This window comes from Actinomadura syzygii, assembly GCF_008085905.1.
Lineage (GTDB): Bacteria > Actinomycetota > Actinomycetes > Streptosporangiales > Streptosporangiaceae > Spirillospora > Spirillospora syzygii.
In genome coordinates this window covers 224831-339929 of the sequence record NZ_VSFF01000013.1, presented here as the reverse complement: position 1 = coordinate 339929, position 115099 = coordinate 224831, and the positions used below count along the sequence as shown (strand labels likewise).

Annotated in this window: 98 protein-coding genes and 2 pseudogenes (2 of these 100 cut by a window edge); 53 read left to right on the top strand and 47 right to left on the bottom strand. The window is 71.9% G+C overall.

Annotation, left to right across the window (positions count from 1 at the left end):
* A protein-coding gene (locus FXF65_RS33475; protein WP_148354059.1) for a LysR family transcriptional regulator crosses the window boundary here: on the bottom strand, nt 1-245 show its start. It extends 658 nt beyond the left edge of the window; only the first 245 of its 903 coding nucleotides appear in the window; the start codon lies at nt 243-245; the stop codon falls past the left edge of the window.
* Between the two features lie 92 nt (nt 246-337).
* On the opposite strand from FXF65_RS33475, the gene FXF65_RS44090 reads away from it, so the two are divergent.
* The gene (locus FXF65_RS44090) at nt 338-481 is read left to right on the top strand and encodes a hypothetical protein (RefSeq protein ID WP_187412637.1); all 144 of its coding nucleotides are present in this window, start codon (nt 338-340) and stop codon (nt 479-481) included.
* Nucleotides 474-785, top strand: coding sequence for an EthD family reductase (locus tag FXF65_RS33470; protein ID WP_148354058.1), 312 nt, complete (start codon nt 474-476; stop codon nt 783-785). The genes FXF65_RS44090 and FXF65_RS33470 overlap by 8 nt, the downstream gene beginning before the upstream one ends.
* A gap of 69 nt (nt 786-854) precedes the next feature.
* Here the strand turns inward: FXF65_RS33470 and FXF65_RS33465 are convergent, their stop codons facing one another.
* Nucleotides 855-2105 carry an MFS transporter gene (locus FXF65_RS33465; protein ID WP_148354057.1) on the bottom strand — a complete coding sequence of 417 codons (1251 nt, stop codon included), beginning with the start codon at nt 2103-2105 and terminating at the stop codon, nt 855-857.
* Between the two features lie 79 nt (nt 2106-2184).
* On the opposite strand from FXF65_RS33465, the gene FXF65_RS33460 reads away from it, so the two are divergent.
* Nucleotides 2185-2769, top strand: coding sequence for a CGNR zinc finger domain-containing protein (locus FXF65_RS33460; protein ID WP_148354056.1), 585 nt, complete (start codon nt 2185-2187; stop codon nt 2767-2769).
* A gap of 77 nt (nt 2770-2846) precedes the next feature.
* Here FXF65_RS33460 and FXF65_RS33455 read toward each other — a convergent pair whose 3' ends face one another.
* The 5 genes from FXF65_RS33455 to FXF65_RS33435 all read right to left on the bottom strand — a co-directional run bounded on the left by FXF65_RS33455 (nt 2847) and on the right by FXF65_RS33435 (nt 6250).
* Complete coding sequence (locus FXF65_RS33455; protein ID WP_148354055.1) at nt 2847-3305, bottom strand: hypothetical protein; 459 nt, start codon at nt 3303-3305, stop codon at nt 2847-2849.
* Nucleotides 3298-3810, bottom strand: a complete 513-nt coding sequence (locus FXF65_RS33450; RefSeq protein WP_222868864.1) for a COG4315 family predicted lipoprotein — start codon at nt 3808-3810, stop codon at nt 3298-3300. The genes FXF65_RS33455 and FXF65_RS33450 overlap by 8 nt, the downstream gene beginning before the upstream one ends.
* A 1-nt stretch (nt 3811) precedes the next feature.
* Entirely contained in the window at nt 3812-4405 is a 594-nt protein-coding gene (locus FXF65_RS33445) for a COG4315 family predicted lipoprotein (protein ID WP_148354054.1), read from the bottom strand.
* A 156-nt stretch (nt 4406-4561) separates the two neighbouring features.
* Nucleotides 4562-5734: a 4-hydroxybenzoate 3-monooxygenase gene (locus tag FXF65_RS33440; RefSeq protein WP_222868863.1), complete on the bottom strand. Its 1173-nt coding sequence runs from the start codon at nt 5732-5734 to the stop codon at nt 4562-4564.
* 126 nt (nt 5735-5860) lie between these two features.
* A complete protein-coding gene (locus FXF65_RS33435; protein ID WP_148354052.1) occupies nt 5861-6250 on the bottom strand; it encodes a hypothetical protein in 390 nt (129 codons plus the stop codon).
* A gap of 226 nt (nt 6251-6476) precedes the next feature.
* Between FXF65_RS33435 and FXF65_RS33430 the strand changes: the two genes are divergently transcribed.
* From FXF65_RS33430 to FXF65_RS44880, 4 genes are all read left to right on the top strand, one after another.
* Nucleotides 6477-7979: a glycosyltransferase family 39 protein gene (locus tag FXF65_RS33430; RefSeq protein ID WP_187412636.1), complete on the top strand. Its 1503-nt coding sequence runs from the start codon at nt 6477-6479 to the stop codon at nt 7977-7979.
* Between the two features lie 62 nt (nt 7980-8041).
* On the top strand, nt 8042-8575 hold the full coding sequence (locus FXF65_RS33425) for an RNA polymerase sigma factor (RefSeq protein WP_148354050.1): 534 nt from the start codon (nt 8042-8044) through the stop codon (nt 8573-8575).
* Nucleotides 8572-9714, top strand: coding sequence for a hypothetical protein (locus tag FXF65_RS44885; RefSeq protein WP_222868862.1), 1143 nt, complete (start codon nt 8572-8574; stop codon nt 9712-9714). Before FXF65_RS33425 ends, FXF65_RS44885 begins: the two co-directional genes overlap by 4 nt.
* A 74-nt stretch (nt 9715-9788) precedes the next feature.
* Complete coding sequence (locus tag FXF65_RS44880; RefSeq protein ID WP_222868861.1) at nt 9789-10394, top strand: TMEM175 family protein; 606 nt, start codon at nt 9789-9791, stop codon at nt 10392-10394.
* On the opposite strand, the gene FXF65_RS33415 is transcribed toward FXF65_RS44880, so the two are convergent.
* From FXF65_RS33415 to FXF65_RS33405, 3 genes and pseudogenes are all read right to left on the bottom strand, one after another.
* Nucleotides 10325-12436, bottom strand: coding sequence for a DUF1990 family protein (locus tag FXF65_RS33415; protein ID WP_148354049.1), 2112 nt, complete (start codon nt 12434-12436; stop codon nt 10325-10327). The genes FXF65_RS44880 and FXF65_RS33415 overlap by 70 nt on opposite strands.
* 126 nt (nt 12437-12562) lie before the next feature.
* Nucleotides 12563-13045, bottom strand: a complete 483-nt coding sequence (locus FXF65_RS33410; RefSeq protein ID WP_148354048.1) for an MSMEG_6728 family protein — start codon at nt 13043-13045, stop codon at nt 12563-12565.
* 670 nt (nt 13046-13715) lie between these two features.
* Nucleotides 13716-15203: pseudogene (locus tag FXF65_RS33405) on the bottom strand (SDR family oxidoreductase); the annotation flags it as partial.
* 277 nt (nt 15204-15480) lie between these two features.
* Here FXF65_RS33405 and FXF65_RS33400 point away from each other — a divergent pair.
* Nucleotides 15481-16122 carry a hypothetical protein gene (locus tag FXF65_RS33400; protein WP_148354046.1) on the top strand — a complete coding sequence of 214 codons (642 nt, stop codon included), beginning with the start codon at nt 15481-15483 and terminating at the stop codon, nt 16120-16122.
* Nucleotides 16123-16428: 306 nt separating this feature from the next.
* On the opposite strand, the gene FXF65_RS33390 is transcribed toward FXF65_RS33400, so the two are convergent.
* Together FXF65_RS33390 and FXF65_RS33385 are read right to left on the bottom strand one after the other, a co-directional pair.
* The gene (locus FXF65_RS33390; protein ID WP_246199287.1) at nt 16429-17223 is read right to left on the bottom strand and encodes an ArsR/SmtB family transcription factor; all 795 of its coding nucleotides are present in this window, start codon (nt 17221-17223) and stop codon (nt 16429-16431) included.
* Nucleotides 17224-17278: 55 nt separating this feature from the next.
* Entirely contained in the window at nt 17279-17788 is a 510-nt protein-coding gene (locus FXF65_RS33385) for a TetR/AcrR family transcriptional regulator (protein WP_148354045.1), read from the bottom strand.
* 79 nt (nt 17789-17867) lie between these two features.
* Between FXF65_RS33385 and FXF65_RS33380 the strand changes: the two genes are divergently transcribed.
* The 4 genes from FXF65_RS33380 to FXF65_RS33365 all read left to right on the top strand — a co-directional run bounded on the left by FXF65_RS33380 (nt 17868) and on the right by FXF65_RS33365 (nt 21473).
* Nucleotides 17868-18680: an NAD(P)H-binding protein gene (locus tag FXF65_RS33380; protein ID WP_148354044.1), complete on the top strand. Its 813-nt coding sequence runs from the start codon at nt 17868-17870 to the stop codon at nt 18678-18680.
* Nucleotides 18681-18738: 58 nt separating this feature from the next.
* Nucleotides 18739-19281 carry an RNA polymerase sigma factor gene (locus FXF65_RS33375; RefSeq protein ID WP_187412635.1) on the top strand — a complete coding sequence of 181 codons (543 nt, stop codon included), beginning with the start codon at nt 18739-18741 and terminating at the stop codon, nt 19279-19281.
* A gap of 2 nt (nt 19282-19283) precedes the next feature.
* Entirely contained in the window at nt 19284-20282 is a 999-nt protein-coding gene (locus FXF65_RS33370; RefSeq protein ID WP_148354042.1) for a CU044_5270 family protein, read from the top strand.
* An 84-nt stretch (nt 20283-20366) separates the two neighbouring features.
* Nucleotides 20367-21473 (top strand): polysaccharide pyruvyl transferase family protein, encoded by a 1107-nt coding sequence (locus FXF65_RS33365; protein WP_222868860.1) that lies wholly within the window; start codon nt 20367-20369, stop codon nt 21471-21473.
* A 13-nt stretch (nt 21474-21486) separates the two neighbouring features.
* On the opposite strand, the gene ligA is transcribed toward FXF65_RS33365, so the two are convergent.
* From ligA to FXF65_RS44085, 3 genes are all read right to left on the bottom strand, one after another.
* Complete coding sequence (ligA, locus tag FXF65_RS33360) at nt 21487-23478, bottom strand: NAD-dependent DNA ligase LigA (RefSeq protein ID WP_148354041.1); 1992 nt, start codon at nt 23476-23478, stop codon at nt 21487-21489.
* A gap of 70 nt (nt 23479-23548) precedes the next feature.
* Nucleotides 23549-24199 carry a GNAT family N-acetyltransferase gene (locus FXF65_RS33355; protein WP_148354040.1) on the bottom strand — a complete coding sequence of 217 codons (651 nt, stop codon included), beginning with the start codon at nt 24197-24199 and terminating at the stop codon, nt 23549-23551.
* A gap of 73 nt (nt 24200-24272) precedes the next feature.
* Entirely contained in the window at nt 24273-24593 is a 321-nt protein-coding gene (locus tag FXF65_RS44085; protein ID WP_187412634.1) for a CU044_2847 family protein, read from the bottom strand.
* Nucleotides 24594-24635: 42 nt separating this feature from the next.
* Between FXF65_RS44085 and FXF65_RS33350 the strand changes: the two genes are divergently transcribed.
* Nucleotides 24636-28058 carry a serine protease gene (locus FXF65_RS33350; protein ID WP_187412633.1) on the top strand — a complete coding sequence of 1141 codons (3423 nt, stop codon included), beginning with the start codon at nt 24636-24638 and terminating at the stop codon, nt 28056-28058.
* A gap of 123 nt (nt 28059-28181) precedes the next feature.
* On the top strand, nt 28182-31655 hold the full coding sequence (locus FXF65_RS33345; RefSeq protein WP_148354038.1) for a tetratricopeptide repeat protein: 3474 nt from the start codon (nt 28182-28184) through the stop codon (nt 31653-31655).
* Nucleotides 31656-31682: 27 nt separating this feature from the next.
* Here FXF65_RS33345 and FXF65_RS33340 read toward each other — a convergent pair whose 3' ends face one another.
* Together FXF65_RS33340 and FXF65_RS33335 are read right to left on the bottom strand one after the other, a co-directional pair.
* Entirely contained in the window at nt 31683-32327 is a 645-nt protein-coding gene (locus FXF65_RS33340; protein ID WP_148354037.1) for a DUF4360 domain-containing protein, read from the bottom strand.
* Nucleotides 32328-32357: 30 nt separating this feature from the next.
* Complete coding sequence (locus FXF65_RS33335) at nt 32358-32987, bottom strand: DUF4360 domain-containing protein (RefSeq protein WP_148354036.1); 630 nt, start codon at nt 32985-32987, stop codon at nt 32358-32360.
* A gap of 184 nt (nt 32988-33171) precedes the next feature.
* Here FXF65_RS33335 and FXF65_RS33330 point away from each other — a divergent pair, with 184 nt between their 5' ends.
* Complete coding sequence (locus tag FXF65_RS33330; RefSeq protein ID WP_148354035.1) at nt 33172-33942, top strand: phosphotransferase; 771 nt, start codon at nt 33172-33174, stop codon at nt 33940-33942.
* A gap of 9 nt (nt 33943-33951) precedes the next feature.
* On the opposite strand, the gene FXF65_RS33325 is transcribed toward FXF65_RS33330, so the two are convergent.
* Nucleotides 33952-34866, bottom strand: coding sequence for a LysR family transcriptional regulator (locus tag FXF65_RS33325; RefSeq protein WP_148354034.1), 915 nt, complete (start codon nt 34864-34866; stop codon nt 33952-33954).
* Between the two features lie 124 nt (nt 34867-34990).
* Between FXF65_RS33325 and FXF65_RS33320 the strand changes: the two genes are divergently transcribed.
* The 3 genes from FXF65_RS33320 (at nt 34991) to iaaH (ending at nt 38304) form a co-directional block, all read left to right on the top strand.
* On the top strand, nt 34991-35824 hold the full coding sequence (locus tag FXF65_RS33320) for an inositol monophosphatase family protein (protein ID WP_148354033.1): 834 nt from the start codon (nt 34991-34993) through the stop codon (nt 35822-35824).
* A 29-nt stretch (nt 35825-35853) separates the two neighbouring features.
* Complete coding sequence (locus FXF65_RS33315) at nt 35854-36822, top strand: aldo/keto reductase (protein WP_148354032.1); 969 nt, start codon at nt 35854-35856, stop codon at nt 36820-36822.
* 84 nt (nt 36823-36906) lie between these two features.
* Nucleotides 36907-38304 (top strand): indoleacetamide hydrolase, encoded by a 1398-nt coding sequence (gene iaaH, locus FXF65_RS33310; protein WP_187412632.1) that lies wholly within the window; start codon nt 36907-36909, stop codon nt 38302-38304.
* 128 nt (nt 38305-38432) lie between these two features.
* Here the strand turns inward: iaaH and FXF65_RS33305 are convergent, their stop codons facing one another.
* Nucleotides 38433-39923, bottom strand: a complete 1491-nt coding sequence (locus tag FXF65_RS33305; RefSeq protein ID WP_148354030.1) for an MFS transporter — start codon at nt 39921-39923, stop codon at nt 38433-38435.
* 330 nt (nt 39924-40253) lie between these two features.
* Between FXF65_RS33305 and FXF65_RS33300 the strand changes: the two genes are divergently transcribed.
* Nucleotides 40254-40895: a DUF4360 domain-containing protein gene (locus tag FXF65_RS33300; RefSeq protein ID WP_246178362.1), complete on the top strand. Its 642-nt coding sequence runs from the start codon at nt 40254-40256 to the stop codon at nt 40893-40895.
* A gap of 91 nt (nt 40896-40986) precedes the next feature.
* On the opposite strand, the gene FXF65_RS33295 is transcribed toward FXF65_RS33300, so the two are convergent.
* The 6 genes from FXF65_RS33295 to FXF65_RS33270 form a co-directional block, all read right to left on the bottom strand.
* Nucleotides 40987-42177: a hypothetical protein gene (locus FXF65_RS33295; RefSeq protein WP_148354029.1), complete on the bottom strand. Its 1191-nt coding sequence runs from the start codon at nt 42175-42177 to the stop codon at nt 40987-40989.
* Nucleotides 42174-43490 carry a hypothetical protein gene (locus FXF65_RS33290; protein ID WP_148354028.1) on the bottom strand — a complete coding sequence of 439 codons (1317 nt, stop codon included), beginning with the start codon at nt 43488-43490 and terminating at the stop codon, nt 42174-42176. The genes FXF65_RS33295 and FXF65_RS33290 overlap by 4 nt, the downstream gene beginning before the upstream one ends.
* 71 nt (nt 43491-43561) lie before the next feature.
* Nucleotides 43562-44566: a bile acid:sodium symporter family protein gene (locus FXF65_RS33285; RefSeq protein ID WP_148354027.1), complete on the bottom strand. Its 1005-nt coding sequence runs from the start codon at nt 44564-44566 to the stop codon at nt 43562-43564.
* A 54-nt stretch (nt 44567-44620) separates the two neighbouring features.
* Nucleotides 44621-45493, bottom strand: coding sequence for an isocitrate lyase/PEP mutase family protein (locus tag FXF65_RS33280; RefSeq protein ID WP_187412631.1), 873 nt, complete (start codon nt 45491-45493; stop codon nt 44621-44623).
* Between the two features lie 385 nt (nt 45494-45878).
* Nucleotides 45879-47513 carry a hypothetical protein gene (locus FXF65_RS33275; RefSeq protein ID WP_148354026.1) on the bottom strand — a complete coding sequence of 545 codons (1635 nt, stop codon included), beginning with the start codon at nt 47511-47513 and terminating at the stop codon, nt 45879-45881.
* A gap of 246 nt (nt 47514-47759) precedes the next feature.
* On the bottom strand, nt 47760-48758 hold the full coding sequence (locus tag FXF65_RS33270) for a helix-turn-helix transcriptional regulator (protein ID WP_169809442.1): 999 nt from the start codon (nt 48756-48758) through the stop codon (nt 47760-47762).
* Between the two features lie 332 nt (nt 48759-49090).
* On the opposite strand from FXF65_RS33270, the gene FXF65_RS33265 reads away from it, so the two are divergent.
* Entirely contained in the window at nt 49091-50461 is a 1371-nt protein-coding gene (locus tag FXF65_RS33265) for a carbohydrate-binding protein (RefSeq protein WP_148354025.1), read from the top strand.
* 134 nt (nt 50462-50595) lie between these two features.
* On the opposite strand, the gene FXF65_RS33260 is transcribed toward FXF65_RS33265, so the two are convergent.
* From FXF65_RS33260 to FXF65_RS33245, 4 genes are all read right to left on the bottom strand, one after another.
* Nucleotides 50596-51378: a maleylpyruvate isomerase family mycothiol-dependent enzyme gene (locus FXF65_RS33260; protein WP_148354024.1), complete on the bottom strand. Its 783-nt coding sequence runs from the start codon at nt 51376-51378 to the stop codon at nt 50596-50598.
* Nucleotides 51379-51453: 75 nt separating this feature from the next.
* The gene (locus FXF65_RS33255) at nt 51454-52164 is read right to left on the bottom strand and encodes an HAD family hydrolase (RefSeq protein WP_148354023.1); all 711 of its coding nucleotides are present in this window, start codon (nt 52162-52164) and stop codon (nt 51454-51456) included.
* 172 nt (nt 52165-52336) lie between these two features.
* Nucleotides 52337-52780 (bottom strand): nuclear transport factor 2 family protein, encoded by a 444-nt coding sequence (locus FXF65_RS33250; RefSeq protein WP_148354022.1) that lies wholly within the window; start codon nt 52778-52780, stop codon nt 52337-52339.
* 20 nt (nt 52781-52800) lie between these two features.
* Nucleotides 52801-53664 (bottom strand): TIGR03619 family F420-dependent LLM class oxidoreductase, encoded by an 864-nt coding sequence (locus FXF65_RS33245; RefSeq protein WP_148354021.1) that lies wholly within the window; start codon nt 53662-53664, stop codon nt 52801-52803.
* 65 nt (nt 53665-53729) lie between these two features.
* On the opposite strand from FXF65_RS33245, the gene FXF65_RS33240 reads away from it, so the two are divergent.
* The 3 genes from FXF65_RS33240 to FXF65_RS33230 all read left to right on the top strand — a co-directional run bounded on the left by FXF65_RS33240 (nt 53730) and on the right by FXF65_RS33230 (nt 57382).
* The gene (locus tag FXF65_RS33240) at nt 53730-54395 is read left to right on the top strand and encodes a Crp/Fnr family transcriptional regulator (protein WP_148354020.1); all 666 of its coding nucleotides are present in this window, start codon (nt 53730-53732) and stop codon (nt 54393-54395) included.
* A gap of 66 nt (nt 54396-54461) precedes the next feature.
* The gene (locus tag FXF65_RS33235) at nt 54462-55220 is read left to right on the top strand and encodes a hypothetical protein (protein ID WP_148354019.1); all 759 of its coding nucleotides are present in this window, start codon (nt 54462-54464) and stop codon (nt 55218-55220) included.
* The gene (locus tag FXF65_RS33230; RefSeq protein ID WP_148354018.1) at nt 55217-57382 is read left to right on the top strand and encodes a hypothetical protein; all 2166 of its coding nucleotides are present in this window, start codon (nt 55217-55219) and stop codon (nt 57380-57382) included. Before FXF65_RS33235 ends, FXF65_RS33230 begins: the two co-directional genes overlap by 4 nt.
* A gap of 145 nt (nt 57383-57527) precedes the next feature.
* Here FXF65_RS33230 and FXF65_RS33225 read toward each other — a convergent pair whose 3' ends face one another.
* Genes FXF65_RS33225 through FXF65_RS33215 form a run of 3 tightly spaced genes read right to left on the bottom strand, consistent with a single transcriptional unit; the run spans nt 57528 to nt 61234 of the window.
* Complete coding sequence (locus FXF65_RS33225; RefSeq protein WP_148354017.1) at nt 57528-59036, bottom strand: sugar ABC transporter ATP-binding protein; 1509 nt, start codon at nt 59034-59036, stop codon at nt 57528-57530.
* Nucleotides 59036-60109: a sugar ABC transporter substrate-binding protein gene (locus FXF65_RS33220; protein ID WP_222868859.1), complete on the bottom strand. Its 1074-nt coding sequence runs from the start codon at nt 60107-60109 to the stop codon at nt 59036-59038. Before FXF65_RS33220 ends, FXF65_RS33225 begins: the two co-directional genes overlap by 1 nt.
* 21 nt (nt 60110-60130) lie before the next feature.
* Entirely contained in the window at nt 60131-61234 is a 1104-nt protein-coding gene (locus FXF65_RS33215; RefSeq protein WP_222868858.1) for an ABC transporter permease, read from the bottom strand.
* Nucleotides 61235-61450: 216 nt separating this feature from the next.
* On the opposite strand from FXF65_RS33215, the gene FXF65_RS33210 reads away from it, so the two are divergent.
* The 9 genes and pseudogenes from FXF65_RS33210 to FXF65_RS45555 all read left to right on the top strand — a co-directional run.
* The gene (locus tag FXF65_RS33210) at nt 61451-62935 is read left to right on the top strand and encodes a GMC family oxidoreductase (protein WP_148354016.1); all 1485 of its coding nucleotides are present in this window, start codon (nt 61451-61453) and stop codon (nt 62933-62935) included.
* Between the two features lie 11 nt (nt 62936-62946).
* Nucleotides 62947-63813 (top strand): EI24 domain-containing protein, encoded by an 867-nt coding sequence (locus tag FXF65_RS33205; RefSeq protein WP_148354015.1) that lies wholly within the window; start codon nt 62947-62949, stop codon nt 63811-63813.
* Nucleotides 63814-63888: 75 nt separating this feature from the next.
* The gene (locus FXF65_RS33200; RefSeq protein ID WP_148354014.1) at nt 63889-65352 is read left to right on the top strand and encodes a hypothetical protein; all 1464 of its coding nucleotides are present in this window, start codon (nt 63889-63891) and stop codon (nt 65350-65352) included.
* A gap of 74 nt (nt 65353-65426) precedes the next feature.
* On the top strand, nt 65427-67565 hold the full coding sequence (locus tag FXF65_RS33195; protein WP_148354013.1) for an acyl-CoA dehydrogenase family protein: 2139 nt from the start codon (nt 65427-65429) through the stop codon (nt 67563-67565).
* Nucleotides 67566-67591: 26 nt separating this feature from the next.
* Complete coding sequence (locus tag FXF65_RS33190; RefSeq protein ID WP_187412630.1) at nt 67592-69262, top strand: MmpA family trehalose lipid delivery protein; 1671 nt, start codon at nt 67592-67594, stop codon at nt 69260-69262.
* A complete protein-coding gene (locus tag FXF65_RS46015; protein WP_255220389.1) occupies nt 69262-69393 on the top strand; it encodes a hypothetical protein in 132 nt (43 codons plus the stop codon). The genes FXF65_RS33190 and FXF65_RS46015 overlap by 1 nt, the downstream gene beginning before the upstream one ends.
* Before the next feature lie 13 nt (nt 69394-69406).
* Complete coding sequence (locus FXF65_RS33185) at nt 69407-70225, top strand: glycosyltransferase (protein ID WP_148354012.1); 819 nt, start codon at nt 69407-69409, stop codon at nt 70223-70225.
* Nucleotides 70222-71373: a glycosyltransferase family 4 protein gene (locus tag FXF65_RS33180; protein WP_148354011.1), complete on the top strand. Its 1152-nt coding sequence runs from the start codon at nt 70222-70224 to the stop codon at nt 71371-71373. The genes FXF65_RS33185 and FXF65_RS33180 overlap by 4 nt, the downstream gene beginning before the upstream one ends.
* Nucleotides 71374-71405: 32 nt before the next feature.
* Nucleotides 71406-74513 (top strand): annotated as a pseudogene (locus FXF65_RS45555) (alpha-(1->3)-arabinofuranosyltransferase domain-containing protein); the annotation flags it as partial.
* A gap of 1174 nt (nt 74514-75687) precedes the next feature.
* Here FXF65_RS45555 and FXF65_RS45550 read toward each other — a convergent pair.
* The gene (locus FXF65_RS45550) at nt 75688-76926 is read right to left on the bottom strand and encodes an acyltransferase family protein (protein ID WP_246199286.1); all 1239 of its coding nucleotides are present in this window, start codon (nt 76924-76926) and stop codon (nt 75688-75690) included.
* Entirely contained in the window at nt 76923-77663 is a 741-nt protein-coding gene (locus FXF65_RS33165; RefSeq protein WP_148354008.1) for a class I SAM-dependent methyltransferase, read from the bottom strand. The genes FXF65_RS45550 and FXF65_RS33165 overlap by 4 nt, the downstream gene beginning before the upstream one ends.
* Nucleotides 77664-77764: 101 nt before the next feature.
* Here FXF65_RS33165 and pgfA point away from each other — a divergent pair, with 101 nt between their 5' ends.
* Both pgfA and FXF65_RS33155 read left to right on the top strand, forming a co-directional pair.
* The gene (gene pgfA, locus FXF65_RS33160) at nt 77765-78799 is read left to right on the top strand and encodes a cell envelope lipid trafficking protein PgfA (RefSeq protein WP_148354007.1); all 1035 of its coding nucleotides are present in this window, start codon (nt 77765-77767) and stop codon (nt 78797-78799) included.
* 95 nt (nt 78800-78894) lie between these two features.
* Nucleotides 78895-80004: an NAD(P)H-dependent flavin oxidoreductase gene (locus FXF65_RS33155; RefSeq protein ID WP_148354006.1), complete on the top strand. Its 1110-nt coding sequence runs from the start codon at nt 78895-78897 to the stop codon at nt 80002-80004.
* Between the two features lie 49 nt (nt 80005-80053).
* Here the strand turns inward: FXF65_RS33155 and FXF65_RS33150 are convergent, their stop codons facing one another.
* The 5 genes from FXF65_RS33150 to FXF65_RS33135 form a co-directional block, all read right to left on the bottom strand.
* A complete protein-coding gene (locus tag FXF65_RS33150; protein ID WP_148354005.1) occupies nt 80054-80473 on the bottom strand; it encodes a hypothetical protein in 420 nt (139 codons plus the stop codon).
* A 134-nt stretch (nt 80474-80607) separates the two neighbouring features.
* Nucleotides 80608-80802 (bottom strand): hypothetical protein, encoded by a 195-nt coding sequence (locus tag FXF65_RS33145; RefSeq protein WP_148354004.1) that lies wholly within the window; start codon nt 80800-80802, stop codon nt 80608-80610.
* A complete protein-coding gene (locus tag FXF65_RS46010) occupies nt 80799-80930 on the bottom strand; it encodes a hypothetical protein (protein ID WP_281288978.1) in 132 nt (43 codons plus the stop codon). The genes FXF65_RS33145 and FXF65_RS46010 overlap by 4 nt, the downstream gene beginning before the upstream one ends.
* Nucleotides 80931-81053: 123 nt before the next feature.
* Nucleotides 81054-81365, bottom strand: coding sequence for a DUF6247 family protein (locus FXF65_RS33140; protein ID WP_148354003.1), 312 nt, complete (start codon nt 81363-81365; stop codon nt 81054-81056).
* A 116-nt stretch (nt 81366-81481) separates the two neighbouring features.
* The gene (locus FXF65_RS33135) at nt 81482-82294 is read right to left on the bottom strand and encodes a crotonase/enoyl-CoA hydratase family protein (protein WP_148354002.1); all 813 of its coding nucleotides are present in this window, start codon (nt 82292-82294) and stop codon (nt 81482-81484) included.
* Between the two features lie 156 nt (nt 82295-82450).
* Between FXF65_RS33135 and FXF65_RS33130 the strand changes: the two genes are divergently transcribed.
* From FXF65_RS33130 to FXF65_RS33100, 7 genes are all read left to right on the top strand, one after another.
* The gene (locus FXF65_RS33130) at nt 82451-84010 is read left to right on the top strand and encodes an acyl-CoA synthetase (RefSeq protein ID WP_148354001.1); all 1560 of its coding nucleotides are present in this window, start codon (nt 82451-82453) and stop codon (nt 84008-84010) included.
* Nucleotides 84000-84944 carry a Zn-ribbon domain-containing OB-fold protein gene (locus FXF65_RS33125; RefSeq protein WP_148354000.1) on the top strand — a complete coding sequence of 315 codons (945 nt, stop codon included), beginning with the start codon at nt 84000-84002 and terminating at the stop codon, nt 84942-84944. Before FXF65_RS33130 ends, FXF65_RS33125 begins: the two co-directional genes overlap by 11 nt.
* On the top strand, nt 84941-85984 hold the full coding sequence (locus FXF65_RS33120; protein WP_148353999.1) for a thiolase domain-containing protein: 1044 nt from the start codon (nt 84941-84943) through the stop codon (nt 85982-85984). Before FXF65_RS33125 ends, FXF65_RS33120 begins: the two co-directional genes overlap by 4 nt.
* Complete coding sequence (locus tag FXF65_RS33115; RefSeq protein WP_148353998.1) at nt 85977-87134, top strand: thiolase domain-containing protein; 1158 nt, start codon at nt 85977-85979, stop codon at nt 87132-87134. The genes FXF65_RS33120 and FXF65_RS33115 overlap by 8 nt, the downstream gene beginning before the upstream one ends.
* Nucleotides 87135-87145: 11 nt before the next feature.
* The gene (locus FXF65_RS33110; protein ID WP_148353997.1) at nt 87146-88744 is read left to right on the top strand and encodes an acyl-CoA synthetase; all 1599 of its coding nucleotides are present in this window, start codon (nt 87146-87148) and stop codon (nt 88742-88744) included.
* 52 nt (nt 88745-88796) lie between these two features.
* Nucleotides 88797-89282, top strand: a complete 486-nt coding sequence (locus FXF65_RS33105; protein ID WP_148353996.1) for a MarR family winged helix-turn-helix transcriptional regulator — start codon at nt 88797-88799, stop codon at nt 89280-89282.
* A gap of 538 nt (nt 89283-89820) precedes the next feature.
* Nucleotides 89821-91479, top strand: a complete 1659-nt coding sequence (locus FXF65_RS33100; RefSeq protein ID WP_222868857.1) for a serine/threonine protein kinase — start codon at nt 89821-89823, stop codon at nt 91477-91479.
* A gap of 31 nt (nt 91480-91510) precedes the next feature.
* On the opposite strand, the gene FXF65_RS33095 is transcribed toward FXF65_RS33100, so the two are convergent.
* Both FXF65_RS33095 and FXF65_RS33090 read right to left on the bottom strand, forming a co-directional pair.
* On the bottom strand, nt 91511-92701 hold the full coding sequence (locus FXF65_RS33095; RefSeq protein ID WP_148353995.1) for a lipid-transfer protein: 1191 nt from the start codon (nt 92699-92701) through the stop codon (nt 91511-91513).
* Nucleotides 92698-93147, bottom strand: a complete 450-nt coding sequence (locus tag FXF65_RS33090; protein ID WP_222868856.1) for a Zn-ribbon domain-containing OB-fold protein — start codon at nt 93145-93147, stop codon at nt 92698-92700. The genes FXF65_RS33095 and FXF65_RS33090 overlap by 4 nt, the downstream gene beginning before the upstream one ends.
* A gap of 173 nt (nt 93148-93320) precedes the next feature.
* On the opposite strand from FXF65_RS33090, the gene FXF65_RS33085 reads away from it, so the two are divergent.
* From FXF65_RS33085 to FXF65_RS33075, 3 genes are all read left to right on the top strand, one after another.
* Nucleotides 93321-94088 (top strand): SDR family oxidoreductase, encoded by a 768-nt coding sequence (locus tag FXF65_RS33085; protein WP_148353994.1) that lies wholly within the window; start codon nt 93321-93323, stop codon nt 94086-94088.
* A gap of 24 nt (nt 94089-94112) precedes the next feature.
* Nucleotides 94113-95072: an LLM class F420-dependent oxidoreductase gene (locus tag FXF65_RS33080; RefSeq protein ID WP_148353993.1), complete on the top strand. Its 960-nt coding sequence runs from the start codon at nt 94113-94115 to the stop codon at nt 95070-95072.
* Between the two features lie 93 nt (nt 95073-95165).
* The gene (locus FXF65_RS33075; protein WP_148353992.1) at nt 95166-95465 is read left to right on the top strand and encodes a Fe-S cluster assembly protein HesB; all 300 of its coding nucleotides are present in this window, start codon (nt 95166-95168) and stop codon (nt 95463-95465) included.
* 86 nt (nt 95466-95551) lie between these two features.
* Here FXF65_RS33075 and FXF65_RS33070 read toward each other — a convergent pair whose 3' ends face one another.
* On the bottom strand, nt 95552-95752 hold the full coding sequence (locus FXF65_RS33070; RefSeq protein ID WP_148353991.1) for a hypothetical protein: 201 nt from the start codon (nt 95750-95752) through the stop codon (nt 95552-95554).
* A 79-nt stretch (nt 95753-95831) separates the two neighbouring features.
* On the opposite strand from FXF65_RS33070, the gene FXF65_RS33065 reads away from it, so the two are divergent.
* The 5 genes from FXF65_RS33065 to FXF65_RS33045 all read left to right on the top strand — a co-directional run bounded on the left by FXF65_RS33065 (nt 95832) and on the right by FXF65_RS33045 (nt 102419).
* Nucleotides 95832-96485 carry an MBL fold metallo-hydrolase gene (locus FXF65_RS33065; protein WP_148353990.1) on the top strand — a complete coding sequence of 218 codons (654 nt, stop codon included), beginning with the start codon at nt 95832-95834 and terminating at the stop codon, nt 96483-96485.
* Complete coding sequence (locus FXF65_RS33060; protein WP_148353989.1) at nt 96482-97171, top strand: HAD family hydrolase; 690 nt, start codon at nt 96482-96484, stop codon at nt 97169-97171. Before FXF65_RS33065 ends, FXF65_RS33060 begins: the two co-directional genes overlap by 4 nt.
* 130 nt (nt 97172-97301) lie before the next feature.
* Entirely contained in the window at nt 97302-97505 is a 204-nt protein-coding gene (locus FXF65_RS33055) for a PspC domain-containing protein (protein WP_067895774.1), read from the top strand.
* Nucleotides 97506-97591: 86 nt separating this feature from the next.
* A complete protein-coding gene (locus FXF65_RS33050; protein WP_148353988.1) occupies nt 97592-101251 on the top strand; it encodes a DEAD/DEAH box helicase family protein in 3660 nt (1219 codons plus the stop codon).
* Nucleotides 101252-101324: 73 nt separating this feature from the next.
* The gene (locus FXF65_RS33045; RefSeq protein ID WP_148353987.1) at nt 101325-102419 is read left to right on the top strand and encodes a winged helix DNA-binding domain-containing protein; all 1095 of its coding nucleotides are present in this window, start codon (nt 101325-101327) and stop codon (nt 102417-102419) included.
* 323 nt (nt 102420-102742) lie between these two features.
* Here FXF65_RS33045 and FXF65_RS33040 read toward each other — a convergent pair whose 3' ends face one another.
* The gene (locus FXF65_RS33040; protein ID WP_148353986.1) at nt 102743-103474 is read right to left on the bottom strand and encodes a DUF7873 family protein; all 732 of its coding nucleotides are present in this window, start codon (nt 103472-103474) and stop codon (nt 102743-102745) included.
* Between the two features lie 121 nt (nt 103475-103595).
* On the opposite strand from FXF65_RS33040, the gene FXF65_RS33035 reads away from it, so the two are divergent.
* Nucleotides 103596-104108: a hypothetical protein gene (locus tag FXF65_RS33035; protein WP_148353985.1), complete on the top strand. Its 513-nt coding sequence runs from the start codon at nt 103596-103598 to the stop codon at nt 104106-104108.
* On the opposite strand, the gene lysX is transcribed toward FXF65_RS33035, so the two are convergent.
* Nucleotides 104105-107356, bottom strand: a complete 3252-nt coding sequence (lysX, locus tag FXF65_RS33030) for a bifunctional lysylphosphatidylglycerol synthetase/lysine--tRNA ligase LysX (protein ID WP_148354138.1) — start codon at nt 107354-107356, stop codon at nt 104105-104107. The two genes, FXF65_RS33035 and lysX, sit on opposite strands and share 4 nt — an antisense overlap.
* A 251-nt stretch (nt 107357-107607) precedes the next feature.
* Here lysX and FXF65_RS45545 point away from each other — a divergent pair, with 251 nt between their 5' ends.
* The 3 genes from FXF65_RS45545 to FXF65_RS33015 are packed head-to-tail and all read left to right on the top strand — an operon-like array spanning nt 107608 to nt 112797.
* Nucleotides 107608-109614 (top strand): serine/threonine-protein kinase, encoded by a 2007-nt coding sequence (locus FXF65_RS45545; protein ID WP_246199284.1) that lies wholly within the window; start codon nt 107608-107610, stop codon nt 109612-109614.
* Nucleotides 109614-111284: a serine/threonine-protein kinase gene (locus FXF65_RS44080; protein WP_187412627.1), complete on the top strand. Its 1671-nt coding sequence runs from the start codon at nt 109614-109616 to the stop codon at nt 111282-111284. Before FXF65_RS45545 ends, FXF65_RS44080 begins: the two co-directional genes overlap by 1 nt.
* A 22-nt stretch (nt 111285-111306) precedes the next feature.
* Nucleotides 111307-112797 (top strand): serine/threonine-protein kinase, encoded by a 1491-nt coding sequence (locus tag FXF65_RS33015; protein ID WP_148353984.1) that lies wholly within the window; start codon nt 111307-111309, stop codon nt 112795-112797.
* Between the two features lie 12 nt (nt 112798-112809).
* On the opposite strand, the gene FXF65_RS33010 is transcribed toward FXF65_RS33015, so the two are convergent.
* The 3 genes from FXF65_RS33010 to FXF65_RS33000 form a co-directional block, all read right to left on the bottom strand.
* On the bottom strand, nt 112810-113421 hold the full coding sequence (locus tag FXF65_RS33010) for a response regulator (protein ID WP_148353983.1): 612 nt from the start codon (nt 113419-113421) through the stop codon (nt 112810-112812).
* 110 nt (nt 113422-113531) lie between these two features.
* Complete coding sequence (locus FXF65_RS33005) at nt 113532-114236, bottom strand: response regulator (RefSeq protein ID WP_148353982.1); 705 nt, start codon at nt 114234-114236, stop codon at nt 113532-113534.
* Nucleotides 114237-114253: 17 nt separating this feature from the next.
* Nucleotides 114254-115099: the 3' portion of a sensor histidine kinase gene (locus tag FXF65_RS33000; RefSeq protein ID WP_148353981.1), read on the bottom strand. Its footprint extends 459 nt past the window's final position; 846 of the gene's 1305 nt are visible here — the last part of the coding sequence; the start codon falls outside the window, past its right edge; the stop codon is at nt 114254-114256.

Below are 115099 nucleotides of genomic sequence, written 5' to 3'. Positions count from 1 at the left end.
TCCCATGCCCGGTCCAGAGCCGCCAGCGCGGGCGGCGCGGTCTCCGCCAAAGCCGCACCGGCCGCGGTCAATACGACGCTTCGCGTGTTGCGGACCAGCAGGGCCGTACCGAGTTCCGCTTCCAATCGGCGCATCCGGGCGCTGAGTGCGGGCTGTGCGATACCGATCCGTGCGGCCGCGCGGGTGAAGTTCAACTCCTGCGCCAGCACCAGGAAGTACCGCAGGCTCACCGTATCCGGGGCCACGTGCCCCTCCCTGCCGATTGATAACGATCCGTTCTGAGTCTATCCCGTACCGGTCTTTCCCTCGACCGCACATCAAGCCTTAACCTGCGGATATGACGATTCAACCGACCGAAGTTCTGGACGTCGAACTCACGCACACCGCCGATTTCGAGTCCGCCCTCACTGCTTTCGCGAAGGCCGCGGCCACCGAGCCCGGCGTTGTGGTCGCGTCTCTGGGCGGAGGCCGTCATGCATAAGTTGGTGGTCCTTTATCCCAAGCCCGCCGACCCTGACCACTTCCGCGACTACTACGTGACAAACCACCTTCCACTGGTCATGGATTGGCCCGGCCTGCTCGCGTGGCGCTACAGCTTCGACGTGGCGGCGACCACGGGAGAAACGCCGTATTTCGCGGTCTTCGAAGGCGACTTCGCTGACGCCGCCGCCTTTGCTGCGGCGCAGGCGTCGCCGCAAGCCCGACGGCTGGCCGCCGATGTCGCCAACTACGCCACCGGCGGTGCGGTCGTCATCAACTATCCGGTGAAGGAAGGCACCGACTGAGGCAGGCCGGTACGCCCCGGGCCGCGTTCGGTCCGCGCGACGGCCGGTTTGGCGTGGCCGTCGGGAACTTCAACCTCGAATAGGGGCGGCGTCGGGTGTTTGCTCCGGGCGAGGGCCGGGTGTGCGGTAGGCGATGAGATGTCGGGTAAGAGCGAGTCCGGCGAGGATGCTCACCAGGAGGCACACTCCCGTCCAGCCGAGGCCGGTGTAGGCGCGTACGCCGAGCCAGGAGCCGACGCTGCCCCCGAGGAACGCGCAGGTCATGTAGGCGGTGTTGAGCCTGCTGCGGGCTTCCGGGCGCAGGGCGAAGATTCGTGCTTGGTTGGCGACCTGGCCTGACTGCACAGCCACGTCCAATATGAGCATTCCCGCGGTCAGTCCGATCAGGCCGAGGGTGTTGCCGAGGGATCCGGTGGTGAGCAGCGCGGCGGCGCCGATGACGGCCAGCATGCAGACCAGGTTGACGGTGTCGGGGCCGCGGCGGTCGGTGCTGCGTCCGGCGATGGGGGTGCAGAACATGCTCGCCGCGCCGACGAGCGCGATCAGCCCGATGGCGGAGGTGCCGAGGTCGTATTTCGGGCCGGTGACCAGGAGCGCGAGGCTCGTCCAACTGGCGGTGAAGCCGGCGAAGATCAGCGCTTGGTACAGACATGAGCGGCGAAGGTCGGGTTCGGCGATCATCAGCCGCAGGGGCGCGCCCAGCAGTGCCGGATAGCGGTCCCGCGATGGCGGAGTCGTGGTGGGCACCGCGCACGCCAGGACCAGCGCGAGCAGGAACACCACCGCCGCCGCGACCAGGTAGGGAGCGCGCCAGCCGAGCCACTGCCCGAGGCCGCCGCCGAAGGTGCGGGCCAGCAGGATTCCGCCGATCAGACCGCTGAGCAGGGTTCCGGTCACCGCCCCTCGCCGGTCGTCGGGCACCAGCCCCGCGGTCATCGGGATGAGGATCTGCGGGACGACGGTCGCCGCGCCGGTCAGGGCGCTGGCGGTCACCAGCACGGGCAGCGTGGACGCCGTCCCGGCCACGAGCAGGCCCAGGCCGGTGATCGCCAGCAGGACGACGATCAGGTGCCGGTGCATCAGCCGGTCGCCCAGCGGCACCAGCAGGAAGATCCCGGTGGCGTAGCCGACCTGGGCTGCGGTCACCACCGTCGCGGCCCTGCCCGGCGAGACGCTCAGCCCGTCGGCGAAGAGCGGGACGATCGCCTGCGGAAAGTAGATGTTGGCCACGCCGACGCCACAGGCGAGCGCGAGCAGGAAGACTAACCGGCGTCCTGGCACCGTGCCGGGGGAGCCGAGCCCTTGATGTTCGCTGGTCATGAGAACCTCGCATTCGGAACCGGTTTAACCGGTTCGCACGGTACCGGTTAAACCGGTTCCACGGGTAGTGTGTTTGTTCATGACTGCCGCGACGCCCGCTCCCGTCTTCCGAAGCGGAGCGGGCCGCTTGTGCCTGGACTTCATCCGGACCCTCCGCCACCGCGGTGCCCCCGGAGCGGAGGAAGAGCTGCCGGACCTGGCCGCGGTGCGGGCCTGGGTAGTCCAGTTCGCCCCGTTCGCCGTAGGCGAGGCCACCGGTGAACCCGGCCAAGACGCCCGCGCGCGCGTGCTACGTGAGGCGATCTACGAGCTGATCGACGCCGCCGTGACCCCTGCGGGGATCGAGTCGTGTCCCTCGCGGGCACGCGAGACCGTCAACGAACTCGCCGCGCTGCCGGTCCCCGCTCCCTGGCTGGACGCCTCCGGCCGCCTGCGCTGGCACGCCGACGAACCGGTGCTCGCGTCCCTGGCCCTGATGGCCAGGGACGCGCTGGACCTGGTCACCTCGGCGGCCATCGATCGGGTCCGCCGGTGCGCCGGTCACGACTGCAACGCCTTGTTCCTGGACTCCTCCCGACCGGGCACCCGCCGCTGGTGTTCGATGAACACCTGCGGAAACCAGGCCAAGAAAGACACCCTACGCACCCGCCGCGCACGAACCTGAAGACCATATTGAGGTCACGGGTGCGTTGAGATGCGGCGGTAGGCCGGGATGGTGGAGGGCCCGCACTATTGCGCTTGTCATTGTTCGGGGCTGAGGCTGCGGGGTGGGCGGGCTGGGGTGGGGTGGGGGTGGCGGGATTCGAGGGCCAGGTAGGCCGCCAGGACGATGATGACGCCTGATTCCAGGCCCAGGGCTAGGGCGATCGTTGTTCGGTAGCCGTATTCGTGGAATCCGAACAGTGTGGTGTTCTCGGTGATCAGCAGGCCGATGATCGTGCCGAGGGCGAACGCGATGGCGCCGGCCGCGATGAGCGCGTGGGGTGCGCGGCCCAGGATCGGGATTGATGCGACGCCGGGCAGGGAACCCAACGGGCTGGCCAAGGCCAGGCCGAGCGCCACCGCGGAGGCGAAGTTGATCAGGAACAGGATGCCGATGATCGGGATGACGCGGTAGTAGTCGGCGAAGTACTCGTACAGGTGGACCGCACCGACGCCGAACAGCAGCAGCGCGGCCAGGTAGCGGAGTAGGTCACGCACCGCTATCACCCGCCCGGAGCCCCTGGCCGGAGCCGGTGCCGCCCTCGGCCTGCTGGCCCTGCGGGGAGACGGCGTACCATTCGGCGCCGAACTGGGTGAGGGCCTGGCCTCGGATGTCGCCGCGTCCGGTGTCGGCTTGGTAGTAGTACAGCGGGTGTCCCGCGTAGACGAGTTGGCGCGGTCCCTCGGGACGGGCGATCGTGGTGATCTGCGACTGCTGGGCGGCGCCGGCCGCCGTGGGCGGGCCCGCCGAGGTCGCGGGCGGCCAGATCGCCGCGCACGCGCCGTCGCAGCTCGACTGGTTCGGCAGGTCGGCGACGAACAGGTAGAGGGTGCGGCCCCGGCCGTCCACCAGGATCTGCCCGAGCGAGGACACCCGCTCGGTGCTGATCTCGGCCCGGCCGGGGTGCAGCGAGTTCGTCGCCATCGCGCATCCGGCGACCGGCGCCGCCAGCGCGCCGACGATCAGCGCGCCGCGGAGCCGGGCCGCCCACCGGCGGCGCATGTCAGTAGCCGCCGCCGTTCGAGCCGCCGCCGTTCGACTGGACCTTGTTCCCGGACGCCGAGAGCACGTACCACTTGGCGCCGAACTGGTTGAGGCCCTGGCCCTTGGCGCTGCCGGGGGCGGTGCCGTCGGGCGCGTAGTAGTAGATGGGATGTCCGCCGTAGGTGACCTGGGTCGAGCCGTCGCTGCGCCGGGTGGTGCCCAGCTTCTTCGCGTCCGCCCCGGAACCGGCCTTGGGCTGGCCCGAGGTGGCGACCGGCGGCCACACCGCCGCGCACGACCCCGAGCAGGACGAGGTGGTGCCCTTGTCCTTCTCGAACAGGTAGACCGTCCGGCCCTCGCCGTCGACCAGGATCTGGCCGAGGTTGCCCACGGTCGCCGTCTTGATCGTCTCCCCGGTGGCGGCGCCGGTCTGGGTCGGGGACGGGGACTGGACCGTCGAGGTCGCCGCCTGGTTGGTGGCGGACGATCCTCCGCCGCCGCACCCGGCGACCTCCAGCAAGGCCGCCGCCAGGGCCGCCGCCGCGAGCGGCACCCCTACGATGCGGCGCCGCCGCGGCCGGTGCGCCGGGTCGGTCTTCTGTGCCTGAGACATTTGTGTCCCTCCCTCCGAGAACGCGGAGCCGGGTCCGCCGATATTTCTTGCCTCGGCGTCGCATACCCCTAAGACCGGCCCAATAGCGTGACTTGCAATTTCGGGAGAGGCTTTTGCCCGGCTATGAGGGAAGCGGCGGCCGGGTGGTCGGCCGGATCAGTCGCCGGTCAGCAGGTCCGCGAAGGCGTGGGCGGCGGGGCGGGAGGTGAACAGGCGGTCCAGGCGCGCTCTGGCCAGTTGGCGGCGGAATGTCCCTGCCTGCGTGGCGTTTCCGGCGTCGTGCGTCATCTCCGTCAGCCAGCGGGAGAATTCTTGCTGGTTCCATACCTTCTTGAGACGGACGGCGGAGTAGTCGTGGAGTTCGCTTTCATCGCCGTCGTCCAAGGCTTTGCGAAGCGCGTGGGCGAGCACGTTCGCGTCGCCGATCGCCAGGTTCATCCCCTTGCCGCCCATGGGGGTGATGATGTGCGCGGCGTCCCCGACGAGGAAGAGCCTGCCGTACCGCATCGGGTCGAGGACGAAGCTGCGCATCTCCACGACGGCCTTCTCGGTGATCGGCCCGGTGGGCAGGGCCTCGTCGCCCAGGCGGAGCCGCAACTGCCGCCACACGCGCTCGTCGCTCCAGTCGGAGGGCGTGCCGTCCTGCGCGCATTGGAGGTAGAAGCGGCTGGCGGCCGGGCCTCGCGGGAACTGCGCGGCGAAGCCCTGCGAACTGATCGCGAAGAGCGGGTGGCGAGGCGGCGGGGCGTCGGCGAGGACGGTGATCCAGCCGATCTCGTGGTCGAAGGAGTAGGTGGTGACGGCCGTCGCGGGCACGCCGGCCCGGCTGACGCCGTGGTGGCCGTCGCATCCGGCGACGTAGTCGCAGGCGATCTCGTGGACCGTCCCGGCCGGGTCCCGGTAGGTGACCTTGGGACGGTCGCCGTTGACGTCGTGCGGGGTCACCTCGTCGGCGTCGAAACGCAGGTCGCCTCCGGCGTCCAGGAACGTGGAGACGAGCCGCGTGACGAGTAACTGCTGCGGGATGATGCGGCCCGCCCTGCCGCCTGACAGGGCGGGAAGGTCCAGGTAGTGGGGCTCCCCGTCGATGCGGAACTCCAGCGTGCTGTCGTTCGGCACGCCGACGAGGAGGGTGTCGGCGAGCCCCCATTCCTCGAAGACCTGCGTGGCGGAGTGGTCGAGCACGCCCGCGCGCTGCCGCTTCTCCACATAGGACCGGCTCTGGCGTTCCAGGACCACGCATGCGACGCCTGTCCGCCGCAGCAGATTGGCCAGGGTCAGTCCCGCCGGACCTGCCCCGATGATGACGACCTGAGTGCTCTCGCGCATACCCGACATGTATCGCACCGAGCCCCGTCGGCAGGAGTCCGCCGTCATCGCGCGAGGACCGAAACACCTCTTCGCTGCAGGTCCTTTGCGGCGCGTCGGCGCCCGCCGCCGTCACCCGGCCCGCCCCTATCTCTGGATCACGAGTGAATTGATTGAGGTGAGGTTTCTGTCGGTCCAGTGGCCGGGGCCCATCGGAGCCCCGCAACCCTGACCGCTGTAGCCGGTGCAGAATCGCACCGTCGCGCGGTAGGCGTTGTTGAAGACGCGGTGGCTGCCGCGATAGCCCCCGAGGTTGACTATCCGGGTGGCGGAGTGATGGATCGCGGGACGGTCCTTGCTCCATTCGGCCCCCGGGTAGACGCACACGCGGTCGTCGGTGCAGCCGTGGAGGTCGCGTCTGGCCGCCGGGGCGTCGGGCGCGCCGATCGCCGTCATGGCGGCGGTGCCGATGACGGCGGTCGCCGCCAGGACCGCGGCGCGCGTCCCCGACCAACGGCGATAGCTGAAGGTGGTCATCGCATAAACCCTCAATCGTTGCTGTCAGTTGCTGATCAATTACAGCAAGTGAAGAACGGGAGGGGTATCCGGGGGAACCCGTACAACGAGCCGTGCAGGTCATTGGCCCTCCAGCGACGCACGACGATCCGGACGCCCCGACACAACGCGCACTTGATCGAAATTAGGGGTCAAGGGGATGCAACAGGGTGGGGGGCTCATTGCGTCTCTTACCGTGAACTCACAATTGGATCTTCTGCGGGGGGAACGTCCGGCCACCGTCGAGCGCCCCGATCCGCCGATCGAAGACGCGGGGCGCGGCGGGGACGCGGGGTGGGAGCGGTGGAGGGCCTGGCTCCTTCCCGCGGTGCCCGCCCTGCTGGCGCTGGCGATGGGCGTCTGGGGCGCCGCGCGGCTGCCGCTGTGGCGGGACGAGGCGATCACGGCCGAGATCGCCCGCCGCTCGGTCCCCGACATCCTGTGGTGCGCCCGGCACATCGACGCCGTCCACGCCGCCTACTACCTGTTCATGCACGGTGTCATCCAGGTCTTCGGGGCCAGTGAGTTCGCGCTGCGGATCCCGTCGATCGCGGCGTTCGCGGCCATGGCGGCGGGCATCGCCGTCCTCGGCCGCAAGATCATGTCCGGGCCGGTGGGGCTGATCGCCGGGCTGATCTGCGCCGGGGCTCCGTTCGCCAGCCACTACGCGCACGAGGCCCGGTCCTACTCGCTGGTCGCGGCGCTCACCGTGTGGCTGACCGTGCTTTTCGTGGACCTGGCGGAACGGGGCTCCCGGCGCCGGTACGCCGCCTACGGCGCGGGCATCGCGCTGCTGGGGCTGGTCCACCTGTTCGCGCTGCTCATCCTGCCCGCCCACCTGGTGACCCTGCTGCTGACGCGCCGCACCAGGACGATGCTGCGCCCCTGGTCGGCCGCCGCGGGCGGAGCGGTCGTCGCGGTGAGCCCGCTGATGGCGCTGGCCGTGACCCAGCGCAACGCCCTGGACTGGTTGACCCGCCCTGGATGGCTGGACGTGCGCTTCCTGGTCGAGACGTTCACCGGCCCTCCGATCGTGGCGTACCTGCTCGGCGCCGCGATCGCGGTGGGACTGATCACGGCGCGGTCGCGCGGACCGATCAGCCCGCAGGCGCTGGCCGTGCCGTGGTTGCTGCTGCCCGCGACGGTGCTGCTCCTGGTCTCCCAGTTCCACCCGTTCTACACATACCGCTATGTGATCGGCAGCCTCCCCGCCATGGCGCTGCTGGCCGCGGCGGGGCTCGTCCGGCTGCCCTACCGGACGTGGCTCGCGCCGCTCGTCGTGATGGCCGTCCTGCTGCAGCCGCTGCACGTCGAACAGCGCCGTCCGGAGAAATGGTGGGACAACCTTCGCGGGGCCGCGCAGATCGTCGAGCGGGAGTCCCGGCCGGGTGACGCGATCGTCTTCATCACGGCCGACCGGCGGTCCATCGCCGAGGCGTACCCGGACGAGTTCCACGGGCTGCGCGACGTCACGATGCGGCGGACCCCGGCCGAGGCGGGCAACTTCGGCGGCGAGGAGTACGACCCGGCGGAGATCGGCCGCCGCCTGACCAGCGCCGGGACGAACCGGGTCTGGCTGCTGGAGGGGCCCTGGCGCATGCCGTCCCTGGTCCCGCAGGACCGCGCGAAGGTCGACGCCCTCCAGCGGAACTACCGGCAGGCGAGCGTCTGGCGCGTCACCGGCATCACGCTGACGCTGTACCAGCGGTAGAAGGCCCCGGAAAAAGATCGTCCGCCCGTGCAACATCGGAGGCCCGGCCGCGTCTCCTACCCGTGAGCCTCCTCAACTTCCGCCAGGACGGCCCGCCGGACTTAGCGGAGCGCTCCGCCGAGACGGCGGTGACGCGGTTGTACGAAGCGCACGCCTTGGACCTGGTCAGGCTGGCACTGGTGATGGTCGGCGACAGGCCCACGGCCGAGGACGTCGTCCAGGACTCCTTCCTCGGCCTGTACCGGCGGTGGGGACGGCTGAAGGACCCCGACAAGGCCCTCACCTATCTGCGGTCGTCGGTGCTCAACAACTGCCGGTCGGTGCTGCGCCGCCGGGGCCGCCGCCTGCCCGGCGTCCAGGACCCGCCCGTCGCGTCGGCCGAGAGCCGGGTTTTGGACCGGGAGCAGGGCAGGGAGGTCCTCGACGCGCTGCGCCGGCTGCCGCACAAGCAGCGGGAGACGCTGGTGCTCCGGTTCGTCCTCGACCTGTCCGAGGAGGAGACCGCTCAGGTCATGCGGGTGAGCCGGGTCACCGTCCGGTCCAACACGTCCCGTGGGCGCACCGCCCTTGAGCGCATGCTGGGAGAGACCCCGTGAACGTCGAACGGCTGCTGAAGGACGCCGCCGCCGCCGAGACGCGCGACGTGACGCGCGAGTCGCTGCCGCCGCTGAACCTGCCCGTCGGCGCCCGTCGCCGCCGCCCGGCGGGACGGTGGACGGTGCCCGTCGCCGCCGTCCTCACCGTGGTCACGGTCCTGGCCGTGACCGTCGTCCTGCGCGGCGTGCTGCGCGGCCCGGAGACGCTCGGCGCGCACGAGGGCCCCCCGTTCTTCCTGGCGACCCACCGGAAGGGCGGCGTCGGGGTCTTCGACTCCTGGACCGGACGCCTGATCGACGACATCCCGGCCCGCACCGGGCACTACGCCGCGCTCGCCCTCTCCGGCGACCGGCGCACCGCCTTCCTCGCCGCCGAGACGGCCCCCTGCCGCACCCGCATCGACAAGGTGACCCTGCGCCGAGACGGGACCGTGGCAACGAGGACGGCCCTGCCCGGCAGGTACAACGCCCAGGTGGACGAGATGGCCGCCACGGCGGACGGCGGCCGCGTCGCGATCGTCTTCTACGACCCCGGCGACTGCGGGGACTTCGACGACCTGACCGTCGTCGAAGCCTCGTCCGGCACCAGCCGGGGATGGCGGCTGCCGCCGCAGACGGCCGAGTCGATGGACTACGTGCAGTCCCCGGCATGGGCGGCGGACGGCCGCAGCCTCTTCCTCGCCACCAACGCTCCGGAGACCCCCAGGCCCGAGCGCGACGGCTTCCTCCTGCGCCGGCTCGACACCGGCACGACCGACACCACCCTCTTCCACGCCCCCGTCGTCCTGCACAGCGTCCCCGACCTTTCGTCCTTCAGGCCCTCTCCGGACGGGCGGACCATCGCGGCAATCCAGCAGAACACCGACGACCTGGGGAGGTTCGGCTCCATCTCGATCATGAAGGTGACCCTGTCCGACAGGCCCGAGTCCGAGAGGTCGTCCTTCCCGGAACTCGCCCGCATGACGGAAAGGCAGATCGCGCCCGCGGCGCCGGTGGACTTCCGGGCCACCCTCGACGCGACCGGCAGGCACCTCCTCGTCAGCTCGCGCCACGACCGGGCCGTCTTCCGCATGGACGACGGCCGCTTCCGCCGCCTCCCCGACCTGCGCCGCAGCGACCTGGGCCTCATCGCCTGGTGACTGTCGCCAAACGTTCCGGGGGGCTTCCGGGGGTTTTACCTCCCGGCGCCGTGGCGGCTGGCAGAGTTGGCGCGGTGTCCATCCCGAGGGATCCCGACCGGCTCGTCTTCTTCACCGACGCCGTCGTCGCGATCGCCGTCACGCTGCTCGTCCTGCCGCTGGTGGACGTGGTGCCCCAGGCGGCGCGAGACGGGCAGACCGCCACCGAGGTGATCACCGAGCACAAGCCGGAGATCTTCAGCTTCCTGCTGAGCTTCGCGGTGATCAGCCGGTTGTGGTTCTCGCACCACGACTTCTTCCGGCATGTGCGGGCCTGTTCCAAGCCTCTGGTCATGTGCAATGCCGGGTGGCTGCTGACCATCGTCGTGCTGCCCTTCCCGACGGAGATGGTCGGCGTTTACGGAAACGACCGTTTCACGGCGGGGTTCTATATCGCCACGGTTCTGCTCGCTGTGGTGTTCCAGACCGGGCTGGTACTCGTCGTCCGGGCGAATCCGGAGTTGGCGTCGAAGACGGCTCCGCCGCCGTCGGAATACGTCACCGGCTCGGTCACCGCCGCCGGGCTGCTGGCCGTCGCGCTGGTCCTAGCGGTGACCATTCCGAGCCTGAGCTACTGGACGTTGCTCTTGCTCTTCCTGTCCTCCGCCGTTGAGAAGGCTTGGCGTCGGTATAGGCCCTGAACCGTCAGGGCCTTCATGCGGCGGCATGCGCGTTTGTAGAACTTCAACTGCATGTATCGGCCGAAGAGCAGGAAGCCGAGACGCACCACCGGGTGGGACGCGGACGCGGCCTGCGAGAAGACGTGGATGTGGAATTCCACCTCACCCGTGTCGAGCCATTTGCGGACCTCCTGGCTCATCTGGCCCCGTTCGAGGTGTCCTTCCAGCGTCTGGTAGTTCCAGCCCCACACTCTCGCCCGGCGTCCGTTCTCCTCGATGGTCGTGTCGACGACGCCGCCGACGCGGAGTCCGAGGTAGAAGGGCAGGCCGTAGAACCGGGCTTCGAGCAGCATGTCCCGGCCGGGCGCGGGCGGGCCCGAGCGGAGGATCCGCCTGATGATGGTCGGGTCGGCGTACTCGTAGTTCCGGGTCAGGCGGCGGGCGACCTCCCAGCTTCCGCCCGGAATCGGCGGACCCGGCGGCTCCGGGGGCAACTGCTGCCGGTAGTCGTCGACATGCCAGCCCTTCTCGGGCCCGTCCATGTTGTACTGCCGCGGGTCGAAGTTGAGGCGGCGGCGGTGCAGTTCGGCGTATTCCCGTCGCATGCGCGGCGGGGTCCGTGTCTTCCGGCGAACGGCGCCGCGGCTCTCGTGAGGGGGACTGGCCTGCTGGACGGCCGCATAAGTGGTGCCGCGTATCTGCTGGAACAATCCCGCCGGGTGCAGTTCGGGGACGGGGCGCAGGGTCGGATTGAAACGCATCGGTTCGCGCTCGTCATTGTGCGCCGGTCCTGTGAGCCGTAGTTCGCCGAATCGCTCCCACGGGCCGTACTCGGTGGCCACCATCAGGTCGAAAAGCAGTGGTTGCTCGTCCAGGGCCCGTGCGAGGGTCGCGAGGTCGGCCGGTGCGCGGCGCGTTCCCCTAGCGACCGCGCCCAGCAGGACGCGGCGGTCACCGACCCGGTATGCCAGCAGCGAGCCGTAGAACGCGGGACTCCATCGGTTCATGGGACGTAGAACATGGCGGCCGAGAATGGTGCGCCCGGACGTGGCCAGCAGTAGATCGACGGTTTCCAAGTCGTCGGTCTCGGGGTTCGGCAGCGTCCATCGCAGCGCCAGACCGAGGATGTCCGGCAGCGCGGACGGCAGCCCAATCGCGCGGGAGAGCCGCGCTTTGCCATGCAGTTCCGCTTGGTCGTCCAGCAATGGCACTCCCCAGCGTTGGGACGTGCCGTGCAGCCGCAAGGCGGCATCGACGACAAGGCCCTTCGGATGCAGGGGCCGGTCTCGCAGCCGCCGTGCGGCCAGCGTGAAACCCCGCACGAACACCGCTTCGACGGCGCGGCCGACCGGCCCTCTCCGCCGCTCCGTTCCGGGGACTTCCTTCCGTTCCGTCTGGACTTCTATCTCCCCGACCACGCGGCCTCCCGAGAGTGCGGCGACCCGCATACAGAAATGCGACCACATGTGGAGCTGCATTTCCTTCGCGATGCCCACCTTCGCGTAGAGCAGCTCGGCCAGCCGGTCGCCGCTGCGCGCCCATGACTCGATCATGAAGACCAGGCCGCCCTCGCGGCCCTCCGCCACCCGGAACTCGATCTCACCGGCCTCCATGTGGCCGCGCAGGGTGGCGAACCGGAACGACTCCGGCGTCTGCTCCACCACACGGACGGGACAGTTCCACGGCCCCGGCATGTGGACCACGTACTCGTCCCCGACCTCCAGCCGCCGGGCGGCTCCCGAGGTCTTGTCGAAGACCGCGACCTCCACCGGCGACGCCGCGTTGAGATCGGCGCCGACCAGACTGATCAACTCTCCCGGGGACAGCGGGCTGCCGGTGATCTGGACGATGTAGCGCCGCTGGAAGGTGGGGCCGACCCCCTGCCGCGCACCCTGCGTCCGGTCTCCGTCGTGGTGCGGGAACCGGTCGGCCTCGGGCAGCGCGCCCGACCGGAGCCTGCGCCGCGGGACCCGCCGGGAGCGCCGCAGCCACCGCCATCCGGCGATGCCCATGCCCGCGGGCCAGCGGGCCGCCCGCGCCCGCCGCCGCCATCGTGTCCGCACAGCGTCCCCCGATGTTCGCCGTGTGATCCCGCGCCCGTCCGGCCATGACCTGCCCGTCCGGCCGCGACCCGCTCCGCCATACCCGTGCGGGACGGGACGAACCGCGCAGGACCGCTGACGGCCCGGTCAGGTGGGGTCGGCCGCGCGTTCGCGGTCCGACCGGGGCCAGACGTAGGGCAGGTCGTCGGGGACGCCGGGAAAGAGGGGCCTGTAGAACGCGGGATCCTTCCGGACCAGCGCGGAGCGGTGGCTGCGGTGCAGCGCCGCGTCGCCCAGCCAGGGCGGCAGCTCACCGGCGTCCGCCAGCCCGTCCTGGACGCGCGGCCGCTCGACGCCGACCGCTCCGGCCAGCTCGGACCTCAGGGTGGCGGCGCACGTGTCGCGGTGCCCGAGGCCGGACCAATGGCGGCAGATCTCCAGCCCGTAGCGGACGAGCGCCTCCTCGTACCCGGTCCACATCTTCACGGCCGGATGGTTCCGCCAGCCGTAGCCGGGGACCGTCAGCCCGCGCAGTATCTGCAGCGCCTCGACGCGCTGCTTGCCGAGCCTGCGCTGGTCGAGGACCCGGGCCGTGGCGGCGAAGTCCGCGTGCGGAAGGAAGGTCTGCACGGCTCACCCCCGATCGTCCCGGCGTCCGGAGGGCCCGGCGCCGGGCGGCTGAACGTCCCGGCTAGGACCTCAGCGGCGCGGCGGCGCGGTCCGGGGTGCCCGGCTTTTGGAACGTGTCGCGGAGGGCGTCGGCGCGGAGGCGCTCCAGGATGGCGAGCTGCTCGTCCGCGCGCTCCTCGAGCATCCGGAGCCGCTCGGTGTCGAGCGCGGGCTCCTGCTCGGCGACGGCGAGGAGGGTGCGCCATCCGGCGCGCTTCCCCTGGACGGCGAGGGTCATGGCCTCCAACTCCACCACGTCGCTCAGCGGCGAGCGGCGGACGAGACCGCCGTTGAGCTTGAGGCGTCCCGCCTTCTCGGCGACCGACACCGCCAGGCTCTTGTACCGGCGGACCGGCAGGCCGAGCGACGTCAGGATCTCCAGGAGGGCCCCGCGGTCGGCGGCCACGTCGTCGGCCAGCCGTCCGAGCCGCTCGGCCTTGTCCGAGGCTCGTTCCGAGGCGGGGTCCGAGGCGCGGTCCGGGTCACGATGCCCTCGCGCGACCCGGCGGGCCAGCGCCACGCCCCCGGCGGCCGCCGCGAGGTGATCGTTGAGGTAGATGCCCAGAAGCTCCCGTGAGCGGGTCACGTCCATGCCCGGCCGATACCCGGAGCGGGCCGCGTAAACGGCCCCGGCCGGACGGTCGTGTTCGGCCGCTCGGGCGATGCCGCGGGACATTCCGCCGAAGACCCGGTCGTGGAACGGCTTGAACGCCCACCAGTAGGCGTGGCCCGTCAGCCCTCGGGGATGGAACAGCGCCCGCTGGGTGTAGTCGGAGCGGCCGTCGTCCCGTTCTGTGACGCGCAGTTCCAGCCAGGCGAGGCCGGGGAGCCGCATCTCGGCGCGCAGGCGCAGGAGTCGCGGGGGTTCGATCTCCTCCACGCGCCAGAAGTCGACTGTCTCCCCGATCCTCAGCCGGTGCGGGTCCCGGCGGCCCCGCCGCAGGCCGACCCCTCCGACCAGGCGGTCCAGGATGCCGCGCACGCGCCAGGCGAGAGGGAAGGAGTACCAGCCGCGGTCGCCGCCGATGCCCTCGATGACCGTCCACGAACGTTCGGCGGACGCGTTGACGGTGCGGGTGCGCTCGTCGGTGTAGAGGCTGCCGCCCGCCCAGTCCGGGTCGGTCGGCAGCGGGTCGCTCGGGGCTCCCGGGACGCTCGCCGACGACCAGCGCGTGGCCACGTCGGCGTCGCGGACGCGGCGCAGCGCCAGCGACACCGCGCGTTCGAACCCGGTCGGGCCATCGGGCGGTGGCGGGACGTACCGTCCGATGTCGTCTTCGCGGCAGACCATCTCGTTGCGCAGCGACTCCACCAGCGGGCGGGCCAGACTCCCCGGCACCGGGGTGACGCCGCCGACCCACAGGCTCGACAGCCCCGGGCTCAGTGCGGGGACCGGGATGATGAGCCGCCGCCTCAGCCCGGCGACGGCGGCGTAGCGGTGCATCATGTCGGCGTAGGTGAGCACGTCCGGGCCGCCGATGTCGAAGCCCCGGCTGACGTCGGCGGGCAGGTCGGCGACCGCGACCAGGTAGTGCAGGACGTCCCGGATCGCGATCGGCTGGAGCCGCGTGCGCACCCAGCGCGGGGTGACCATCACCGGGAGCCGCTCGGTCAGGTAGCGGAGCATCTCGAACGACGCCGAGCCCGACCCGGTGATCACCGCGGCGCGCAGCCAGACCGCGGGCACTCCGGCGTCCAGCATGATCCGGCCGACTTCGGCGCGGGACGACAGGTGGGGTGACAGTTCCCCGGCCGGGTCCATCCCGCCCAGGTAGACCAGCCGCCGCACACCGGCGTCGCGGGCGGCGCCCGCGAAGGTGCGCGCGGCCCGCCGGTCGGTCTCGGCGAACCCGCTCCCGCCGCCGATCGCGTGGATCAGGTAGTAGGCGACGTCGACGCCGGACAGGGCCAGCCGGGTCGACTCCGGATCCGTCGCGTCGGCCTCGACGATCTCCACCTGCCCGGCCCACGGGTGGTCGCGCAGCCGCCGCGCCGAACGCGCCATGCACCGCACGCGGTGCCCCCTGCGCAGCAGTTCCGGGACCAGCCGTCCGCCGATGTAACCGCTGGCCCCCGTCACCAGGAACAAGCGCCCGGCACGGTCGTCGCGGTCGCCCATCGTCCCCCCTTCGGCTCGGCCGCTTCGTACCCGGCGTCCACCCGCACAAGCCCCGGACCAGCAGGTTTTCGGTGGTGGAGGGGCGCTTTACCGTTCCTGGAAGTGGAGAAGTGCCCGTCGCCGTGAGCTGCTGGGATCAAAAAGATTCCCCAGCCCTCGGCCTGAATGACAGAATTGCTCGCCGTCTCCGGCGACGTTCACAGCGCGGCGTACCGGAGTGGTGACATTATCGGCATCCCGCATGCTGTGAACGCGGGTGTTCTGGAGAGGTTTGTGAGTGAAGCACGTAGCGTTCGTCGTCGGCATGTTCGGCCTGGCGGTCGTGGCTGCTTGTTCCGCCGAGGGCGATGACGCGGGCGGTTCGGTACCCACGGCTGAAAAGGCGACCGTTCCGGCGGGGTGGCACCGGATCGAAAACCCGGAGGCCGGGCTTTCGATCGTCGTTCCCAAGGGGTGGATCGACATCGATGTCAAGTCGGGTGAGTTCGCCGAGAAGCTGAGGAAGGCGGAAATCCCCGGCGCCTCGGCCGAGGCCATCGAACGAAGCGTGGCCCAGCTCAAGGGCAAGAACCTGCTCTACGTGGTCGACGCGGCCGGGGCCGAACGCGAGTACGTGAACAACATCAGCGGTCTCTGCGCTCCGGACGAGGGTATCGGAGCCGATGAGCTGGCGAACGAGGCGAAGATCGGCCTGGCACGGCTCGGCGCCGAGGACATCCAGACACGCACTTTGCGGATCGGCGGATTGCCCGCGGTCAAGGTCAGCTACTCGTTGAACATGGCTGTCTCCGCGCGTGCCGTGCAATTCAGGATCCTGGCGCCCGGTGACAAGCTCTGCGGGATCACCTTCGGCATGAAACCGGGTAAGGAGATCAAAGAGCTGGACCAGATCGCCGGTTCGATCCGTCTGCTCTCTTGAAATGAGTCGTTCATTTCAGGGACAGGAGTTGTCGCGTGTGGCCGGGCAGTTCGTTTTCGGCGAGGCCCGTTAGGAGATCCCGCAGCGGCATGGGCTGATCGACCGGATGCGGCGGCGATGGTGGTCGCCGTGATGAGCGAGACGTGCGCCAGGATCTGGTCGGCGGTCCACTCGCCGGGCGGCGGGACGCTGCTCGCGCCGCCGTCGTCGGTCACGGTGGCGGCGGCGTCGAGCAGCGAACGGTAGGCCACCTGGAGGTCGGCGGATTCCACGGGGTTCTTCCTTCTGATCGGGTCGGGCGTTCGGCTACATGTTCCAGGGCGCCTGGGGGAGCACCTCGCCGGTTTCGAGCAGGGACTTCAGGTTCGCCAGGACGGCGGGCCAGCCCCGCGAGACCCCGTTGAACATCTCCTGGTTGGGGAAGTTCTCGTGGGTCACGGTCAGCCGGACGATGTCCTCGTGCGGCTCGACGAGGAACGTGACCACCGACGGCTCCCGCAGCGACACGGAGTCGAGGTCGTCCTCGAAGGTGATGACGAGCCGGGACGGGGGCTCGGCGGTGAGCACCTTGCCGACGACGTCGACGGCCTCTGATCCGTCGGCGCGCCGGTGCTCCCAGGACGAACCGGGCTGCCAGTCGGACACGTTCGCGTGCCCCCAGTAGCGCGCGGTCAGGTCGGCGTCCGTCAGCGCGCGCCACACCTGCTCGGCGCTCGCACGGATGTAGGTGACGTAGACGTAGGTCGGCGCTGAGACGGCTGTCTCGGTCATGGCGTACTCCTCGGCTTGATTTCGGATGGTGCTGAGCGCTTGCAGCCGTGGCCTGTCGAACTCCGCTATCCAGCGCTGCTCGATCTCGTGGATCGGCGCGGGGTTGAGGTAGTGCAGTCGTTGCCGCCCGCGCCGGACCACGGTCACGAGGTTCGCGCCGACCAGGACGTCGAGATGCTGCGTCAAGGACTGGCGCGCCATCTCCACGCGCTCGCACAACTCGCCCAGTGTCTGGCCGTTGCGCTCGCGCAGCCGGTCGAGCAGCAGGCGCCGGGTCGGGTCGGCCAGCGCCTTGAAGGCGGCGTCCATCGCGTTGGCTTCCAAGCTCACCCCTGAATTATGCAGGTAACTACCTGCATATTGTCAAGCGAAGCATCGCCGCTGGTCAGGTCGCGGCGAGGCCGTCGAGGAGGAGGGGGAGGAAGCGCTCCGGGACGACGCCCGGGTGGCACGCGAACACGTTGAGCAGCTCCATGAGGTCGCCGGTGCCGACGTCCGAACGCATCGCGCCGTCCGCCTGCGCCCGCCGCACCAGGTCGTCGAGTCGGCGGATCAACGCCTGCCTCGCCTCCGGCGCGGAGGTGTCGGCCAGCGCGGCGGCGATGGCGCCGCGGCTCTTCTCCACGCTGTGGACGATGAACGCGCGGATGGCCGCCAGCGCGTCCGGCTCGTCCGCCACGGCCTGGTCGAGGGCGTCCGTCAGCTCGTGGACGTACTGCTCGGCGAGGGCGGCGAGCAGGAGGCCGCGGTCGGGGAAGCGGCGGTAGAGCGTCCCGACGCCGACGCCCGCGCGGCGGGCGATCAGCTCCATCGGCGCGTCCGCGCCGCGCTCGGCCACCGCGTCGCGTGCCGCCTCCAGAATCCTGTCCCGGTTGCGGCGGGCGTCGGCGCGCATTGAGCTCCCCTTGAAGTGGACGACAGTATTCCGCTTATTATAGAAGCGGAAGGTGACATTCCGCTTAGGGGGTTGTTTGATGATCGTGGTGACGGGCGCGACGGGCACGATCGGCCGCGCGCTGCTCGGGGAGCTGGGCGGTGCGGCGCGGGCCCTGGTACGGCGTGCGGAGCAGGGCGAGGAACTGGGATGCGACTACGTGGTCGGCGACCTGGAGCGCCCGGACACCGTCCCGATCGAGCCGGGTGACCGGCTCTTCCTCAACAGCGCGCTGTGGCCGGGGTTCGTCCGGGCGCACAAGGCGGTGATCGACCATGCGGCGGCGGCAGGGGCGGCGCAGGTGGTGACCGTCTCCGTGCGCGGCGTGACGTCGAGCAGCCTGCTCGGGTTCGGCATGCACGGGCAGGTGGACGACCATCTCAAGGCGTCGGGAGTCCCGTGGTCGATCCTCGCGCCGGTCGGCTTCATGCAGAACCTCGCGGGCGACGTAGACGAGGAGGGACGGATCTTCGGCTCGTACGGCAGGGGCGGCGTCGGCTACATCGACGCGCGCGACATCGCGGCGGTCGCCGCCGCGCTGCTCACACGGCCCATCGGGGACGACGCCGTCTACGAGCTCACCGGCCCGGCCGCGCCCACGCACGACGAGATCGCCGACGAGCTCACCCGGGCTTACGGCCGGACCGTGCGCTACGTGGACATGCCGGTCGACGAGGCCGCCGTCCATCTGGAGAAGCGCGGCATGCCCGCCCCCGCCGCCCGTGACCTGGCCGAACTCATGGCGCAGATCGGAGACGGACGCTGGGCGAGCACCACCACGACCGTGGCCGACATCCTCGGACGCCCGCCGCGTTCCCTACGCGAGTTCCTAGGGGAGACAAGCGCGGTGTAAGGAATTCGGAGGCACCGGACATCTCGCTGTGACACTGAAGCGGCCGAGAGGAGCCGGTGTGCCAGAGCCTGATGACGGGTTCGCCGAACTGTGGGATGCCTACTACGACGACGTGCTGAGCTACGCGGCCCGCCGCGTTGATCCCGAGACGGCGCGGGACGTCGCCGCCGAGACCTTCCTGATCGCCTGGCGGCGCCGGGCGCGCATACCGGCCGACCGCCCGTTCGCCTGGTTGCTGCATGTGGCGCGGAACGTCCTGGCGAACGAGACGCGGGGCCGCCGTCGCCGCCTGCGGCTGTGGGGGCGTTTGAAAGATCACGACGGGACGCGGGAGCCGGTCGCCGACGTGTCCCACCGCCTCGTGGAGGACGAGCGCATCGGCGCGGCCCTGCGGAGCCTCTCCGCCCGCGACCGTGAGGCGCTGCAGCTGATCGGCTGGGAGGAGCTCAGCGTCCGGGAGGCGGCGATCGTCGCCGGGTGCTCGGAGGCCGCGTTCTCCGTCCGGCTGCATCGTGCGCGGCACCGCCTCTCGGCCGCGCTCGCCGAACTCGACACCTCGGACCGGCCCGTCCTTGTCCCGCTGGCGAAAAGGAGCGCGTAGATATGAACGACGACATTCAGGAAGTCCGCACGATGCTCGCTCCGGCCAATCCCGTCCCGCGCGGGAGCATGGCGGGCTCCGCGCAGGACGGCACCGGCCGCGCCGCCCGCGCCCGGATCATGGCCAGCGGTTCACCGACCAGGGCCCGGACGTGGACGGCGCGCGTGGTCGTCGCGGGCGGTCTCGCGGTGGCGATCGCCGGTGGGACGACCGTGGCGCAGAACCTGGGCGGCGCCGACGAGAACGGCAGGCGGAACCCGGGCGTTCCCGCCTTCCTCGCCGGGCCGGTGGCCAATGCCGAGCAGGCGCTCGGACGGGCCGCGTTCGAGGCGCGGCGACGGCCGTTCACCGCTCCCCGTCCCGATCAGTGGGCCTACGTCCAGACCGAGTACCGGCGCGTCGGGAACCCGGAGAAGCAGGGGGTCTTCACTTCCGAGTCGCGGCCCAAGAAGGTCGTCGACTCCCTCTGGACCCGGGCCGACGGCAAGATGATGGCCTCCTTGGAGGGGGGCAAGCTGGAGCTCTCCCCGACCGGCGGGGCGATGCCGCCGCAGGACTACGCGACGCTGTCCAAGCTGCCCCGCGACCCGGACGCGCTGCTCGCCTGGGCCCGCAAGGCGAGCCGGGGCGGCGAGACCGGCCAGTTCTCGATCCTCGGCTCGGTCCTCGCCGACAGCGTCCTGCCCCCGGCTCAGGAGGCGGCCATCTACCAGGCTCTCGCGAAGACCCCCGGCGTGACGCTGGACAAGCAAGCCGTGGACCTCCGGGGCCGTCCTGCCCTGTCCCTCTCACTCCCGGCCGAGGGGTGGCTGCGCCAGGAGGTGCTGCTCGACCCGTCCACCTTCGCCTACCGGGGCCACCGGACCCTCGTCACCGAGGACCACACCGACCAGGGCATGACCTACAAGAAGGGCACCGTCGAAAGCCAGTCGGTCCGGCTCGCCTCCGGCATCGTCGACCGCCCGGGCCAGCGGCCCACCGTGGACAAGCCGGCCGCCTAGCCGACCATTTCTTCCGCCCGTGCGGTATGAGTTGTCGGGCGCTTAGCGCGGGCGCTTCAGCGCCGGGTGGAAAGGTGGAGGGCTGTGTTCTATCTCGTCGGGACGACCGGGTTTCCCAATTACGGGGACGAGCTGATCGCGGCCATGTGGCTGCGGTATCTGGCGGAGCGGGCTCCGGACACGGAGGTCTGGCTGGACTGTCCGAGCCCTGGTCCGGCGCAGGTTCTGCTGGGCGGGTTGCATCCTCGGGTGCGGTTCACCGACACCTTCTGGCGGTTGTGCTGGGAGGCGCCGGGGGACGAGCCGTGGGAGGTCGTCCGGTGGGTGCGGCAGGCGATGCACAATCCGTCGATGGCCTGCCGGTGGGCGGCCGGGATCCAGTTGGCCGCCGAGGCGCGGGTGGTGCACATCATCGGCGGCGGCTACGTCAACCGCGTCTGGCCGAAGCACTACGGGCTATTGGCCGCCGCGGTGGGCGCGGTGGAGAGGTCGGGCGGACGCGCGGCGATGACCGGTCAGGGGCTGTGGCCCGTGGCCGATCACGCGGAGGTCCTGGTGCGTGAGCTGGCGTCGCGGTTCGAGATCGTCGACGTGCGGGACGAGCCGTCCGCCCGCCTGGTCGGGACGGCGGCGTCCGAAACCGGGGACGACATGTTCTTCGGAATCGGCCCGCACCTGTACCGGCGGCCTGGGGAGCAGTTGCGCGAAATCATGCTCTGCCTCCAGTCGGATCTGCTGGAAATGCCCCGGGCCGCATTGGCGTCCTTCGTGCTGGAGACCGTGCGCGCATGGGGCGTGACGGGCGGCCAGGTCGGCATTGTCGAGGGAATTCCAGGAGTGGACCGGTCGGTTTTCGAGCTGATCGAGGCGGACCTTCCTGACGTGCGGTTCTATCCGTTCGCCGGGGTGTGGCAGCACGGCCTTCCGGCCGGTCCAGGGCAGGTCTGGATTTCCACCCGGTTCCATTTCCATCTGCTGGCGGCCGCGGCGGGTGCGGCCGGGGTCGCGGTGTCGGTCAAGGCCGACTACTACTCGACCAAGCACCGCTCGCTGGCGGATCGCGGCAGCGGCTGGACCTTGGCCGAGATCCCGCAGGTGCCGGAGCGGCCAAGCCGGGGCGGGTTCGATGCGCCGGTGCTCCGCTCCTTCCGGGAGGCCAAGGCCGCCATCGCGGCGAAGGTCTATTCCTAGTCTGGTGGCGGCGTCAGGCGATCCCGGCCTCGGCCAGCCAGCGCCATAGTTCGTCTTGGGCGACGACCGTCACGCCGAGCTTCTCGGCCTTGGCGGTCTTCGCCGCACCGACGTTGTCGCCGGTCAGCAGGTAGTCGGTGTTGGACGAGACCGACGACGCGGTGGTCGCCGCCGCCTGCTCGACCAGGCGCGTCACGTCCGGACGGCTGATCTTGGCGCCCGAGCGCGGGTCGGTGAACGCGCCCGTGATGACGACCGACTTCCCCTTGAGCGGCGAATCGCCCGCGGCCGCCGCGTCGACCGGACGGTCCTCGTCGAGGACGTCGAGGCTCACGCCGCGTTCGCGCAGCGCCGCGATCTCCTCCTGGACCTCCGGACGGGCGAAGAACGCCACGATGCTCTCGGCGGCCTTCGGCCCGATGTCGCGGATCGCCACCAGGTCGTCGGCGGTCGCGGCGGCGACGTCCTCGACGCGCTGGTATCCGGCCAGGCACAGCCGCTTCGCGGTGCCCTCGGACGCCATCGGGATCGCCAGCCCGATCAGCGCCCGCCGCAGCCCGACGCCCCTGGACGACGCGATCGAGTCGACCATGTTCTTCGCGCTGACCTCGCCCATCCGCTCATATCCGAGCAGTTGGTCGGCCGTCAGGTCGTAGAAGTCGCTGCGGCGGCGGAGCACGCCGTCCTCGGCGAGCTTCTCGATCCAGACGTCGCCGACGCCCTCCATGTCGGCCGCCTGCCGCGAGGCCCAGTGCATCAACCGGCGCGTCGCCTGCGCCGGGCACTGGAGGTTCAGGCACCAGCGCTCCTCGCCGGTGCCGCGGACCTCCAGTTCCGACCCGCACGACGGGCAGTGCGTCGGCGGGACGATCTCGACCTCGCTCCCGTCGCGCCGCTCCGGCAGCGAACGCCCGGCGAACGGGATCACGTCGCCGCGCCGCACGACCGCGACCGTGTCGCCGATCCGCAGGTCGCGCTCGCGGATCAGGCGCGGGTTGTGCAGGGTGACGTTCTCCACGGTCACGCCGCCGACGAACACCGGCGCGACCTTGGCGCGCGGCGGGACGCGGCCGATCTTGCCGACCGGCCACTCGACCGACAGCAGCGTCGTGAGCTTCTCCTCCGGCGGGTACTTGAACGCGATCGCCCCGCGCGGCTCGGCGCTGTTGAAGCCCGCCGCGTCGAACGCGGCCGGTTCGTGCAGCCGGACGACCGCGCCGTCGATGTCGTAGTCCAGCCCGTCGCGGCGGCCGCCGATCTCGTGGATGGCGTCGATCACCTCGTCGCCGGTGGCGCACACGTACTGGGCGACCGGCTCGAAACCGGCGGGGACGTCCACCGCAACGCCGTCGCGGTCGGCGCCGAACGCGAAGAACCGCAGCAGCCGCTTGGCCGCGGCGGCCGCCTCGGGGTCTTTCAGCACGAGCGTCCCGGCGGCGCCGGACCGGGGGTTGGTCAGCGTCCGGTCGGGATGGGCCTCGTTGTAGGCGGCCCAGACCGAGCGCAGCATCACGGCCTCGCCGCGGACCTCGATCCGTCCGGGCGCGTCGATCTCGGTCGGCAGGCCGGGGATTACATGGCGCACCTTCTCGGTGACCAGTTCGCCGACCGCGCCGGTGCCGCGCGTGGCGACGTAGTCGAGTCGTCCGTCCGTGTAGACGACGCTGAGCGAGAGCCCGTCGAGCTTCTCCGAGACGCGGAAGACCTGGCCGCCGAACCGGTCGCAGAACACGCGGATCTGCTCCTCGCTCGTCGCCTTCGCCAGCGACAGCATCGGACGCGCGTGACGCCTGGTCGGGCCGGTCAGCTCGGCGGGCGCGTTGACCCTGCCCAACGGGCTGTCGGACGGCTCAAGCTCCGGATTCTCCGCGACCAGCGCGGCCAGTTCGTCCTTCAACGCGTCGTAGTCGGCGTCGGGCAGGGGACTGTCGCCCGTGCCGTAGTACAGGTCGTTCAGCCGTTTGACCTCGGCGGTCAGCTCCGCGATGCGCTTTCCAACGTCCACGCCTCGATTAAACGCGACGCCACCGACAGTGTCCGCACCCCGCTCGTCCGTCACGCACCGTGAGGGGGTGTCACGCGAGGTCGAGCCCGAAAAGGGCCCGGCACGGGTCGAGGCCCTCGATGGTGACGGGGACGGTGCGGTGGCGCTCCCAGGCGGCGCGGGTCAGGAGCATGCGGTGGTCGACGGTCAGCGCGCCCCGGACGGCATGGCGGTCGGTGCCGTTGAGTTCGTAGCCGAGCTTGCGCGAAACCCCGTGGGACGCCTCGTTGTGCGCGAACGCGCTGGACTCGGCCTCGTCCGCGCCCAGCCCGGCGAAGGCCAGCTCCAGCACGGCGGTCCGCATCTCGGTGCCGATCCCCTTGCCCTGGTGGCGGCGTCCGAGCCACGACCCGGTGCCCACCCGGCGGGTCACCGCCAGGTCGCGGGCCCTGACGTCCTGCATCCCGACGGCGGCGCCCTCATGGAAGACGGCCAGGTCAAGGCACCAGTTCTGGGGCGTCCACTCGCCGAGCTTCGTCCAGTGGCGCTGGATGACGCTACGCGCCACCTCGGCGGCCGGACGGTCGGTCCACGGGACGAGGAACGGCATCGTCCCCGGATCGTGGACGCCCTCCGCCGCCACCTCGGCCAGCGCGGCTAGTTCCTCGGGCGACGGCAGCCGCAGTTCGAGCCGGGGCGTCCGCAGCCGCAACCCGACCAGGGGGAAGTGATCCACGAGCATCCCCCCATACTGGCCGTCCCGCCGCCGGAGCTCATCCGGTTTTTTCGGCCGACCGATCAGGGCGCGGACCGAATCAAGCTGAGCCGGACCATTCGGCGGTCACCTGGAAATGCGCCTCGGACGTCGTCTTCGCGATCATCAAGTCGGCCTGACCGGACACCTTGATGCCGAAAGTGATTTCCACTCTGCCGGGCGGGTCCTGGACGGCGCGCAGCTTGCGGGCGATGCTTTCGACCGCCGGGGTGATCCCGTCGAGCGCGTCCTGCAACGTCGCGCCCGCCTGCTCCGCCACCCGGCTCGCGCGGCCGACCGGCCTGATCTCCTCGCGCTCCGACGCGCCGACTTCGACGACCAGCCGGCCGCCGCCTTCCAATGGGATCTCCAGAGCGGTCACGTCCCGCAGCGTACGCCATTACGACCATTTATCGTTGCTCGTGTGCAGACGACCGTGCCGAAGCGATCCGTCGCGAGAATCCTCGACGCGGACGGGACGCCGGCCGGGGCCGGATTCCCGGTCAATGACCGCTACGTGATCACCGCCGCCCATGTCGTGAACGGCGCCGCCGGGGTTCCGTTCGAGTCGCGCACCAGACCCGAGGGCCGCTTTCGGATCGAGTTCCTCGGCCGCGACCCGCTGCAGGCCGAGGTCGCCGTCTGGAACCCGCGGCTGGACGTCGCGGTCCTGAGACTCGTCCAGCCCGCGCCGCCCGAGATCCGGGTCGCGCCCCTGGTCGACAAGGCCGCCTTCGACGAGCGCGTGGCGATGCTGGGCTTCCCCGACGGCAAGGACCGGGGCGTCTGGAGCGTCGGGGTGCTCCGCGGCCCGCAGGCGGACGGCTGGCTCCAGGTCGACGTCGAGGACGGCAGCCAGTTCACCATCGAGGGCGGATTCTCCGGCACCCCGGTCTGGCACATCGGGCGCGGCGACGTGGTGGGCATGGTGGTCGCCGCCTGGTCCGGGTCGCGCGTGCGCAGCGGATACGTCGTGCCGACCGCGACGCTGCTGGAGGCGTGGCCGGAGCTGCGGGAGGCCGTCCGCCCGCCGTCGCCGTTCCGGGGCCTGATGCCGTTCGACGCGGAGCACGCCGCCTCGTTCTTCGGCCGGTCCGACGAGGTCGAGCGCATCACGCGGCTCGTCGCCGAGCGGCCGGTGGTGACCGTCACCGGGCCGTCCGGCGTCGGGAAGTCGTCGATCGTCCAGGCGGGGGTGGCGCCGAAGGTGCGCGCGGACGGGCGCACGGCGGTCGTCGTGTTCCGGCCGGGCCAGGGCCGGACGCCGCTGCACGCGCTCGCGCAGGCCCTCCTTCCCGGACGGTCCCAACCGGCCGAACGGCTCGACCAGGTCGACACGCTGGCCGCCCACCTGGAACGCGGCGGCATGCCGGAGTTCCTGACGACCCTGCTCGCCCACCTGGACGCGAACCGCCTGGTCCTGGCCGTCGACCAGTTCGAGGAGGTGCTGAACGCGCCCGAGGAGGAGCGCGGCGCCTTCGCGAAGGCCCTCGCCTACGCGGATCGGCCCGGATCACCGCTCGCGCTGCTGCTGACGCTGCGGGCCGACTACCTCGCCCCGGTCCTGCACGACCCGCACCTGGCCGCGTTCGTCGCCGGGGACCGGACGATCACCGTGGGCGAGCTGTCCTCGGCGGGCCTGCGCGCCGCGATCACCGAGCCGATCCGGCGCACGCCCCTCGTCGAGTACGAGCCCGGACTCGTCGACACCCTGCTGCGCGACCTCGGAGTGGGCCCGGGACGCCTTCCCCTGCTCCAGTTCACCCTCGCGCAACTGTGGGACCTCCAGTCCGGGGGCCTGCTCACCCACGACGCCTACGCGGTGATCGGCGGGGTCAGCAAGGGGCTCGACCGCTTCGCCGAACGCCTGTGGGGCGAGCTGACCCCGGACGAGCAGCGGTCCGCCGAACGCCTCCTCATCCAGTTGATCCGGCCCGACCCCGACCGGCAGGAGATGACCCGGCGGACCGCGCCGCGCGACCAGCTCGCCCCCGAGCAGTGGCGCGTCGCGCAGCGGTTGGCGGTGTCGCGGCTGGTCGTCCTGCCCGAGGACGGGCAGAGCGCGGAACTCGTCCACGAGGCGCTGGTGACGCACTGGCGGCGGCTCGGCGAGATCGGCGGCGGGGCGCGCGAGTTCCGGCTCTGGCAGGAGGCGCTCCGCCAGCGCATCGCGCTGTGGCGGCGGCACGGACGGCCCGCGTCGCGGCTGCTGTCGCGGGCCGACCTCACCGACGCGCTCCGGCAGGAGCGGCGGCATCCCGACGATCTGAGTTCCGACGAGCACGCCTACATCAGGGCGAGCGTGCGGCGGCGGTGGTCCGTCCGGCGGCGGCTCGCCGGGGCGATGGCGGTCGTCACCGGCGCCGCTCTCATCATCTGGATCCCGGTCAGCCGGGGCCTGACCGACAATGCCGCGCAGACCCTTCTCGAACGCGCCAAGCAGCAGCAGAAGTCCGATCCGTACGGGGCCGCGCATCTCACGCTCCGCGCCTACCGGACGCGCGCCAACGACGACACCCGCAGGGCCGTTCACCGCCTCTACCGGGAGACCGTCCAGCTCACCCAGATAATCCCCGACACGTCGACCGGCTGGATCAATCTCAAAGGGCAGGGCCAAACCGGGGGAGACCTCTCCGGAAAGGTCAGCACCGACGGGCGGACGCTGGTCGCCCGTTCCCCCGACAACAAGGCCATGGCCTGGCACATCGCGAACGGGCGCGCGACCCCGACGCGCCTGTCCGACGAGGGCGGCACCGTCGCGGGCGAGGTCACGGTCAGCGCGGACGGCCGCTACGCCGCCGCGACCTACCTCGCCTCGGTCAAGGATCCGGCTTCGGGCCGGTGCGTGATCAAGGCCAGCATGGAGGCGTTCAAGACGGAAAGGTTCTGCCTGGTCGTCACCGATATGGCTCGCAACAAGACGAAAATGGCAGTGCTCTTCCCCCAGGGCAGCCAGGCCACGCACCTTTCCCTGGACCCGACCGGACGGACGCTCGCCGCAGCCGTCATGACCAAGGACCAGCTGACCTTGCGGCGCTGGGACGTCGGCGAAAAGAAGGCGCTGCCGCCGGCTCCGCTGCCGGTCACGTCGCGCGACGTGGTCTCGCTGTTCCGCCTCACCCCGGCCGGGCTCGTCATCAACTTTCTGGAGTTCCGGGACGGCGCCGGCGGCGGCGACCAGCGGGCGCTCGGGAACAAGCTGGTGCTCATCTCGCCGGACGGCTCGTCCCGCGTCCTCGAAGACGCCCTGACCGGCGCGAAGCTGGCGACGAGCGCGGACGGCCGGCGGCTCGCGGCGGTCGTGGAGATCGACAAGGTGACGCTGTTCGACGTCTGGGACATGACCACCGGCCGCATGATCACCCGGCTCAGGGACGCGGGCGTCGCGGAGGCGGTCGGCGCGCTGGCGTTCGACCCGACCGGGACCGTCCTGCACGACACCTGGTGGCGGCTCATCCCGCCGACCGGCTCGTCCCTCAAGGAGGCCGACGAGTTCCTCAAGGAGACGAGCGTCCTGCCCGTCACCCGCTGGTCGCTCGCCGATGGGAAGCGACTCGCCCCGCTCAGCGTCCCGAACGCCTGGCAGACGCTCCTCCCGCTGGGCGGCGACGGGTTCGCGCTGATCGACGGCGACCAGGTCGGCCTGCTGCTGTCGACTCCGGGGAACCCCGCGTCGGCGCAGCTCGCCGCGATGGCGCGGCAGACCAGGGACCTGGTCGTCTCCGCGTCCAAGACCGACCCGGGACGGGAGATGGCGCACCTGTGCCGCCTCTACGGGAACATGCCCGAGTCGAACACCCTCAAGAAGCTCGTCCCGGCCGGAGCCCACAAGGGAAAGGTCTGCTGAGAGCCCGGCGCGCGGACAAGCCACATCAGGCCGTCGCGGCGGACGCGAACCTGGTTCGCCGGTAACGGCATCGCGGGCATCCTTCTCGAAAAGGGACGGGCGAGCCCGGGAAGGTGGGGCGCCATGCGGCGCTGGCTGTCCGGTGGGGTGCTGGTGCTCGCCGTCGGCGCGCTGGTCGGGCTGACCTACGCCGAGAAGCTCCCGGCGCTGGCCGGATACCCGCTCGCCGTGGTGGTCGTCGGGCTCCTCGGCGCCGTGTTGAAGGACGTCCTGGTGGACGTCCTCAAGAGCGGCTCCCAGGAGCGGCGGGCCGCCGGACGCGCCCGGCGCGAGGCGCTGTGGACGCACGCGCTGCACTCCACCCCCGAGGGCGGCCTGCCGAAGGTGCGCGACTACCCGGACCCGGCACGGCTCGACGCGCGCGGGCGGACCGGGACGCGGGCCGCCGCCTACGTCCCGCGCGACGTGGACGCCGAGGTCGAGCGCGCCCTGCACGACCGGCGGATGGTGCTGCTCACCGGCCCGTCCGCCGCCGGGAAGACGCGCGCGGCGTTCGAGGTGATCCGCCGCCTGGACCGGCGCGGGCCGCTGCGCCTGCTCGTCCCCGTCCGGCCGGGGTCGCCGGCGGAGCTGGCGGAGGCGGGCGTCCGGCTGTCGGACACGGTCATCTGGCTGGACGACCTGGAAACCTACCTCGGACGCGGCGGCCTCGACCGCGCCACGCTGGACAGGCTCGCGAACCCGGCGGACGGCGGCTCGCGCGTCCTGGTGGTCGCGACGATGCGGGCGCAGGCGCGCCGGGCGCTGGAGGAGGCGCCGGGCTCGCTGCCCCCGGAGGTGCGGCAGGCGCTCAACGCGTTCGTCCAGGTCCGGGTGCGGCCCGAGCTGACCGCGGCCGAGCGCGCGAACGCGGAGGGGCTGCGCGGGGACGAGCGCATCGCCGCCGCCCTGGACGCGGCGGGCGACCGGGCCGTCCGGCTGGCCGAGTACCTGGCGGGCGGCCCGGCGGCGCTGGACCGCTGGCAGCGGGGCCGCGACGGGGAGCACGTCCGCGGCGCGGCGGTCGTCTCGGCGGCCGTGCACGCGCGGGCCGCCGGTCACCTCGGGGCGTTCGGCGAGGCGTCGCTGCGGGCGCTGTCCGAGCTTTTCGTCCCGGCGGAAGACGCGCGGCCGGGCGATTCCGACTTCGCCGACGCGCTGGAATGGGCGACGACCCGCGAGGACGACGTCGCCGCCTGCCTCAACCGCGTCGACGACGGCCTCTACCAGCCCTTCGACTACCTCGTCGACCAGGTCCAGGCGGCCGACGAGGACATGCCGGCGCCGGTCTGGGACGCGGTCTGCGACCTGCTCGCCCCCGAGGACGCGCTGCCGTTCGCGGGCGCCGCGCACCGGGCGGGCCGGCTGCCCGTCGCCGAACGCGCGCTGCGCGCCGCGCTGGACGTCCGGCCCGACCGGGGCGAGCTGCTGTGCCCGCTCGGGTCGCTGCTCTGGGACGACGGCCGCGTCTCCGAGGCCGAGCCGCTGTTCCGCCGGGCGTGCGACGCCGGTGACGGGGACGGCGCCAACAGCCTCGGCCTGCTGCACGCCCTGCGCGGCGACACCGGCGAGGCGGAGCGGCTCTACCGGCTGGGCGTCGCGCGCGGCAGCGCGGAGGCGCGGAACAACCTCGGCATGCTGCTCACCGACCGGGACGAGGCCGAGGTGCTGTTCCGCCGCGCCGCCGCCGAGGAAGTCGCGGAGGCGATGAACAACCTGGCGCTGCTGCTCGCCGAGACGAACCGGCGGGAGGAGGCGGAGACCTGGTTCGGGAACGCCGTCGCCGCCGGTCTGCTGGCCGCGACCGTCAACCTCGGCGTCCTGCTGATGGAGGACGGGCGCTACGAGGAGGCGTCCGCCCGGTTCTGGGAGGCGGTGGAGGGGACGCCCGCCGCGCTGAACAACCTCGGCGTCCTCCGCGCCCACCTGGGCGAGTCGTTCTGGGCGGAGGAGGCGCTCAAACCGGCGGTCGCCGCCGGGCTCCGGGAGGCGGCGCGCAACCTGGACCGGCTGCGGACGCGGGAGGGCGGCGAGCCGGACGAGATCGTCCTGTGCGGCACGGCGGTCCGGGCGGTGCCGGGCGGCGGGCGCGTGCCGATCCCGATGCCGTCGGCGCGGGCCGCGCGGCTCGACCGGGCCGCTCCCGCCCCGTCCAGTTCGCGGACGGAGAGCACATGGGAGCGCGGCGAGATCGGCGTCTTCCGCAACCTGGCCGGGGACGACGTCCGCGAGCTGTCCTGGCTGGGCCCGTCCATGTTCTGGCACCGGCGCAACGAGGCGATCGCGAAGGTGTTCGGCGACCCGTCCAACGGGCTGCGCCGCAGGTGGGTGGCGGAGCAGCGCGAGCGGGGGGCCGCGCCGGACGCGATGATCGTCCACGAGAAGGAGGCCGGCGGCTTCCTGCTGCTCGGCAGCACGGGCGGCGGCGGGGCCGGGCAGTACGCCGTCGTGCCCGGCCTGCTCAAGACCGGCGCGGACACCGACTTCATGATCATCTGCGGTGACGTGCTGCTGCCCGCGGGCGCGCTGCACGCCGCCGGGCCCGGCTTCTTCCGGCCCTACCGGGGCTATCCGGCGCCGATCTACGCGGTGCCCGGCAACCACGACTGGTACGACGGGCTCAACGGCTTCATGCGGATCTTCTGCGGGGCCGATCCGCTGCCCGCGGCGGGGACCCCGTCCGGGCTGCGCGGCCTGCTGTGGCGGCGCGCGACGGTCGCCGACGAGGACGCGCTGGCCGCCGCCCGCCAGTTGCGGGGCGCGTCCCGGCAGCGGGCGCGGCAGCCGGGACCCTACTGGGCGATCGACACGCCGTCCCTGCGGATCATCGGGATCGACACCGGGATCGGCGGGATCATCGACCGCGACCAGGCCGAGTGGCTCCGCCGGGTGTCGGCGGGGGACAAGCCGAAACTGCTGGTCAGCCACCACGCGATCTACGGGGATGACACGTACCGGCCGGTGCGGATCGAGGGCGGGGGGACGGTCGACGAGATCGTCCGGGACCCGGCCCGCAACTTCGTCGCGGCGGTCGGCGGGAGCATTCACAATTACCAGCGCTATCCGGTGCGCGTGGGCGACCGCACCATCCAGTACATCGTGTCGGGCGGCGGGGGAGCGCTGACCGTTCCCACGCACACCATTCGCCGCACGACGGTCGTGGACGAAGAGGCATTCCGCTGCTATCCGCTCCGTGAAGACTCCATGGCGTTCTTCAGCCGCGCGCTCCCTTTCCGCCGGACCGGTGGCCCGGCGATCCCCGCCGCCCAGGCGGGCGTCTATCTCTCGCGCAGACTGCGGACGCCGCTGCGCTGGTGGAGCATGGACGCGCCCGAACCCGGGCTCGGGATGCGCCTGACCGCGAACATGCTGTCCAGGCGCATCGCGATGCGCTACCTCGTCGACCGCGTGCCGCGCGACCGCCCGCCTTTGTTCAAGAGCTTCCTGCGGGTGGACGTCTCCCCGGACCGGCTCCGCATCCGCTGCTTCGCCGCGACCGGATACCGCGAACAGGAGATCAACCCGCCCCTCGAAGACGAGGTCACCATTCCCCTCTGAGCCTTTTTGCCGTGGCCGCGAGGACGCTTATCTCCAGAAGCAGTTCTTCAAGTCGAGGTGGTAGACCGTCCTGCCGGTGCCCTCGATGCCCGTGGAGATCGCCTTGGACGGGTCGGAGGTGCCCCTCTCCGCCTGTACCTCCTGAATGATGTTGAAGTTGCGGTCCTCGCCGCAAGGTCTGAAGAGGAGGTCGGAGAAGCGCTGCGAACTGTGTGCCCAAGCGCCGGAGTACGGGCCGCTGAACGTCTTGGTCTCGGCGGGAGCAGTCGCCATGCCCTGGAAGTAGCGGGTCTCTTTCAGGGTGCCGGAGGCACCGGGCTCCAGTTGCGCGGCGCCGTAGTAGTCGACCTGTCTGACCGCGAAGGTCTTCTCCTCGGGCACGTGGGTTTTCAGACTGATCTGGCAGTTCTTTCTGAAAGCCGTCTGGGGTGAGCCGCCGGTGCCCTCGGCGCGCATGGCGCTGGTCCGCACGGTGAGGAGGAAGTCGTCGCCGTCGTCGTCATTGCTGAGGGCGACCGACACCGTTCCTGCGGGGCATCCGCTGCCGTTGACGGTTGCCACCTCGAAACTGAGACCGTCCGGCGCCGATGCGGCCGCGGCGGTGGTCGCGGTCAGGGCGGGCAGGACGAGAGCCGCGCCGAGGGCGACCGTGAGTGCCGTGCTGTGCTTCATGGACGGGCCTTCCAATCCGGGAGTCTGTCGTCACATTGATGTCGGGCAGCGTTTCCAGGCGAAGTGGTAGACGGTCTTGCCGTCCGTCTCGATGAAATTCGTCTTGGCCGGGTCGGAGTCGCCCATGTCGACCTGCAACTCGGTGCGGAAGTTCAGGTTGCGCTGCTCGCCGCAGGGGCTGAAGACGGGCTCGGACTCGCCGATCTTGAATTGCCAGGGGCCGGAGTACGGGCCGCGGAGCGTCCTGGCCGTCGGCTTGGGAGTCGTCCCCTGGAAGTAGACGCTCGAACTCAAAGTGGCGGAGGCGCCGGGCTCAAGGTGCGCGTCGCCGCTGTAGTCGATCTCCCGCACCGCGTACGTGTATCCCTGGGGAACGTGGACCTTCATATTGAGTTGGCACGGTTTCCGGGATTCCGTCGGGGACGAAGTGCCGCCCGCCTCGGCCCGTGCGGGCTCCGTCGTCAGGAAGACGCGGAAATCGTCGCTGTCATTGAGGATGGCGACGGCCGCGGTCCCGCGCGGGCAGCCGGAGCCGTTGATGGTCGCTATCTCGACGGTGACGCCGCTGGGCGGCGGATCCGCGGCCGCCGGGGGCGCGGACGCGAGGACGGGCAGGGCGAGAGCCGCGGCGCCGAGCGCCGCGAGCGCCTTGTCGTTCATCGGCGGGAGCCTTTCGGGCGGGGAGCTTGCCGCAACATTAATTTTGCAGTTAAGAATGTGTCAATATTGATTCGTTCGGCTCTTTTCAACATTCAACTTCGCCGCGCGTGCCGGGACGCGTTATTCCGTTGTCGTGGCGAGAACGGTCGGTCACACTGGGTCCGTGAGCGAGTCGGGAGGCTCCATGGACGAAGAACGACCGTTGCCGGGCGGCAGGCATGTCGGCGGTGTGCGGATCGGTGACACGGTGCATCGTCCGGCCAATCCCTGGACGCCCGCCGTGCACGCCGTCCTGCGCTACCTGGAGGCGGCCGGATTCGCGGGCGCGCCCCGGGTGCTCGGCTTCGACGACCGGGGCCGCGAAATCCTGACCTTCCTGCACGGCGACACCATCGGGGAACGGCACCCCTGGCCCGCGTGGCCCCATTCCGATCAGGCACTGCGGCAGGCCGCGGAATGGATGCGCCGACTGCACGACACCACGGCGGACTTCGTCCCGCCGGACGGCGCGACCTGGCTCGCGGGGCAGTCGTGGCGGCCCGGACTGATCATCGGCCATCACGATGCTTCGCCCTACAACGCGGTCTGGGACGAGCGACGCGGCCTGGTCGGGTTCGTCGACTGGGACACCGCCGGGCCGTCCTCGCGCGAATTCGACCTCGCCCACCTGGCGCTGACCTGGGTGCCGCTCCATGCCAGGCACGTCGCGGCCTTTCAGGGATTCACCGAATTCGAGGACCGGTCGCGCCGCCTGCACCTCCTGCTCGACGCCTACGGCTACGACGGCGACCGCGCCGCCTTCGCCGGCGCCGTCACCGGGCGGGCCCGCCGCCAGGCGGCCGTCATCCGCCGCATGGTCGCGGCCGGGCAGGCGAACCTGCTGCCGTTCGCCGACGACCTGGAAAAGGCCGCCGCCGAAATCGACACGCTTCCCGCCTCTTTCTGGCGTGGTTGATAGGCGATCTCAGGTCCGTCCCGCGGTCTGCTCGTAAAAGGCGAGCGCCTCGCGAATGCGGTCGCGCAGCCACATGTGCGGCCGGTCGTCGTCGTGGCGCTGGTGCCACGCCATGATGATCGGGACGGGCGGCAGCTCGAACGGCAGCGGCCGGGTGCGGAGCCCGAGCCTGGCCAGCAGCGGGCGGCACATGTGCTCGGGCACCGCGACGACCAGCTCGCTCTCCGCCACCAGGTACAGCGCGGCCGTGCTCGTCGGCACCGACGCGACGACGCGGCGGCGCAGGCCGAGCGCGTCGAGGGACATGTCGATCGGGTCCCGGAGCCGTCCGCGCCGCGACACGATGACGTGGTCGGCCGCGGCGAGCCGCTCCGCGGTCAGACCGGCCTCGGCGCACGGATGGCCGGGACGGGCCGCCGCGACGAGCCGGTCGTGCCCGATCGTCACGTGGTTGATCTCCGGCGCGTCCGGCTCGGCAGAGCCGATCTCCAGGTCGACGCGGCCGTGCCGCAGTTCGTCGGTGTCGCCGCTCGCCTCGGCGAGGAGCCTGACCGCGACGCCGGGGGCCTCGTCCCGGACGGTCGCGAGCAGCGCGGGCGCGATCGCCGTCGTGATCGCCTCGTGGCCCCGCACGGAGAACGCCCGGTCGAGGTTCGCCAGGTCGAGGTGGTGTTCGGGACGGAGCACCCCGCGCGCCCGCTGGACGAGTTCGTGCACCTCCCCGCGGATCTCCAGCGCGTACGGCGTCGGGATCATCGAGCGCCCGGCCCGGACGAGGATCTGGTCGCCGGTGGCGCGCCGGATCCGGCCGAGCGTCCGGCTGACGGCCGGGGCGGACAGGTTCAGCCGATCGGCCGCGCCCGCGACGCTGTTCTCCTCCAGCAGCGCGTCCAGCGCGACCAGCAGGTTCAGATCCAAGTGCACGAGAGTAAATGTAGCCCTAGCAAAGATGCACTGGCCTTAATCGTCACCCACTCCTAGCGTCGGAGACAGGCCGATCGGGCGTTCGCCGCACCGATCGAGCCGTCCACCTACGAGAGGAGTCACGATGTCCCTGCAGTCGGATGATCGCGTCACCGACCCGTCCTCGACCGGCGACAGAGCGCTGGCGGAGCAGGTCGCGGAGGCCGTGCGGGCGGCGGGAGCGCGCATGGCCGAGCTGTTCTCGACCACACCGCGCCTCGCCGGACTGGACGAGGTCGTCGCCGGGATCCACGCCAACGACGCCGCCTCGCTGGAGATCCTGAAGCCGGAGCTGACGCGGCTCCGCCCCGGCGCGGGCTGGGTCGACGACGAGCTGGAGAGCGGCGCGCTCCCGGACGGCGAATGGTGGGTGACCGACCCGGTCGAGGGCAACATCAACCACGTCCACGGCATGCCGGACTGGGGCGTCACGGCGACGCTCGTCCGCGACAACGAGCCCGTCCTCGCCGCGGTGCACCTGCCCCTCGCCGGCGACACCTACGTGGCGGTCCGGTCGGGCGGCGCCTTCCTGAACGGGACGCGGCTGCGCCCGTCCCCGAAGGCCGGGCTCGACGCGGCGCTCGTCGGCACCGGGCAGGCCAAGCCCGGCGAGTCGGCGGAGACGTTCGCCCGCGTCGGGGCGTCGGTGACCGCGATGCTCAACGCCGCTCTGGTGATCCGGGTGTCGGTGCCCGCGACGCTCCAGCTCGTCCAGGTCGCCGCCGGGCGGATGGACGTGTTCTGGCAGTTCAGCCAGGTCAGGTCCGGCCTGCTCGCGGGCGCGCTGCTCGTCGCGGAGGCGGGCGGCGTCGTCACCGACACGCGCGGGCGGCCGTGGAGCCTCGACAGCGCGGACTTCCTCGCCGCCGCCCCGGGGGCGCACGCCGCCGCCGTCCAGACGCTTTCGACCATCGCCTGAAACCGTTCCTTGAGAGAAAGGCGTTCGACATGCGCAAGGTTCCGCTCGGTGCGTCCGGCATCGAGATCAGCGAATTCGTTTTCGGCGCGGGCTCCATCGGCGGAGTCGGCGCGTCCGCGAGCACGCGCGGCTTCGGGCTGAACGCCGAGGAGGGCTTCGAGCGGCTCGACGAGGCGTGGGAGCTCGGCATCAACATGATCGACACGTCCGACTCCTACGGCGGCGGCGAGAGCGAGCAGGTCGTCGGGAGCTGGCTGCGCGACCGGCGGCCCGCTGACGCGGTCGTCGCGACGAAGGTCGGCCTGGTCAGCAGGCCGGACGGCTCCCGCGGCCGGGACCTGTCGGCCGGGCACATCCGGCGGCGGCTGGCGCGCAGCGTCGAACGCCTCGGCCGCGTCGACCTGTACCTTTCGCACATCCAGGATCCGGCCACGCCGATCGAGGAGACCCTCACCGCGTTCTCCGCCGCGCAGGACGCCGGGACGATCGGCGCCTACGGCGTCAGCAACGTCGACCGCGCGGAGCTGGAAGAGATCCTGACCACGGCGGACGCGCGGGGGCTCCACCGTCCCGTCACCGTCGAGAACCGGCTGAACCTCCTGGACCGCACTGATGAACTCGAATTGCTGCCGCTGGTGACGGGCGAGGGGCTCGGATACACGCCGTTCTCGCCGCTCGCGGGCGGGGTGCTCTCCGAGCGGTATCTGGACGGGGCGCCGCCGGAGGCGGGGAGCCGCATCGCCGTGGCGGGCGACCTCTACTACAAGGGTTTCTATTCGCCGGAGAATCTGGAAAGGGTCGCCGCGCTGCGCGAGATCGCGCGGGACCTCTCGGCCACCGTTTCGGGGCTGGCGCTAGCCTGGCTCCGCGACCATCCGGCGGTCAGCGCGCCGATCGTCGCGCCGCGCACGTCCGCCCACTGGGACGCCGTCCGCGAGGCCATGGACATCCGGCTGGACGAGAAGGACCACACCCGCATCTCGGACGTCTTCCAATGAAGGCGGGCGTAGCGGCCGGTCGCGCGGAAAGGAACGCATCGTGACGAAGATCGCGGTACTCGGCTCCGGCGCCAGGTGACGCTGGTGGCCGAGGAAGTGCACTGGGTGTCAGCCGCCGAAGCCGTCCGGCGGCTCGGCGAAGGCGAGCTGAAGCTCGCCGACTACGTCGAGGCGCTCATCGAGCGCACCGAACGGCTCGCGCGGCTGAACACCTATGTCTCGCACGATCCCGACCTCATCCGGAGGTCGCTGGAGAAGCGCCCGGCCGGGCCGCTGCACGGTCTGCCGTTCGCGCTCAAGGACGTCATCGACACCGCCGACCTTCCCACGACGGCGGGCACACCGGCCTTGCGCGAATGGCGGCCGGGACGGGACGCGCCCATCGCGCGGCGGCTTCTCGACGCCGGCGGCACGCTGATGGGAAAGCAGGCGCCGGGCGAACTGTCGTTCGGGATGACGGGGAACAGCCCGGCGTTCGGCACCGTCCGCAACCCCTATGCCGAGGACCGCATTCCGGGCGGGAGCAGCGGCGGCACGGCGGCGGGCGTCGCCGCCGGACTGGTCCCGGCCGCGCTCGGCGGCGACACGGGCGGGTCCTGCCGCGTCCCGGCCGCGCTGTGCGGCTGCGTCGGCTTCCGGCCGACCCACGGACGCTACAACGGACGCGGCGTCGTGCCGATCTCGTCCACCCGCGACACGCTCGGGCCGCTCGCCAGGTCGGTGGCGGACGTCCGTCTCATCGACGGGATCTGCGCGCCGACCAGCGCGGATCCCGGCCCCGCCGACCTGGCCGGGCTGCGGCTCGGGGTCCCGCGCGGCCATTTCTACGACGATCTCGACCCGGACGTCGCCGCCGTGACGGAGAGCGCGCTCTCCACGCTCGCCGCCCGGGGCGCCGTGCTCGTCGAGCACGACATCCCCGATGTGACGCCGCTCAACGAACTGGTCGGTTTCACCGTGGTGCTCTACGAGGTCGGACGCGAATTGTCCGCTTATCTTTATCGGCACGACGCGCCCGTGACGCTGCGGGAAATGGTCCACCAGGTCGCCATTCCCCAGGTTCGGGAATCGCTCGAATCCGTCCTGGAAGATCTGGTGCCGTCCGCCGCGTACCGGAAGGCGCTCGTCGTGCATCGTCCGGCGCTGCGCGCCGCATATGCGGGCTATTTCGCCGAGCAGGACGTCAGCGCCATTGTCGTGCCGACGACGCCGCTGCCCGCGCGCCCGCACCGGCCCGCCGGAGAAGACAGAACGGTCGACCTGAACGGCGCCGAAGTCGACGCCTTCCTCACCTACATCCGCAACACGGACCCGCCGAGCAACGCGGGGCTTCCCTGCCTGTCGATCCCGTCCGGGCTGTCGCGCGACGGCCTGCCGATCGGGCTTGAGCTGGTCGGACCCGACTCGTCCGACGCACGGCTGCTCGCCATCGGCGAGGCCGTGGAGCGGGCGCTGCCGCCGCTGCCCCGCCCGCCCCTCTGAGAAGGTAAACCGCGCCATAAGCCCGAATGAGAACCCGAACGAAAATGCCACGGTCCATACGAAAAGCGCGGCGGCTGGCGTTGATCCGCCTCGTCCGGCCGGGAACGTCCGGCGTCGTCGAACACGCCTCACCGTGAGCCGTCGGCGCCGCTCGCGGCGACGGGACGCTCGGACGTGCGGGTGCACGGGTGCTGGCACGCCTGGTAGACGCCCGGCAGCGGGTGGGCCTCGACGGGCGCGGCGGCCCGCACGGTGGCGAGCGCGACGAGCCCGCCGAGGACGGCGACCCCGGCGGCGATGTACATGGCGCGGGGGAAGCCGGGGCCGAGGGGCTGCCCCGCCCCCGCGTCGAGCCCGGCGGCGAGCGGCAGCACCGCGACCGCGAGCAGCCCGGCCATCCGGGAGATGGCGTTGTTGACGCCGGACGCGACCCCGACGTGCCGCTCGGCCACGGACGCGAGCACCGTCGTGGTCAGCGGCGCGACCGTGAGCGACAGCCCGATCCCGAACACCACCACCGCCGGGAGCACCGCCTCGGGATAGCCCGCGCCGGGCACGATGCGCGCCATCAGCGCGAGGCCCGCCCCGGCCACCAGCGGACCGGCCGTCATCGGCAGCCGGGGGCCGGTCCGCTGCGCCACCGCGCCCATCCGCGGGGACGCCAGCAGCATGATCACGGTGGTCGGCAGGGTCGCGAGCCCGGCGTCCAGCGCCGAGTAGCCGAGGCTCTGCTGGAGTTGCAGGGCGAGCAGGAACAGCGCCCCGCCCATCGCCGCGTACACCGCGAGGGTGGTGAGGTTGGCGCCGGTGAACTGCCGGGAGCGGAACAAGCCCGGCGGCAGCAGCGGCGCCGCCACCCGCGCTTCGACCAGCGGGAACGCGATCAGCGCCGCGATGCCCACGGCGGCCGCGCCGACCGTCGTCGGACGCCAGCCGCGGCTCGGCCCCTCGATCAGCGCGTAGATCACCCCGGCCAGGCCGAGCGTCACCAGGACCGCGCCGACGGCGTCGAACCGGCCGCGCTCCCGGCTCGTCGGGTCGCTGCTCTCGGCCAGGCGCCGCGTCATGACCAGCGCGACGCCCGCCAGCGGCAGGTTGATGAAGAACACCCAGCGCCAGGAGACGGCGTCCACGAGCCAGCCGCCGATGAACGGGCCGAGCGCCGAGGTCACGCCGGACATGCCCGCCCAGAGGCCGACCGCGCGGCCGCGGTCCTCCTCGCGGATCCCGGCGTCGATCAGCGCCAGGCTGCCCGGCACCAGCGCCGCCGCGCCGACCCCCTGCACCAGCCGGGCGATGATCAGCGTGTGGGCGCTCGGCGCGAGCCCGCAGCCGAGCGAGGCCACGGTGAACAGCACCAGCCCGCCGGTGAAGACGCGGCGGCGGCCGTAGCGGTCCCCGGCCGCGCCGCCCGCGAGGAGCAGCGCGCTCAGCGTCAGCAGGTAGCCGTCCAGGACCCACTGCTGCTCGGCGAGCCCGCCGCCGAGCTCGCGGCCGATCGCGGGCAGCGCGACGTTGACGACGGTGCTGTCCAGGAACGCGATGCCGGAGCCCAGCACGGTGACCGCCAGCAGCCAGCGCGCCCGCGTCGAACCCAGCGCCAGTCGATCGGTCGGCATCTTCGTTTCCCCCGGATGCCCGAACACTCTCCGTAGTGCCGTTCCCGTCTGGGCCTACCCGGCTGGGACGGCGCAAACCGATCGGCCCGCCGTGGAACGCGGCACGCTCCGGAGTTTCTGTTTCAAGTGTCGCGGCGACTTCTCGCCTGTCAATTTCACTCCGCTTCAAAAGAGTTGAAAACCGACGATTGACGCTTGTCGGCTCCCTGGTTAACCTCCATTCGGATCCTGGATCTGCGTCAATTGGAGGGTGCCCCGGTGAATGTGTAATTCCATGGACACGCTCCTTTAGCCCGTGTAACCCCCTCGCCCCTCTGAAGGAGAACGACCGTGCGTAAAGTAGTGACCGCATCGGCGGCATGCCTCTCGGCCCTGGCGCTGACCACGGGCATGGCCCAGGCCGCGGTGAACGACCCGCCGCCTCCCGGCCGGATCACCCTGGACGTCCTCACGGTCAACGGCTCGGGCTGCAAGGCCGGCACCGCCGCCGTGGCATCGGCGGCCGACAACACGGCCTTCACCGTCACCTACAGTGACTACCTGGCCCAGGCCGGCGGCAAGTCCAACCCGACCGACCTGCGCAAGAACTGCCAGCTCAGCCTCGCGGTGCACATCCCGCAGGGCTTCACCTACGCGATCGCCAGCGCCGACTACCGCGGCTACGCGAACCTGGCCGACGGCGCCTCCGGTCTGGAGCGCGCTAGCTACTACCACCAGGGCCAGGCCCAGACCACGCCGGTCAGCCACACCATCAAGGGCAAGTACGCCGACAACTGGCAGTTCACCGACAGCACACCGGTGGGCGCCCTCGTCTGGAAGCCCTGCGGTGAGGACCGCAACTTCAACATCAACACCGAGCTGCGCGTCGACAAGGGAACGTCCGACCCGAACACCACGAGCTTCATCTCGTTCGACTCCGCCGACGGCGGCGTTAAGACGATCTACCACTTCGCGTGGAAGAAGTGCCCCTGACCCCGTGATGACCGGGCCGCGCTCGCGTCCAGCCAGGACGCGGGCGCGGCCCCGTCTTCTCCACCCCGTCTTTCAGGAATGCTCGGGTCTTTCAGGAATGCTCGGCTGAGAGCGCCCGCGCGATCTCCAGGGCCGCCGCGTAGGCGCCGCGCAGGGCCTTGCCGCCGCTGAGCGGTTCGCGCTCGTCGGACTCCTCGTAGGTCACGCGGACGAGCACGTCGCCGTCCCGGAAGACGACCGTGCCGGGCACCAGGCCGGGGATCTGCGCCGCGAACGCCTCGTCGCCGAGACCGGGCACGGGATGGAAGTACTTCCGGTCGCGGACGCTCAGCGGCTCCTCGGCCCGCGCGTCGATGTGCCGGATCGCGTACTCGCGGGCGGCGAGGCGCGTCCCGTCGAACGGTCCCGCGCCGGGGACGACCGCGACCGCGACCTGGAGGTCGAAGTCCAGCGTCCGCCAGGAGCAGCCGCGCTGCTTCGCCCCTTCGGCGACGAGGCCGGTCTGCCGTGACTCGGATCCCTCGGCGGCGCCGTCGTCCCCGACCAGGTCGCGCAGCGTCCGCTCGGACAGCGCGGCGCACAGGTCGGGGATCGTCCGCGACGGGGCGGGCCGCGCGGCGGGCGCGACCGCCGGACGGGCGGGTCCCCGCGCGCCGAGTCCGGTCGCGACCTCGGCGGCGGCGGTGAACGCGCCGTCCCGGGCCGCCGCCTCCGGCATCGGCAGTCGGCCGGCGCTGTACTGGACGACGACCTTCGCGTTCCCCACCCGCGTCACGACCGTCGCGCCGCTGGACGGCGAGACCTGGAGGACCGCCTCGTCGCCCAGGCCGGTCACCCCTTGGACGGCGACGTCCGACCACCGGGCGCCGAACGACTTCATCGCCGCCGACAGCGGCGCCCGGCCGGTCGCGAGGAGGTTCGGGTACGCGGTCGCGCCGGCGTCGAGGGACAGCTCGAAGCTGATCGACAGGTATCGTCCCGACCTGTCGTCCCCGTTCCGCGACGACCACGCGCACACTCCCCGGCCGCCGTCCTTGACCATGCGCGGCTCGCCCACCAGGCGTTCGACGGTGCCGGGCGAGATCGCGCAGCCCTTCGGGAACGTCCGCGCGACCGGCCCGGCCGGGACGCGGTCGGGCCCGGACGGCGGGTCGGGCAGCCGGTCGAGCGCCCCCGGCGTCGGGATCACCCAGATCAGGGCGATGCTGAGCACCAGCGTCACGATGGAGGCGAAGACGACGGCGCCGGTCGTGTCGGCCGTCCGCGTGGGCGAATCCGTCATCGCAACGACCTCTCCACCGCGACGGCGACCGTGTAGGCGCTGTCGACCAGCCGTTTTCCGGTGAGGGGCACATCCTCGTCGGCGCCCCGGTAGGCGACCTCCACCAGCACGTTGCGTTTCTGGAAGATCACGATGCCGACGTCGCCGTCCGACGCGCTCCGCTGGACCTTGGTCACTGCGAAGGCGCGTTCGCCCGGCCCGGTCAGCGGTGTGAAACCGGTGAAAGCGTCAGCCCCGGGGGATTTCCCCGCGCGCTGGTTCTGGTAGACGCCGAGGAACTGCCGCGTCGCGTTGAAGGCGCCGAGGCCGGGCAACCGCTCGCCCGCGACCGCGAGCGAGACGGTGAGCGTGCGCGTCCGGCCCTCACCCGAGTAGCGGGACGTCCGCGCGTTCCACGTGCAGGCGTCGACCGACATCCCGGCCGGAGCCGCCATCGTCAGGAGGGTCGCGCTTCCCCGCCGCCGGTACGCGCCGCGCGCGACCTTGTCGACGGTGGGGTCCGCGACCGTGTCGCACGGTTTGGGGATCGTGCGGAGCGGCGGCGTGACCGGGTTCTTCACCGCGCTCAGCACCGGTCGCGCCGTGGTGCCCATGCTCTTCGCCGTCTCGGCGGCCGCGGCGAGGGCGCCGTCGAGCGCGGTCTTCTCCGGGATCGTCCGCCGCCGTCCGCGCACGTCGTCCCACCCCTTGTAGCGGACGGACACGACGGCGTTGCCCACCCGGAAGTCGACGACCGCGCCCTCGGTCTCGATCTCCGCCGAGTAGCGGGCGGTGGCCTCCTCGCCGAGCCCCTCCACGAGCGCGGGCGGGTCGGGGTTCGCCGCCCGGTTCGGCTCGGCCGGGGTCAGCGCCTGCATCGCCTCGGTGATCGGCGCCTGGAGGCGTCCGGTCGACAGCGTGATGTCGACGTAGAGGACGCGCTCGTTCCGGAAATCGCCGACGCAGAATCCGCATTTGGCCTTGCCGTCGTCCAGGGAGTACCACATGCAGCTCCCCGGCCCGCCCTGCCGGAAGACGTTGCCCTTCTCGGCGTCGCGGTCGGCTCCGGGCGCGAGCCGCGCGGCGGTCGCGGCCGACACCCCGCAGTTGCGGGGGAGCTTCGTGACGACCCGTCCGGCGGGGACGCGGTCGGCTCCGGCGGGCGCGGTGAGCAGCGGGCCGTCGGAGATGCCCTCGGGGGCGCGGTCCCGCGAGGCGGCGACGGCGACGGCGACTGAGACGGCCAGGACGAGCGCGATCGTCCCGGCCGCCGCTTGCCGCCCGCGGCCCGTCCACCATCGGGGAGCGGGCCCGGGCGGTCCGGAATCGGACACACGGACTCCAGAGGGGGTTGCGACTGGTGTTGATCCCCTTGGACTCCGCGAGTGGAACGAAGGTTCCGAGATCAGGCGGCGGCGGGCGCGGGCTCCGCGGCCTCGGGCGTCGCGGCGAAGCGCTGCGCGAGCCACGAGCAGACGAGCAGCTGGAGCTGGTGGTAGAGCATCAGGGGCAGCACGACGGTGCTGACGCCGGCGTCCGCGAACAGCACGGTCGCCATCGGCAGCCCGCTGGCCAGGCTCTTCTGGGAACCGCAGAAGAGCATCGTGACGTGGTCGGGCCGGGAGAAGCCGCCGACCCGGGAGATGAGCGCGGTGAGCGCGAGCGCCACGGCCAGCAGCGCCGCGATGACCATGGCGAGGACACCGATCTCGGTGGCCGCGAGCCCGTCCCAGACGTTGTTGATGACGCCGCGACTGAAAGCGGTGTAGACCATCAGAAGGATCACCGCGCGGTCATAGCGGGAGAGGGCGCGGCGCCGCGCCCGGACGGCGTCGCCGATCCACCGCTGCGCGGCCTGGCCGACCAGGAACGGAAGCAGCAGCCGGAGCGCGATGTCGCGGACGGATTCCAGCGAGAACCCGCCGTCGCCCGCCGAGATCAGCACCGTCGCGAGCAGCGGGGTGATCACGACGCCGAGCAGGTTGGAGAGCGAGGCGCTGCAGATCGCCCCGGCCTCGTTGCCGCGCCCGATCGACGTGAGCGTGATCGACGACTGCACCGTGGACGGCAGCACGCACAGGAACACGACGCCCTGGTAGAGGGGTTCGCTGAGGAGGCCCGGCACGAGCGGCAGGCAGAAGAGCGCCAGCGCCGGGAAGACGAGGAAGGTGACCGCGGAGATCGCCGTGTGCAGCCGCCAGTGGCCGAGCCCGCGCAGCGTCTCGGCGGTGCGCAGCCGGGCGCCGTACAGGAAGAACAGCAGCGTGATCGCGACCGTTCCGGCATGGTCGAGGACCGCGGCGAAACCGCCGTCGGCCGGGAACATCGCGGCGATCCCCACGGAGCAGAGAATCGCCGCGATGTACGGGTCGATGTGCAGCCGCGCCAATGTCGCGGAGATGATGCGCATTGCCTTTCTCTGCTCCTCGTGGCGGGGCCGCCGTATCGCTTTTCCGGACGGACGTCAGGCGAGCGAGTCGGTCAGTGCCCGTCCCTTCTCGGGGTGGTTGCGGCTGATGTTGCCTTCGAGCAGGGCGAGCGACTCCCTGACCCCGACGCTGCCCTCGGTGTGCTCGGGCAGCCGGCCGTCGTCGCGCTTGAGGCCGACGACCGCGTCCTCCATCGCGCTCTGCGCCGCGAACAGGCACGGAGTGCTGTAGATCGCGACCTTCACGCCGAGGTCGCCCAGCTCCGGGAGGGAGATGCGCGGCGACTTGCCGCCCGCGATCTGGTTGAACAGCAGGGGCTTGTCGCCGATCACCTCGCGGACCTGGCGGATCCGGTCGATGCTCCGGACGCCGTCGACGAGGATGACGTCGGCGGCCGTGTCCGCCAGCGCCTTCGCCCGGAGGAGGATCTCCTCCTCGTCGGTGGCGTCGGTGCGCGCGACCACGACGAGGTCGGTGCGCGTCTCGAGCACCATTTCGAGCTTGGTGAGGTACTCGTCCAGGGGCAGGATGCGCTTACCGTCGACGTGCCCGCAGCGCCGCGGCCGCTGCTGGTCCTCCAGGATCACGCCGGAGGCGCCGATCATTTCCAGTTGCCCGACCACGTGGCAGGCGACCTCCGGGTCCACGTAGCCGTCGTCGATGTCCACTAGCAGGTGCCGTCCGGGAAAGGCGAGCCGCAGCCGCTGCACGAACGCCACCATGTCGGGCCAGGCGATGAAGCCGATGTCGGGCAGGCCGTAGTACGACGCGGCGAACCCGAACCCCGATACGAACATGCCGTTGAAGTGCCTCGCGGCGACGGAGGCGGAGAACATGTCGAACACCCCGATCAACGGGGTGGTGCCGTCGGACATGATCTCTCGTCGTAGCTCGTCTCCGTAGTTCACCCATCACTCCTCTCATCTCGTTGAGTGGCGCGACTTGTCCCACTGGGGCGGAATGCCGCCCCAGTGGCAAAGGACGCGCCAGTCGCTGTCGCGCGTCACGGACAGTTACGCATCCGCAAAGTCGGCGGAGAGTAAAGGAAGATTCTGGTGAATGCAAAACCAGATCTGGTTGGGCGGGTTTGTAAGTCGATATGCCGACTTGTATTCATGCCCTTTGCATAGATCTTTTGGAAATGGCCCGGGGGTCGGCCGGTTCGCTTCGGAGGCCGTACGCAAAAGAAATTCAGCTTCCGTCGCCGAACGTGCGAACGCCTCCCGGCCCGGAGCGGCGCGGCCGGTGGCTCCGGCCCGCCGTCCCGGTCGGGAGGCGCTCAGACGAGTGCGGTCAGCTCAGGCCGTAGGCCCTCGTAACGGTCTGGTCGACGGAGTTCCCGGAACTGTCGGACGCCTGGAATCGCAGTGCCACATAGCCATTGTTGACGGCGGGGTGGCTGACGTTGGCGGTCCAGCGGTCGGTGCCGTTGGGAGTGAGCGTGAGGGTCGTCCAGGTGACCCCGTCGTTGAAGGACGCCTTCAACGAGATCGAGGCCACGGCCGTCCCACCGGGCGGACGCTGGACTCTCACGTCCAGCGGGAAGGTCGTGCCGGACGGCGCGCGCCCGCTGGTGTCGAAATTGCCGCCGACGCGCGGCTGGAGCACATTGTGCTGGTCGACGAATGGATCGGTTGATCCCTCAGCGGACGAGAACTTCCAACTGGCGTTGACCTTGGTGGCGTACTTCGACCAGGCGACCGTGCGCTGCATCGCCAGGTCGAGCCGGTAATTGGCGGCCTGCGGGGGCACGGTCCAATTGTTGCCCAGCGGATTGGTGCTGGTCCCGACCTGCACGCCATTGCGGTAGAGGGTGAGCGAGCCGGTGGTGCCGGTCGAGGACTGCGCGCCCAGGTTCTGGTGGTCCAGCACGGAGCCGTCGGCCAGCAGCGGCGCGGTGACGAAGAGCCCCTGCCCGTGCCCGATCCTGAGGGTCGGCCCGAACGCCGCCTTGTTCCAGTTCTCGGAGTAGGTGCTCCCGGCGGTGTACGTGCGCGGCCCGGAGTCGTTCTCGGCCACCTGCTGGCCGAGCGTGTACACGTAGTTCCCCGTCCAGTGCACGCCGGCCGCCGTGTAGTAGACGCGCTGGGTGCTGGGCGCGTTGGCCGGGTGGGTGAGCCCCAGTTCCCGGCCGCCGAAGCCGTCGAAGTCGATGACCGAGCTGTGCGGGCCGGGGCTGGTGGACGCCACGCCCTGCGACCCGTACGTCGTGTTCACCAGGGCCAGGCTCGCCGGCGTTGCCGTGAACGTCAGCGTCGAGGGGATCTGGCCGCTCGTCGGGAACGCCAGGTTGTAGGCGCGCGGCGACGGCAGTGTGGTCAGCGGTTCGACCTGGCTCTCCACGTACACGAAGTGGTACGGGCGAGTCGTGCTGGCCGACGGCCACGCGTACAGCGGGACATCGGAGTTGCCCCTGAGCGTCGTGGAGATCTCCTGCCCGGCGATGGTCTCCACGATCTGGGCGTAGCTGTCGACCTCGGTGGCGGTCGTGGACGGGCTGACCGCCTTGACCTCGGCGGCCGTCCGCGCGTCCAGGGTGATGTCGGTGTCGGCGCCGACCGACAGCGTCGGGTTGCTGTAGAGCGCCAGACTGTCGGGGACCCACGGGTCGCCCGTGACGATGATCCCGGTCAGGCTGTAGTCGCCGGCCGGCACGCTGCCCGTGAGCGTGTCACCGGAGACGTTCAGCGGATATTCGGTGCCGGTCGCGGTGTCGACGATGGTGGCCACCGGCGCCACCTGCGTGCCGTTCCTGTCGATGCCGTGAATCGTGACGGAATGGTCCACGAGCGCCGCCTTGCGCGCGGGCGCCTTGGTCTTGCTGTGGCCGAGCCGGACGAAGGGCCCCGCGGCGTCGCGTGGCTTCCCGCCCTGGTCGGCGGCGGCCGCCGCCTGAACGGGAACGAGCAACGCGGCGAGTGTGGTCATGCTGATCAGGGCTGTTCTCCAGCGCCTCACCTGAAGTCCCTTCTGTGCGATGACAGAATTCGGAGAGTGGGCGCAGAACCGGGACGCGGAGACCCTCTCAAAGAGAATCGCCGCTGCGGGGAGTTCCGTCCCTTCGGTTACGTGATCATCCTACACATGATCTTTAATTTCTGGTGAAAGTGACGATTGAACTGCGGAAACAATGGTCATTCCGATTGTGGTAGGGGGAGGTAGGGGTGGGCCCGGTCAGACCAGCCCGCGCCGCGCGGCGTGCACTCCCGCCTGGAATCGGGTGCGCGCGTTGAGGGTGCGCAGCAGGCGGGCGACGTGGCGGCTGACCGTCCGCGCGCCCATTCCGGTGTGCCGGGCGACCGCCTCGTCCTTGAGCCCGGCGGCGAGCAGGGTGAGCAGGTGCCGGTCGACGTCCGACAGGCGGGGCCAGACGTCCTGCGGGCCCGAGTCGTCGTCGGCGTGCAACGGCGTGGCCTGTTCCCAGCACGCGTTGAACACGCTGATGAGAATGTCGAGCAGCGTCGACGGACGGATCAGCGCGGTAACGCCGGGTTCGTCGCCGCGAAGCGGCATCAGCGCCAGTTCGTCGTCGACGATGACGAGCTTGGTCGGCGGGTTCTCCAGGATGCGGGCGCGTTCGCCGATGCCGCAGTCGTGCCGCGCCATTTCCAGCCGCTCCGGGATCGCGAGCGCTTCCGGAGTGTAGATGACGCGATACTCTATGCCGTTCGCGAGCCGTTCCCGCTCGATTTCGTTCGGCACTCCTGGATCGACCGCGTAGGGCGGTTTGTCGATCGCCTTGATCTGCTTGACCGCGCCGCGCTGCACCTGTTCCCAGCGCTGCGACACCGCGTCCAACCCGTCGATGATCTCCACGAGTTTCTCGGGGTTGCTGCGCTGTTCGATGGCCAGCAGGTCGCCGCTGAGCCGTTTCGCCTCGATGCGCGCGCGGATGAACTCCGTTTCGCGCTTGCGTATCAGCGTCTCGACGACGGCGTCCGGCGGGAAGGGGAAGTAGGCGGGGTCGGGGGAGACGTCGACGTCGACCATGCCGAGGGCCTCAAGATCCATGAGGATTCCGGCGAGCCGGGAGCGCGGTTGTTCCGTCAGACCCGCCAGCTCACTCAATGTGCTGCCGGGGTGGTAGAGCAACGTGGTGTAAATGGACTGTTGCAGAGCGGTGACGCCCAGAGCCGCGAATGGATTCTCGCTGGTAGCGATGCCGGGGAGCATGGACCGGATTATGTAGTAACGGCGTAAGGCCGCCAAGTCTTCGCAGCTCATCTGGTCTCAAACCGGCCAAGTACGCCGAGGACGAGCGCCATGATCCGCAAAATCTACCGGAGCGGACGGCGCCGGCCGACGCATCTTTCGTGACCGGCGCCGCCCGCGCACTCACCAGAGCCGAACGATTTTGCGCCCGTCCCGCGGCGCTCGGCAAGTGGGTGCGATGGCGAGTTTTGGACAGCGGCGACAACTCGCCAGAACGCGGTCCAGGAAAGGTCTTCTCAGCCTATGCGAATGCATCTACCTTTACCGCACCCCCCACCCCGAGGAGAGAGATCATGTCTCACAGACGCGGCATGCGCGTCGCGGTGCTGACCGCCGGTGCGCTCTGCCTGGCCGGCTCCCAGGGCATCGCGACCGCGCAGGCGAAGCCGGCGGCGCCGGCCCAGTCGCCGTACTCCGCGGCCACGGTCGCGAACGTGTCGCCCACCGTGCTGCAGGCGATGCAGCGCGACCTCGGCCTCACCGCGGCCGAGGCGAAGAGCGCACTGGTCAACCAGTTCGACAACGGCGTGACCGCCGGCAAGCTGCGCCTCAAGCTCGCCGGCAGCTACGCGGGAAGCTGGGTCTCCGGCAAGACCGGTGCAACGCTCCATGTCGCCACAACGGACCGTTCCGCTGTGGCGGCCATCACCGCCCAGGGCGCCCAGGCGACGGTCGTCGGCCACAGCTTCGCCGACCTGAACGCCGCCAAGGCCAAACTGGATCGTGCCAGTCAGCGCGGCGTGAAGTCGCACGCCCCGGTCTGGTACGTGGACGTCCAGACCAACAAGGTCGTCCTGCTGAGCGCCACGCCCGCGAAGGCCCTCGCCTTCGCCAAGTCCGCCGGGCTCAGTGCCGACGCCGTCACGGTCAAGCGCTCGAACATCAAGCCGCGCACGTTCTACGACCTGCGCGGCGGCGACGCTTACTACATGAACGGCTCCGGCCGGTGCTCGATCGGCTTCCCGGTCAAGCGCGGGACGCAGTCGGGCTTCGCCAGCGCCGGGCACTGCGGCCGTCCGGGCACCACGACCAGCGGCTACAACCAGGTCCAGCAGGGCAGTTTCCAGGGGTCCACGTTCCCCGGCAACGACTACTCCTGGGTCGCGACGAACACCAACTGGACCCCGACCGCGAAGGTGAACGGCTACGGATCCGTCGCGGACCGGGACGTCACCGGCTCGACGGTCTCCCAACCGGGTACGCAGGTGTGCCGCTCCGGTTCCACGACCGGCTGGCACTGCGGGAGCGTCCAGGCGCTCAACACCAGCGTCACCTACCAGGAGGGCACCGTCTACGGGGTGACCCAGACGAACGTGTGCGCCGAGCCCGGCGACTCGGGCGGCTCGTTCATCTCCGGCACCCAGGCGCAGGGCGTGACCTCCGGCGGCTCCGGCAACTGCAGCAGCGGCGGCACGACCTACTTCCAGCCCATCAACCCGGCGCTGTCGGCGTACGGCCTCACCCTCTACACCGGTGGCGGCAACGGCGGCGACCCGGGTGACCCGGGCGACCCGGACCCGTCCGGCACCTGGGCCGCGGGCAAGGTCTACAACGCGGGCGACACCGTCACCTACAACGGCTCCACCTACCGGTGCCTCCAGGGCCACCAGGCCCAGCTCGGCTGGACCCCGGCCGCCGTGCCCGCGCTGTGGCAGAAGGTCTGACCGCAGAAAGCCTGATAACGGGGGCCACCGTCCGGCACCCGTGAACGGCGCTACCTGACCGCGGCGCCGTTTCTCCCAGGGCCTTCCCCCAGTGGCGACACTGGGGGAAGGCCGCTCCCATTTCCTCTCGTTCGCTATTCGGCTTCGAGCCAGAATCCGGCCCGCTCCAGCCACAGGTCGAGGAGTTCCTCGTCGCCGACGACGTCCACGCGGTCGCGGAGACCGGGACGCCGGTAGACGAAAAGGAGCAGGTCCGTCAGGGCGCCGCGCACGGCGACCGCGGACTTCTCGTGGGCGCGCCGCCAGGTCGCCGGTTCCGTGCTCAGGTCGACGACCCATTCGGCCGCCTCGTCCGAGTCGGTCGCATGGAAATGCAGGGTCCGGCCGGGGCCGATGAGGCCGGATTCCGAGGTGGCCTCCTCGTACACCGAGTAGCCCATCCATTCGTCGAGCGCGTCGACGGCGAGATCGGCGGCGAGCGTGAACTCCGCGCCGATCGTCAGCGCGGCGTCGGCCCGGTGGACGACGGTCTCATAGAGCATCCGCCGCGCCCAGAACCCGGCGGAATGATCTTCTGAAGGGGACCACACGGGCGTGTCGGGGGCGGCGTCCCGGAGCGCGTCCGCCAATTCGGCGGCGCCTTCGGCGAGCCAGCCGTCCAGCGTCTCAAGATCTGTTTCGCGGTATTCCGCGAGGTCGTTCACCATTTCGTCCGGGACGGGCCCGGCGGCGCGGGTCCGGACGACCTCCGCCGCCCAATGGTGGTCGCCGCCGATGTGCCCGAGCAACTGCCCGAGATTCCAGCCTGGACAGGACGGCACGCCGGCCCGCAGGTCGGCGCCCTTCATCATTTCCCGCACCGCGTCCGTCTGCGCGACGAGCTCGTCGCGATAACGCTCGAAACTCACCCCGGTCATGGAGGCACCATAGCGGCGCCTCCGCGGTCAGGCGGTCACGCGGTCAGCCGGTCACGCGGTCAGCCGGTCTTGCGGTCAGGCGATCGTGGCGAGAAGGGCCGGAAGTTCGTCGAGGGACCGGATGACGGGCGGCCCGGTCGGCGTCGGGTCATCCTTGCGATTGAGCCAGACGCCGCGCAGGCCCGCCTTCGCGGCGGCGATGGCGTCGGTGTGCAGCCGGTCCCCGACATAGGCGACCTGGGGCGGGGCGAGTCCGAGCCGGGCACACCCGTCATGGAAGATCTTCGGGCTCGGCTTGGTGTCGCCGGTCTCGCTCGAAGTGATCATCTCGGGCAGCCTTTCGGCGAGCCCGACCCGGCGGAGTTTCTCCCGCTGCTGATCGGCGTCGCCATTCGTCAGGACGCCGAGCCGCAGCCGCGGGTGCCGTTCGGCGAGCGCGTCCAGCATCGGGCGGACGTCGGGATACACGCGCCACGCCGATTCGTAATGGCGCAGATAGCCGTCGAACCAGGCGTCGGCGCGCCGGGCGTCCCAGGTACCGAGCCCGAGTTCGGACGCGAGGGACGTGATCCGCAGCCGCCGCTGCTCGGTGAACGTCAGGCGCCCGGCCAGGTAATGCTGGACCGCCTCTTCTTCGAGTTCCTTCCACCTTCGCCTCGCGCGCGTCTGGTCGAGCGATGGGGAAAGTGACCCGAGTGCCCGGGTGAGCGCGATCGCGGCTGCGGTGTCGTGATCGACGAGTGTGCCGTCCAGATCGAACAGGACGGCCTTGATTGTCGGGGTCATCGCCGTTTTTCTCTCACGGGTTGGCCGCCGCCCGTCAGCGCACGCGTCATGCAACTGCAAAGACCTGTCGGGACGCGGATGTTCTTTTCCCGGAAATTATGGTCTACGTACTTGCGTGCTTGGTACGTCTACGCCGAATCGGGCCCGCCAATCGGGCGAGAAGTTGCCACCGTCAGCGCGGCGCGGCCGTCCCGAGGGTCGCCATGGCGCGCCCGGGCTCCCAGTGCGCGCGCAGGGACGTGATCAACCCGGCGTCGTCCACGGTGTAAACGAGAACGCAGTCGATCGTCATCGCGGCGCCGTTCGTGATGGTCGTGATGGTGGCGACGTTGGCGCAGCACGGGCCGTTGGCGAACGAGTCGGCGACGCTGAACCGGAATTCGTCGACGGCGGCGATGAATTGGTCCCAGAAGGCTTCGAGCGCGGCGCGGCCCCGGTGGCCGCGGCCCGCGGGGTCGAGGAAGGACGGGCCGACCGGGTCCTCGACCAGGGCGTCCGGGGCGAAGAGGGCGAGCCAGTCGTCCCGGCGGCCGGCGACGACGGCGGACATGGAGGCGCGGGCGGCGCGGCGGGCCGGATGGTCCGCGTCCGGGGCGAGCCAATTGACGGCATGCATTGCTATAACGTGTTCTCGTTTCAGGTGCGGGCGATGACGTTCTCGGCGAACCGCCCGAGCTTTTCGATCTTCTTGGCGAGCGGCTCGGGGTCGGGGCCTTTCCGGTAGGGCGAGCGGAAGCCGACGATCACGTCCGTGACGCCCTTGTCGGCGAGCCGCTTGACGCCGTCCGGGGTGTAGGCGTCCGGGGAGATCACGTGGATCTCGAACGGGGCGTCCGCCTTTCCCTCCTCGGCGCGTATCCGGTTCAGCTTGGCTAGGAGTCCGTCGAGGTCGTCGCCGCCGCCCGCGTGCATCCAGCCGTCCCCGCGCACGACGGCCCGGCGCAGCGCCGCCTCGCTGTGCCCGCCGACCAGGATCGGGAACGGCCGGGCGGGCGTCATCTTGATCGCCGGGACGTCGAAGAACTCGCCGCGGTACTCGAAGTAGCCGCCGCCGCTCAGCCCCCGCACGATGTCGATGGCCTCGTCCATCCGCCGCCCGCGCCGCTCCCACGGGACGCCCATGGCCGCGAAGTCCTCCCGCCACGGGCTGAGCCCGACGCCGAGCCCGAGCCGCCCGCCGGTCAGGCACGCGACCGAGGTCGCCTGCTTCGCCACCAGCACGGGCGGCCGGACGGGCAGCTTGAGCACGAACGGCGTGAACCTGATCGTCGAGGTCACCGCCCCCATCGCCGCGATCAGCGTGAACGTCTCGATGAACGCCTTGTCCTCGAGGAACTCCCGGTTCCCGTCCGCGGTATAGGGATAAACCGAGTCGGACTCCTTCGGATAGACGAGCGAGTCCGCCACCGACACGCTCGTGTACCCGGCGTCCTCCGCCGCCTTGGCGAGCGGCAGATAAAACGACGGATCGGTCATCGCCTCGGCATAGGTGAACCTCATCCCCGCATACTAGAACGTGTTTCACTTGGCTGCCAGACCGGGCCTCGGGGGAGCATCATTGCCCCATGAGTCCCGAACCCGCGGGCGTCTCGGCCCGCACCTGGGAACTGCTCGTCGCGAAGGGCACGCTGCGGCGCTGCCGCGCGGGCGAGGTCCTGCTCCGGCAGGGCGACCCGGCCTCGCACGTCCTGCTGCTCATGTCGGGCCGGGTGAAGGCGCTGCTCACGCTGCCGGACGGCGAGGTGCTGCTCCTCGCCGTCCGCGGTCCGGGCGAGCTGCTCGGCGAGGTCGGCGTCCTCGGCGGGGACGGCCGCTCGGCGACGGTCGTGGCGATCGACCCGTGCACCGTGCGGTCCCTGTCCGCGAAACGGTTCCGCGACCTGCTGCGCGAGTCCAACGCCGAGGAGGAACTGCTGCGCCGGGCGATGCGGCGCCTCCGGGAAGGGGAGGAGTGGCGCGCGGAGACGGCCGCGCTGCCCGCCGGGCCCCGCGTCGTCCGGGCGCTGCTGCGGCTCGCGGTCCCCGGCGGCGACGATGGGGGCGGCACGGTGGACGTCGGGCTCGGCCAGACGCAGATCGGCCAGGCGGTCGGGCTGTCGCGCGGCGTCGTGGCCGGGGAGCTGGCCAGGCTGCGGGCGCTCGGCGTCGTCAGCACCGAGCGCGGCCGCACGGTGATCACCGACCTGCCCCGGCTGCGCGCGCTGGCCGCATCGGGACGCGGCTCTGTCTGAAAACCGACAGTGCCCCCGGCGGATCGTCCGCAAGGTTGGTGAGAATCGACCTCCTGAGGAGAATCCGTGGAAGCGTTCCGTGCACTGCTCGTCGTCGACGCCGAGAGGTTCAGCGCGCATCGCGACGTCGACCTCCGGACGGTCCACGACGAGATCCGCCGGGCCGTCAAGACCGCCTGCCGGAAGAGCGGGCTGGGCGAGACGTGGGAGAACGTCCGGTTCATGGAGAGCACCGGCGACGGGATCCTCGCGATCCTGCCGCTGGAGGCGGCGCCCGCGCTGATCGACCCGTTCCCGCGCCGGTTACAGAACGCGCTGGCGGCCGCCGCGCCGCGCCTGCGGGCCCGCGGGCTCCACCTGCGCCTGCGGGCGGCCCTGCACATGGGGCTCGTGGACGACGAGCGTCCCGAGGCCCCCGGCATCTCGACGGCGACCATCGACGTCAACCGCCTCCTCGACGCCGCCCCGCTGCGGGACGTCCTGAGCCGCAGCGACCCGGAGGTCACCTTCACCGCCTTCATCGTCTCGGCGGACCTGTTCGCCGCCTACGTCGCGGGCGGGCGGACCAGGCTGCGGGAGAGCCAGTTCACCCGCGTCCAGGTCAGGGTGAAGCGGTTCGACCGTCCGGCCTACCTGTACGTGCCGACGCCGTCCGCCGTCGACGAACCGCCGGACGCGGCGGACGGGCCCGAGGTCCGGAGGCCGGGGCCCGCCGGGCCGTCCGGCGGCGGCGTCACGCTCAACGGCGTCACGATCAGCGGCGACGGCACCCAGAACGCGATCGGCAACATCGTGGGCGGCGACCTCCGGCAGGAGCGGCGATGACGGCGTTGGACGACCTCACCATCGTCGGCGACGACAGCCAGAACGTCGTCGGGAACACGGTGTCCCGCGACCTGGTCGTCAACCAGCTCCGCTTCGTGCGCGGACGCCCGTCGATGGTCCTGTCGGAGGGCGAGATCGCCGACCGCGTCGCGGGCTACGTGCGGGCGCGCAACCACGACGTGATCGTGGACGTCCTGCGCCGCCACCACGCGATCGCGCTCGCCGGGCCCGAGGGCGCGGGCGTGGCGACGACCGGGATCGCGGCGCTGCGCGAGCTCCGCTCCGGCCTGCCGATCCACCTGTTCTCCGCCGGGGAGGACGACGTGCAGGAGATCTCCGGCGCGGAGCGCGGCTACCTGGTGCGGGCGGCGGACGAGGGCGAGTCGCGGCTGCGGTCGTGCCTGGAGGCGGTCCGCGCGTCCGGCGGGTTCCTGCTGGTCGTGGGCGGCGAGGCCGAGCAGGGCCGGTACGCCGAGTTCCTTCCGGCGGTGTCGGTGGAGCCGCCGTCCGCCATGGCCGTCTTCCGGCGCCGGCTGGAGCGCTGCGGCCTCGGCGGCACGCACTGGCCGCACTGGCCGCGCGCCGCCGAACTGCTCAAGCTGGCGACGCCCGGGGACGCGCGGCGGCTCGCCGACCTCGTCGTCGCCACCGCCGACGAGCGCGAGGTCGAGCGGGCCTACCTGCGCTGGAAGGAGCAGCTGACCGGCTGGTTCGCCGACCATCCGGGGTTCCAGGACCAGACGCTGCTGGTCGCCGCCGCGACGATCGCGCCCGCGGACGAGACGAGCGTCTACGGGGCCGCGCTGTCGCTCGCCCGGCAGCTCGGGATCAGGGTGGAGGGCGGCGGGCTGGCGTGGTGCCCGTCCACCGGGCTCGCCGAGCTGCTCGGCGCGGACCGCCTCGACGAGCGGATCGGGTTCCGCCGCCACGGCTTCGCCGAGTCCGTCCTGCGGCACGTCTGGGACGACTACCCGCTGGCGCGTCTGGACCTGCTGTCCTGGCTGTCGGCGCTGCCCACCGACGAGGTCGTGACGCTCAGCGGGGAGCTGCGCGCGAAGCTCGTCGAGGTCTTCGCCGACCTCGCGGCCGAGCACGGCTCGGTGGAGAAGATCGTCCAGATGGCGGAGGCGTGGGCGGGGGACCGCCACCGGTCGGCGGACCTGTCCTACATCGCGCTCGCCCGGACCTGCCTGCACCCTCTCGTCGGGGGCCGGGTGCGCAGGGCGCTGTACGAGTGGTCCAGGTACCGGCAGGCGCCGCAGACCTTGAAGCTGACCGTGGCGCGCGTGTGCCAGGTGCTCGGGCTGACCCACGTGACGATCGCGCTGACCCGGCTCAAGCACCTCGCCACCCACGGCAACGAGCAGGTGCAGGACGAGGTGGTGGAGGTGGCACGGGCGCTGGCGAGCACCCATCCGCGCGCCGTCTTCGCCGCCGCGCGGGACTGGTGCCTGTCGTCCGTCCAGCTCACCACGGGCCAGGACGGTTCGCGCCGGGCCCGGGTGGGGCTGCGGCTGATGCTCGACCTGCTGCCGCCCGGGTCGGCGCGCGGGCCCCTTGAGGTGATCGACCATCTCGCCTGCCGGGGCGGCGGACGGATCCGCGCGGTGGCGCTGGACGCGGCGCGGGAACTGGCCGTCCACCACCGGCACGAGGTGATCGGCGCGGCGCTGGCGTGGGCCGGGAACGCCGACGAGCGCCCGCACGAGGAGGCCGCACCCCGGAGGGCCCTCGGGACGTCCCTGTTCATCCGCCTCGCGGCGGACCGGGACGCGGCCGGATGCGCGCTGATGCTGACGGGCCCCGGCGCGCTCGACCCGCGCGCGTGCCCGGCCCCGTGGCGGGAGGCGATGCTCGCCGAGGCCGGTACGTCGTCGTCCGGCTACGACGGCTTCCCGCAGGCGGCGGTGCTGTGGGTGGAGACGGCGGTGGCGCGGCCCGACCTGCGGCCGCGGATCGTCTGGATGTTCGCGGCGGCGGTGGGCCACGACCCGAATCTCCGGATCTTCATGACGGCCTTCGTCCGAGCCTGGGCGGGCACCCGCCGGGAATGCCGCGACGTCCGCGATGACCTGCTGATTCAGGTCCTCCAACCCGAGTGGCAGCGGCTGCTTCTGGCGGGCTGGGTGTGGCTCCGGCGGGCCGTCACGACCGGCCGGTGACGCTCGCGCGAAACATCGCCACCGAGAGTGGGGATTCTTTCGGCCGCGCGTTCGTTGAACGGGGCGGGAGATGCGCCGAGCGGTCTGGGAGCGTTCGGGGTGCCCGACGGCCTGCCCGCGCCGTACGGCGCGGGCAGGCCCGCGACTAGCGGGGCGACTCCTGGCGCTCGCCCGTGTTGGACACCCGGACGATCGTGTGCTGGTCGAGCTCGTCGCCGGACAGCCGTGCCGCGATCTTGCCGCGGTGGAAGACGAGCACGCGGTGGCACACCTCGGTCAGCTCGTCCAGGTCGGTCGAGGCGAGCAGGACGACGGCCCCGTCCGCGGCGGCGCCCCTGATCAGGTCGTGGATCTCGGCCTTCGCGCCGACGTCCACGCCGCGGGTCGGGTCGTCCAGCAGCAGGACGGCCGGGGACGCGTCCAGCCACTTCGCCAGCACGACCTTCTGCTGGTTCCCGCCGGACAGCAGGCCCACCCGCTGGTCGACGTCGCGGCAGCGGATGCGCAGCCGCTCGACGTGGCCGCGCGCCCGCGAGCGCAGCGCGCCCCGGCGGACGACCACGCCGTCCCGGCTCAGCCCGATCGAGCGGACCTGGCCGATGTTCTGCCAGATCGGCTGGTCCAGCATCAGGCCCCGGCCGCGCCGGTCGCCGGACACGACGGCGACGCCGCCCTTGATCGCCTGCCGCAGCCCGCGCGGGGCCGGGCGGCCGCCGGGCAGTCGGACGTCCCCCCGAGACGCCCGCCGCAGCCCGGCGACCAGTTCGAGGACGGCGAGATGCCCGGCCCCCGCGAGGCCCGCGACCCCGACGACCTCCCCGGCGCGCACCGCCAGGTCGACGTCGTCGAGGACGCCGTCGACGGCCACGTGGTCGAGCCGCAGCTCGCCCTCCGCCTGCTTGATCTGCGGGACCGGCGTCGCCGACGGCTCCGGCCGCGGCCCGAGCATCGCCGACAGGATGTCGTCGATGGCGAGGTCCGCGCGGTCGGCGCCGCTGAGCATGGTGCGGCCGTCGCGCAGCACCGTGATCGTGTCGCAGAGCTGCATGACCTCCTCAAGGATGTGCGAGACGAACACGACCCCGACCTGCCGTTCGCGCAGCACCTGGAGGATGCCGAGCAGCCGGTCGGAGCCGTCCCGGTCGAGCGCGGACGTCGGCTCGTCCAGGACGAGGACGCGCGGCTCCGACAGCAGCGCCCGCGCGATCTCGACGAGCTGCCGCTGGCCGAGCGACAGCTCGCGGACGAGCGTGCGGAGCTCGACGTCCAGGCCGAGCTGCTTGAGGATCGGCCGTGCCGCGTCGGCCATGGCGCGGCGGTTCAGGAACGGGCCGCGCCGCGGCTCCCGCAGCGGATACAGGTTGGCGAGGACGTCGAGGTCCGGGAACAGGTTCAGCTCCTGCGACACGACCGCCACCCCGTGCCGGACGGCGTCCGCCGTGTCGCGGAAGGCGACGGGTTCGCCGTCCAGGGTGAGGGTGCCGCCGTCGGGGCGGATCGCCCCGGACAGCACCTTCACCATGGTCGACTTCCCGGCCCCGTTCTCGCCGAGCAGGGCGTGCACCGAGCCGGCCTCGACGCTGATCGTCCCGTCCGCGAGGGCGGTGACGCCGCCGTAGGACTTGGCGATGTCCCGTGCGCGCAGGACGGCCATCAGTTCGCCTGGTCCAGCGGCTTGAGGTACTTGGTCGGGTTCGCGAGCTGCTCGTCCACGATCGGCTTGAAGAACGCGGTCCGGCTCTGCTCGTTGACCTGCCGCTTCATGACCTCGTCGACGTTGGCGCTGGTGATGACGAGGGTGCCGGGGTTCCACCAGCCCTCGGGCAGCTTCGTGCCCTTGCGCTTGGCGTCGATCATGAGCTGGAGCGCGACGTAGCCCTTGAGCCAGTGCTCGGGCGAGGACAGCGCGAACAGCGACCCGTCCTTGACGGCCTTCAGCGCGGCCGGGTCGATGTCGCAGGAACCGGCGAGGAACTTGCGGCCGGTCTGCTTCTGGATCAGCGGCAGCGAGACGCCGTCCTGGCCGCCGACGCCGAGGAACGCGATGGCCTTCGGGTTCGCCTTCACGATCGAGTTCCACGCGTTGTAGTTGTCGGTGGGCTCGGACTTCGAGTCGAGCGGGCCCTTGATCGTGAGCTCCGGCCGCTCCTTCTTGATCACCTCGGTGAGGCCCTCGATGCGCTGTTCGAGCAGCCGCAGGCCCGGGATGTCGTTGCCGATCACGACCTCGCCCTTGGTGCCCGCCGGGACGTGCTTGATGAACTCCTCGCCGAGCGCCCGCCCGACCTCGGTGTTGCTGTTGCCGATGAACAGCTTGGTCTTGGTGCCGGGCGGCGGCGCGGCGTCCACCGCGACGGTCTGGACGTCGTCGTCGGACGCCTGGACGAGCGGCCGCACGAACAGGTCGGGGGCGAGGCTCTGCAGCCCGATGCCGTCCCGCGAGTTCCGGATGGCGGAGCGGAACAACTGCACCTGGGCGGGGCCGTTGATGCCGGTCGGCGCGGCCGCGTTCAGCGTCACCTTGCCGTCCCCCGCCGACGCCGCCTTGGCGCCGAACGCCATCTCCTGGAACGGGTTCTGCGTCGTCGACGCGTATATGAAGGCCATCTTGAGCGTGCCGGTGTTCTTCTTACCGGACCCGCCCGAGTCGCTCGACCCGCAGCCCGCCAGCGCGGTGGTGCCGATCAGGACGGTGACGGTGGCCAAGGCCAGGGATCTGATCCTCACGTTGCTCTCCTCGGGGGGTGTTCAGAGTCCGAGCCGGGCGCTCTCACGCCGCCTGCGGCGGCGCACCAGGCTGTCCAGCGCGACGGCCGCGAGGATGACGCCGCCGGTGGCGAACGCGCTCCAGTTGGCCGGGATGTTGAAGTACTGCAACCCACTGGTGACGACGCTGAGCAGCACGGCGCCGAGGCAGGCGCCGACGACGGTGGCGCTGCCGCCGCGCAGCGGCGTCCCGCCGATGATCGCCGCGGCGATCGCCTGGAGCTCGAACCCGGTGCCGATGTTCGGGTCCCCGGAGGTGAAGAACGCCAGTCCGAGCACGCCCGACAGCCCGGCGAGTCCGCCGATCAGCACCAGCGCCTGCATCCGGACGCGCGGGATCGAGATCCCGGAGAACGTCGCGGCGTCCGGGTTCGACCCGATCGAGCGCACCCGGTAGCCGAACGGCGTGAACCGCAGCACCAGCGTGAGCGCGATCGCGACGAGGACGAGCACCCACACGCTCGTCGGCACGCCGAGCGTCTTGCCGCCGAGCACGGTGAAGAAGGAGCTCTCCAGCGGCAGGCCGGTGACCTGCCGGCCGTCGCTCAGCGCGAGCGTGAGCCCGCGGAAGACCGACAGCGTGGCCAGCGTCGCGACGATCGCCGGGATCCCCACGAACTGGACGATCAGCGCGTTGACCAGCCCCAGCGCCATGCCGAGGACGATCCCGAGCAGTGCCGCGGGCCAGGCCGGGATGTCGTGGTTCATCATCACGCCGGTCGCGATCACCGTCAGCCCGAACGTGGAGCCCACCGACAGGTCGATCTCGCGCATCGACAGCAGGTAGGCCATGCCGCAGGCGAGGAGCCCGACGTACACCGCCGACTGGAGGGTGTCGAGGAGCTGCCCGACGCGGAGGAAGTCCGGGTGCAGGATGCTGATGAACGCGACCAGCACCAGGGTCGCGACGAGGACGCTCGTCGCCTCGCCGCGGCCGGCGCGGACGGCGAGGACCGGAAGCCGCGACTGGGCGAGCGACGCGGCGTGCCCCAGGCCCTGGGGCCGCGCCCCGGCCTTCTCGGCCGTGCCGGGCTGCCCCGCGTCACCGTCCTTCGCCTCGGCGCCGGACTGCCGTTCCGTGGTCACGGGCGGAACTCCTTTCGTCGTCCGTCCGTGCTCACGGGCGGATTCAACTCGTCGTCCCCCGACTGACGTTGACGGCAGGTTGGACCCCGCCGCCGTCCGGGTTCTTGGCTGTGCCGGAACAGTCCTTGTCTGTGGTGGCACGACCTGCGGTGATCACGGCTCCGGTGGAGCGCTCGAACCTACGCTGAGCGCACTCGTCTCCACGGGAGGTCAGCGATGCGCGACGACTGGACGGCCGACGTGATCGTCGTCGGGGCCGGCTCGGCCGGTTCGGTGGTGGCGCGGCGGCTCGCCGACGCCGGGCGCCGCGTCCTCGTCGTCGAGGCGGGACCGCACCGCGCCGAGCCCGCCGTGGACGATCCCGCCCGCATGCACGAGCTGTGGGACTCGCCGCTCGACTGGGGGTACCGGACCGTTCCGCAGCAGGAGGCGCAGGGACGTCTCCTGCACCTGCCGCGCGGCCGCGTCGTCGGCGGGTCGCACGCGCTGAACGCGATGATCTGGGTGCGCGGCAACCCGGCCGACTACGACCGGTGGGCGGCGCTCGGCAACGAGGGCTGGTCCTGGCAGGACGTGCAGCCGCTCTTCGCCCGCGCCGACGGTCTCGACGGCGGCGGGCCCGGGATGCTGGACGTCCTCACCGGCTACGAGCCCGACCCGGTGCAGCGCTCCATCGTGGAGGCCGCGCGGCAGACCGGGCTCCCGTTCAACCCGGACTACAACGGCGCCCGCCAGGAGGGCGTGTCGTTCATGCAGTTCACGATCCGGGAGGGCAGGCGGCTCACGACCGCCGCCGCCTACCTCGCCCCGGTCGTCGGACGCGGCGTCACGCTCGTCCCGGAGGCGGTCGTCCGGCGGCTGCTCTTCGACGGGCGCCGCTGCGTCGGCGTCGAATGGATCCGCGAGGGGGCCGTCGAACGCTGCCACGCCGACGAGGTGGTGGTGTGCGCGGGCGCGATCGGCTCGCCCGTGCTGCTGCTCCGCTCCGGGATCGGCGACGCGGACACGCTCGGCGGCGCCGTCGTCCACCTGCCCGGCGTCGGCCGCAACCTCCAGGACCACTGGCTGGTGCCGGTGATCGCCTCGACCGACCGTCCGCCGACGCTGACGCGCGGGCTGCCCGCCACGCAGAGCCACCTGTTCTGGCGCAGCCGTCCGGGGACGCGGCTGCCCGACCTCCAGCCGCTGCATTTCGGCGTCCCGCTCTACGAGCCGTGGATGGACGGCCCGCCGCACGGCATCTCGCTGATGGCGGGGCTGGTGCGGCCGGAGTCGCGCGGCGAGGTGCGGCTCTCCAGCCATTCCGCGTGGGACGCGCCGGTGATCGACCCGCGCGTGCTGTCGGCGCAGGCCGACGTGGACGCGCTCGGCGTCGCGGTCCGGCTGTGCCAGGAGATCGTCGGCGCGCCGGAGCTGCGCCGCACGTGGGGGGCGCGCGAGCTGTACCCGGGGCCGCTGGCGAAGAGCGCGGACGGGCTGCGCTCCTACGTCCGCCAGTCCGTTGTCACGTACCACCACCAGGCCGGCACCTGCAAGATGGGCGTGGACGACGAGGCGGTCGTCGACCCGCAACTGCGCGTGCACGGCGTCGACGGGCTGCGGATCGCGGACGCCTCGATCATGCCGGACGTCCCGACCGGCAACACCAACGCGCCGTCGATCATGATCGGAGAGAAGGCCGCGGACCTGCTGGCCGGGTAGGGTTTGGGCGCGTGAGCCAGCCGCACCTCCCGCCGCAGCCGCCCGTCCCCCCGAACCCGTTCGCGCCGCCTCCGCCAGAGCCGAGGCCGTCCGCGTTCAAAGACTTCTTCACCGGCGTCGGATTCCTGCTGCGCGGGCTCGGCTGGACCGCCCGGCATCCCGCGCAGTGGCTGTTCGGGCTGATCCCGGCGCTGATCGTCCTCGTCGTGTACGCGGCGGCGCTCGTCTTCCTCGGGTTCGAGATCGACGACCTCGCCGGGTGGACGACCGGCTTCGCGGACGGCTGGTCCGACGCGGCGCGCACGTCCGCGCGGGTCGTCGCCGGGATCGCGATCTTCGGCTCGGCGCTGTTCCTCGCCGTCATCACGTTCACGGCGGTGACGCTGCTCGTCGGGGACCCGTTCTACGAGGCGATCGCCGTCCGGGTCGAGGAGTCGGAGGGCGGCGCGCCGCCGGAGCCGGACGTGCCGCTGCTCGTCCAGATCGGCCGCGCGGTCAAGGACACGGTGATCCTCGGCGCCGTCGCGCTGTGCTTCGCCGTCGTGTTCTTCGCGTGCGGGTTCCTGCCGCTGGTGGGGCAGACGGTCGTCCCGGTGGTCGCCGGGCTGGTGTCCGGATATTTCCTGGCAGGGGAGTTGACGTCGGTCGCGCTGGAGCGGCGCGGGATCCGGCGCAAGGAGCGGTTCGCGCTGCTGCGGCGGAACCGTCCGCTGGTCCTCGGGTTCGGCGCGGCGACCGTCGTGGTCTTCCTCATCCCGTTCGGCGCGGTGCTCGCCATGCCGGGCGCGGTGGCGGGCGCGACGCTGCTGGCCAGGGCGAGGCTCGCCGGAGAGCCGCAGGTCACAGCGGGTGCCATCGGGTCGGCGGGGAGCCGCTGAGTCGATGGGAAGATGTGTCCTGAGCGTGATTGGTGACCGGAACCGGACGGCTGATCTTCGCGTAACGTGTGCCGCATGTCCGATCAGGGGGAGCGCGGCGTGCGCTGGACCGAGATGAACGACGGCGAGCCGCGGGACGAGTCCCGCGAGGCGGCGGACGCCACCGCGACCGGCCCGCGGATGACGTTCCCGGACCCCGAGGCCGTCCTGCCCGCCCCGGCCCCGCCCGCCGAGGCCCTGCCTGCTGAGGCGCAGCCCGCCGAGGCTCCGGCCGCCGCGGGGAAGGGCGCGGAGGCGCACGACGTGTGGGGCAAGGTCGAGGACCGGCCCGCGGCGCCGCTCGACGACGATGACGAATGGGAGAAGTCGCCGACCGATTCCTGGCGGACCGACGCTCCGTCCGAGGAGTGGAAGGACGTCGAGTGGCGTCCGGAGCCGTCCGAGGAGTGGAGCCAGGTCCCGTCGGAGGAGTCCGGTGCGGAGGACGACGTGAAGGTCGCCCCGGTGCGGGACGACGAACCGCCCCAGTGGGACGACTCGCTGTTCGACGAGAACTCCGCCGACCAGGGCGGCGACGACAACTACGTGCCCGCCGTCCCGACCGGCGCCGGGCTCCCCGCCAAGCCCGGCAAGCCGAGCAGCGGCAACTGGCAGATGCCCGACTGGATGGCCGACGAGGCCGCCGCCGACGCCAAGCTGGGCGGCGACGGCAAGTCGGAGAAACGCCGCGAGCGCCGGGAGCGCCGCGAGCGGCCGGAACGCCCGGAACGTCCGGAGCGGGACGTCTTCGACGAGGGCGGCGGCCGTTCCAAGCTCATCCTGATCGGCGGCGTCGGGCTGCTGGTCGCCGCGCTCGCCGCGGCCGGGGCCGTGTACTTCCTCAAGGGCGGCGACGACGAGCCCGCCAAGCCGAGCGGCAACGCGGGCCGGACGGCGTCCGCCGAGCGGACCGAGACGGCGCGGGTCGAGATGCCGCCCGACAAGAGGCTCGCGCGGTTCGCCGGGCGGCCGAGCCGGATGCTCGGCCGGGTCGCCGACGTCCGCTCCGGGCTGTCGTACCCGCGGCTCGCCGCGCCGTGGCAGGTGCCGACGAAGCAGAACAAGCTGGGCACGACGGGCTGGTCTGGGCAGCAGATCCTGGTGACGGAGCGGCACGGCGCCCAGTTCTGGTACGGCCAACTGCTCACCGGGACGCTGCCGCCGAGCCTGCTCAGCTCCTACCACGGCCCCGACAACGTGAAGGACATCACGGGGCTCGCGGCGCAGGCTTTCGAGGCGCAGTACTACGCGTTCCCGCACAAGTCCGCGCCGCTCGCGTCGCAGGCGATGGTCGTGGACGGTCACCGCGGCTGGCTCGTCGCCTCCTACCTCAGCTACCGGCGCACCGGGGTGCGGGCGACGGGCGAAATCGTCGCGACGGCCGTGATCGACACCGGCCGGAAGGCGCCCGCCGTCGTGTTCGCGTCCATGCCGAACACGCACAAGAAGCAGTACCCGGACATCAACGAGTTCTTCGGCCGGTTGAAACTCGCGTCGTAGCGCGGCGCCGCTGAACCGCTGAGCCGAATCGCGTTCTAATAAGGTGGGCCCCACGTCGAGGAGAGGTGGGGCCCATGGCGATCGGGCTGACAGGGGAGCACGAGGCGCTCGCGGCGTCCGTGCGGGGGCTCGCCGAGCGGGCCGTCACGGCGCGGACCGTCCGGGACGCCGATCCCGGCTGCTGGCCCGCGCTCGCCGAGCAGGGCCTGCCCGGCCTGCACCTTCCCGAGGACGCGGGCGGGCAGGGCTTCGGCCTGCTCGAACAGGCGGTCGCGCTGGAGGAGCTGGGGCGCGCTCTGGTTCCCGGGCCGTATACGCCGACCGTCCTGGCGTCCGCGATGCTGCACGCCTGCGGGGCACTGTCCCTGTTCCCGGGTCTCGCGGACGGCTCCCACACGGCGGCGGTCGGATTGTCGGGCGCTCTGGAAATGGCTGGTTCCACTGTTTCGGGGACGGTTCAGCCCGTGCTCGGCGCGCCTTTCGCCGACCTTTTCCTGCTGCGTGCCGGTGAGCGCTGGGTCGCCGTCAATCGCGCCGACGCCACCGTGGGGGAGTCGGAATCGCTGGACGTCACACGTCCGGTCGGCTCGGTCACGGTGGACGGCGTGTCCGTGCCGGACGAGCGCGTCCTCGACGTGCCCGAGGCGCGGGCGCTGGCGGTCGTCGTCCTCGGGGCCGAGGCGTGCGGTGTCGCCGGACGCGCCCTGGACGACGCCGTCGCCTACGCGAAACTGCGCGAGCAGTTCGGCCGTCCGATCGGGCAGTTCCAGGGCGTCAAGCACAAGTGCGCGCGGATGCTCATCGCCGTCGAACGCGCCAGAGCGGCCGTCTGGGATGCCGTCCGCGCCCTGGACGAAACACGCGAACAGTGCTCGTACGCATCCGCCGTCGCCGCCGTATTGGCCGCCGATGCCGCCGTCCAGTGCGCTGAGGGCAACATCCAGATCCATGGCGGGATCGGCTACACCTACGAGCACGACGCCCACCTGCTCTACCGGAGGGCGTTGACGCTGCGCGCGCTCCTGGGACGGGCGAGCGAGCACAGGGCGGACGTCGCCGCGCTCGCGGTCGCGGGCGTCCGGCGTCCCATGGACGTCGAGCTTCCCGAGGACGCGGGCCAGCTCCAGGAGGAGATCCGCGCCCGCGTCGCCGACCTCGCCGCGCTGGAGCCGACCGAGCAGCGCGCCGCGATGGCGAACGGCGGCTGGGTCACGCCGCACCTCCCGAAACCGTGGGGACGCGACGCCGGGCCATTGGAGCAGGTCGTCGTCCAGCGGGAGCTGGCGGCGGCGGGCGTGCGTCCGGTGCCGCTGATGATCGGGTCGTGGGTCGTGCCGTCGCTCGTCCAGCACGGGACGCCTGAGCAGCGGGAACGCTTCCTCCCGCCGACGCTGCGCGGGGAGGTCGTGTGGTGCCAGCTCTTCTCCGAGCCGGGCGCGGGCTCCGACCTCGCCTCGCTCCGGACGCGCGCCGAGCGCACCGAGGGCGGCTGGACGATCACCGGGCAGAAGATCTGGACGTCTCTGGCCCGCGACGCGCAATGGGGAATCTGCATCGCGCGCACCGATCCCGACCGTCCGAAGCACGACGGCATCACCTATTTCCTCGTCGACATGAAATCGCCGGGCATCGAAATCCGGCCGCTGCGCGAATGCACCGGCGACGCGATCTTCAACGAGGTCTTCCTCGACGGCGTGTTCGTCCCGGACGACCTCGTCGTCGGACCCGTCAACGCGGGATGGCGCGTCGCGCGCAACACGCTCGCCAACGAGCGCGTCGGCCTGACCAGCACTTTCCAGCTCGGCGGGGACGTGCCCAAGCTGCTCGACCTCGTCGGAGAGCTGGGCCTGGACGGCGATCCGGTCGTCCGCGACGGGCTCGGCGACCTCGTCTGCGACGAGCACGCCTTCGCCCTCCTCGGCCTCCGCGCCACCCTCAAGCAGCTCTCCGGGACGGATCCGGGCGCGACGGCGAACGTCCGGAAACTGGTGGCGATGGAGCACGGCCAGCGGGTCACCGAGTTCGGCTTCACCCTGCTCGGCGCGGACGGTGCGCTGACCGGCGGCTGGAAGGACGGCCTGCGCGCCCGCTGGACCCGCTACCTGCTCGCGTCCCGCGCGATGACGATCGGCGGCGGCACCACCGAGGTCAACCTGAACGTGATCGGCGAACGCATCCTCGCCCTACCCCGCGACCCGGACCCAACGCGGTAGTGGGGCGCGCACATGAGCGGGCCCACATGAGGGAGCGGACGCGGCATCTGGTGGCCGCGCTGACCGGGCTCGGGCTCGTGGCGCTGGGGCCGGGGCTCGCGCCCGGGTTCGTGCTGTCCTACGACATGGTGTTCGTGCCCGATCCGGCGTTCACGCGGCTGACGTTCGGGCTGACCGGGATCGTCCCGCGGCACGTTCCGAGCGACGCCGTCGTGACCGCGCTCGCCACCGTGATCCCGGCGGACGCGGTGCAGAAGCTCGTCCTGCTGGCGATCTTCGTGATGGCGTGCACGGCGGCGGCGTCGCTGGTGCCGTCCGAGCGGATGGCGCCGCGCCTCGCCGCCGGGGTCTGCTACGCCTGGAACCCGTTCGTCGCCGAGCGGCTGCTGCTCGGCCAGTGGGCGCTGCTCCTCGGCTACGCGGCCCTGCCCTGGGCGGTGGCCGCCGCCGCCCGGACGGACGAACCCGGCGGCGGACGTCGCCTGGTCCGCGCCCTGATTCCGGCCGCGATCGGCGGGTTCGCGGCGCTCGCCGTCTCGGGGCTGACGGCGCTGGTCGTCGCGCTCGTGACCGTGCGGGGACGCGGCGCCGTGAAGGTGGTCGGCGCCGCGGCCGTCCTGAGTCTGCCGTGGCTGGTGCCGGGGCTGCTGCGGCCCGGCGGCCTGCCCTTGGATGACACCGCCGTCGATCTGTTCGCGGCCCGCGCCGACACCCCGTTCGGGACGCTCGGCAGCCTCCTCGCCCTCGGCGGAGTGTGGAACGGCGAGACCGTCCCGTCCGGGTACGGGACGCCGGTGATCGCGTCCCTCTGGCTGATCGTCGTTATCGGCGCGCTCGCCGCCTATTGGGCGTGGTGCCGCGAGCCCGCGTGGCGGCGGGGCGCGGCGGTCGCGGCCGGAGTCGGGTTCGCAGTTGCGGCGCTCGGCGCGGTTGCGGCGCCCGTCCTCGAAGGGCTCGTCGGCCTGTGGCCTGGGTTCGCCGTCCTGCGGGACGGTCAGCAGTTCGTCGCGCCGCTCGCCGTCGTCGTCGCGGTCGGGCTCGGGACGGCCGCCGACCGCGCCGCCGCCGCGCGGCTGCCCGGCGTCGCGCTCGCGGCGGTCGCCGTCCCGGTGTTCCTGCTGCCGACGCTGGCCTGGGGCGCGGCCGGCGACCTGCGGGCCGTCCGGTATCCGGACGACTGGGCGCGGGCCCGGCGGATCGTCGACGGCGACCCGGCGAAGGGCGACGTGCTGGTCCTGCCGTGGGCGGCGTACCGGAGCTACCCGTGGAACCACGGCCGCCGCGTCCTCGATCCGCTGCCCCGCTACCTGCACCGCCGGGTCGTCGTGAACGACGCCGTGACCGTCGGGGGCACGACCGTCGCGCCCGAGGACCCGAAGGCCGTCCGGCTGGCGCCCGCCACGACCTCGGCCGCCGCGCTGCGTGACGCGGGCGTGCGGTACGTCGTGGTGGACGCCGAGACCGCCGCGCACCGTCCGGCCGGGGAGGTGCGTGAAGTGCTGCGCGGTCGTGACCTGGTCGTCTACCGGATCGACGGGTCCGCCGCGCCGCCCGGGGACGGCGTCCCGGTCGCGCCCGCGGTGGCCGCGTGGGCCGTCACCGGTCTGGCCGTCGCCTGGTCAATCGGGGTCCCAAGGGCTACTCTGAGCCTTCCGTTACTCGGCAGTATCAAACCCCGCAGTCGAAGGACCCCCTGATGCGCATCGCCATCGCCGCGCTGGTCGGCGTTCTGCTGGCCGCCGGAGCATCGTTCACCGCGGTGCAACTCGCGAACGCCTCCCAGAAGGACCCCGTCATCAAGCCGCTGTACAACTACGGCTCGCGCTGACGTGTAGGCCCCGATGGCGACCCGGCGTGACGGCGGCGGCGCGGGCGGCGCGGTTCTCCTGGAGATCGTCGTTCCCGCGTACAACGAGGCCGACCGGCTTCCGGACGGGCTCGGCCTGCTGTGCGGCAAGCTCGCCGGGCTCCCGCTGCGCGCGGAGGTCATCGTCGTCGACAACGCCAGCACGGACGGGACGGCGTGCATCGTCCGGTCGTTCCGGGGTCCGGTCCCGGTTCGGCTGTTGCGTTGCGAGCGGCGAGGGAAAGGTGCGGCGGTCCGAAAGGGGCTACTGTCGACAGACGCCCCGTTCGTGGGTTTCATGGACGCGGACATGGCAACAGACCTCGCGGCGTTGGACGAAGCCATCGTCCTGCTGCGCGAGGGCCGCCCGGTCGTGGTGGGGTCAAGGCGCCACGGTCGGTCGGTCGTTGAGGGTTACGCGCTGCCGGTGCGGCGGCTCGGCGCCATCACGTTCAACCGGATCGTCCGCGACCTCGTGGGCGGTGTTTCCGACACGCAGTGCGGGTTCAAGTTCTTCGACGGGGAATTGGCACGTTCCGTCGCGACGGATCTGCGCACTGCAGGTTTCTCGTTCGACGTCGAACTGCTCGCGCACTGCGTGCGGCGGGGCGCGTCCGTGACGGACATTCCGGTGGTGTGGCGCGACCGTCCCGGCTCGACGTTCTCCGTACGACGCCATTCCCTGCAATGCCTTGTCGACCTGGCCCGCATCCGGGCGCGCGCCGGATTCAGGCCCGCGCTCGCCACGTCGGCGGTGGCGGTGGCCGTTCCGCAGCCCGGCATTCCGTCGGCGCCGGGCGTCAAGCCGGGATGAGCGGCGGCCCGCGACTCGCGATCGTCAACTGGCGGGACCCGTGGCACCCGGCGGCGGGCGGCGCGGAGCGTTACGCCTGGGAGCTGGCCCGGCGGTACGCCGCCGAAGGGGCCCGCGTCCACTACGTGACGTGCCGGGCGCCGGGGCAGGAACGCGGCGGGCGCGTCGAGGGCGTCGAATTCGTCCGCCTCGGTGGGACGTTCACCGTGTATCCGCTCGTCCTTTTGTGGATGCTGGCCCACCGTTTGCGGCGCGCCGAACCGTTCGACGCGGTCATCGACTGCCAGAACGGCATCCCCTTCTTCACGCCGTGGGTGCTGCCTCGGCGCGTGCCGGTGTTCTGCGTCATTCACCATGTGCACGAGAATCAATTCGAGCTGTATTTCCCCGGCTGGCTGTCGTGGCTCGGACGGCAGCTCGAAGGACCGGTGAGCAACTGGACGTACCGGCGCCACGCCTATGTGGTCGTCTCGCCGTCCACGCTGCGCGCGGTGCGGGAAAGGCTGGGCTGGAAAGGGCCCGCGCACGTCGTCCCGAACGGGACCAACGTCGCCGACCCCGCAGGGACGACCGCGCCAGGGCCCGCCGGGGACCCCGACCTGGTATGCGTTAACCGGCTCGTCCCGCACAAGCGGCCGCACCTGCTCCTCAACCTGGCGGAACGGCTCGCGGAAAGCCGTCCGGGGCTGAAACTGCACATCGTCGGGGACGGCCCTGAAACGCCCGCGCTCAAGGCCGGGATCGCCGCGCGTGGCCTGGACGGCGTCGTCGTCCTGCACGGGCACGTCCCCGAGGACGTCAAGGCGGCGCTCGTCGCCCGCGCCGACCTGCATCTCAGCACGTCGCAGGGCGAGGGGTGGGGGCTCAGCGTGGTCGAGGCGGCGGCGCTCGGCGTCCCGACCGTCGCGCCCGACGTGGACGGCCTGCGCGACGCGGTCCGCGACGGCGTCACCGGCTGGCTCGTCCGCGACGGCGACGACCAGGCGGACGTGGCCGACCGGGCGTTGAAGGAGCTGTCCGACCCCGTCCGCCGCGCGGAGGTCGCCGCCGCCTGCCGGGACTGGGCGGGCGGGTTCGACTGGGCGCGGACGGCCGCCCGCGTCCGCGACCTCGTCGCCGCCGCCGTCCGGGACGCCCGGGTACGGTGACCCGCACGCGGACTGACGGAGGAGGCGGCTCGATGGCGGTGGGAGAGGCGGACCCGCCTCGCGCCGGCGCGCCGCCGCGACCCGCCCGGGACACGGCGGAGCGGGCGTACGAGCGGCTGCGCGAACGGCTCCGCGCGGTCGCCTGCTGCCTGGCGCTGACGGCCCTCGCGTTCGGCACCCGGCCCGGCGCGATCCTCGCCGACACCAAGATCGACATGGCGGTGGACCCGGTCGGGTTCCTCGGCCGCGCGGTGCGCCTGTGGGACCCCGAGCAGTTCGGCCAGCTCCAGAACCAGGCCGTCGGCTACCTGTTCCCGATGGGCCCGTTCTTCGCGCTCGGCGACGTCGCCGGGATGCCCGCGTGGATCACCCAGCGGTTCTGGCTCGCGCTGCTGATGTGCCTGGCGTTCACCGGCACCTGGCGGCTCGCCGGACGGCTCGGCGTCGGCGGCCCGTGGACGCGCCCGTTCGCCGGGACGGCCTACGCGCTCGCGCCCAACGCGCTCGCCGCGCTCGGCCAGATCTCGTCGGAGTACCTGCCGGTCGCGATGCTGCCGTGGATCGTCCTGCCGCTGGTCACGGCCGCGTCGGGGGAGGGCGGACGGCTCCGCGCGGCGGCGCGGTCCGGGCTCGCGATCGCCTGCTGCGGCGGGATCAACGCGACCGCGACCGTGGCGGTGCTGATCGTCCCGGTGGTGTACGTGCTGACGCGGGGGACGTTCCGCCTGCGGCTGCTCGCCTGGTGGTCGGCGGCGGCCGGTGCGGCCGTGGCGTGGTGGCTCGTCCCGCTGCTGCTGACCGGAACGTACGGATTCTCCTGGCTCACCTACACCGAGAAGGCCGACACGACGACCGGGCCGACCGGCCTCGTCAACGTGCTGCGCGGCGCGGAACGCTGGGTCAACTACCTCGTCGTGGACGGCCAGGTCTGGTGGCCGGTCGGGCACGGCCTCTCGCTCGGCCCGCTCCCGATCCTCTGCACGGGCGCGGTCGCCGCGCTCGGCCTCGCCGGGCTGCTCGGACGGCTCCTCCCCGAGCGGACGTTCCTGCTGGTCACGCTGCTCGCCGGACTGGCCGTCCTGTCCATGGGACACCTCAGCGACATTCCGGGCCCGTTCGCCGGGCAGCTCCGCGACCTGCTGGACGGCCCGCTCGCCCCGCTCCGCAACCTGCACAAGTTCGACGCGGTCGTCCGGCTGCCGCTCGCGCTCGGCCTGGCCCACCTGCTCGCCGGTGTGAGGGCGCCCGCCTGGAGATGGAAGTCGCTGGTCAGCCTGCCGGTCGCGGCGGTGGTCGGGCTCGGCGGCATCGGCCTCACCGCCGCGTCGCACGGCCTCACCGGGCCCGGCGAGTTCACGGACGTGCCCCGGTACTGGCGGGACGCGGCGTCCTGGATCAACGCGCGGGCCGGGCGGCAGGGCGTGCTCGCCGTGCCGGGCGCGCCGTTCGGCGAATACCTGTGGGGACGTCCCATGGACGACATCGTCCAGCCGCTGCTGGACGCGCGGTGGGGCGTGCGGCAACTCGTCCCCGCCGGGTCGCCCGGGTACACGCGGGCGCTGGACGCGATCGACCGGCAGGTCCGCTCCGGGCAGGGGTCGCCGGGGCTGAGCGCGTTCCTCGGCCGGATGGGCGTCCGGTATCTGCTGGTGCGCAACGACCTGCGGCGCGAGACGCTGCGCGGCGCCTGGCCCGCCCGCGTCCACCAGGCCCTGGACGACTCGCCGGGCCTGCGCAGGGCCGCCGTGTTCGGCCCGCCGACCGGCGGCCTCGCCGCCGACGACGCGGTGTCGGCCGTTGACCAGCCGTACCCGGCGCTGGAGGTCTACGAGGTCACGGGTGCCGCCGACGTGGCGTCCCTTGCCTCCGCGGCGGACCCCGTCCGCGTGTACGGGGGGCCGGAGTCGCTGCTCGCGATGGCGGACGACGGCGCGCTGCCGGACGGCCCCGTCCTTTTCGACGGCGACGCGCCCGACCTGCGCGGCGCCCCGGTCGTGACGGACTCGCCTCGGGTGCTGCGCCGCAACTTCGGCGAGCTGCACCAGACGTCGGAGACGCTGACGGCGGCGCACCGTGGCGAGGCCGCCGACGTCCTGGACGACGGCTGGGACCGCTACGCCACCCACGTCGCCTACGGCGGCGGCGTGCGCGACGTCACCGCGTCCACGTCGGCGGGCGGGGACGACGCGATCCCGCAGGCCCGCGAGCCGGGCGCTGTTCCGTTCGCCGCGCTCGACGGGAACCGTTTCACGGCCTGGAAGACCGGCGGCTGGACGGGCCCGGTCGGGCAATGGCTGCGCGTCGACTTCGACCGTCCGCGCGACGTGCGGGGGTTGACCGCCGCGTTCGTCCAGGACCCGGCGCTCGGACCCGCCGTCGCGCGCGTCGCGGTCGAGACCGAGCGCGGGACGGTGGAGCAGGACGTCCGGCGCACGGCGGAGGCCCAGCCGCTCCGCGCGCCGGACGGCCCGACCCGCTGGCTGCGGCTCCGGATCGCGCGTCTCGCGGCGAAGCCGGTCGTCCCGGCCTTCGCGCGGGCGGCGGTGGCGGAGGTGTCGGTCGAGGGGCTCAAGCCGAGCCGCACCTACGTCCTGCCCGCGCCCGCTCAGGTCACGGGGCCCGCCACCTTTGTGATGAGCCGGACGAGCGGGGCCGTCTCCGAATGCATGAAGGGCAGCCTGCGCTGGGTGTGCTCGCCTTCGCTCGGCACCACGGACGAGGAGGGCGCCGGGTTCGACCGCACGTTCACGTCGGCGGTGGGCGGCAAGGCTTTTGTCACCGGGACGGCGGTCCTCACCGATCCCGCGCTGGTCGAGCGGTACACGGCGGTGCGGGGCCAGGCGTCGGTCGCGGCGAGTTCGACGCTGTCGCGGCATCCTGTGGCGCAGGCCCGGTCCGCGTTCGACGGCGACCCGGCGACGTCCTGGATCGCGGGGGAGAGCGATGACCAGCCCCGATACAGCGTGCGTTGGAAGGGCCGGAAGCGCGTATCGAGGGTCACGGTCGACCGCCCACCCGGTGTCTCAGGCCCGATCCGGATCCGGGTCAAGGGCGGCAGCGGCGAGACCCGCGAAGGACTGTCGGACGCCTTTGGCAGGCTGAGCTTCGCTCCCATGAGCACCGACCGCCTAACGCTGACCTTCCTAAAGGAGGCACAACCACAGCCGATCCAAATAGCCGAACTACACGTGCCAGGCGTGCGCCCCCTCCCGGACGTGCGCAACTCGCCGCTACACCTCCCATGCGGCCTAGGCCCAAACCTGCGCGTCAACACCACCCTCATCCCAACGAGAGCGACCGGCACACAAGGCGACCTACTAACCGGTCGGCCCCTAAAACTCACCGCCTGCAAACAAGCAACCCTCGCCCAAGGACAAAACCACCTAACCGCCGCCCCCCTAGACCCCTACCGCCTCAACACAGTCACCCTCGCCCAAACACCAACCTCACCCACGACGCCCAGCACGCATGGGGCGTCCGCCGGGCCAAGGGCGTCCGCTACGCCTGCCGGGTCAGGCGCGTCCGTCGCGTTCGCCACGCCTGTGGCGTCTGGCGCGCTTACCGTGTCGGGCGAGTCTGGCGCGCCGGGCATGTTCGCCGGGCGTAGCGGGGCTGGTGTTCCGGTCGGACGGGTTGAGGTGCTTGATTGGGGGGCGGGGTCTCGCAGGGTTGAGGTGAATGCCGCCGGTGCTTCGTTCCTTGTCGTGAACGAGAACTTTAATGGCGGGTGGCGCGCGAGCGTGGGCGGGACGGTGCTGCGCCCCGTTCGGCTGGACGGGTGGAAGCAGGGATGGCTCGTCCCGGCGGGCACGCGCGGCGTCGTCGAGCTGACCTATGGGCCCGACCGGGCACAACGCTTCGCGGTCGTCGGGGGGCTGGCCCTGCTGCTCATGCTGCTGGGCGCCGCGCTCTGGCCGGGAGGCCGGGGCCGTCGCTTTGCGCCCGTGGCGGGGACGGGGTGGCCCGCGTGGGCCGCCGTCGGGCTCGCCGCCGCGCTCGGCGGCTGGATCGCCGGGGCGCCCGGCCTCGCCGTCGCCGCGGCGGTCGCGGCCGGATGCGGGTTCGCGCGCGGGCGGGGGTCCGCCGTCGCGCGGGCCGCCGCGTCCCCGTGGCCGGTCGCGGTCGCGATGCTCGCCGGGACGGGCTGCCTGGCCGCCGGAGCCTGGCTGGACGTGATCGCCGACCCCTTGTCGCCGTCCGGCCTGCTCGGCGACGTCGTCCCGCAGCTCCTCGGGGTCGCCGTGGTCGGACGGGTCGCGGCCGAGCTGTGGCGGCCCCGGCCGTCCGGCGGCGGCCCCGGCGGGCCGATCGCGCTCAGCTGGACGGCGCCCGGACAGGGTCCTGCGGACGGGCCGGATCCCGGCGGCGGGTCAACGCCCGCACCGGACGTTCCACCAGGTAGTAGCTCAGACTCGCCGCTGCGATGGACGCCGCCGCCAGCAGCGGAAGATCCGTCGCGACGTTCCCCCGGAGGCCCCGGTCCGCCGCCTCGTACCAGGCCACGATGATCAGTAGCTGCCACAGGAAGACGCCGTAGGAGATCCGGCCGAGGAACCGCATCACCGGGTTGCCGAGGACCGGCCCGAGCGCCGGATGCCCGGCCGGGGCCAGCGCGACCGGGGCGACCAGCGCCGCCGCGCACAGCCCGAGGACGATCACATGCAGGGCCGCCGTCCAGAACGCGTCCGGCGTCTGGAGGGTGAGCGGCCCGGCGGCGGGCGTCGCGGCGACCACGTACAGCATGGCCGCCGCCGTCCAGCACGCCGCCCACGAGTCGGACACCGCCCGGCACAGGACGGCGGCGCGGTCGTCAAGCCGCGCCCACACCGTCACCACGGCGAGCGCCATCCCGATCGCGAACCAGGCGAAGTAGCGCGGAAGCCACAGTCCGGCCTGCGAATGCCGTTCCGGGACGAACATGACGACCGTCCAGGCCAGGGACAGTGCCGCGTACACGCCGATGCCGGTCAGCAGCCGCCGCGCGCGGACGCCCACGTCGCCGCCCCGCCCGCGCCGCGCGTACCAGGCGAGGATCGCGGCGGTGAACGGCAGCGCGACATACCAGGCCGCCTCCACGACAAGGCTCCAGATCTGCCCGAGGTGCGCGGGCCCGAGGTCGCCATTCCACCAGGCGTCCGGCAGATAAGTCTGCGTGAGCGTGAGCAGCGACGCCCAGGTGAGCGGGTCGCCGACGTGGTCACGCCCCGCCGTGAACATATAGACGACGACCAAGACCCAATAGGCGGGCAGAATGCGGAAGACCCGCTTTCGCAGGTATTCACCAGCGCGCGGTGCGGGCCGCCCGTTCAGGACGGCCGCCGCCCACGGCCGGTAAAGCAGCAGGCCGGAAAGCGCGAAGAAAATGGGGACGCCGACCTGCCCGCCGTTGTAAAGCCACCGCACTCCGGCCGGATTCGTAACGGACCCGGCCGCGCTCGCCACATGGAACACCAGAACGCACAACGCCGCCACGGCCCGGATACCGTCGAACGTGTCCTGATGCCCGGAAATCGGCGGCGCCGCCGTCTCGGCCGCCTTGGCGGCGGATTTCACGTCCCCTTCTTTCGCAGCACCAGGACGAGATTCCACGTCGCGATCTCCCGCAGCCCCGGAACCCGGACGATCCCCTCCGCCCAGCGCGGATGGTAGCGGGGAAGGGCGTCCAGGACGCGCACGTCATCGCGCCCCCGGGCCCACTCCAGCGCCGCCGACACCGACACCGGATGCAGGCTCTGGCCATACAGGTTCTTCGGCGGACGCCCGTTCCGACGCTCATAGCGCCGGGCCGCCCGGTCGCCGCCGAAGTAGTGCCAAGGCGACGTCTCATGGCCGCCCCACGGGGAGAGCCAGTTGGTGAACGACAGGAAGACCGTCCCGCCCGGCTTCGTCACGCGCACCATTTCGCCCGCCATTCGCCACGGCCGGACGACATGCTCCAGCACATTAGACGAGAAACACACGTCGATGGACCCTGCCCTGAACGGGAGGGCGAGCGCGCTGCCCACTATCGTGTTCGGCGCGGGAACCCCGAGCGAGGTCAATTCAGCCAAAGAATGGTCGACACCCGCGCACCGTGCGCCCGCGTCCGCGAGCGCCTGCGCAAAATGCCCGGTGCCCGTGCCAACGTCGAGAACGGTCGCACCGCCCAAATCGACATAAGTCCCGAGCAGCGCGGCAGTGTCGCGGGCCATCAGACCGTAGAAATGGTCCGGATCGGTTTGCTCTTTGCGGAATGCGCTCAGCAGCCGCACCGACCGTCCAAGCGTGGCACGACGCTCGGTGGACGGCATGGGTACCTCGCTGAGGGTCCGGGGGAGCGGGGCGATCGCGGGAGGTAGGTGCGCTGGCAGGAGGTAGGGTACCGGGCAGTAGCCCCCCGTGGAGGTGGTCCATGCGGCGACCTGTCGGCCTGATCCTGATCGGGTTGGGCGCGTTCTTGCTGGCACTCGCGCCCCTCGTCCGCTTCTATGTGGCCGACCGGGTCGTCGTGGCGCCGCTGAACCGCTACCAGGTGACGTCCCTGGAATCGAAGGGCTCCACGTACTTCGACGAGTCCGACCTCAAGTTGAAGAAGAACGTCACCCTCCTGGCGAAGAACACCGTGCGGGGCGACGTCCGCGCGAACGAGGGCAACGGCGACATCGCCGTCTGGGACTCCACCACCAACATCTACAACCAGGCCAAGCCCGACAAGCCCGTCCAGATCCAAGGCTTCCGCATCGCGTTCGACCGCCGCACCGGGAAGCTGACCAACTGCTGCGGTTCCAACGTCGACGGCGACAACCGCGTCCGGATGTCGGGGTACGGGCTGCTGTTCCCCATCGCGAACGTCCACAAGCGCGACTACCCGTTCTACGACATGACGACGCGGCAGTTGGCGCCGATGCGGTTTAACGCGGTCGAAGAAGTCCACGGCCTCACCGCGTACCGCTTCACCCAGACGATCCCGCTGACGAAGACCGCCCGGCTGGACGTCAAGATGCCCGCCAAGATGCTCGGCCTCCCCGAGAAGGCGGGAAACCAGAAGGTCGACCGGTACACCGAGGCGTACAACACCGTCTGGGTCGACCCGCGCACGGGCATCCCCGTGAAGCACCGCCAGAACATCCGCAGCACCGTCCGGACGCCGAACGGCAAGGGCTCGATGATCGTCGCGCAGGCCGACCTCATCACCGTCGACAAGGACCAGCGGAACCTGGTCGACATGGCGAACTCGACCGCGCTGAAGATCGACCTCCTGCGCAGCTACATCCCCGGGGCGGGCGTCTTCTTCGGCCTGATCCTCCTGTTCGTCGGCCTCTCCCTCGCCTTCGTCCGTCCGGCCGCCCCTCCGCCCCCGGCCACCCCGCGCCGAGCCGACGGCAAGTTCGCCGACCAGCCCCCGCCCACCCCAGCGGCGAGCACCACCCCCCACCCCACTCCCTGATACGTGTTCTACCCAGAGCCCTGACGTAACTTAACGACGTCCACCGCAACTAGAACCTGTTGCAGTTTCACCTTCCCCCGCCTAGGGTCGGGGTTGTGCGGACACGAGTCACCGAACTTTTCGGCATCGAGTACCCGATCTTCGCGTTCAGTCATTGCCGCGACGTGGTCGCGGCGGTGAGCCGCGCAGGCGGCATGGGCGTCCTCGGCGCCCTGCACTTCACCCCCGAGGAACTCGAACTCGAACTCGCGTGGATCGACGAGCACGTCGGCGGCAGGCCCTACGGCGTGGACGTCGTCATGCCCGCCAAGTACGAGGGCGCCGACATGGGCGACGCCGAGGAACTGCTCGCGAAACTCCAGGGCATGATCCCGGCCCAGCACAAGGAGTTCCTGGAAGACCTCCTGGCCGAGCACGGCGTCGAACCGCCCACCGACCAGGCGGGCAAGGCCCTCCTCGGCTGGACGGACGTCACCGCGCGCCCCCAGGTCGAGGTGGCGCTCAAGCACCCGATCGCCCTGCTCGCCAACGCCCTCGGCCCGCCCCCGGCGGACGTCGTGGCGGAGGCGCACCGGCACGGCGTGAAGGTCGCGGGCCTCGCGTCTAACGCCAGGCACGCCCGCAAGCAGGTGGACGTCGGCGTCGACATCATCGTCGCGCAGGGCACCGAGGCGGGCGGCCACACCGGCGACGTCGCGACGATGGTCCTGATCCCCGAGGTCGTGGACGCGGTGGGCGAGGACACGGTCGTCCTCGCCGCGGGCGGCATCGGCCGCGGCCGCCAGATGGCCGCGGGCATGGCCCTCGGCGCCGACGGCGTCTGGACCGGCTCCATCTGGCTGACGGTCGCCGAAGCCGACACCCCCGAACGCGCCCTCCCGAAACTCCTCAACGCCACGTCCCGCGACACCGTCCGCTCCCGCGCCTGGACGGGCAAGCCCGCCCGCTTCCTCAAAACCGCCTGGACGGACGCATGGGAAAGCGAGAACTCCCCGGGCTACCTCCCGATGCCCATGCAGTTCATGCTGATCGCGGACGCCCTCCCCCGCATATCCCGCTCCGGCGACGGCGAACTGGTCACCTTCCCCGTAGGCCAGATAGTCGGCTCCATGAACCAGATAAAACCGTCCGCCCAGGTCATCTACGACCTGATCAACGAATACGTAGAAGCCATAACCCGTCTGAACACCATCACCGACTCCTGAGTGCCGGAGCCCCGGCCGCGCGCTTCTCGCGGCCGGGGCTCCGGGGTCGTCAGGACCTCGTCATCCAGGAGAGGGTGCGGGCGAGGGCGTAGTACACCACTCCGGCGAGCGTCCAGTTGATGTAGAGCTGCTCGTCGGGATCGCTCCGCGTGAAGACGTCGTGGAACGGGGTGGCGAGCCAGCGCCCGGCGTCGAGTGTCGCGTCCACGAGCGTGTTGCCGGGGTTGGCGTCGCCCCAGGTCAGCAGCATGCCGAGGGCGAGGATCACGACGGCGGCCCAGCCCGCGGCCAGGATCATCGCGCTTACCGGGTTGTGCCTGCTGCGCAGCCACCGCGGCGCCCTGCGCCTCCCGGCTCCCGCCGTCGCCGTCTCGTCGGTCGCCGCCGTCCGCCGACGCCAGAGGCTCCGCCGCGGCACCGCCTCATCCGCCGGTGGCTCGTGCCGCCTACGTCCGATATGCAAGGCCATGGCCAGCTCAGTCCTTCCGTGACTCGCTTCGCCCTAACCGCTGCCACGAACGGCCCGCGCCAAACCCGTTCTCCTTTTCGGGCAGACCGAAATAGATGTATCAGCCTAGAAAACAACACCCTGCGCGCCGTCCGTCAAGCGAACGTGTTCGGCGTGCTCGGGTCACCGTCTTCGGTGGTCGCGGGGCACTTGTCGGTGCTGAGGATCTCCGCCATGAATTCCTCGTGGGAGACGGCGCCGGGATGTCCAGCGGCCTCCCAGTCCTCCAGCGCGGCGAACGCGGCGGCGGCCTTGGCCTCCTCCGTCGCGATCGGGCGGTCCATGATCATCCGAGCCACACGATGTCGGTGACACAGAGGAGGTCGCCCTCGTCGACTATGTAGAAGGTAAGGAGCCCTTGGGCGTCGTCCCCGAAGTACGCCTGCCTCATGAAGGTCTCACCGCGGCGCTCCGGCATGGAATCCCAAGGTGCCTCAAGGAGTTCCAGGAGTCGGTCCAGCAGGGGGGCCGTCCCGTACCTGCTCGGGGAGTCCGTTCAGCTCGTTCAGGGCGCGGCCGAAGAAGCCGCCGAACTTGAGCGTCACAGGCGGCCGGCCCACCCGGGGATCTGGTCGGCGCCTAGGAACTCCTCGTGCCGCCCTTCCTTGGCGGCCTTGATGGCGTCTTCGTAGTGGGGGTGCGCATAGGCCACGGAGCGCAGCCTCCATAGGTGCAGGACCTCGCGGATCTGCTTGAACTTCGCGAGGTCGTGGGCGGCGTCGAGGGCGGCCTCGTAGTCGGCGCGGAAGTCGGCGCGGAATCGCTCGGGCAGCGCGTCGAAGATCGCCACCGGGTCGTAGCCGGGGTCGGCGGGACGGTCGGAGGCGGGGTCCGGCGCGGGCTGAGCGGTCATACTCGCCAGCGTACTCATGGTTTGTTCTCCATCCAGGGGGTGCCGCGGGGCCGGCAGGGCCTGTCTCCTGGTCGAACATACCATCGAATCGTGGTTGAATGACTACCCTCTGTCGACTACTGGCCTTTGAAGGCGGCGGGGCGTTTTTGGGCGAAGGCTCGGGAGCCTTCCTTGGCGTCTTCGGAGGCTATGACGGGCCAGCCGTGGTCGTCGGAGATCTTGAGGGCGGCCTCTTCGGGGAGGTGTTCGGTTTCGCGGTAGGTGCGCAGGATGGCCTGGACCGCGAGCGGGCCGCAGGCGGCGATCTGGTCCGCGAGGTCGCGGGCGGCGGCGAGGGCCGTGCCGTCCGGGACGATCTTGTTGATCAGTCCCATCGCCAGGGCCTCGCCGGGGGTCACCGAGCGGGCGGTCAGGAGGATGTCCATCGCGTTGGCGTAGCCGATCTGGCGGGGGAGGCGGATCGCGGAGCCGCCCATCGGGAAGAGGCCGCGCTTCGCCTCGTAGAGGCCGAGGGTGGCGCTCTCGGCGACGACGCGCAGGTCGGTGCCGACGAGGAGCTCGGTGCCGCCCGCGACGGCGTAGCCCTCGATCGCGCAGATCAGGGGCTTGGTCGGACGTCCCTCGCGGAGCAGGCCCTTCCAGTGGAAGTTCGGGATCTCGGCCATGCGCTCCCGGATCCGGGGGTCGGACGGCTGCTGCGCCATGGCCTTCAAATCGGCGCCCGCGCAGAAGGTGCCGGCGGCGCCGGTGAGGATGCCGACGCGGACGTCCGGCGTCTCGGACATGTAGGTCCAGGCGTCCGCGAGGCCCACCAGCATGGCGGAGCTGAGCGCGTTGCGCGCCTCGGGACGGTTCATCGTGACGGTGACGACGTGGCCGTCGCGCTCGACGATGCAGTGCTCGGTGCTGATCGGCAGCCGGTCCGCCATGGGTCCTCCAGCGTGGATGTCAAACGAGAACAGATTCTAGTTAAAGTGATCCTTGGTCGGTAGGGCTTGATCTGCAAAACGAGAACGTGATCTACTTTTGCCCGCCGGGGCGTCCGCCGGGGGACGGCGCTCACCGTGGTCATCGAGGGAGATCCGATGGGGTCACTGGGTTTTTGGCGGCTGGCGCAGGCCGATCCCGGGTGGGTCGCGGCCGTCGACCCGGACGGGACGGAGCACACCGCGGGCGAGCTGCTGTCCCGCGCGAACCGGCTCGTCCACGGGCTGCGCGGGCTCGGCCTGGAGGCGGGCGACGGGTTCTGCGGGCTCGTGCCGAACGGGTCCGAGGGGCTGGTGCTGTACCTGGCGGCGCTCCAGGCGGGCTGGTACTACACGCCGGTGAACTGGCACCTGACCGGGCCGGAGATCGGGTACATCGTCGCCGACAGCGAGGCGAAGGCGTTCTTCGTCCACGAGCGGTACGCGGCGGAGGGCGCGCGGGCGGGCGAGGAGATCGGGGCGCACCGGCGGTTCGCGTTCGGGGACGTCGACGGCTTCCGCCCGTACGGGGAGCTGGTCGACGGGCACCCCGACACGCTGCCCGATGAGCGGACCAACGGCGCGACCATGCACTACACGTCCGGGACGACCGGGCGTCCGAAGGGCGTCAAGCGCGCGCTGATGGGCATCGACCCGGACGACAGCGCCGAGTTGATGACATTCCTGCTGAGTTTCTTCGGAATCGCGCCGGGACGTCCGGCGGGGGGCGAGCATGAGGCGCACCTGATCACCTCGCCCAATTACCACACCGCTGTCACCCAGTTCGGCGGCACCGCCCTGCACATGGGCCACACCCTCGTCTACATGGACAAGTGGACCGCCGAAGACACCCTCAGGCTCATCCAGGACCAGCGCGTCACCAACACGCACATGGTCCCGACCCACTTCAAGCGGCTGTTGGCGCTGCCTGAGGACGTCCGGTCCCGGTACGACGTGTCGAGCATGAAGCACGCCATTCACGCGGCGGCGCCCTGCCCGGTGCCGATCAAGCAGCAGATGCTCGACTGGTGGGGCGACTGCATCTGGGAGTACTACGCGGCGACCGAGGGCGGCGGGACAATTGCGAGCCCCGCCGACTGGCGCGCCCATCCAGGAACGGTCGGCAACGCCTGGCCGATCAGCGAACTGCTCGTCGTGGACGACGACGGGAACCCCGTCCCGAACGGCACTCACGGCACGATCTACATGAAGATGGCCGGGGTCGAATTCGAGTACAAGGGCGATGAGGAGAAGACGAAGAAGAACCGGTTCAAGGACTTCTTCACCGTCGGCGACATCGGCTACCTGACTGACGACGGGTTCCTGTTCCTGTCCGACCGCAAGGCCGATTTGATCATCTCGGGTGGCGCGAACATCTACCCGGCCGAGATCGAGAACGAGATCGTCCTGCATCCGAAGGTCGCGGACGTCGCCGTCTTCGGCATTCCGGACGACGAATGGGGCGAGCAGATCAAGGCCGTCGTCGAGCCCGCAGAGGGCGTGGAGCCGGGCCCGGCGCTCGCCGCCGAGATCCTCGCCTCCCTGGAGGGACGGCTCGCCAAGATGAAATGGCCGAAGTCGATCGACTTCATCGAGACGATGCCGCGCGAGCCGAACGGCAAACTCCTCAAGCGCAAACTCCGGGAGCCGTACTGGAAGGACCGCGACAGTGCCATCTAGCACGGGGCGATCTGAGCCGAATCACGTCCTGGAATTCCCGGGCGGTTACACGCGCTCGGTCGGCCCGGTGGTCGGACGGTTCCTCAGCGAGCTGCGCGACGGGCGGCTGGTCGGCGTCCGGACGGCGGAGGGCCGGGTGCTCGTCCCGCCGTCCGAGCACGACCCGGACACCGGCGAGGACGTGACCGGCGAGTTCGTCGAGGTCGGCCCGGCCGGGACGGTCACGACGTGGTCGTGGGTGCCGCGCCCGGCGAAGGGGCATCCGCTGGACCGCCCGTTCGCGTGGGCGCTCGTCCGGCCGGACGGCGCCGACACCGCACTGCTGCACGCGCTCGACGTCGGCGTCTTCGAGGAGGGCGCGAAACCACCGCGTTTCCTCAAGACCGGAATGCGCGTGCGCCCCCGATGGCGCGCCGAACGCAATGGCGGAATCGGCGACATCGAATGCTTCCAGCCCGAGGTCACGATGGTGAACGCGCCGACGCGCCTGGAGTACTCACTGAAAGGCGGGAAGGCACTCCAGCGTTTCCTTGAGGGCATTTCGCAGGGGAAGATCCTGGGCCATAGGTGCCCGGTGTGCGAGCAGGTCATCGTCCCGATGAAGGGGCTGTGCCCGCGCGACGGCGTCCCGACGACGGAAGAGGTGGAACTGCCCGACACCGGCACCGTCACCACGTTCGCGGTCAACAACATTCCCGATCCGCGTGCGCCCGAGGTGCCTTTCGTGTCCGCCTACGTGCTGCTGGACGGCGCGGGCCTGACGATGCTCACGCTCGTCGCGGGAATTCCGGCGGACCAGGTGCGGATGGGCATGCGGGTGAAGGCGGCGTGGCGTCCACGCGAGGAATGGGAGCCGAGCATGGGCAACATCAAATGGTTCGAGCCGCTCGACGAGCCAGACGTCCCCTTCGACGAAATCAAGGATTACACATGACGCGCGAGATCGCCGTGATCGCGTTCGCGCAGACCCGGCACAGCGCCGAGGACGAGGGCCTCGCCGAGATCGAGATGCTCGCCCCAATCATCACCGAAGTAAAACAAAAGACCGGCCTCAAGCAGTTCGGCTTCACCTGCTCCGGCTCGTGCGACTACCTCGCCGGGGCGCCGTTCTCCTTCGTCTCGGCATTGGACGCGGTCGGCGCCTGGCCGCCGATCTCGGAAAGCCACGTCGAAATGGACGCCGCCTGGGCCCTGTACGAGGCATGGGTCAGACTGCTGCACGGCGACATCGACACAGCGCTCGTCTACGGGTTCGGGAAATCGTCCCAAGGAGATCTGCGCACGATCCTCACACAGCAGCTCGACCCGTACCACCTAGCGCCACTCGGAATCGACGCGGTATCGCTCGCCGCGCTCCAGGCCCGCGCCTACCTCGAAAGGTCGGGCACCACCGAGGACGATCTGCGCGCGGTCGCGGCGCGTTCACGCCAAGCCGGGCGCGACAACCCTTTCGCCCTCCATCTGCCGGAGCCCGAAGGCGACGAATACGACGTCGCCCCGCTGCGCCCGTACGATGTCGCGCCCATCACCGACGGGGCGGCGGCGATCGTCCTCGCGTCCGGGGACAAGGCGCGTGAGCTGTGCGAACGTCCCGCCTGGATCACCGGGATCGACCATCGCACCGAGCCGCACTCGCCGGGCGTCCGCGACCTGACCCGCTCGGAGTCGGCGCGGATCGCGGGCGAGAAGGCGGGCGCGGCGGGCGTCGAGGTCGCCGAACTGCACGCGCAGTTCAGCCACGAGGAGCTGATCCTCAAAGAGGCCCTCGGCCTCGACGGCGGCGAGGTCGCCGTCAACCCGTCCGGCGGCGCGCTGTCCGCGAACCCGATGATGGCGGCCGGTCTGATCCGGATCGGGGAGGCGGCGTCCCGGATCCACGACGGGACGGCGACGAGAACGCTCGGGCACGCCTCGTCCGGCCCCTGCCTCCAGCAGAACCTCGTCTGCGTGCTGTCGGGAGAAGACCATGGGTGAGCGTTGCGCGATCATCGGCGTCGGGCAGACGGCCTACAAGTCGAAGCGGCTGGACGTGTCGATGGCCGGGCTGCTCCGCGAGGCGGCCCGCCGCGCCCTCGACGACGCCGGGCTGACCTGGAAGGACATCGACGCCGTCGTGGTCGGCAAGGCGCCCGACCTGTTCGAGGGCGTGATGATGCCGGAGACGTTCCTCGCGGACGCGCTCGGCGCCGCCGGGAAACCGATCATGCGGGTGCACACGGCCGGGTCGGTCGGCGGGTCGACGGCGATCGTCGCGGCGGGGCTGATCCAGGGCGGGGTGCACGAGCGCGTCCTCACGATCGCGTGGGAGAAGCAGTCGGAGTCGAACGCGACGTGGGCGCTCACCGTCAATTCGCCGTTCACGACGTCGCTGGTCGTGGGCGCGGGCGGCTACTTCGCCCCCCACATCCGGGCCTACATGCGCCGGTCGGGCGCGCCCGACCACATCGGCACGCTCGTCGCCGTCAAGGACCGGGAGAACGCGCTCAGGAACCCGTACGCGCACCTGAAGATCCCCGGCATCTCCCGCGAGATGGTCGAGTCGACGCCGATGCTGTGGGAGCCGATCCGCTACCTGGAGACGTGCCCGTCCTCGGACGGCGCCTGCGCGATGGTCCTGGCCTCGGAGGACGCGGCGAGGAAGGCCCCGGCGAAACCGGCCTGGGTGCACGGGACGTCGATGCGCTCCGAGCCGATGATGTTCGCCGGACGCGACTCCGTCAGCCCGCAGGGCGGCAAGGACGCGGCGGCCGACGTGTACCGGCAGGCCGGGATCAGCGACCCGCGCCGCGAACTCGACTGCGCCGAGGTGTACGTCCCCTTCTCCTGGTACGAGCCGATGTGGCTGGAAAACCTCGGGTTCTGCGGCGAGCACGAGGGCTGGAAGCTCACCGAGGCGGGCGCGACGGCGCTGGACGGCGACATCCCGTGGAACCCGTCCGGCGGCGTGCTGTCGTCCAACCCGATCGGCGCGTCCGGGATGATCCGGTTCGCCGAGGCGGCCCTCCAGGTGCGCGGCCTGGCGGGCGACCACCAGGTGGACGGCGCCCGCCGCGCGCTCGGCCACGCCTACGGCGGCGGCGCCCAGTTCTTCGCGATGTGGATCGTCGGCAGCGACAAGCCCTGAGGGGGCGCCCGATGGAGTACAACCACGCTGACCTGTTCGAGGGAGTCGCGGACGCCATCGCCGAGCGCGTGGCGCTGGCCTGCGGCGACCGGCGGCTCACCTACGCGGAGCTGGACGAGCACGCCAACCGCCTCGCCCACCACCTGATGGACGCGGGCGTCCGTCCGGGGGAGCACGTCGCCGTCCAGCTCTACAACGGCGTCGAATACGCGGCCGCGCTGATTGCCACACTAAAAATCAGGGCCGTTCCCATCAACGTCAACTACAGGTACGTGGAGAGCGAACTGCTCTACGTGTACCGCGACTCCGACAGCGTGGCACTGCTCTACGACGTCGAGTTCGAGGACCGGGTAGCCGCGACCGTCCCAGACGCACCCGCCCTGAAACACCTCATAGCCGTAGGCGGCACCCCAACCCTCCGACAAGCGATCGCCTACGACGAGGCCCTGAAAACCGCGGCCAACACCCGCGACGGCCTTCCAAAGCGCTCCGCCACCGACCGCTACATCATCTACACCGGCGGAACGACGGGCATGCCGAAGGGCGTCATGTGGACGACCGAGGAGATCCTTTTCGCGTTCTGGAACCCGACGCTCCCACGCCCGGCGAAGCCCGAGGACATCGTCGAGATGGCCAGGACCGGCGGCCCCCTGACGATGATGCCCGTCCCGCCGCTGATGCACGGCGCGGCGCAGGTCGCGTCGTGGATCGCCTGGTTCATGGGCGCGACGCTCGTCTACACCCGCAAGTTCGACGCCGCCGACGTGTGGCGGACGATCGAGCGCGAGAAGGTCAACTCGCTGACGATCACCGGCGACGCGATGGCGATCCCGATGGCGGACGAGCTGGCCCGCACGCGCTACGACACCTCGTCCCTCTTCGCCTTCGTCTCGACCGGCGCGATCTTCACCGGTACGGTCCGCGACCGCGTCCAGGCGCTCCTCCCGAACACGATGATCCTGGACCGGTTCGGCTCGACCGAGTCCGGCTCGACGGCCGAGGCGGTCGCCGGGTCCACCCCCGAGAAGGGCCTGCGATTCGCGCCAGATGTCAACGACGTCACCGTCCTGGACGACACGCTCCGCCCGGTCGAGCCGGGTTCCGGCGTCATCGGCCAGGTCGCCCGCACAGGGCACATCGCGCTCGGCTACTACAACGACCCGGAGAAGACCGCGAGGACGTTCCCGGTCGTGGACGGCCGCCGCTGGCTCCTCACCGGCGACATCGCCACCGTCGAGGAGGACGGGTCGATAGCCGTCTACGGCCGCGGCTCGCAGGCGATCAACACCGGTGGCGAAAAGGTGTTCCCGGAGGAGGTCGAGGCCGTCCTCAAGGGCCACCCCGGCGTATACGACGCGGTCGTGACGGGCGTCCCGGACGAACGCTGGGGCAACAAGGTCGCGGCGGTCGTCCAGCCATCAGAAAAGGCACCATCCGCCGAGGACCTGGACGCGCACTGCCGCAAGGAGCTGTCCGGCTACAAGGTGCCGCGCGTGTACGCCTTCGTCGCGGAGATGAAGCGGTCGCCCGCGGGTAAGGCCGACTACCACTGGGCGAAGCGGATCGCCGAGGAGAGCCCCACCTGGCCCCGCCCCGGCCCCGCGCACTAGAATCTCCCGTGGAGAGTCGCTCTTGAAATGAGTGTCTCGTCATGAGAGAAAAGTGAGGGCACAGGGCGTGTCGACCCCGGAACGCGAGCGGATGGCGGGCGAGCTGCGGATGGCGATGCAGCGCAGCACGATGTTCACGGTGCTGCTGCACCATGCCACCGCGAGCAAGGCGGGCATGAACGTCACCGACGCGCAGTGCGTCAACGCCCTGACGCTCGACGGCCCGCAGACGCCGGGGCAGCTCGCCCAGCTCATGGGCATCACCACCGGCGGCGCGATCACCGCCGTCATCGACCGGCTGGAGCGCGCCGGGTACGTCCGCCGCACCCGCGACCCCGACGACCGCCGCCGCGTGATCGTCGAGCTGGTGGAGGAGAACGTCGCCCAGTTCGGCCGCTACTTCGAGCCGATAGCGAGAGCCTTCCGCGACCGCCTGGAAACCTACACGGACGACCAGATCGCAGTCCTCCTCGACTGGATCCGCCACAACAACGAAGTAATGCCAGCGGTAATAGAAGAAATCCGCAAACTCCCGTAAACGCCAACCACGCGCCACGGCGAAGAGCAACCACCGCCACGGGTCGGGCGGCCGGAGGCGCCCCAGCGCCGGAGGCCGCCCGACCCGCCGGCGCAGACGACCGCAGCGACGCCCGCACACCCGCCACAGGCAAGACAGACCGCAAGGGCGACGCGAGGATCGCCTGCGCCGCAACGGGGGTTCCAGGGGGTCGCCCCCCTGGATAGATACAGTCCGGGGACGGCAGCGGCGGTCCCCCCGGCCGCGGCGGCCGTCCCCGGAGTCAGCCGCCGGGGCGTGGTCGATCCCCGCCTCCCAGACCCGGACTGACAGTCAGTGCGGGCTCAACCCCATCCGGAGGCTTCGCGGGATCCGCTCGGACGGTGACACCTACCACGCTCACCGCTCCGCCGCAGGTCACACGGGTTAGAGGCGGTGATTTCGGTCACATCGCCCTATTTCGGACAGTCGGGTCGGACCGGGGCGTCACGGGTGGCCGTGAGGCGGCCGGAAATGAAATCATGCGCGGCATCCCCCGGTGAGAGGACGGCTTTCCGACGTGGAACCACTGCGTCCAGAAGACCCCGCGGAGATCGGCGGCTACCCCCTCATCGCGCGCATCGGCGCGGGCGGCATGGGCCAGGTGTACCTGGGGCTGACCGGCGGCGGACGGCACATCGCGCTGAAGGTCATCCGGGAGGGCTTCGAGGGCCCGCAGGCGCTCGCCCGCTTCCGCCGCGAGGTCGCGACCGCCGAGCGGGTCCGCAGCCGGTTCGCGGCCGCGATGGTCGGCGCCGGGCTGGACGCGCCGCCGTACTGGCTCGCCACCGAGTACGTCCCCGGACCGACGCTCCGGCAGGCCGTCGCCGAGCACGGGCCGCTGCCGCCGGACACCTGCCTGCGGCTGCTCGCCGCCCTCGCCCAGGGGCTGCTGGAGATCCACGGGCAGGGCGTCCAGCACCGCGACCTCAAGCCCGGCAACGTGATCCTCGCCCCGGACGGCCCGCGCCTGATCGACTTCGGCATCGCGCGCGGCGAGGGGCAGACACAGATCACCCAGACGGGCGCGTGGAACGGCACGCCCGGCTACGTCGCGCCGGAGGTCGTCCGGGAGCAGGAGCCGGTGCCCGCGTCGGACGTGTTCTCCCTCGCCGGGACCATCGCCTACGCCGCCACCGGACGCCCGCCGTTCGGCGGCGGACGCATCGAGGCGATCATCCATCGCACGCTGAGCGGAGAGATCGACCTCGACGGGGCCGACCCGCGGGTGGCGGAGCTGGTCCGGCTCTGCGCGGAGAAGGACCCCGGCGCCCGGATCACGCTGGACCGGCTGCTGGAGATGGCCGCGTCCACGGTCGCGATCGCGGACGACCCCGACTACCGGCGGTTCGTCGGCCCGCCGCGGCCGGCGCCGGTCAGCGTCGCGGACGCGGCGACGTCCGGGCTCGTCCCGCCGGAGCGCACCAGGACGACCGTCACGGGCGGGACGGGCCTGCGCTCCCGCGCCGCCGTCATCGCGGCGAGCGCCGGGGTGGTCGCGGTCGTCCTCGGCGGCGCGTTCGCCGCGCGGGCCGTCTTCAACGACGGGGACTCGAGCGGGCAGAACGGCGCGGCCGGCGGTGACGGCGGAGGGCAGGGCGGGCAGGGGGCCCAGGCCGGTCAGGGCGTCCGGGGCGGCGGTTCGCCGACGACGCCCGCGAGTTCCCCGGCGGGCGGCCGGACGCCCGGCCCGGACGGACGGCCGCCGGACGAGATCTTCGTCAAGCAGCCCACCCAGGACTACTGGAGCCTGAAGTTCTCCCCGAAGGACAACACCTGCCTGCCCGCGATCAGGCCCCAGGAGGAGGACAAGAAGATCTACTCCCAGTTCCAGGTCTCGGCGCCGCGCGTGCCGTACACGGGGAAGTCCGTCAAGGTCGGCGCGCGCATCAAGTACGAGCGGCCGAACGGCTACTACATCGCCGCCGAGGTCCGCGACCCGTCGCTGTCGGGCAGCGACGGCCCCCACTGGGCCTACAGCAAGCCGCACCTGTATCCGGAGGGTGAGGAGGCGGGCAGCAACGGCCTGGACCTCACCTACCCGGACGACTTCAACTGGCGCGGTTCGCAGGGCGCGACGGGCTCGTTGTTCCCGGGCATCTGGACGATCGTGTGGTTCCACGTCCGTCCGAACGGCGACGCCTTCTACATCGGCTGCGACGGGTTCACCGCCAAGTAGCCGGTCGCCAGGTAGCTATTAGTACAGGTGGCTAGCGGACGGCGATGACCGCCGAGCCGTGCCCGAACAGGCCCTGGTTCACGGCGATGCCCGTCCGCGCGCCCTCGACCTGGCGGCCCTCGGCCTGCCCGCGCAACTGCCAGGTCAGCTCGCAGACCTGCGCGATCGCCTGCGCCGGGATCGCCTCGCCGAACGACGCGAGCCCGCCGCTCGGGTTCACCGGGACGCGCCCGCCGAGCGTCGTGGCGCCCGACCGCAGCAGCTCCTCGGCATGGCCGGGCTCGCACAGGCCGATGTCCTCGTACCAGTCGAGTTCGAGGGCCGTGGACAGGTCGTACACCTCGGCGAGCGACAGGTCGTCCGGCCCGATCCCGGCCTCCTCGTAGGCGGCGTGCGCGAGCGCGGAGCGGAACGGGCGCTCCGGCTCCGGCACGGCCATCGCGGAGTCGGTCGCGAAGTCCGGCAGGTCGAGGACGGTCTTCGGGAACGTCGGCGTCACCGTCGACAGCCCGGAGATCCGGACCGGGTCGGCGACGCCGTGCCGTCGCGCGAAGTCCACCGACGACAGGACGAGCGCCGCGCCGCCGTCGCTGGTGGCGCAGATGTCGAGGAGCCGCAGCGGGTCCGCGACGACGGCGGACGCGCGGACGTCCTCCGGCGTCACCTCCTTGCGGTAGCGGGCGTTCGGGTTCGCCAGCCCGTGCCGCGCGTTCTTCACCTTCACGGCGGCGAAGTCGTCCGGCGTCGCGCCGTGCACGGCCATCCGGCGGCGCGCGTACAGCGCGAAGTACAGCGGGTTCGTCGCGCCGAGCAGCCGGAACCGCAGCCAGTCGGGGTCGTCCGGACGGTCCCCGCCGACCGGCTTGAAGAAGCCCTTCGGCGCGGCGTCGGCGCCGACCACCAGCGCGACGTCGCAGAGCCCGGCGAGGATCCGCGCCCGCGCGGTGTCGACGGCCTGCGCGCCCGACGCGCACGCCGCGTAGCTGGACGAGACGCGGGCGCCCGTCCAGCCGAGCGCCTGCGCGAACGTCGCCCCGGCGATGAACCCCGGATACCCGTTGCGGATGGTGTCCGCGCCCGCCACGTACTGGACGTCCGGCCACGCCAGCCCGGCGTCGGCGAGCGCCGCCCGCGCCGCCGCGAGCCCGTACTCGACGAAGTTCCGTCCCCATTTCCCCCACGGGTGCATGCCCGCGCCCAGCACGGCGACATCGCGGCTCATCGCACGGGCCTCCACATCCAGACGGTGTACTCGGTGTCGTCGTCCTCGTACAGGACGCCCTCGGTCAGCTCGACCTCCATGCCGACGGCGAGGTCGTCGACCGTGTAGCCGGGCGCGACCTGCCCGAGGACGACCATCCGCTCGGCCTCCAGCTCGACGGCCGCGACCGTGTACGGGACGAACGGCTCCGGCGAGACGTACGGGGGCGGCGGCTTGTACCGCGAGTCGGCGTAGGACCAGACGCGGCCGCGTCCGGAGAGCGCGTACGGCTCCAGCTCGGAGCCGTCCTTCGGCCCGGCGCAGCGGGGGTTGCGGCAGGCCAGCTCGTTGCGGGGGAAGTACGGCGTCCCGCAGGACGCGCACCGCGTCCCGAGCAGCCGCACCTCGCCCTCGGCCGTGCCGAACCAGCCGTCGATCGCCGGACGGCGTTCCTTAGTCGTGGTCACGCGGCCCTCCTCAGCCTCTGGCGCGCACTGTACCAATCAAACAATCGTTAGAAAGAATGCGACCCGGGACATCCGACACCCGCTGACTGACCCGTCAGTCACCTCGCTACAGTGAACCGAGTCGGATTCTGGTGATGCCGCGCCGCGGGTGCGCACCGGTAGGGAGTGTTCGGATGCGGACTGGACTGCAAGGCAAGACGGCCCTGGTCACCGGGGCGTCCCGGGGCATCGGGAAGGCGATCGCGACGGCGCTCGCCGCCGAGGGCGCGAACGTCGTCCTGTCCTCGCGCAGGCAGGAGGCGCTGGACGAGGTCGCCACGGAGATCTCCCGGGCGTACCCGGACGCCGGGGTGCTCGCGAAGGCCGCGCACGTCGGCGACGCCGACCAGGCCGCCGCGTGCGTGGACGCCGCCGTCGCGGAGTTCGGCGCCCTCGACGTCCTCGTCAACAACGCCGGGACGAACCCCTACTACGGCCCGATGGCCGACATCGAGCCCGCCGCCGCGGCGAAGACCGTCGAGGTCAACCAGTTCGCGCTCATCACCTGGACGAAGTTCGCGCTGCGCGCCTCGCTCGCCGAGCGCGGCGGCTCGATCATCAACATCGCGTCGGTCGGCGGCCTGATCACCGAGCACGGGATCGGCTACTACAACGCGACCAAGGCGGCCGTGATCCACCTCAGCAAGCAGTTCGCGATGGAGCTGGCGCCGAAGGTCCGCGTCAACTGCATCGCGCCCGGCCTGGTCAAGACCCATCTCGCCCGCGCCCTCTGGGAGCCGAACGAGGCGGAGATCAGCAAGGCCACGCCGCTCGGCCGGCTCGGCGAGCCCGAGGACATCGCGAACGCCGCCGTCTTCCTCGCCGGGGACGCCTCGTCCTGGATGACCGGGCAGACCCTGGTCGTGGACGGCGGCGCCACCGTCCGCCCGTCACTCGCCTGACGCCCGACGCCCGAGGAGGCGCGCATGAACCGCTGGGGGATCACCATTCCGCTGACCGGCCTTCCGCTGGCCGGGCACCGCGAGGTCGTCGCCGGGCTGGCCGGGCTCGGCTACACCGACGCCTGGAGCGCCGAGGTCGCCGGGGCGGACGCCTTCACCCCGCTCGCGCTCGCCTCCCAGTGGGACCCGGAGGTGCGGCTCGGCTCCGCGATCGTGCCGGTCTACACGCGCGGCCCGGCGCTGCTCGCCCAGCACGCCGCGACGCTCGCCGACCTCGCGCCCGGACGGTTCGTCCTCGGCATCGGGACGTCGTCCGACACGATCGTCGAGCGCTGGAACGACATCCGGTTCGAGCGGCCCTACCAGCGGACCCGCGACACCCTCCGCTTCCTCCGCAGGGCGCTCGCGGGGGAGAAGGTCAAGGAGGAGTACGAGACGTTCACCGTCCGGGGCTTCAGGCTGGAGACCCCGCCCGCGACGCCGCCGCCGGTGGTGCTGGCGGCGCTGCGTCCCGGCATGCTGCGGCTCGCCGCCCGCGAGGCGGACGGCGCGATCACCAACTGGCTGGCCCCCCGGGACGTCCGCGTGGTGCGCGGCGTGCTGGGCGACGAGCCCGAGCTGATCGCGCGGCTGTTCGTCTGCCCGACCGGCGACGCGGCGGAGGCCCGCGCGATCGGCCGCTGGATGATCGCCGCGTACCTGACCGTCCCGGTGTACCGGGCGTTCCACGAGTGGCTCGGACGCGGCGACGCGCTCCGTCCGATGCACGAGGCGTGGGCGGCGGGCGACCGCAAGGCCGCGCTGGCCGCCATCCCGGACGAGGTCGTCGACGACCTGCTCGTGCACGGGACGCCCGCCGAGTGCCGGGCCCGCGTCCGCGAGTACGGGGCGAACGGGCTGACCACGCCGGTGCTCGCCGTCGTCCCGGGCGGCGGGCTGTCCCCGGCCGAGGCGGTGCGGGCGCTCGCGCCGAACGCGGACTGAAACCATTCGGACACGGCTCGCATGTTTGCCGGTGTGAGGATCGGGGAGGGTGGGGCAGATCCGATCCGAGAATGAAGACGTGAGGAGCTGATCGTGCTCACGCTGACCGACGGTGCCGTGCAGGTCATCAAGACCGTGACCGCGAACCCGGAGCTTCCGCCGGACACCGGCATCCGCATCGAGCCCGGGCTCGACGGCTCGGACGCCCTGCGGCTCTCCGTCGCCCCCGCCCCCGAAGCCGGCGACCAGGTCGTCGAGGAGGAGGGCGCGAAGGTCTACCTGGAGTCCGGTGTCGCCGAGATGCTCGACGACAAGACCCTCGACGCCCAGGTCGACCCGCAGGGCGACGTGGCGTTCACCATCGCGGAGGGGACCGGGGGGACCCCTACCTGACTGAGCCGAATGAGGGGAAGGCGGAGCCGGAGCGCACCAGTCGGGGCGCTCCGGCTCCGTGTTGTACGTCCGTGGAAATCGGGCTCTCAGCGGATGGCCGCGATGACGGCGAGCGCGGCGAGGCCGAACGCCACCGTGGTGAGGACCATGAACGCGGCGACGACCGCGCAGGCCAGTCCGCGCGGCTGGTCGCGCCAGGTTCCGTAGCGGTCGCGCACCTGCCTGTCCAGCTCCTCCCGGGACGGCCGTTCCGCGTCCGGGGAGTCGGGCGAAGGCGGGGTCGTCACGCCCGCCAGTCTCGCAGATCGCCCGGCCCGGCCAGGGGTGGTCGGCGGGACGGGCCGCGCCGCGTGAAAGGCTCGTAGGATGCGTCTCACCAAGCTCGGACACGCCTGCGTCCAGATCACCAGGGACGACCGCACGATCGTCATCGACCCCGGCGCGTTCAGCGACGGCGCCGCCGACGCGCTCGCCGCCGCCGACGCCGTGCTCATCACCCACGAGCACTTCGACCACTTCGACGCCGACGCGCTGCGCAAGGCGATGGCGGAGCGTCCGGCGCTGGAGGTGTGGACGTCCCGAACCGTCGCCGAGAGCCTCGCCGACCTCGGCGGCCGCGTCCACCAGGTCGGCCACGGGGACGCCGTCACCGTCGCGGGCTTCGACGTCCACGTCTACGGCGAGGACCACGAGATCCTGCACCCGGACGTCCCGCCCATCCCGAACACCGGATTCCTCATCGACGGCCAGGTCTTCCATCCGGGGGACGCGCTGACCGTCCCCGCGGAGCCCGTCCCCACGCTGTGCCTGCCCGGCAACGCGCCCTGGATGAAAATCCCGGAACTGTACGCGTACGCGCGGGAGGTCAGGCCCGAGCGTGCCTTCGTCGTCCACGACGGGCTGTTGAACGACATCGGCCTCACGGTGATGGGCAACCACGTCGCCAAGGCGGGGGAGGAGATCGGGGCTGACTTCCAGCGTCTCGTCCCCGGTACCTCGGTCGACCTGGCGGACGTGTGACCGTTCCCGGCGAGGGCGCGGTCCGGGCCGTCTTCCTGGACGTCGGCGAGACACTGATCAACGAGGGCGAGATCTACGGGCGCTGGGCCGACTGGCTCGGCGTCCCCCGGCACACGTTCCTCACCAAGCTCGGCGCGGTGCTCGCGACGGGCGGCTCCCACATGGACGTCTTCGAGCACTTCCGCCCCGGTTTCGACCTGGCGGCGGAGGAGCGGGCCAGGGCGGCGGCGGGCGTCCCGAACGGGTTCGGCCCGGACGACCTGTACCCGGACGCGCGGGCCTGCCTGTCCGGCCTCCGCGACCAGGGCCTCTACGTCGGCATCGCGGGCAACCAGCCGGTGGAGGCCGCCCGGCAGATCGCCGCCCTCGGCCTGGACGCCGACGTCGTCGGGATCTCGGACGTGTGGGGCGTCAGCAAGCCGTCCCCCGAGTTCTTCGCGCGCTGCGCCGAGATCGCGGACGTGCTCCCGGACCGCGTCCTGTACGTCGGGGACCGCATCGACAACGACGTCCGTCCGGCGCTCGCGTTCGGGATGCGGGTCGCGTTCCTGCGGCGCGGGCCGTGGGGGCACATCCAGGACGACCCGGAGGCGCTGCGCCGGTGCCTGTTCGTCCTGGACGACCTCGCCGCCCTCCCCGAGCTCGTCGCCGCCCACAACGCCGAGCCCCTAGGGGACGTCCCCTAGCCCCGGAGTATGGGACGCGAACAGGTCGAACGGCCGATGCGGACGCCGGTGTCCGGTTCGTAGCGTAGGTGTTGTGGCCGCGAGTTCCGCGGCCGCGACAACCGTCCGACGAATCGGGGAGAGAACAGAGATGAACGGCCTTTATCGTCCGCGCCGCGGCCGCATGATCGCGGGCGTCTGCGCGGGCCTCGCGCAACGGTTCGGTATGTCGCCGTTGACCGTACGGGTCCTGTTCCTGCTGTCGTGCCTGCTGCCGGGCCCGCAGTTCGTCGTCTACCTCGTGCTCTGGGTCATGATGCCGAACGAGGACCGCCACCTCGCGGGCGCGCGGTAACACAAGATCAACCGATAGCGCTCGACCAGGCCCGCCCGGGGGTGTTAGATCGTGGCACCAGCTTTCCCGGGAGGGAGGGAGCCGCGGTGCCAGCGGAGGGCGGACCGGGGCCGGGCCGGGATTCCGGCGAGGTTCCCAGCGAGGTTCCCGGCGGGATTCCGGGCGGTGCTCCGGACGGCCGCGACGCCGAGCACGCGGCGCGGCTGCTGCGCTACCTGCGCGACCTCGCGCAGGCGCGGCGCCGTCCGGCCCGCGACCTGTCCGGGCACGACCACGTCCACTGGCTGTGCGAGCTGCCCGGCGACGTCTACGTCGAGACGGACGCCGGGCCCGGCGACGTGCTGTTCAGCGTCCCGGTCATCCCGCTGACGCCGCCCGTCGTGCTGGAGGAGTTCGACGGCTGGCTCGCGCTCCGCAACTGGTACCGGATCCTGCGCGAGCTGTCCGGGCAGGAGGTCGTGCTCGCGACCGGGCTGCTGTCGTGGCGGCCCGCCGTGCACGACCACCTGCTGAACACGCCCGTCCGCATCGTGGTCGACGACCGGACCGAGCGCATCGACGTCGTCCTCGCCGGGCACACGACGCTGCGCGACCGGGAGCTGCTGGCCGGGCATCCCGTCTACCGCCCCGCCGGGTGGGTGGCGGACGCCGTCCAGGCCGGGCAGGGCTTCGGGCTCAACGCCTCGACCGGGGACGTGCTGCGCAAATGGTGCTCGGTCGCGCTGTCCGCCCCCGCCGACTTCCGCGAGGACTGGACGCCCGACCCGGGCGCGCCCTCGCCGGTGCCGCGGGTCAGGCTCGCGCCCGCGCTCGTCGTCCGGCCGCCGGGGCGGGCCGCCGTCGCCGACTACCACGCCCGGCTGCTCGGGCTGCTGGTGCGCGGCGTCCCGGACGGCCTCGCCCGGCTCGTCACGCCGGGCCGCCGCCCGCACGTCATGCACGTCCCGGAACGCGCGCCGGAGACCGTCCCCGACCTGCTCGCCGGGCTGCTCCAGCGCGGGCACCGCGTGCTCGTCGCGACGTCCGGCGCGGCCGCGTCGGGCGCGCTGCGCGCCGCGCTCCCGCCCGGCCTCGCGGGCCTCACCGTCGCCGACCCGGCCACGGCCGGACGGGTCGCCGACGGCGTCCGCGCCCGCGCCGCGGAACCCGCCCCCGACCTCGACGCGCTCGCCGCGAAGGAGCGGGAGGCGGCCCGCCGGGTCGCGGAGATCGGCGAGCGCGTGCGCAGCGGCGACGCGGACGCCCCCGAGCAGCGGCCGGACGAGCGGCTGCGCGGCGAGGCGCCCGAACTGTCGTGGCTGCCGGTCCGCGACGACATGCCCGCGGGCCCGCCGATCTCCCGCGCGGAGGCGGCGGAGCTGGTCGTCCTGCTCGCGGAGGAGACGCCCGAGCGCAAGGCCCGCACCGAGCAGCGCGACGTCGACCCGGGCGCGCTGCCGAGCGCCGCCTACGTCCGGACGCTGATCGACGCCGAGTCCGCCGCCGCCGAGCGCGCCGAGCGGTCCAGGACCGACCTGTCCCGGCGGCTGCGGGACGCCGACGTCACGCTCCTCGCCCGGCTCGACGGCAACGCCTCCGTGGTCCAGGCGGCGCTGCGCGACCTCGGCCTGGACGGGCACCCGGGCGGCTGGAACTCCGCCGACCTCGCCGTCCGCGCGTTCGGCGACGCGCTCGCCGGGCGCCGCCCGCTGATCTGGTCGCGGGTCGCGGAGATGACCGCCCGCGCCCAGTGGGCCGAGCGCGCCCTCGGCGAGCTGCGCGGACACCGGATCGAGCTGCCGCCGGGCGCCGACCTGCGCGCGGTCGCCGCCGCCGCGCACGAGCTGGGCGGCCACCTCGCGGGCGGCGGGACGCTCAAGCGCGGACCGCTGCGCTCCGCCGCGCAGCGCCAGGCGGAGCCGCTGCTCGCCGCCGTGACCGTGGACGGCGCGGCGCCGGCGACGGCGGAGGCGCTCGGCCTCCTGCACACCGACCTCATGGTGCGGATCACCTGCCGCGAACTCCAGTACGTGTGGGAGGCGGCGGGCATCTCCTTCCCCGCCGACCTGCCGCCGGGCGAGCGCGTCGCCCGGTTCCTGCGGGCGCACGCGCGGCTCGGCCGCGTCCTGGAGGCGATGCCCGCCGTGGAGAAGACGAAGGGGCTGCTGGAGCGGAACGGGCTCGCCGTCCCGCTCGGGCACCCGGTGCAGTGGCACGGGTACGCGTCCTCGCTGCAGAACGCGCTGGAGGGGCTCGGCGTCAACCGCGCCGCCGCCGACCTCGACGCGCTGCGCGACTCGATCGGGCCCACCGTCCCCGGCGACCCGCCCGAACTGCGCGCCGCGCTCGCCGCGATCGACGACCGCGACGCCGCCGCCTACGGCCGCGCGCTCGGCGCGCTCGCCGAGGCCAGGCACGAGCGGTCGCTGCAGATCCGCTGCGAGGAACTGCTCGCCCGGGTGCGGGCCGTGCATCCCGACCTCGCGCACCTGATGATCGCCACCGACGGCGACCCCGCCTGGCACGACCGCGCCCGGCGCTGGGACGAGGCGTGGGCCTGGGCCCGGACCGCCGCCCGCAGGCTCGCCGAGCGGAGCGTCCCGGAGGCGGACCGGCTCCGCGAGGCGCTCGCCGAGGCCGAGGCGCGGCTCGCCGACGTCCGCGCCGACCTCGCCGCCGCCCGCGCCTGGACGGCCGCCCGCGAGAACCCGCCCGCGTCCAGCGACATCCCCGCCTGGATCCTGCCGCTCTGGCGCGTCCCGGAGGCGCTGCCGCCCGTCCCCGACTCGTTCGACGTCGTGATCGTGGACGGCGAGCACGAGGCGGGCGCGGAGGCCCTCTTCCTGCTCTGGCTCGCCCCCCGGATCATCCTCGTAGGACCACCGGGCCCCGCGCTCCCACCGCTGGAGGGCCCGCCCCCGTCCACCTTGCTCCCCGCCCACCTGCACAACGTGATCACCCCGACCGCGCCGCTGTTCACCGCCCTGACCACCGAGCCCGCGGACATCCCCGACCCGGCACCCCCGGCCCCGCCCACACAGCCACCGCCGCCCACACAGCCACCGCCGCCCGCGCGACCTCCGCAGCCCCCGAAGCCCCCGCAGCCCGCAGAGCCTGCGCAGTCCGCACGGTCCACGCAACCCATGCAACCCACGCCACCAACACCGCCCGCGCAGTCTGTACGGCCTCCGCAGCCCGCCCAACCAGCGCAACCAGCGCGACCTCCACAGCCCGCGCAACCCTCGCAGCCTCCGCAGTCCGCGCGGCCTTCGCGATCCGTGGAGGGTGGTTCGGGTGCTCGGGAGGAGTCGGGTGGTGGGGGGCGTGAGCTGCCGCCTCGGCGGTTGGATGCGCCGCGTGTCGGGCGGGCGGAGGGGAGCGCGCCCGCGTCGGGGAGCGGTCCGCCGCCTCGGCGGCTGGACGCGCCGGGACGTCGGACGCCGCCGCCAGCCGAGGAGCCGTCCACGCAGACCCGTCCGGACGTCCCGGCGATCTGGGGGCAGCCGGGACCCCCGGCCCGCAAAGAGCCGCCGCCCGACGCTCCAGCGCAGGTCAAGCGCGGGCGGTCGATCGTCACCTACAAGCGTCCCGAGCTGGTCGAGATCGTCGGACGCATCGCCGCGCGCGAACCGGACCTCACCGACGAGCAGATCGTCGAGCTGGTCACCCGGCTGCTCGGCTGTCCGGACGACGAGGCGCTCCTCGTCGGCGCCCGCCTCCGCTACGCCGTGGAGGCGTACCGGGAGCAGCAGGCCGGGTCCGGCTAGACGGCAGGGGAATAGAGCATTCCGTTCTGGTATCGTAGAACGGAATGCTTTGTTCCTGTCTTAGGGGGTCGTGATGCGGACGCTGGATCGACGGACGCTCAACCGGGCGGCGCTGGAGCGGCAGCACCTCCTGGAGCGGGCCGACATGTCCGCGCTGGACGCCGTCCGGCATCTCGTCGCGCTCCAGGCGCAGGAGAACAACGTCCCCTACTACACGCTCTGGACGCGGCTGGCGGGCTTCCGGCGCGACGACCTCACCGACCTCATGACCGGACGGCACGTCGTACGCGGGTCGATCCTCCGGGGGACGCAGCACATGGCCCTCTCCGACGACTACCTGTGGCTGCGGCCGCTCGTCCAGGAGAGGATCCTCAGCGCGCGGCAGGCCGCGTTCGGCCGCGCCACCCGGGACTGGGACCTCGACGAGCTGGCCGCCGCGGCGCGCGAACTCCTGGAGGGCGAGGTCATGACCCGTCCGCAGCTCGCGAAGAGGCTCGCCGAGACGTGGCCGGGCCGTGACCGGACGGCCATCGGCTGGACGGTCCAGGCGCTGCTGTCCGTCGTCCACCCGCCGCCCAGCGGGACGTGGAACGTCGGCGGCGCCACGCCGTTCGCGCTCGCGGAGGAGTGGATCGGCAGGTCGTTCCAGCAGTCCGGGCCGGAGCGGCTGGTCCGCCGCTACCTGGCGTCGTTCGGGCCCGCGTCCGTCAAGGACTTCCAGATCTGGTCCGGTCTGCGCCGGATGGCCGAGGTCTTCGACGAACTGCGCCCCGACCTGCGCGTCTACCAGGACGAGAACGGCGTGGAGCTCTTCGACCTCCCCGACGCCCGACTGCCGGACGGAGAGGGCGACGCCCCCGTCCGGTTCCTGCCGGGGTTCGACAACCTCGTCCTCGCCTACGCCGACCGCACCCGCCTGATGACGGACGAGCACCGCAAGCTCGTCTGCGTCGGGTCGGAGACCAAGCCGACGCTCCTCGTGGACGGGCGCGTCCACGGCCTGTGGACGCTCAAGCGCGACCGGAAGGCGGGCCGCGCCGTCCTGACCGTCGAGGCGTTCGCGCCCATCCCGGACGAGCGGGCCGTCGAGGCGGAGGCGGCGAGCCTCCTGGAGTTCACCGACCCCGACGCCGCGCACGAGGTGCATCTCACCGCCTGGACGGGGTGACCTCGCGGAATGGCGACGGTGGACCCCGGGGATTACCCGATCCCCGGGGCCCGGAAGCCGTCGAATGCACCCACCGTCGATGAACAGGCGCCGGGTCAGTTTTCCTTCGCCGCGCTCTTCCGTTGAGCTACCGCAGCACGAGAGCTGCGGGTCAGATTCGAACTGACAACTACGGGAAAGACCGGTCGCCTCCGCCGGTGGGGAACGGCGAATGCTGAGTCTGGAGCGATAGTCTGAGCTTGCGTATTCAGACTGAGCGTCATCCTCAGCTTTCCGCGCCCACAGGGACGCGGCCCCCCGCGCTCCAGCGGGGGAGTCTCGGGTTACGCGAACAGGTACGCGAAGACGGCGTCGCCGACCTGCCGGTCGTCGACCTCCGCCGTGTTGGCCTCCTCACGCGCGTACTTCACCGCGGCCAGCAGCCGGTCCACGCGGTCGCGCAGCTCGTTCAGGCGGCGCGCGGGCAGCGCGCCGGAGAACGCGACCTTCGTCCAGGTGCCGACGATCACGTCCTCGGTGAACGTCTCGACCTGGGCCGGGTGCTTCTCGGTCGCCTCGTAGAGGACGTGGGCCCGCGGGACCTTCTTCGTCCGGGACGTCTCGACCGGCGCGGCGCGCCACACGTCCTGGCTCTCGTCGTAGCTCCACGACTCGGACGCGTCCAGGACGGGCAGGTTGTCGAGGACCGCGTGCAGCTCGTTGAGCTGCTTCTCCAGGAACAGCAGGTAGGTGACCGGGACTCCGGTCAGGATCGGCCTGCCGTCGACGACGACGTCGGCGCTCGCCTCGCGGTTCGCCCAGTCCTTCGTGGCGACCACGTCGAACAGCCGGGTGAGCGTCTTCGAGACGTCGCGGAGCGCGTCCTCCGACTTCACCTGGACCTTGGTGGACTCCGGCGGAAGGGTCTCGCCCTCGTCGTCCTTCGGACGGTACACGCGGGAGATGCCCGACAGCAGCACCGGCTTCTGGAGCAGCCGCAGAACGTCCGCCACCTCGCGCTGGGCGCGGCCCTTCACGCCTTTCTCAATGGCGATGATCTGGTTGAGCTTTGCCATGGTCATCTCACCTTCTCCCGTCAGGAACATGGTCAACGCTACGGACGCCCGGCGAATATCCATAATGGTTTTCCGGCGGAACGGCCGCCCAGTGTCAGACGAAGTCTGTACAAATGTCGGTGTGACCGAATGGGACGGGGAATCGCTGGCGCGGCTGCGCGCCGCCGCACACCGCGGGGACGGACGTGACGGGCTCGGCGCGCTGCGCGGACGGCCGCTCGCCCCGGTGCTGCAATACGCGGGCGACGTGCTCGTCTTCGCGCTGACCGAGCCCTACGCCGAGCCAGATGCGGAGCGGCTCGCCCGCGCCTGCCTCGACGCGCTGGACTCACGCGGCCTGCCGGGCGACGCCGAACTGGCCGCCGACCTCGCCGCCGCGCTCGGGTCGCGCCCGGCGCCGCCGCTCGTCCCGCTGCCCGCCGACCTCGGCGCCCTGGCGGCGGCCCTGGACGGCGGCGACTCCCTCCTCGACCTGGAGCGCGGCGACGTCGTTCCCGCGGAGGAGGCCGACGACTCCGACCGCTGGCTGCCGATCCCGCCGCTGCCCCTCCCCGAGGGAGAGGACGCCCGGCGCGGCGCGGCACGCGCCTGGCTCGCCGCCCAGGGCTACCGCCCGGCCCCCCGAACGCTCTAAGAACCGGGGCGGACCAGCGGGAACGGGATCGTCTCGCGGATGCTCCGCCCGGTCAGCGTGATCAGCAGCCGGTCGATGCCCATGCCCATCCCGCCCGCCGGGGGCATCGCGTACTCCAGGGCGCGCAGGAAGTCCTCGTCCAGCTCCATGGCCTCCGGGTCGCCGCCCGCCGCCTGGAGCGACTGCTCGGTGAGGCGCTGCCGCTGCAGGATCGGGTCGATCAGCTCCGAGTAGGCGGTGCCGAGCTCCATCCCGAAGACGATCAGGTCCCACTTCTCGGCGAGGCGCGGGTCGGCGCGGTGCGGCCGGGTCAGCGGGGACGTCTCGGCCGGGTAGTCCCGGACGAACGTCGGCGCGGTCAGCGTCCCCTCGACCAGCGCCTCGAACAGCTCCTGGACGATCTTCCCCTGCCCCCACTGCGGGTCGGCGTTCAGCCCGCACCGCTCGGCGTACCCGCGCGTGACTGGGGCCGGCGTGTCCGGGGTGACCTCCTCGCCCAGCGCCTCCGACACCGACTCGTACACGGTGATCTGCCGCCACGGCTCCGCGAGGTCGTGCTCCGCCCCGTCCCGGACGACGACCGTGGTGCCGAGCGCGGCCCGCGCCGCGTCCGTCACGAGGGAGCGGGTCAGCTCCGCCATCGTGTCGTAGTCGCCGTACGGCTCGTACGCCTCCAGCATCGTGAACTCGGGGTTGTGCTTCGGCGAGACGCCCTCGTTGCGGAAGTTGCGGTTCAGCTCGAAGACGCGCCCGGCCCCGCCGACGAGCAGTCGCTTCAGGTACAGCTCGGGCGCGATCCGCAGGTAGAGCTGAAGGTTGTAGGCGTTCATCCGGGTGGTGAACGGGCGCGCGGCGGCGCCGCCGTGGACGGGCTGGAGCATCGGCGTCTCGACTTCGAGGTAGCCGCGCTCGCGCAGGCCGTCCCGGACGGCGGCGATCGCGTCGCCGCGGACCCGCAGCATCCGGCGCGCCTCGTCGTTGACGATGAAGTCGACGTAGCGCTGCCGCACCCGGGCCTCCGGGTCGGACAGCCCGGTGCTCTTGTTCGGCAGCGGCCGCAGGCACTTGGCGGCGAGCTTCCACGACTCGGCGCGCACCGACAGCTCGCCGCGCCGGGACGTCACGACCTCGCCGCTCACCCCGACCTGGTCGCCGAGGTCGATCAGCTTCTTCCAGTGCCGCAGCGACTCGTCGCCGAGCGCGTCCGCGGTCAGCATGACCTGGAGGTCGGCGGTCTCGTCGCGCAGCGTGACGAAGATCAGCCTGCCGTGCTCGCGGGCGAGGACGACCCGGCCGGCGACCGAGACGCGCTCCCCGGTGTGGGCGTCCGGCGCGAGGCCGGCGAACCGCTCGCGGATCCCGGCGGCGAAGTCGGTGCGCTCGAAGCCGAGCGCGTACGGCTCCATCCCGGCGGCGCGGATCTCGTCCAGCTTGGCGTGCCGGACCCGCTCCTGCTCCGACAGCCGGCGCTGCGGCGCGCGGGCGGCGTCGGCCGCGTCCTCGATCTCCTTGATCCGCTGGACGAGGTCGGCGGACGGGACCATCGCGGCGGCGCGGTCCAGCTTCGGCCGGTTCAGGTTCGGCAGGAACCCCTCGGCGCGGGCGTAGGCGAGCCCGAGCCGCAGGACGTCCCGGCTGTGCGTGTAGCAGACGTAGCGCGGCCGCCAGTGCGGCAGGTACTTGGAGTTCGCCAGGTACAGCGATTCGAGCTGCCAGAACTTCGACGCGAACGACAGGAACCGGTAGTAGAGCCGCGCGACCGGCCCGGCGCCGATCGACGAGCCCTGCGCGAACGCCTTGCGCAGCATCGCGAAGTTCAGCGAGAGCTGCTGCGCGCCTACCGCCGCCGCCTTCTCCGCGAGCTTCGCGACCATGTACTCGTTCAGGCCGTTCTCCGCGAGCCGGTCGCGGCGCATCAGGTCGAGCGACAGCCCCGTCCGCCCCCACGGGACGAAGCTGAGCAGCCCGCGCAGCTCGCCCTCCGCGTCGAACGCCTCGACCATGACGCAGCGGCCGTCGGTCGGGTCGCCGAGGCGGCCGAGCGCCATCGAGAAGCCGCGCTCGGTGTCGTCGCCGCGCCAGGCGTCCGCGCTGCGGATGAGCTTCGCCATCTCCCACGCCGGGATCTGCGAGTGCCGCCTGATCCGCACGCTGTACCCGGCCCGCTCCACCCGCCGGACGGCCTGCCGGACCTGCCGCATCTCCCGTCCGTCCAGGTTGAAGTCGGTCAGGTCGATGATCGCCTCGTCGCCGAGTTCGAGGGCGTCGAAGCCGTGCCGCCGGTAGATGTGCGCGGCGCGCTCCCCGACGCTGACCGCGCCCGGGATCCAGGCGTGCTCGCGGCACTCCGCGAGCCACGCCTCGATCGCCTGGTCCCACGACTCGGGGTCGCCGAGCGGGTCGCCGCTGGCGAGCGAGACCGATCCCTCCACCCGGTAGGCGATGGCGGCCTTGCCGTTCGGCGCGACCATGATGTCCTTGTCGCGGCGCAGCGCGAAGTAGCCGAGGGAGTCCTGGTCGCCGTACTCGGCGAGCAGCGCGCGGGCGGCGAGCTCCGCCCCGGGGTCCAGGACGGGGTCGCGCCGCCCCGGCTTGAACAGCGCCCAGAACGTGACGAGCAGCAGCCCGGTGCCGAGCACCCAGAGGATCGCGTCCACCGCGAACGGGACGTTCACATTGATCGGCTTGCCGCTGACGCGCGGCCCGAGGACGGTCTGCGAGATCGCGTAGAGCGGGTGCGTCCACAGGTCGCCGTGCCGGTTCCGGTCGGTCATGTTGACCAGCAGCGTGCCGATCCCGAGGGTCACGATCAGCGTGCCGATGAACACCAGCGTGGCGAGCCTGCGGTTCGCGCGGTCCGGCAGCGTGGTGAACTGCCCGCGCGCGGAGATCAGCAGGACGAGCACCGCGAGGTAGACGCCCGCGCTGACGATCAGGCCGATCGGAGTCGGCTTCGCCGGGCTGATCAGCGTGGTCAGCAGCGCCGTCACGCCGAGGGCGGTGGGCAGGCAGAAGATCGCCACTAGGATCCGCCAGGCGGCCTTCTTGCGCCGCCTGATGCCCATCGACAGCAGGATCCACACGAGCCCGATGGGCACGCTCGGGAACCAGCCGAGATAGCCGATCCAGCGCAACGCCCAGATATCGGCTATCTCAAGGATGAGACCATAGGAGACCCACGCGAGGAGCGAGAGGATCCCGGAGAGGCGCGTGTACCAGAAGAAGATCGTCGGTGCGGCCTGGATCAGCCGTCCCCATTCGCCGCGCAGGCCGCCGCGCGGCGCGCGGGGATCGTGCGGTTCCCGTCCCGGCGCGTTCCCCCGGTCGCCGTGCGGTGCTGCCTTCTTATTCGTCACGGGTGTCACGTCCACCACGCTTCCGTCGGCGCGTGCCCGTCCGGCGGCGAACCTCAAGGTGGGGCCGGACGTCGTACGAGTAGGGGGATGTGGCTTGCAAGCTCGGTCCAAGGTTGTCAGCAAAAGTCGATATGGTCGCGGATATGCCAAATGAACCCACCGGTGAGCGGTTGCTCGCCCGCCGCTACCGCCTGGTGACCCAGGTCGGCCGGGGCGGCATGGGGACGGTCTGGCAGGCACACGATGAGGTCCTCGGTCGTGACGTTGCGGTGAAGGAGGTCATCCTCCCGCATGGTCTCACCGATGAGGAGCGCGCCGTCCACCACAAGCGCACGTTCCGTGAGGCGCGCACCGCGGCCCGGCTCGGCCACCCCGGCGTCGTCACCGTCTACGACGTCGTCGAGGAGGACGACCGCCCCTGGATCATCATGGAGCTCATCCGGGCGCGCTCCCTCGACCAGGTGATCAAGCAGGAGGGCCCGCTGGAGGCCCGCCGCGCCGCGGAGATCGGCCGGCAGATGCTCGCCGCGCTGCACGCCGCGCACGAGGCCGGCGTCCTGCACCGCGACGTCAAGCCCAGCAACGTGCTCATCACCGGCACCGGGCGCATGGGCGAGCGCGCCGTGCTCACCGACTTCGGCATCGCGACCGCGTCCGGCGACGCCACCCTCACGCAGACGGGCCTGGTCATGGGCTCGCCCGCCTATATCGCGCCCGAGCGTGCGCGCGGGCGTGTCGCGGGGCCCGCGTCCGACCTGTGGTCGCTCGGCGTGACCCTGTACGCGATGCTGCACGGCAAGTCGCCGTTCGAGCGTCCCGAGCCGATGGCCGCGCTGGTCGCGGTCATCTCCGAGGAGCCCGACGCGCCGGAGAAGGGCGGCCGGCTCATCCCGGTCATCGAGGGGCTGCTCCACAAGAACCCCGACCAGCGGATGGGGGCCATCGAGGCGGGCGCGCTGCTGGACGACATCGTCCGCCAGGAGACCATCGACACGCAGCGCACGATGGCCGTCGAGTACACGGCCGACGACCTCCCGCCCGTCCCCGGCCACGGCTCCGGCTCGCCCGCCGAGACCGTCGTCGAGCCGCCCTCCGGCGAGGCGGCGGGCGGCCGTCCCGACCAGCTGACCAGCTTCGACCTCCCGTCCGGCGCCGCCGCGTCCGGGCCCGCGACGGCGGGCAAGGCGGGCAAGGCGGGGAAGGCAGGCAAGACGGGCAAGGCGGGGCCGAACGAGACCACGCCCGACCCCGACCGCGTGTCGTCCTGGCGGGCCTCCGGCCCCCGGACCGAGCCCGTCGGCAGCACGATGCCCACCCGCCGCGGGGCGCTCAAGCACGGGCCGGGCGGCCACGGCAAGGCCGACCACGGCGCGGGCAACCACGGCGCGGTCGACCACGGCTCGGTCGACCACGGCGCCGTCGATCACGAGGGGACGCACTTCCCGCCCACGACGCACGGTGGCGGCGGCGGGCGTCCGGTGCTCGCCTCCAACCGCAACGTGCTGATCGTGGCGGCGGTGGTGCTGGTGATCATCATGGTCGTCGCCGGGATCGCGCTGGCGAGCGGCGGCGGCGACAAGGGCGGCGAGCGGGCCCGCAAGGAGGGCGCGACCACCCCGGCGACCGGCGTCAAGGGCTCGTCCGCGCCGCCGGCCTCGGCGAAGCCGACCGGCACGCCGGGCGTCAGCGTCCCCGCCGGATACCGGACGCACAAGGACCGCAGCGGCTACAGCCTCGCCGTCCCGGAGAAGTGGACGGGCCCCGAGCGCAGGAACGGCGGCGACTTCTACTACGCGCCCGGCCGCCGGACCTACATCCAGATCGACCAGACCGACGATCCCGGCAAGAGCGCGATCGGCGACTGGCGGCGGCAGGAGCGCGGCGGGTCCGGCTTCCGCGGCTACGAGAAGATCGACATCAGGCCGACCGGCGACCACCCGCCCGTCCCCGACACGGGGAAGGGCAAGAAGTCGGCCGACTGGGAGTTCACCTTCGACGGGGACGGCGGCCGCATGCACATCCTGAACCGCGGCTTCGTCGCGAACGGGCACGGCTACGCGATCCTGCTCTGCGCGCCCGACGCGGACTGGGGCAAGGTCCACGCCGACCTGCAGCCCGTCTACCGCCTCTTCACGCCCGCGGGCGACTGATGGAGGGGCGCGTCCTCGCCGGTCGGTACCGGCTGGAGTCCGTGGTCGGACGCGGCGGCATGGGCACCGTGTGGCGGGCCCGCGACGAGACCCTCGACCGGGAGGTCGCGGTCAAGGAGGTCGTCCTGCCCGCCGGGCTGAGCGACGACGAGCGCGACAACCGGCACCGCCGCACCCTGCGGGAGGCCCGCGCGTCCGCGCGGCTGAACCACCCCGGCGTGGTGACCGTCCACGACGTCGTCGACGAGGACGGCCGCCCCTGGATCGTGATGGAGCTGGTCCGGGCCCGCTCCCTCCAGGACATCGTCGACGAGGACGGCCCGCTCCCGCCCGGCCGCGTCGCGACGATCGGCCGCCAGGTCGCGGGCGCGCTGCGCGCCGCGCACGCGATCGGCATCCTGCACCGCGACGTGAAGCCCGCGAACGTGCTCGTCGGCGATGACGACCGCGCCGTGCTCACCGACTTCGGCATCGCGCAGATGGCGGGCGACGCGACGCTCACCGCCACCGGGATGGTGATGGGCTCGCCCGCGTACATGTCGCCGGAGCGGATCAACGGCGACCCGGCGATCCCCGCCTCCGACCTGTGGGCGCTCGGCGCGACCCTCTACGCCGCGACCGAGGGTCGCGCCCCGCACCACCGCAGCGACGCGATGGCCGTGCTCGCCGCGATCATGACGCAGCCCGTCCCGCCGGCGCGGAACGCGGGGCCGCTCGCACCCGTCCTCACCGGGCTGCTCGAACGCGACCCGGTCCGGCGGACGAGCGGCGCCGAGGCCGAGGACGCGCTGACCGCGATCGCGAACGGGCACGCCGCCGGGCTGGCCGCCGTCCAGATCGCCTCGCACGAGGCCACCTCGGTGGACGGCCCCCCGATCGGGCACACGCCGACCTTCCCGCCGATGCCCGTCCCGGTGCCGGTGCCTCCGCCGCCGGACCACATGACCACGCAGTACCCGCCGGGGACCGGCGGCCAGTGGACGCCCGCCCACCCGACCGCGGCGGCCCCGAAGCGGCGGTCGGCGGTCGTCCCGGTCATCGCGGGCGCGGTCGTGGCGGCGGCGGTCCTCGCGGTCGCCGGGTACCTGCTGTGGCCGGACGGCGCGTCCGGCGGCGCGCGGGGCGCGTCCCAGTCGCCGACGGTCATCGACCAGCCGACGACGCCGCGGACGCAGGCGCCGCCGAGCACGACGCCCTCGACGCCGTCCGTCCCGCCGCGGACGCCGCTCCCGGACGGCCTGGTCCCGGCGAGCGGCGCCGGCTACACGATCGGCGTCCCGCGCGGGTGGCGGCGCTCCGCGCAGGGCAACAGCGTCGTCTGGACCGATCCCGTGACCAGCGCGTACGTCCAGGTCGACCGCACCCCGTGGACCGGCGACCCGTACGAGCACTGGGTCACCTGGGAGCGGGAGGCCATCGCGGACGGCAAGCTCAAGGGCTTCCAGCGCGTCGCGCCGATCACCAGCACCAGCGTGGCGGGGCAGCCCGCCGCCGACATCGAGTTCACCTGGTCCCGGTCGGGGGGCCTCACCCGGGCGCGCGACCGCGGTGTGATGGCGGACGGCCGGGCGTACGCTGTCATCGTCGCGGTTCCCGCGTCCCAGTGGAACGAGAACGAGACACTCGTGAAGAATGTTCTCGACACGTTCCGTCCCTCCGGGGTGGGATGACCAGCGGGGGGACCCTCTAGCCATGGCACAGGCACGTCTGCTCGGCAACCGCTACCGGCTCGACTCGGTGGTCGGGCGCGGCGGCATGGGCACCGTGTGGCGCGCCTTCGACGTCATGCTCGACCGCGAGGTCGCGGTCAAGGAGGTCCTGCTGCCGCCGGGCCTGTCCGACTCCGAGCGGCACGTCCTGTACGAGCGGACGTTCCGGGAGGCGCGGGCGTCGGCGCGGCTGAACCACTCCGGGGTGGTGACCGTCCACGACGTGGTCGAGGAGTCCGACCGCCCCTGGATCGTGATGGAGCTGGTCCTCGCGCCGTCCCTGCAAGACCTGCTGGAGCGCGGGCCGATGGAGCACCGCCGGGTCGCCGACATCGGGCTCCAGATGCTCGGGGCGCTGCGGCACGCCCACGAGAAGGGCATCCTGCACCGCGACGTCAAGCCCAGCAACGTGCTGATCACCGACACCGGGCGCGTCGTCCTCACCGACTTCGGCATCGCGCAGGTGGAGGGCGACGCGACGCTCACCCAGACGGGCCTGGTCATGGGCTCGCCCGCGTACATCCCGCCGGAGCGGGCGCAGGGCGAGCGCGCGGTGCCCGCGTCCGACCTGTGGTCGCTCGGCGCGACCCTGTACGCGGCCGTGGAGGGGCGCTCCCCCTACGAGCGGTCGGACGCGATGGCGTCGCTGCAGGCCGCGCTGACCGAGCCCGTCCCGCCGGCGCGGAACGCGGGGCCGCTCGCCCGCGTCCTGGACGGCCTGCTCGCCCGCGAGCCGGTGAACCGGATGACGGCGGCGCAGGCGCACCCGCTCCTCACGCGCGTGGCGACCCTTCCGGTGTCGCCGCCGGTCGGCGAGACGGTGGCGGACGAGCCGTCCGGCCGTTTCGCGCCCGCCACCCGGACGGACGACGCGTCGGAGACCGTCCTCGACCCGGCCGAGCTCGACCCGGTCACCCGGCGCGACCCCGGCGACCTCGACGGACCCGACCCGGAGCCGGTGACGCGCCGCGACCCGGGCGAGCGGGAGCCGGTGACCAGGCGCGACCCCGGCCGGTTCCGGCAGCCGGACCAGAACGGCGTGCCGGGGCGGAGCCCTCATCCGGCGCGCGACTCGCTGGAGTCCGAGTCCCGGACGTTCCAGCAGACGGAGTGGGCGCCCCCGCCGTCCCAGCAGCAGCCGCCGTCGCGGCATCCGGCGCTTGGCCGCCCGCCGACGCAGCCGCCCAGCCAGCCGCCCGGCCAGTTGCCCGCTGTGCCGTCAGCTCCGCAGACGCCGCCGCCGTGGCAGCAGCCGCAGCAGTACGCGAACTGGCAGCAGCCGCCCTCGCCGCCGCCCGTCCACGGGGCGCAGGGCGCGGGGCACGGCGGGACGGAGCGCCGCCGGACGGTGCTGATCGTCACGATCGCGGTGGTCCTCGTCGTCGCGGCGGTGCTGGCGGGCGCGTTCATCCTGCGCGGCAAGCTCAAGAGCGGCGCGGCCGGATCGCCGCCCGCGGTCACCGCCACCGTCTGACGGCTGGGCGGATCAGCCGCCGGGGGAGAGGGCGTCCAGGGCGAGCCGCAGGTCGGCGACGTGGCCGCCGAGGTCGGTTGCGGGCTCGCCGGAGCGCAGCTGGTCGACGTCGTCCTCGACGCGCTTGAGGCGTTCGTCGAGCGCCCCGAGCAGCCGGTCGCAGGCCGCCATGACCGACTCCCCGGCGCCCTCGGCGAGGGTCTGCCGCAGCAGCCGCGCCTGCCGCCTGAGCTGCAGGTTCCGGCGGTGCAGCTCGACGAACACCGACACCTTCGCGCGCAGCAGCCACGGGTCGAACGGCTTGGTCAGGTAGTCGACCGCGCCCGCCGCGTAGCCGCGGAACGCCTGCTCCCCGGCCTCGCCGCCGGCGGTGAGGAAGATGATCGGGACGTCCCGGGTGCGCGGCCTGGCCTTGATGTGCCCGGCGGTCTCGAAGCCGTCCATCTCCGGCATCACGACGTCGAGCAGGATCAGCGCGAACTCGTCGTTCAGCAGTTCCTTCAACGCGGCCTGGCCGGAGGTGACGGGCACGACCTCGACCGGAAGGGCGTCCAGGACGGCGGCGAGGGCGGTCAGGTTCTCCGTACGATCGTCGACGGCGAGGATCCTCGTGTCGTTCGGCACCGGACTCCTTCGCGTCGATAGGGCCCCGCCGCCGGATGCCCCGCGGCCCCGCCGTCCACCCTGCCACACCGATCGGACGACAACAGTGAATCGCCCAGGAGTAAGAATTACTAGGGCAGCCAGCCCGGTTTGACCAGCCCCGACTCGTAGGCGAAGACGACGAGCTGGGCGCGGTCGCGCGCGCCGAGCTTCACCATCGTGCGGCTGACGTGCGTCTTCGCGGTGGCCGGGCTCACCACCAGGCGCGCCGCGATCTCCTCGTTCGACAGGCCCTCCCCGACGAGCGCCATGACCTCCCGCTCGCGCTCGGTGAGCGCGTTCAGCCGGGGCGACGCCGCGGGCTCCTTCGCCCGCGCCGCGAACTCGGCGATCAACCGCCTGGTCACGCTCGGGGACAGCAGCGCGTCGCCCGCCGCGACGGCCCGCACCGCGTGGAGCAGCTCGACCGGCTCGGTGTCCTTGACGAGGAACCCGCTCGCGCCGCCGCGCAGCGCCTCGAAGACGTACTCGTCCAACTCGAACGTGGTGAGGATCACGATCCGCACGCCGGACAGCCGTTCGTCCGACGCGATCCGCCGGGTCGCCTCAAGGCCGTCCAGGCCGGGCATGCGGATGTCCATCAGGATGACGTCGGGACGCAGCGACCGCGCCCGCGCGACGGCCTCCTCGCCGTCGCTCGCCTCGCCGACGACCTCGATGTCGGCCTGCGCGTCCAGCAGCGCCCGGAACCCGGCCCGGACGAGCACCTGGTCGTCGGCCAGCAGCACCTTGATCGGGGAGCCGTCCCCGGCCGCCGACCCGTCGGAGTAGCGCATGTCCCGTCCTCCCCGCCTCACCGATCGCCCGACGCTTCGCCGGGTTCGTCGCCCGGTCGGTCGCCGAGGGGGAGCCGCGCCCGCACCCGGAACCCGCCGCCCGGCCGCGGCCCGGCCTCGAACTCGCCGCCGAGCGCCGCCGCCCGCTCCCGCATGCCCCGGATGCCGGACCCGGTCCCGTCCGGGTCGTCGTCGAGGAGGGACACCCCCCGGCCGTCGTCCTCGACCCGGACCTCGATGTCGTGTTCACCGTAGGCGATCCGGACGCGGGCCGTCACCGGCCCCGGCCCGGCATGGCGGCCCACGTTCGTCAGCGACTCCTGGACGATCCGGAACGCCGCGAGGTCGGCGCCCGAGTGCGGCGGCCGCCGCTCCCCGGTGACCTCGGCGTGCACCCGCAGCCCGGCGGAGCGGGCGCGGTCGAGCAGGTCGTCGAGCCGGTCGAGCCCGGCGGTGGGGGAGCGCGGCGCGGTCTCGCCCTCCGCCCGCAGCGCGCCGATCACCCCGCGCATCTCGGTGAGCGCCTCCTTGCTCGCGTCCTTGATCGCGGCGAGCGCGGTGCGGGCCTGCTCGGGGTTCTGGTCCATCAGGTGCAGCGCCACGCCCGCCTGCACGTTGATCATCGAGATGTTGTGGGCGAGGACGTCGTGCAGCTCGCGGGCCATCCGCAGCCGCTCCTCGCTGGCCTCGCGGCGCTCCTTCTCGGCGCGGATGCGGGCGGCCTCCGCGGCCCGCTGCGCCCGCATCCGGACGAGCTCCGACGTCACCAGCACCACCAGCGCCCAGCCGACGACGAACGTCACGTCGGTGAGGCTCGGCCGCTCCACCGGGAACACCCCGCCGTGGCCGCGGTCCTGCTCCGA

Bases quoted from the DNA above. Each gene is read 5' to 3' on its own strand.
- FXF65_RS33140 (WP_148354003.1), bottom strand. From the start codon at position 81,365: ATGACCGCTCAGCCCGCGCCGGACCCCGCCTCCGACCGTCCCGCCGAC.
- FXF65_RS33320 (WP_148354033.1), top strand. From the start codon at position 34,991: ATGTCCCTGCAGTCGGATGATCGCGTCACCGACCCGTCCTCGACCGGC.
- FXF65_RS33265 (WP_148354025.1), top strand. From the start codon at position 49,091: ATGTCTCACAGACGCGGCATGCGCGTCGCGGTGCTGACCGCCGGTGCG.
- FXF65_RS33330 (WP_148354035.1), top strand. From the start codon at position 33,172: ATGGACGAAGAACGACCGTTGCCGGGCGGCAGGCATGTCGGCGGTGTG.
- FXF65_RS33230 (WP_148354018.1), top strand. From the start codon at position 55,217: ATGACGGCGTTGGACGACCTCACCATCGTCGGCGACGACAGCCAGAAC.
- FXF65_RS33145 (WP_148354004.1), bottom strand. From the start codon at position 80,802: ATGATCATGGACCGCCCGATCGCGACGGAGGAGGCCAAGGCCGCCGCC.
- FXF65_RS33040 (WP_148353986.1), bottom strand. From the start codon at position 103,474: ATGGCAAAGCTCAACCAGATCATCGCCATTGAGAAAGGCGTGAAGGGC.
- FXF65_RS33260 (WP_148354024.1), bottom strand. From the start codon at position 51,378: ATGACCGGGGTGAGTTTCGAGCGTTATCGCGACGAGCTCGTCGCGCAG.
- FXF65_RS33045 (WP_148353987.1), top strand. From the start codon at position 101,325: ATGCGGACGCTGGATCGACGGACGCTCAACCGGGCGGCGCTGGAGCGG.
- FXF65_RS33065 (WP_148353990.1), top strand. From the start codon at position 95,832: ATGCGTCTCACCAAGCTCGGACACGCCTGCGTCCAGATCACCAGGGAC.
- FXF65_RS33345 (WP_148354038.1), top strand. From the start codon at position 28,182: ATGCGGCGCTGGCTGTCCGGTGGGGTGCTGGTGCTCGCCGTCGGCGCG.
- FXF65_RS33275 (WP_148354026.1), bottom strand. From the start codon at position 47,513: ATGACCACACTCGCCGCGTTGCTCGTTCCCGTTCAGGCGGCGGCCGCC.
- FXF65_RS33445 (WP_148354054.1), bottom strand. From the start codon at position 4,405: ATGTCTCAGGCACAGAAGACCGACCCGGCGCACCGGCCGCGGCGGCGC.
- FXF65_RS33085 (WP_148353994.1), top strand. From the start codon at position 93,321: ATGCGGACTGGACTGCAAGGCAAGACGGCCCTGGTCACCGGGGCGTCC.
- FXF65_RS33190 (WP_187412630.1), top strand. From the start codon at position 67,592: ATGAGGGAGCGGACGCGGCATCTGGTGGCCGCGCTGACCGGGCTCGGG.
- FXF65_RS33015 (WP_148353984.1), top strand. From the start codon at position 111,307: ATGGCACAGGCACGTCTGCTCGGCAACCGCTACCGGCTCGACTCGGTG.
- FXF65_RS33370 (WP_148354042.1), top strand. From the start codon at position 19,284: ATGAACGACGACATTCAGGAAGTCCGCACGATGCTCGCTCCGGCCAAT.
- pgfA (WP_148354007.1), top strand. From the start codon at position 77,765: ATGCGGCGACCTGTCGGCCTGATCCTGATCGGGTTGGGCGCGTTCTTG.
- FXF65_RS33270 (WP_169809442.1), bottom strand. From the start codon at position 48,758: ATGCTCCCCGGCATCGCTACCAGCGAGAATCCATTCGCGGCTCTGGGC.
- FXF65_RS33080 (WP_148353993.1), top strand. From the start codon at position 94,113: ATGAACCGCTGGGGGATCACCATTCCGCTGACCGGCCTTCCGCTGGCC.
- FXF65_RS33470 (WP_148354058.1), top strand. From the start codon at position 474: ATGCATAAGTTGGTGGTCCTTTATCCCAAGCCCGCCGACCCTGACCAC.
- FXF65_RS33185 (WP_148354012.1), top strand. From the start codon at position 69,407: ATGGCGACCCGGCGTGACGGCGGCGGCGCGGGCGGCGCGGTTCTCCTG.
- FXF65_RS33460 (WP_148354056.1), top strand. From the start codon at position 2,185: ATGACTGCCGCGACGCCCGCTCCCGTCTTCCGAAGCGGAGCGGGCCGC.
- FXF65_RS44090 (WP_187412637.1), top strand. From the start codon at position 338: ATGACGATTCAACCGACCGAAGTTCTGGACGTCGAACTCACGCACACC.
- FXF65_RS33115 (WP_148353998.1), top strand. From the start codon at position 85,977: ATGGGTGAGCGTTGCGCGATCATCGGCGTCGGGCAGACGGCCTACAAG.
- FXF65_RS33005 (WP_148353982.1), bottom strand. From the start codon at position 114,236: ATGCGCTACTCCGACGGGTCGGCGGCCGGGGACGGCTCCCCGATCAAG.
- FXF65_RS33180 (WP_148354011.1), top strand. From the start codon at position 70,222: ATGAGCGGCGGCCCGCGACTCGCGATCGTCAACTGGCGGGACCCGTGG.
- FXF65_RS33340 (WP_148354037.1), bottom strand. From the start codon at position 32,327: ATGAAGCACAGCACGGCACTCACGGTCGCCCTCGGCGCGGCTCTCGTC.
- FXF65_RS33255 (WP_148354023.1), bottom strand. From the start codon at position 52,164: ATGACCCCGACAATCAAGGCCGTCCTGTTCGATCTGGACGGCACACTC.
- FXF65_RS33195 (WP_148354013.1), top strand. From the start codon at position 65,427: ATGGCGATCGGGCTGACAGGGGAGCACGAGGCGCTCGCGGCGTCCGTG.
- FXF65_RS33120 (WP_148353999.1), top strand. From the start codon at position 84,941: ATGACGCGCGAGATCGCCGTGATCGCGTTCGCGCAGACCCGGCACAGC.
- FXF65_RS46010 (WP_281288978.1), bottom strand. From the start codon at position 80,930: ATGCCGGAGCGCCGCGGTGAGACCTTCATGAGGCAGGCGTACTTCGGG.
- FXF65_RS33150 (WP_148354005.1), bottom strand. From the start codon at position 80,473: ATGGCCTTGCATATCGGACGTAGGCGGCACGAGCCACCGGCGGATGAG.
- FXF65_RS33305 (WP_148354030.1), bottom strand. From the start codon at position 39,923: ATGCCGACCGATCGACTGGCGCTGGGTTCGACGCGGGCGCGCTGGCTG.
- FXF65_RS44080 (WP_187412627.1), top strand. From the start codon at position 109,614: ATGGAGGGGCGCGTCCTCGCCGGTCGGTACCGGCTGGAGTCCGTGGTC.
- FXF65_RS33440 (WP_222868863.1), bottom strand. From the start codon at position 5,734: ATGCGCGAGAGCACTCAGGTCGTCATCATCGGGGCAGGTCCGGCGGGA.
- FXF65_RS33110 (WP_148353997.1), top strand. From the start codon at position 87,146: ATGGAGTACAACCACGCTGACCTGTTCGAGGGAGTCGCGGACGCCATC.
- FXF65_RS33130 (WP_148354001.1), top strand. From the start codon at position 82,451: ATGGGGTCACTGGGTTTTTGGCGGCTGGCGCAGGCCGATCCCGGGTGG.
- FXF65_RS33095 (WP_148353995.1), bottom strand. From the start codon at position 92,701: ATGAGCCGCGATGTCGCCGTGCTGGGCGCGGGCATGCACCCGTGGGGG.
- FXF65_RS33465 (WP_148354057.1), bottom strand. From the start codon at position 2,105: ATGACCAGCGAACATCAAGGGCTCGGCTCCCCCGGCACGGTGCCAGGA.
- FXF65_RS33355 (WP_148354040.1), bottom strand. From the start codon at position 24,199: ATGCTCGTGGATCACTTCCCCCTGGTCGGGTTGCGGCTGCGGACGCCC.
- FXF65_RS33295 (WP_148354029.1), bottom strand. From the start codon at position 42,177: ATGACGGATTCGCCCACGCGGACGGCCGACACGACCGGCGCCGTCGTC.
- FXF65_RS33450 (WP_222868864.1), bottom strand. From the start codon at position 3,810: ATGCGCCGCCGGTGGGCGGCCCGGCTCCGCGGCGCGCTGATCGTCGGC.
- FXF65_RS33250 (WP_148354022.1), bottom strand. From the start codon at position 52,780: ATGCATGCCGTCAATTGGCTCGCCCCGGACGCGGACCATCCGGCCCGC.
- FXF65_RS33285 (WP_148354027.1), bottom strand. From the start codon at position 44,566: ATGCGCATCATCTCCGCGACATTGGCGCGGCTGCACATCGACCCGTAC.
- FXF65_RS33225 (WP_148354017.1), bottom strand. From the start codon at position 59,036: ATGGCCGTCCTGCGCGCACGGGACATCGCCAAGTCCTACGGCGGCGTC.
- FXF65_RS33385 (WP_148354045.1), bottom strand. From the start codon at position 17,788: ATGCGCGCCGACGCCCGCCGCAACCGGGACAGGATTCTGGAGGCGGCA.
- FXF65_RS46015 (WP_255220389.1), top strand. From the start codon at position 69,262: ATGCGCATCGCCATCGCCGCGCTGGTCGGCGTTCTGCTGGCCGCCGGA.
- FXF65_RS33315 (WP_148354032.1), top strand. From the start codon at position 35,854: ATGCGCAAGGTTCCGCTCGGTGCGTCCGGCATCGAGATCAGCGAATTC.
- FXF65_RS33380 (WP_148354044.1), top strand. From the start codon at position 17,868: ATGATCGTGGTGACGGGCGCGACGGGCACGATCGGCCGCGCGCTGCTC.
- FXF65_RS33055 (WP_067895774.1), top strand. From the start codon at position 97,302: ATGAACGGCCTTTATCGTCCGCGCCGCGGCCGCATGATCGCGGGCGTC.
- FXF65_RS33200 (WP_148354014.1), top strand. From the start codon at position 63,889: ATGTCCGATCAGGGGGAGCGCGGCGTGCGCTGGACCGAGATGAACGAC.
- FXF65_RS33335 (WP_148354036.1), bottom strand. From the start codon at position 32,987: ATGAACGACAAGGCGCTCGCGGCGCTCGGCGCCGCGGCTCTCGCCCTG.
- FXF65_RS45545 (WP_246199284.1), top strand. From the start codon at position 107,608: ATGCCAAATGAACCCACCGGTGAGCGGTTGCTCGCCCGCCGCTACCGC.
- FXF65_RS33210 (WP_148354016.1), top strand. From the start codon at position 61,451: ATGCGCGACGACTGGACGGCCGACGTGATCGTCGTCGGGGCCGGCTCG.
- FXF65_RS33165 (WP_148354008.1), bottom strand. From the start codon at position 77,663: ATGCCGTCCACCGAGCGTCGTGCCACGCTTGGACGGTCGGTGCGGCTG.
- FXF65_RS33240 (WP_148354020.1), top strand. From the start codon at position 53,730: ATGAGTCCCGAACCCGCGGGCGTCTCGGCCCGCACCTGGGAACTGCTC.
- FXF65_RS33135 (WP_148354002.1), bottom strand. From the start codon at position 82,294: ATGGCGGACCGGCTGCCGATCAGCACCGAGCACTGCATCGTCGAGCGC.
- FXF65_RS33245 (WP_148354021.1), bottom strand. From the start codon at position 53,664: ATGAGGTTCACCTATGCCGAGGCGATGACCGATCCGTCGTTTTATCTG.
- FXF65_RS33435 (WP_148354052.1), bottom strand. From the start codon at position 6,250: ATGACCACCTTCAGCTATCGCCGTTGGTCGGGGACGCGCGCCGCGGTC.